The 115,343-nt window shown below is 51.5% G+C and carries 100 protein-coding genes, 1 tRNA gene and 1 riboswitch (2 of these 102 cut by a window edge); of the genes, 34 read left to right on the forward strand and 67 right to left on the reverse strand.

The window, feature by feature from the left end; genetic code table 11:
• The 4 genes from purE to QUF18_RS13295 all read left to right on the forward strand — a co-directional run.
• On the forward strand, positions 1-463 hold the 3' portion of the coding sequence (gene purE / locus QUF18_RS13280; protein WP_289387718.1) for a 5-(carboxyamino)imidazole ribonucleotide mutase. It extends 44 nt beyond the left edge of the window; only the last 463 of its 507 coding nucleotides appear in the window; its start codon lies beyond the left edge, outside the window; its stop codon occupies positions 461-463.
• 3 nt (positions 464-466) lie between these two features.
• Positions 467-1,540, forward strand: a complete 1,074-nt coding sequence (locus tag QUF18_RS13285; RefSeq protein ID WP_289387719.1) for a 5-(carboxyamino)imidazole ribonucleotide synthase — start codon at positions 467-469, stop codon at positions 1,538-1,540.
• 241 nt (positions 1,541-1,781) lie between these two features.
• Positions 1,782-1,907, forward strand: coding sequence for a type B 50S ribosomal protein L36 (gene ykgO / locus QUF18_RS13290; protein ID WP_075657282.1), 126 nt, complete (start codon positions 1,782-1,784; stop codon positions 1,905-1,907).
• A gap of 104 nt (positions 1,908-2,011) precedes the next feature.
• On the forward strand, positions 2,012-2,782 hold the full coding sequence (locus QUF18_RS13295) for a tetratricopeptide repeat protein (RefSeq protein ID WP_289387720.1): 771 nt from the start codon (positions 2,012-2,014) through the stop codon (positions 2,780-2,782).
• Between the two features lie 73 nt (positions 2,783-2,855).
• On the opposite strand, the gene pyk is transcribed toward QUF18_RS13295, so the two are convergent.
• Together pyk and QUF18_RS13305 are read right to left on the reverse strand one after the other, a co-directional pair.
• Complete coding sequence (gene pyk, locus QUF18_RS13300) at positions 2,856-4,292, reverse strand: pyruvate kinase (RefSeq protein WP_289387721.1); 1,437 nt, start codon at positions 4,290-4,292, stop codon at positions 2,856-2,858.
• Entirely contained in the window at positions 4,289-4,699 is a 411-nt protein-coding gene (locus QUF18_RS13305) for a DUF1036 domain-containing protein (protein WP_289387816.1), read from the reverse strand. Before QUF18_RS13305 ends, pyk begins: the two co-directional genes overlap by 4 nt.
• A gap of 778 nt (positions 4,700-5,477) precedes the next feature.
• Between QUF18_RS13305 and QUF18_RS13310 the strand changes: the two genes are divergently transcribed.
• The 3 genes from QUF18_RS13310 (at position 5,478) to QUF18_RS13320 (ending at position 7,031) form a co-directional block, all read left to right on the forward strand.
• Complete coding sequence (locus QUF18_RS13310; RefSeq protein ID WP_289387722.1) at positions 5,478-6,275, forward strand: N-formylglutamate amidohydrolase; 798 nt, start codon at positions 5,478-5,480, stop codon at positions 6,273-6,275.
• A gap of 18 nt (positions 6,276-6,293) precedes the next feature.
• The gene (locus QUF18_RS13315) at positions 6,294-6,599 is read left to right on the forward strand and encodes a DUF1244 domain-containing protein (protein ID WP_289387723.1); all 306 of its coding nucleotides are present in this window, start codon (positions 6,294-6,296) and stop codon (positions 6,597-6,599) included.
• Positions 6,600-6,761: 162 nt separating this feature from the next.
• Positions 6,762-7,031, forward strand: coding sequence for a DUF2312 domain-containing protein (locus QUF18_RS13320; RefSeq protein WP_113945304.1), 270 nt, complete (start codon positions 6,762-6,764; stop codon positions 7,029-7,031).
• A 161-nt stretch (positions 7,032-7,192) separates the two neighbouring features.
• Here the strand turns inward: QUF18_RS13320 and QUF18_RS13325 are convergent, their stop codons facing one another.
• Entirely contained in the window at positions 7,193-7,546 is a 354-nt protein-coding gene (locus QUF18_RS13325; protein ID WP_289387724.1) for a DUF1428 domain-containing protein, read from the reverse strand.
• Between the two features lie 72 nt (positions 7,547-7,618).
• On the opposite strand from QUF18_RS13325, the gene QUF18_RS13330 reads away from it, so the two are divergent.
• Entirely contained in the window at positions 7,619-8,074 is a 456-nt protein-coding gene (locus tag QUF18_RS13330) for a MarR family winged helix-turn-helix transcriptional regulator (protein WP_289387725.1), read from the forward strand.
• 216 nt (positions 8,075-8,290) lie between these two features.
• The gene (locus QUF18_RS13335; RefSeq protein ID WP_289387726.1) at positions 8,291-9,238 is read left to right on the forward strand and encodes an aldo/keto reductase; all 948 of its coding nucleotides are present in this window, start codon (positions 8,291-8,293) and stop codon (positions 9,236-9,238) included.
• A gap of 65 nt (positions 9,239-9,303) precedes the next feature.
• Here the strand turns inward: QUF18_RS13335 and QUF18_RS13340 are convergent, their stop codons facing one another.
• The 3 genes from QUF18_RS13340 to QUF18_RS13350 all read right to left on the reverse strand — a co-directional run bounded on the left by QUF18_RS13340 (position 9,304) and on the right by QUF18_RS13350 (position 12,311).
• Positions 9,304-11,115, reverse strand: a complete 1,812-nt coding sequence (locus QUF18_RS13340) for an ABC-F family ATP-binding cassette domain-containing protein (protein ID WP_289387727.1) — start codon at positions 11,113-11,115, stop codon at positions 9,304-9,306.
• 159 nt (positions 11,116-11,274) lie between these two features.
• Positions 11,275-11,559 carry a YMGG-like glycine zipper-containing protein gene (locus QUF18_RS13345; RefSeq protein ID WP_122006242.1) on the reverse strand — a complete coding sequence of 95 codons (285 nt, stop codon included), beginning with the start codon at positions 11,557-11,559 and terminating at the stop codon, positions 11,275-11,277.
• A 110-nt stretch (positions 11,560-11,669) separates the two neighbouring features.
• Positions 11,670-12,311, reverse strand: coding sequence for a thiamine diphosphokinase (locus tag QUF18_RS13350; protein WP_289387728.1), 642 nt, complete (start codon positions 12,309-12,311; stop codon positions 11,670-11,672).
• A gap of 80 nt (positions 12,312-12,391) precedes the next feature.
• Positions 12,392-12,503, forward strand: a riboswitch (TPP riboswitch).
• Positions 12,504-12,563: 60 nt separating this feature from the next.
• On the opposite strand from QUF18_RS13350, the gene thiB reads away from it, so the two are divergent.
• The 4 genes from thiB to QUF18_RS13370 all read left to right on the forward strand — a co-directional run bounded on the left by thiB (position 12,564) and on the right by QUF18_RS13370 (position 17,785).
• Positions 12,564-13,568 (forward strand): thiamine ABC transporter substrate binding subunit, encoded by a 1,005-nt coding sequence (thiB, locus tag QUF18_RS13355; protein WP_374807104.1) that lies wholly within the window; start codon positions 12,564-12,566, stop codon positions 13,566-13,568.
• A gap of 100 nt (positions 13,569-13,668) precedes the next feature.
• Positions 13,669-15,315, forward strand: coding sequence for a thiamine/thiamine pyrophosphate ABC transporter permease (gene thiP / locus QUF18_RS13360; protein WP_289387729.1), 1,647 nt, complete (start codon positions 13,669-13,671; stop codon positions 15,313-15,315).
• Positions 15,315-16,046: a thiamine ABC transporter ATP-binding protein gene (locus QUF18_RS13365; protein ID WP_289387818.1), complete on the forward strand. Its 732-nt coding sequence runs from the start codon at positions 15,315-15,317 to the stop codon at positions 16,044-16,046. Before thiP ends, QUF18_RS13365 begins: the two co-directional genes overlap by 1 nt.
• 233 nt (positions 16,047-16,279) lie before the next feature.
• Complete coding sequence (locus QUF18_RS13370) at positions 16,280-17,785, forward strand: M48 family metalloprotease (RefSeq protein WP_374807106.1); 1,506 nt, start codon at positions 16,280-16,282, stop codon at positions 17,783-17,785.
• A 57-nt stretch (positions 17,786-17,842) separates the two neighbouring features.
• Here QUF18_RS13370 and QUF18_RS13375 read toward each other — a convergent pair whose 3' ends face one another.
• From QUF18_RS13375 to mtgA, 8 genes are all read right to left on the reverse strand, one after another.
• Positions 17,843-18,751 (reverse strand): RNA polymerase factor sigma-32, encoded by a 909-nt coding sequence (locus tag QUF18_RS13375; protein ID WP_289387730.1) that lies wholly within the window; start codon positions 18,749-18,751, stop codon positions 17,843-17,845.
• Positions 18,752-19,060: 309 nt separating this feature from the next.
• A complete protein-coding gene (locus QUF18_RS13380; protein WP_289387731.1) occupies positions 19,061-19,639 on the reverse strand; it encodes a CarD family transcriptional regulator in 579 nt (192 codons plus the stop codon).
• A 437-nt stretch (positions 19,640-20,076) separates the two neighbouring features.
• Positions 20,077-20,415 carry a ferredoxin FdxA gene (gene fdxA / locus QUF18_RS13385; RefSeq protein ID WP_122011004.1) on the reverse strand — a complete coding sequence of 113 codons (339 nt, stop codon included), beginning with the start codon at positions 20,413-20,415 and terminating at the stop codon, positions 20,077-20,079.
• A gap of 559 nt (positions 20,416-20,974) precedes the next feature.
• Complete coding sequence (locus tag QUF18_RS13390) at positions 20,975-21,382, reverse strand: RNA-binding S4 domain-containing protein (protein WP_289387733.1); 408 nt, start codon at positions 21,380-21,382, stop codon at positions 20,975-20,977.
• A 4-nt stretch (positions 21,383-21,386) separates the two neighbouring features.
• Positions 21,387-24,485: a helicase-related protein gene (locus tag QUF18_RS13395; RefSeq protein WP_374807152.1), complete on the reverse strand. Its 3,099-nt coding sequence runs from the start codon at positions 24,483-24,485 to the stop codon at positions 21,387-21,389.
• A gap of 961 nt (positions 24,486-25,446) precedes the next feature.
• Positions 25,447-26,631 (reverse strand): acetyl-CoA C-acetyltransferase, encoded by a 1,185-nt coding sequence (locus QUF18_RS13400; RefSeq protein WP_289387735.1) that lies wholly within the window; start codon positions 26,629-26,631, stop codon positions 25,447-25,449.
• Positions 26,632-26,946: 315 nt separating this feature from the next.
• Positions 26,947-27,129 carry a 50S ribosomal protein L32 gene (gene rpmF, locus QUF18_RS13405; protein ID WP_022709922.1) on the reverse strand — a complete coding sequence of 61 codons (183 nt, stop codon included), beginning with the start codon at positions 27,127-27,129 and terminating at the stop codon, positions 26,947-26,949.
• 257 nt (positions 27,130-27,386) lie between these two features.
• On the reverse strand, positions 27,387-28,112 hold the full coding sequence (gene mtgA, locus QUF18_RS13410) for a monofunctional biosynthetic peptidoglycan transglycosylase (protein WP_289387736.1): 726 nt from the start codon (positions 28,110-28,112) through the stop codon (positions 27,387-27,389).
• Between the two features lie 215 nt (positions 28,113-28,327).
• On the opposite strand from mtgA, the gene QUF18_RS13415 reads away from it, so the two are divergent.
• On the forward strand, positions 28,328-29,248 hold the full coding sequence (locus QUF18_RS13415; protein WP_289387820.1) for a polyprenyl synthetase family protein: 921 nt from the start codon (positions 28,328-28,330) through the stop codon (positions 29,246-29,248).
• A gap of 59 nt (positions 29,249-29,307) precedes the next feature.
• On the opposite strand, the gene ispG is transcribed toward QUF18_RS13415, so the two are convergent.
• The 5 genes from ispG to QUF18_RS13440 all read right to left on the reverse strand — a co-directional run bounded on the left by ispG (position 29,308) and on the right by QUF18_RS13440 (position 35,307).
• Positions 29,308-30,579 (reverse strand): flavodoxin-dependent (E)-4-hydroxy-3-methylbut-2-enyl-diphosphate synthase, encoded by a 1,272-nt coding sequence (gene ispG, locus QUF18_RS13420; protein ID WP_289387737.1) that lies wholly within the window; start codon positions 30,577-30,579, stop codon positions 29,308-29,310.
• A gap of 117 nt (positions 30,580-30,696) precedes the next feature.
• Positions 30,697-31,890: an MFS transporter gene (locus tag QUF18_RS13425; protein WP_353074518.1), complete on the reverse strand. Its 1,194-nt coding sequence runs from the start codon at positions 31,888-31,890 to the stop codon at positions 30,697-30,699.
• A gap of 171 nt (positions 31,891-32,061) precedes the next feature.
• Complete coding sequence (locus tag QUF18_RS13430; RefSeq protein WP_289387738.1) at positions 32,062-33,387, reverse strand: TRAP transporter large permease; 1,326 nt, start codon at positions 33,385-33,387, stop codon at positions 32,062-32,064.
• Positions 33,384-33,998, reverse strand: a complete 615-nt coding sequence (locus QUF18_RS13435; RefSeq protein ID WP_289387739.1) for a TRAP transporter small permease — start codon at positions 33,996-33,998, stop codon at positions 33,384-33,386. Before QUF18_RS13435 ends, QUF18_RS13430 begins: the two co-directional genes overlap by 4 nt.
• A gap of 310 nt (positions 33,999-34,308) precedes the next feature.
• A complete protein-coding gene (locus QUF18_RS13440) occupies positions 34,309-35,307 on the reverse strand; it encodes a TRAP transporter substrate-binding protein (RefSeq protein ID WP_374807112.1) in 999 nt (332 codons plus the stop codon).
• Between the two features lie 186 nt (positions 35,308-35,493).
• Between QUF18_RS13440 and QUF18_RS13445 the strand changes: the two genes are divergently transcribed.
• Positions 35,494-37,494: a sensor histidine kinase gene (locus QUF18_RS13445; RefSeq protein ID WP_289387740.1), complete on the forward strand. Its 2,001-nt coding sequence runs from the start codon at positions 35,494-35,496 to the stop codon at positions 37,492-37,494.
• Positions 37,491-38,090, forward strand: coding sequence for a response regulator transcription factor (locus tag QUF18_RS13450; RefSeq protein WP_289387741.1), 600 nt, complete (start codon positions 37,491-37,493; stop codon positions 38,088-38,090). The genes QUF18_RS13445 and QUF18_RS13450 overlap by 4 nt, the downstream gene beginning before the upstream one ends.
• A gap of 136 nt (positions 38,091-38,226) precedes the next feature.
• Here the strand turns inward: QUF18_RS13450 and pyc are convergent, their stop codons facing one another.
• The 11 genes from pyc to QUF18_RS13505 form a co-directional block, all read right to left on the reverse strand.
• Entirely contained in the window at positions 38,227-41,685 is a 3,459-nt protein-coding gene (pyc, locus tag QUF18_RS13455; protein ID WP_289387742.1) for a pyruvate carboxylase, read from the reverse strand.
• A gap of 343 nt (positions 41,686-42,028) precedes the next feature.
• Entirely contained in the window at positions 42,029-43,147 is a 1,119-nt protein-coding gene (locus tag QUF18_RS13460; RefSeq protein WP_289387744.1) for a branched-chain amino acid ABC transporter substrate-binding protein, read from the reverse strand.
• A gap of 237 nt (positions 43,148-43,384) precedes the next feature.
• Positions 43,385-44,497 (reverse strand): branched-chain amino acid ABC transporter substrate-binding protein, encoded by a 1,113-nt coding sequence (locus QUF18_RS13465; protein WP_289387745.1) that lies wholly within the window; start codon positions 44,495-44,497, stop codon positions 43,385-43,387.
• Between the two features lie 302 nt (positions 44,498-44,799).
• Positions 44,800-45,144, reverse strand: coding sequence for a DUF6867 family protein (locus QUF18_RS13470; protein ID WP_122006325.1), 345 nt, complete (start codon positions 45,142-45,144; stop codon positions 44,800-44,802).
• A gap of 194 nt (positions 45,145-45,338) precedes the next feature.
• Complete coding sequence (locus tag QUF18_RS13475; protein WP_374807155.1) at positions 45,339-46,070, reverse strand: ABC transporter ATP-binding protein; 732 nt, start codon at positions 46,068-46,070, stop codon at positions 45,339-45,341.
• Positions 46,070-47,362, reverse strand: a complete 1,293-nt coding sequence (locus QUF18_RS13480; RefSeq protein WP_289387747.1) for an ATP-binding cassette domain-containing protein — start codon at positions 47,360-47,362, stop codon at positions 46,070-46,072. The genes QUF18_RS13475 and QUF18_RS13480 overlap by 1 nt, the downstream gene beginning before the upstream one ends.
• On the reverse strand, positions 47,362-48,756 hold the full coding sequence (gene livM / locus QUF18_RS13485; RefSeq protein WP_289387748.1) for a high-affinity branched-chain amino acid ABC transporter permease LivM: 1,395 nt from the start codon (positions 48,754-48,756) through the stop codon (positions 47,362-47,364). Before livM ends, QUF18_RS13480 begins: the two co-directional genes overlap by 1 nt.
• Position 48,757: 1 nt before the next feature.
• Positions 48,758-49,666 (reverse strand): branched-chain amino acid ABC transporter permease, encoded by a 909-nt coding sequence (locus QUF18_RS13490; RefSeq protein WP_289387749.1) that lies wholly within the window; start codon positions 49,664-49,666, stop codon positions 48,758-48,760.
• A gap of 425 nt (positions 49,667-50,091) precedes the next feature.
• The gene (locus QUF18_RS13495) at positions 50,092-51,093 is read right to left on the reverse strand and encodes a 4-hydroxyproline epimerase (protein WP_289387750.1); all 1,002 of its coding nucleotides are present in this window, start codon (positions 51,091-51,093) and stop codon (positions 50,092-50,094) included.
• 8 nt (positions 51,094-51,101) lie between these two features.
• Entirely contained in the window at positions 51,102-52,379 is a 1,278-nt protein-coding gene (locus QUF18_RS13500) for an NAD(P)/FAD-dependent oxidoreductase (protein ID WP_289387751.1), read from the reverse strand.
• Between the two features lie 115 nt (positions 52,380-52,494).
• A complete protein-coding gene (locus tag QUF18_RS13505) occupies positions 52,495-53,388 on the reverse strand; it encodes a dihydrodipicolinate synthase family protein (protein ID WP_289387752.1) in 894 nt (297 codons plus the stop codon).
• A gap of 280 nt (positions 53,389-53,668) precedes the next feature.
• Here QUF18_RS13505 and QUF18_RS13510 point away from each other — a divergent pair, with 280 nt between their 5' ends.
• From QUF18_RS13510 to QUF18_RS13525, 4 genes are all read left to right on the forward strand, one after another.
• Entirely contained in the window at positions 53,669-54,343 is a 675-nt protein-coding gene (locus tag QUF18_RS13510) for a GntR family transcriptional regulator (protein WP_289387753.1), read from the forward strand.
• A gap of 58 nt (positions 54,344-54,401) precedes the next feature.
• A complete protein-coding gene (locus tag QUF18_RS13515) occupies positions 54,402-54,800 on the forward strand; it encodes a hypothetical protein (RefSeq protein WP_289387754.1) in 399 nt (132 codons plus the stop codon).
• A gap of 141 nt (positions 54,801-54,941) precedes the next feature.
• Entirely contained in the window at positions 54,942-55,241 is a 300-nt protein-coding gene (locus QUF18_RS13520) for an ElaB/YgaM/YqjD family protein (protein ID WP_289387755.1), read from the forward strand.
• A gap of 71 nt (positions 55,242-55,312) precedes the next feature.
• Entirely contained in the window at positions 55,313-55,459 is a 147-nt protein-coding gene (locus tag QUF18_RS13525) for a hypothetical protein (RefSeq protein WP_289387756.1), read from the forward strand.
• 201 nt (positions 55,460-55,660) lie between these two features.
• Here the strand turns inward: QUF18_RS13525 and QUF18_RS13530 are convergent, their stop codons facing one another.
• The 7 genes from QUF18_RS13530 to QUF18_RS13560 all read right to left on the reverse strand — a co-directional run bounded on the left by QUF18_RS13530 (position 55,661) and on the right by QUF18_RS13560 (position 64,158).
• Positions 55,661-56,068 (reverse strand): F0F1 ATP synthase subunit epsilon, encoded by a 408-nt coding sequence (locus QUF18_RS13530; protein WP_289387757.1) that lies wholly within the window; start codon positions 56,066-56,068, stop codon positions 55,661-55,663.
• Between the two features lie 182 nt (positions 56,069-56,250).
• A complete protein-coding gene (gene atpD / locus QUF18_RS13535) occupies positions 56,251-57,732 on the reverse strand; it encodes a F0F1 ATP synthase subunit beta (protein ID WP_289387758.1) in 1,482 nt (493 codons plus the stop codon).
• Between the two features lie 17 nt (positions 57,733-57,749).
• Positions 57,750-58,640, reverse strand: a complete 891-nt coding sequence (locus tag QUF18_RS13540; RefSeq protein ID WP_289387759.1) for a F0F1 ATP synthase subunit gamma — start codon at positions 58,638-58,640, stop codon at positions 57,750-57,752.
• Positions 58,641-58,662: 22 nt separating this feature from the next.
• Positions 58,663-60,192, reverse strand: a complete 1,530-nt coding sequence (atpA, locus tag QUF18_RS13545; protein WP_289387760.1) for a F0F1 ATP synthase subunit alpha — start codon at positions 60,190-60,192, stop codon at positions 58,663-58,665.
• A complete protein-coding gene (locus QUF18_RS13550) occupies positions 60,192-60,752 on the reverse strand; it encodes a F0F1 ATP synthase subunit delta (protein WP_289387761.1) in 561 nt (186 codons plus the stop codon). Before QUF18_RS13550 ends, atpA begins: the two co-directional genes overlap by 1 nt.
• 551 nt (positions 60,753-61,303) lie before the next feature.
• Positions 61,304-61,693 (reverse strand): AGROH133_08824 family phage infection protein, encoded by a 390-nt coding sequence (locus QUF18_RS13555; RefSeq protein WP_289387762.1) that lies wholly within the window; start codon positions 61,691-61,693, stop codon positions 61,304-61,306.
• Positions 61,694-61,968: 275 nt separating this feature from the next.
• Positions 61,969-64,158, reverse strand: coding sequence for a primosomal protein N' (locus QUF18_RS13560; protein ID WP_289387763.1), 2,190 nt, complete (start codon positions 64,156-64,158; stop codon positions 61,969-61,971).
• A 223-nt stretch (positions 64,159-64,381) separates the two neighbouring features.
• Here QUF18_RS13560 and fsa point away from each other — a divergent pair, with 223 nt between their 5' ends.
• Positions 64,382-65,035 carry a fructose-6-phosphate aldolase gene (gene fsa, locus QUF18_RS13565; RefSeq protein ID WP_289387764.1) on the forward strand — a complete coding sequence of 218 codons (654 nt, stop codon included), beginning with the start codon at positions 64,382-64,384 and terminating at the stop codon, positions 65,033-65,035.
• Between the two features lie 298 nt (positions 65,036-65,333).
• On the opposite strand, the gene lptE is transcribed toward fsa, so the two are convergent.
• Entirely contained in the window at positions 65,334-65,915 is a 582-nt protein-coding gene (lptE, locus tag QUF18_RS13570; protein WP_289387765.1) for an LPS assembly lipoprotein LptE, read from the reverse strand.
• Complete coding sequence (leuS, locus tag QUF18_RS13575; RefSeq protein ID WP_289387766.1) at positions 65,902-68,529, reverse strand: leucine--tRNA ligase; 2,628 nt, start codon at positions 68,527-68,529, stop codon at positions 65,902-65,904. The genes lptE and leuS overlap by 14 nt, the downstream gene beginning before the upstream one ends.
• 114 nt (positions 68,530-68,643) lie before the next feature.
• Here leuS and QUF18_RS13580 point away from each other — a divergent pair, with 114 nt between their 5' ends.
• The 3 genes from QUF18_RS13580 to QUF18_RS13590 all read left to right on the forward strand — a co-directional run bounded on the left by QUF18_RS13580 (position 68,644) and on the right by QUF18_RS13590 (position 72,292).
• Positions 68,644-69,348 carry a YggS family pyridoxal phosphate-dependent enzyme gene (locus QUF18_RS13580; RefSeq protein ID WP_289387767.1) on the forward strand — a complete coding sequence of 235 codons (705 nt, stop codon included), beginning with the start codon at positions 68,644-68,646 and terminating at the stop codon, positions 69,346-69,348.
• Between the two features lie 449 nt (positions 69,349-69,797).
• Complete coding sequence (acs, locus tag QUF18_RS13585; RefSeq protein WP_289387768.1) at positions 69,798-71,753, forward strand: acetate--CoA ligase; 1,956 nt, start codon at positions 69,798-69,800, stop codon at positions 71,751-71,753.
• Positions 71,754-71,842: 89 nt separating this feature from the next.
• Positions 71,843-72,292 carry a GNAT family N-acetyltransferase gene (locus tag QUF18_RS13590; RefSeq protein ID WP_289387769.1) on the forward strand — a complete coding sequence of 150 codons (450 nt, stop codon included), beginning with the start codon at positions 71,843-71,845 and terminating at the stop codon, positions 72,290-72,292.
• Between the two features lie 69 nt (positions 72,293-72,361).
• Here the strand turns inward: QUF18_RS13590 and QUF18_RS13595 are convergent, their stop codons facing one another.
• Entirely contained in the window at positions 72,362-73,339 is a 978-nt protein-coding gene (locus QUF18_RS13595; protein WP_289387770.1) for a quinone oxidoreductase family protein, read from the reverse strand.
• Between the two features lie 129 nt (positions 73,340-73,468).
• Complete coding sequence (locus QUF18_RS13600) at positions 73,469-73,720, reverse strand: DUF1674 domain-containing protein (RefSeq protein ID WP_289387771.1); 252 nt, start codon at positions 73,718-73,720, stop codon at positions 73,469-73,471.
• Positions 73,721-73,869: 149 nt separating this feature from the next.
• Here QUF18_RS13600 and htpX point away from each other — a divergent pair, with 149 nt between their 5' ends.
• The 5 genes from htpX (at position 73,870) to QUF18_RS13625 (ending at position 81,178) form a co-directional block, all read left to right on the forward strand.
• Positions 73,870-74,910, forward strand: a complete 1,041-nt coding sequence (htpX, locus tag QUF18_RS13605) for a zinc metalloprotease HtpX (RefSeq protein ID WP_374807125.1) — start codon at positions 73,870-73,872, stop codon at positions 74,908-74,910.
• Positions 74,907-76,361 carry an RsmB/NOP family class I SAM-dependent RNA methyltransferase gene (locus QUF18_RS13610; RefSeq protein WP_374807127.1) on the forward strand — a complete coding sequence of 485 codons (1,455 nt, stop codon included), beginning with the start codon at positions 74,907-74,909 and terminating at the stop codon, positions 76,359-76,361. The genes htpX and QUF18_RS13610 overlap by 4 nt, the downstream gene beginning before the upstream one ends.
• 279 nt (positions 76,362-76,640) lie before the next feature.
• On the forward strand, positions 76,641-78,368 hold the full coding sequence (locus QUF18_RS13615; protein WP_289387772.1) for a heparinase II/III family protein: 1,728 nt from the start codon (positions 76,641-76,643) through the stop codon (positions 78,366-78,368).
• 249 nt (positions 78,369-78,617) lie between these two features.
• Complete coding sequence (gene purH / locus QUF18_RS13620; protein WP_289387773.1) at positions 78,618-80,231, forward strand: bifunctional phosphoribosylaminoimidazolecarboxamide formyltransferase/IMP cyclohydrolase; 1,614 nt, start codon at positions 78,618-78,620, stop codon at positions 80,229-80,231.
• Between the two features lie 224 nt (positions 80,232-80,455).
• Entirely contained in the window at positions 80,456-81,178 is a 723-nt protein-coding gene (locus tag QUF18_RS13625) for an MIP/aquaporin family protein (protein ID WP_289387774.1), read from the forward strand.
• Between the two features lie 110 nt (positions 81,179-81,288).
• On the opposite strand, the gene QUF18_RS13630 is transcribed toward QUF18_RS13625, so the two are convergent.
• The 8 genes from QUF18_RS13630 to ffh all read right to left on the reverse strand — a co-directional run bounded on the left by QUF18_RS13630 (position 81,289) and on the right by ffh (position 92,581).
• The gene (locus QUF18_RS13630; RefSeq protein ID WP_289387824.1) at positions 81,289-82,629 is read right to left on the reverse strand and encodes an MFS transporter; all 1,341 of its coding nucleotides are present in this window, start codon (positions 82,627-82,629) and stop codon (positions 81,289-81,291) included.
• A 137-nt stretch (positions 82,630-82,766) separates the two neighbouring features.
• Complete coding sequence (locus tag QUF18_RS13635; RefSeq protein ID WP_289387825.1) at positions 82,767-87,521, reverse strand: NAD-glutamate dehydrogenase; 4,755 nt, start codon at positions 87,519-87,521, stop codon at positions 82,767-82,769.
• A gap of 194 nt (positions 87,522-87,715) precedes the next feature.
• Positions 87,716-88,363, reverse strand: coding sequence for a TPM domain-containing protein (locus tag QUF18_RS13640; protein WP_289387775.1), 648 nt, complete (start codon positions 88,361-88,363; stop codon positions 87,716-87,718).
• A gap of 12 nt (positions 88,364-88,375) precedes the next feature.
• Complete coding sequence (locus tag QUF18_RS13645; protein WP_289387826.1) at positions 88,376-89,179, reverse strand: TPM domain-containing protein; 804 nt, start codon at positions 89,177-89,179, stop codon at positions 88,376-88,378.
• A 129-nt stretch (positions 89,180-89,308) separates the two neighbouring features.
• The gene (locus QUF18_RS13650; protein WP_374807130.1) at positions 89,309-89,938 is read right to left on the reverse strand and encodes a LemA family protein; all 630 of its coding nucleotides are present in this window, start codon (positions 89,936-89,938) and stop codon (positions 89,309-89,311) included.
• A gap of 234 nt (positions 89,939-90,172) precedes the next feature.
• Positions 90,173-90,592, reverse strand: a complete 420-nt coding sequence (rpsP, locus tag QUF18_RS13655; RefSeq protein WP_289387776.1) for a 30S ribosomal protein S16 — start codon at positions 90,590-90,592, stop codon at positions 90,173-90,175.
• Between the two features lie 103 nt (positions 90,593-90,695).
• On the reverse strand, positions 90,696-91,004 hold the full coding sequence (locus tag QUF18_RS13660; RefSeq protein WP_374807158.1) for a chorismate mutase: 309 nt from the start codon (positions 91,002-91,004) through the stop codon (positions 90,696-90,698).
• Between the two features lie 5 nt (positions 91,005-91,009).
• A complete protein-coding gene (ffh, locus tag QUF18_RS13665) occupies positions 91,010-92,581 on the reverse strand; it encodes a signal recognition particle protein (RefSeq protein WP_289387778.1) in 1,572 nt (523 codons plus the stop codon).
• Positions 92,582-93,283: 702 nt separating this feature from the next.
• Between ffh and QUF18_RS13670 the strand changes: the two genes are divergently transcribed.
• Positions 93,284-94,051: a lytic murein transglycosylase gene (locus tag QUF18_RS13670; RefSeq protein ID WP_289387828.1), complete on the forward strand. Its 768-nt coding sequence runs from the start codon at positions 93,284-93,286 to the stop codon at positions 94,049-94,051.
• A 66-nt stretch (positions 94,052-94,117) separates the two neighbouring features.
• Here QUF18_RS13670 and QUF18_RS13675 read toward each other — a convergent pair whose 3' ends face one another.
• From QUF18_RS13675 to QUF18_RS13690, 4 genes are all read right to left on the reverse strand, one after another.
• The gene (locus tag QUF18_RS13675) at positions 94,118-94,804 is read right to left on the reverse strand and encodes a carbonic anhydrase (RefSeq protein ID WP_289387779.1); all 687 of its coding nucleotides are present in this window, start codon (positions 94,802-94,804) and stop codon (positions 94,118-94,120) included.
• Positions 94,805-95,059: 255 nt separating this feature from the next.
• On the reverse strand, positions 95,060-95,944 hold the full coding sequence (pdxY, locus tag QUF18_RS13680; RefSeq protein ID WP_289387780.1) for a pyridoxal kinase PdxY: 885 nt from the start codon (positions 95,942-95,944) through the stop codon (positions 95,060-95,062).
• Positions 95,945-96,115: 171 nt separating this feature from the next.
• Positions 96,116-97,135 carry an NADPH-dependent curcumin/dihydrocurcumin reductase gene (curA, locus tag QUF18_RS13685; protein WP_289387781.1) on the reverse strand — a complete coding sequence of 340 codons (1,020 nt, stop codon included), beginning with the start codon at positions 97,133-97,135 and terminating at the stop codon, positions 96,116-96,118.
• Positions 97,136-97,519: 384 nt separating this feature from the next.
• Positions 97,520-99,016, reverse strand: a complete 1,497-nt coding sequence (locus tag QUF18_RS13690) for a CoA-acylating methylmalonate-semialdehyde dehydrogenase (RefSeq protein WP_289387782.1) — start codon at positions 99,014-99,016, stop codon at positions 97,520-97,522.
• A 114-nt stretch (positions 99,017-99,130) separates the two neighbouring features.
• On the opposite strand from QUF18_RS13690, the gene QUF18_RS13695 reads away from it, so the two are divergent.
• A complete protein-coding gene (locus tag QUF18_RS13695) occupies positions 99,131-100,012 on the forward strand; it encodes a LysR family transcriptional regulator (protein WP_289387783.1) in 882 nt (293 codons plus the stop codon).
• Here the strand turns inward: QUF18_RS13695 and QUF18_RS13700 are convergent.
• Positions 100,005-100,676 carry a YoaK family protein gene (locus tag QUF18_RS13700; protein ID WP_289387784.1) on the reverse strand — a complete coding sequence of 224 codons (672 nt, stop codon included), beginning with the start codon at positions 100,674-100,676 and terminating at the stop codon, positions 100,005-100,007. The two genes, QUF18_RS13695 and QUF18_RS13700, sit on opposite strands and share 8 nt — an antisense overlap.
• 80 nt (positions 100,677-100,756) lie before the next feature.
• Complete coding sequence (locus tag QUF18_RS13705) at positions 100,757-101,011, reverse strand: GlsB/YeaQ/YmgE family stress response membrane protein (protein ID WP_289387785.1); 255 nt, start codon at positions 101,009-101,011, stop codon at positions 100,757-100,759.
• A gap of 343 nt (positions 101,012-101,354) precedes the next feature.
• Here QUF18_RS13705 and QUF18_RS13710 point away from each other — a divergent pair, with 343 nt between their 5' ends.
• A complete protein-coding gene (locus QUF18_RS13710) occupies positions 101,355-103,235 on the forward strand; it encodes a sensor histidine kinase (protein ID WP_289387786.1) in 1,881 nt (626 codons plus the stop codon).
• 43 nt (positions 103,236-103,278) lie between these two features.
• On the opposite strand, the gene QUF18_RS13715 is transcribed toward QUF18_RS13710, so the two are convergent.
• From QUF18_RS13715 to rplU, 12 genes are all read right to left on the reverse strand, one after another.
• Positions 103,279-103,791: an RNA pyrophosphohydrolase gene (locus QUF18_RS13715; protein WP_289387787.1), complete on the reverse strand. Its 513-nt coding sequence runs from the start codon at positions 103,789-103,791 to the stop codon at positions 103,279-103,281.
• 80 nt (positions 103,792-103,871) lie between these two features.
• Complete coding sequence (locus QUF18_RS13720) at positions 103,872-105,209, reverse strand: S41 family peptidase (RefSeq protein ID WP_289387788.1); 1,338 nt, start codon at positions 105,207-105,209, stop codon at positions 103,872-103,874.
• Positions 105,199-106,518, reverse strand: coding sequence for a murein hydrolase activator EnvC family protein (locus QUF18_RS13725; RefSeq protein ID WP_374807160.1), 1,320 nt, complete (start codon positions 106,516-106,518; stop codon positions 105,199-105,201). Before QUF18_RS13725 ends, QUF18_RS13720 begins: the two co-directional genes overlap by 11 nt.
• A gap of 218 nt (positions 106,519-106,736) precedes the next feature.
• Positions 106,737-107,219 carry a 23S rRNA (pseudouridine(1915)-N(3))-methyltransferase RlmH gene (rlmH, locus tag QUF18_RS13730; RefSeq protein ID WP_289387789.1) on the reverse strand — a complete coding sequence of 161 codons (483 nt, stop codon included), beginning with the start codon at positions 107,217-107,219 and terminating at the stop codon, positions 106,737-106,739.
• Between the two features lie 203 nt (positions 107,220-107,422).
• Positions 107,423-107,848, reverse strand: a complete 426-nt coding sequence (rsfS, locus tag QUF18_RS13735) for a ribosome silencing factor (RefSeq protein ID WP_374807136.1) — start codon at positions 107,846-107,848, stop codon at positions 107,423-107,425.
• Positions 107,849-107,983: 135 nt separating this feature from the next.
• A complete protein-coding gene (locus tag QUF18_RS13740; protein WP_374807138.1) occupies positions 107,984-108,655 on the reverse strand; it encodes a nicotinate-nucleotide adenylyltransferase in 672 nt (223 codons plus the stop codon).
• Positions 108,656-108,664: 9 nt separating this feature from the next.
• On the reverse strand, positions 108,665-109,945 hold the full coding sequence (locus tag QUF18_RS13745; RefSeq protein ID WP_289387790.1) for a glutamate-5-semialdehyde dehydrogenase: 1,281 nt from the start codon (positions 109,943-109,945) through the stop codon (positions 108,665-108,667).
• Positions 109,935-111,104: a glutamate 5-kinase gene (proB, locus tag QUF18_RS13750; RefSeq protein ID WP_289387791.1), complete on the reverse strand. Its 1,170-nt coding sequence runs from the start codon at positions 111,102-111,104 to the stop codon at positions 109,935-109,937. Before proB ends, QUF18_RS13745 begins: the two co-directional genes overlap by 11 nt.
• A gap of 7 nt (positions 111,105-111,111) precedes the next feature.
• Positions 111,112-112,170, reverse strand: a complete 1,059-nt coding sequence (gene obgE / locus QUF18_RS13755) for a GTPase ObgE (protein ID WP_289387792.1) — start codon at positions 112,168-112,170, stop codon at positions 111,112-111,114.
• Between the two features lie 247 nt (positions 112,171-112,417).
• Positions 112,418-113,089 carry a GNAT family N-acetyltransferase gene (locus QUF18_RS13760; protein ID WP_289387793.1) on the reverse strand — a complete coding sequence of 224 codons (672 nt, stop codon included), beginning with the start codon at positions 113,087-113,089 and terminating at the stop codon, positions 112,418-112,420.
• A gap of 143 nt (positions 113,090-113,232) precedes the next feature.
• Positions 113,233-113,502: a 50S ribosomal protein L27 gene (rpmA, locus tag QUF18_RS13765; RefSeq protein WP_113945232.1), complete on the reverse strand. Its 270-nt coding sequence runs from the start codon at positions 113,500-113,502 to the stop codon at positions 113,233-113,235.
• A 24-nt stretch (positions 113,503-113,526) separates the two neighbouring features.
• The gene (gene rplU / locus QUF18_RS13770; RefSeq protein WP_289387794.1) at positions 113,527-113,910 is read right to left on the reverse strand and encodes a 50S ribosomal protein L21; all 384 of its coding nucleotides are present in this window, start codon (positions 113,908-113,910) and stop codon (positions 113,527-113,529) included.
• Positions 113,911-114,272: 362 nt separating this feature from the next.
• Here rplU and QUF18_RS13775 point away from each other — a divergent pair.
• Together QUF18_RS13775 and QUF18_RS13780 are read left to right on the forward strand one after the other, a co-directional pair.
• Positions 114,273-114,362, forward strand: a tRNA-Ser gene (locus tag QUF18_RS13775).
• 208 nt (positions 114,363-114,570) lie between these two features.
• Positions 114,571-115,343, forward strand: the 5' portion of a protein-coding gene (locus QUF18_RS13780; protein ID WP_289387795.1) for a PD-(D/E)XK nuclease family protein. The gene runs 289 nt beyond the window's last position; 773 of the gene's 1,062 nt are visible here — the first part of the coding sequence; its start codon is at positions 114,571-114,573; the stop codon falls past the right edge of the window.

Genomic DNA, 115,343 nt, shown 5'->3' on the forward strand with positions numbered 1-115,343 from the left:
GGGCAGCCAGTCCGACTGGCCGACCATGCGCAATGCGGCACAAGTTCTGGATGCGCTGGGGGTTGCTTATGATGCCCGTATTATTTCAGCCCATCGCACACCGGACCGCATGGTTGAATTTGCCAAAACCGCACGCGATCAGGGTTTTCACGTCATTATCGCCGGTGCAGGCGGTGCCGCCCATCTGCCGGGTATGGTCGCCTCGATGACACCGCTGCCGGTCTTTGGTGTGCCGGTACAGTCCAAAGCGCTGTCAGGTCAGGATTCCCTGTTATCCATCGTGCAAATGCCTGCCGGTATTCCCGTCGGCACTCTCGCAATCGGCAATGCCGGTGCCAGCAATGCTGCCCTGCTCGCTGCTGCCGTTCTGGCACTGCATGACAAGGCGCTGGCAGACCGTCTGGATGCTCACCGCCAGAAACAAACTGACGCTGTGGCACCTGCCCCTAAAGATGAGGTCTGAACCATGTTGCAAGCAGGATCAACAATCGGAATTATCGGCGGCGGTCAGCTTGGCCGTATGCTGGCCATGGCTGCCGCGCGCCTGAGCTTCAAAACCATTATTCTGGAGCCGCAGGCAGACTGCCCTGCAGCACAAGTGGCTAATCGTCAGATCGTGGCAAATTATGATGACCGCGCAGCCTTGCAGGAATTGGCAGAAGCTTGCGATGTCATCACCTACGAGTTTGAAAACGTGCCGGTCGAAGCCGCACAATTTCTGGCAACCAAAGCCATTGTTTACCCGCCGCCGCTGGCACTGGAAATCTCGCAGGACCGCGTTGCTGAAAAGCAGTTTCTCAATGAAAGCGATATTGCCACCGCGCCTTGGCGCGTGGTCGACGATGTAGAGGATCTGGTGGCAGCACTCGGCGCGCTGAATGAGCGCGGCATTCTGAAAACCCGCCGTTTCGGTTATGACGGCAAGGGTCAGGTACGCCTCAACAGCCTCGACAATGAAGCTGCGGCGCAAGCGATTGCTGCAATCAATAATGCACCGGCCATTCTCGAAGGTTTTGTGGAGTTTACCCGCGAAGTTTCCGTGATTGCCGCACGTGACAAAGCCGGCAATGTCCGTCTCTATGACATTGCGGAAAATGTCCATAAAGACGGCATTCTCGACACATCAACCATTCCTGCCGAGATCAGCACGGATACTGCAGTTGCCTGCGCACGCGCCACCTATAAGCTGCTGCATGCACTCGACTATGTCGGTGTACTCGGCTTCGAGTTTTTCGTCCTGCCGGACGGCTCTGTCGTCGCCAATGAATTCGCGCCACGGGTACATAATTCCGGCCACTGGACAGAAGCGGCCTGTGCTGTCTCGCAATTCGAGCAGCATATTCGTGCCGTTGCAGGTCTGCCGCTCGGTGACCCGAAACGCCATAGCGACTGTGTGATGGAAAACCTGATCGGCGATGATGTGCTTCAGGTTCCGGCGATTCTGGCAGAATCGGATGCGGTGCTGCATCTCTATGGTAAGGCAGAGGCACGCTCTGGGCGCAAAATGGGGCATGTCACGCGCATAAAAAGCGGAAAATAACACGGTTTTATGGGTTCTTTGCGCATCAGCAGTTGACAATTGACCCATTCATTGACTATTTCACCTCAACCATTCAAACGTGCTCTTTGGCTCGCTCTGAAACATGCTCGCGAAAGCGGGAACCGTTTTTGGGAACAAGGCATGTATAGAAACAAAGAGCTGGAACGAGCACGCGTTTCTAATGAAATGAGACACGTTCCAGGAATACGCCCTTTCAGGGCCAAACACATTGGTGAGTAACATGAAGATCAAGAATTCGCTTAAAGCGCTCAAAGGCCGTCATCGTGACTGCCAGCTGGTTCGTCGTAAGGGCCGCGTATACATCATCAACAAAACTGCTCCTCGCTTTAAAGCTCGCCAAGGTTAATCTTGGTGGCTAATAAGCTGAGCGGGAAAGTTGAATAACATTCCCAGCGCAGTCAGTCGTGAGAATTTTAACAGCGCCGGTATTAATTTACCGGCGCTGTTTTTATGCCTTTAATCAGCCGGTTTCTGCTTTATGATAGCGCTATGATGAAAACACGCAGCCCCTTCGCCGGTTCTCTGATCGCAGCCCTGATACTCACAGGAGCGGCAGGCTATGCTGTGGCTGAGGATATCAGCGCCACCGGCAAGCCAGAACCGCAAGTGCAGCCCATGCCGCCTGTGGTGACAATTCCTGATGCAGTGAAACCTTTACCGGCAAAACCTGCTGCGTCTGCCGCAAAAGAAAAACCGAAGAACCCCGATGTTGAAACAAAGGGACCACTGACAGAAGTGCGCCAACAAGAGCAGGATCAGCTTTTCACGGATTTGCGCAAGGCTGCAACACCGGAAAAGTCCCATGCCATTGCCAGCCGGTTGCGCCAGAACTTTGTGCGCACCGGCAGCGACAGTCTTGATCTGATGCTGCGCTGGGCTGAAACCGCTCTGAATCAATCCCGTGATGCGGAAGCGCAGGATTATATTTCCGAGGTGATGGCAAAACGTCCTGACAATGCAACCGTATGGCAGTTGCGCGCGCGATTGCATCTGCGCCGTAATGAACTGGCACCGGCATTGTCCGACATCCGGCAGGCTATGATTTTAGAGCCACGTAATTTCGACGTGCTCATCAATTATGCAACCTTGCTGCGTGAGACCGGCAACAGCAGGGGCGCGCTACGGCTCTATCATCAGGCTCTGAGCGTTTATCCGATGATGAAAGAAGCACAGGATGAAATGCTGAAACTGACCGAAGCCGACAGCGATACAGCGCTTTAGAGTGACGTGCTGTAAAACAGCTTACAAAAAAGCCCGCTCAAAAGCGGGCTTTTTAATATCATTCATAGAGCAATCAGATACCAGTCAGACCATCCATGCCGATATAGGCAATGCGCAGCATATTGGTATTGCCAGGGGTTCTGAGCGGCACACCAACAGTAATAATCACGCGATCACCCGGCTTGGCAAAATCCTCACGATAGGCAAGGTGACAGGCACGATTGACCACATCATCCAGATCATGCGCATCCTCTGTGACGACGCAATGCAGCCCCCAGACGAGCGACAGACGTCGCGCGGTCTCTACAACCGGTGACAAGGCAATGATCGGCGTCAACGGGCGCTCACGCGACGCTCTGAGACCTGTAGTACCCGAAGAGGTATAGCAGATGATCGCCGAAAGGTTCAGCGTGGTGGCAATCTGGCGTGCTGCCAGCGACACCGCATCCGCACCGGTTGCTTCCGGTTCTGAGCGCTGATTATTAACGATCGACGGATAGTTCGGATCACGTTCCACTTTTTCAGCAATACGCGCCATCGTCGCAACCGCTTCCACCGGATAATCACCGGCAGCTGATTCCGCAGACAACATCACCGCATCCGCACCGTCAAACACCGCAGTCGCCACGTCGGAAACTTCCGCACGGGTTGGCACCGGTGCCGAAATCATAGATTCCAGCATCTGAGTGGCAACAACAACCGGCTTACCGGCTTTGCGGCAGGCGCGAACGATCTGTTTCTGAATACCCGGAACGCTTTCCAGCGGCATTTCCACACCCAGATCACCACGGGCAACCATCAGCGCATCTGACAATTCGATGATCTCATCGAGACGGGTAACGGCCTGCGGCTTTTCAATTTTCGACATCAGGGCGACGCGGCCACGTGCGATCTTGCGTACTTCTGCCAGATCTTCCGGACGCTGAATAAAGGACAGAGCCACCCAATCAATATCTTCAAGCAAAACGGCATCGAGATCACGGCGGTCTTTTTCGGTCAAGGCACCGACCGGCAAAGTCGTATCCGGCAGACTCACACCCTTGCGGTCAGAGATTTTGGTGCCGGAGATTACTTTACAACGAATGGATTTACCGTCTGTCGCTTCAGCCTGCAGAGCTAAGCGGCCATCATCAATCAGCAGCCGGTCGCCAGGCTGTACAGCCTGCAAAATTTCCGGATGCGGGAGAAAGACGCGGGTTTCATCACCCGGTGTCTCATCATCATCCATGGTAAAAATCTGACCCGGTGTCAGTTCAACTTTACCGTCTTTAAACTTGCCGACGCGTAGCTTCGGCCCCTGCAAATCCGCAAGAATACCGATCGGACGACCGAGCTTGCGCTCTACATTGCGGATGCGGCGCACCAGTTCGCGCATCAGATCGTGATCTGCATGACTCATATTGATACGGAAAACATCCGCACCGGCTTCAAACAATTTCTCAATAACCGCTTCTTCCGAAGATGCGGGGCCGAGTGTTGCGAGAATCTTTACCTTACGCGCACGTCTCATTGATGATTGGTTCCTGTCACTGTGGCATTGCTGGCCGGTGCATCGTCAGTGAGCTGCACCATCCAGCTCGATTGTTCGCCCGTATCATATTCCTGAAAACCTGAGCGCTGAAAACCGCGGGCAAAACAGTCATTCACGCCGTTAATTTTGAATTCGTTTTCGGCCACGCACATATTGACCTTGCCATCCCAGCGACCGCCGCCCTCAGAATCTTCCGCATAAACATAATAATAGCGGGAGGCCAGCGGGCCTTCGATCAGGGTTTTGCAGCTTGATCCGTTAATTTGCCACCAGCCTTCCGTTACCCATCCGCTTTTGGCACGATAGCCGATTGCAACACCAATCAGATTTTGCGTCGAATTACATACGCGGAAATCAGCACGGGCTTCAGGCGCAGCAAACGCCATTGAGATAAATGTAACCGAAACAAGTGCCAAAACATATGACAAGGTAGAATGAAGACGCATCCGCCAGAACCTTTCAGCGCACGGTACTGCTTAAATATGACAGCTAAGTGTAATGTCTGACCATTATCACCAAACTATGTTCCCTGCCTTAAGCCCTTGCGGATAAAACAAATGAACACAACACTGTAAACAACCGGGTTGCAGCACCGTATCTGCAAAAAAGCGAAAATGCGATGCCATAAAACCGCATAATTCACGCAAGTTGCAGGTAGACTCAAGAGCCTGCGAACAGTTTTCCGCTGTAAATCAGAACAATTTGCAAAATAGTCTGCTCAACCTGTCAAAACGGCCTCAGCCCTTTTGCATTTTTGTCTGTTATCAGCAGCACCAATCTCCGTCTGAAATATCCCCTTGCTTCACAAATTCAGTTATTTTCAAGAATAACAATAAAATCAAATCGATTTAATTGTTATTCTCTCTATAGCCCAGCATCAAAGCTGATGCCAGCCCCCTCCCGCGCACTCCGCTTCGTCATTTGTCACAAATGGCTCGCAATTCCTTGCAATCTCTTTATAGTTTAGTCATCCAATCCTAGAGCATGTCTGGCTCAAATGGGTTCATTTGAGCTAATGCGAACATGCGACAATTAAAAGAATCTAGAGCGAGTGCTGTGGGTACGATTAAACGCGACACGCTCTAGAGCATTTCACAGTCACGTTGAAACAACTTGGACAGTCCGTGACGATGCGACCAAACAAAGAACGACAGCGGATCTGAGATGACAGCTTTTTCCCCTTTTGAAGTGCTCAATGGTCATTATGCGCAAGGTTTGCTGCTGATTGCCGATCATGCCAGCCGTGCAGTGCCGGAAAACTACGGTACGCTGGGTCTGGAACCGCGTGTATTCGAGCGCCATATTGCCTATGATATCGGTGTTGAAATGCTCACCAGAACTCTGTCGGAAAAACTTAACAGTCCCGCAGTCCTTGGCGGTTTTTCACGATTGCTGATTGACCCGAACCGCGGTGAGGATGACCCCACCCTCATCATGCAATTGTCGGACGGAGCCGTGATCCCTGCGAATTATCCGATGAGTGAACAGGAACGTGAAAACCGCCTGAACCGGTTCTACCGCCCTTATCATACGGCCGTCGACACGGCCTGCAACACAATGCTCGAAACCACCGGCCAGGCACCTTTTATCGTCTCGATCCATTCCTATACGCCGGTATGGAAAACCACGCCGCGCCCATGGCAGATTGCCCTGCTCTGGGACAAAGACGACCGCGCAATCACCCCGCTGCTATCGATGCTGCGCGAGGATGGCAGTTTGATGGTCGGCGATAATGAGCCCTATGACGGCGCTTTGCGCAATGACACCTTGTTCCGCCATTGTACCGCAAAAGGCTATGCCAATGTGCTGATTGAGGTGCGTCAGGATCTGATTTCAACAGCTGAGGGTGTGCAGTCATGGGCAGAACGCCTTGCCCCGATACTGGCACATATCAATGCCATGGTCGGCATTCACGATATTTGCCATTACGGTTCACGAACCGGTGCAGTACATCCGGCCTGAATTCCAAAAGGACATTCCATGACAGACATCACAAGCACACAGCGCCAAGCCTATGAAGCTGCAGCTTTTCGCAAGCTGGTTGAGCATTTGCGTAACCGCACCGATGTTCAGAATATTGATATGATGAACCTGACCGGTTTTTGCCGCAACTGCCTGTCCAACTGGTTTCAGGAAGCCGCCAATGCGGATGGCAATGCACTAACCAAAGACGAAGCCCGCGCCGAGATTTATGGTATGCCTTATGAGGAATGGCGTGCAAAACATCAGACAGAGGCCAATCCGGCACAATTGGATGCTTTTTCTGCACAAAAATCAGATCACTGACAGGTATTTTAACCAGTATCTTACCGGTTGGCTGCTAGTTTAGATTCCAAGATTCTTGAATCCATTGCTTGACCATGCGGCGCATGTGAGGCAACCAAGATCACCTGTTTTAAGGCCTGCGACTCGCCCAGCGGTTCATATGGTCTTGTCTATAATCGGAGAATGATATTGAGCGACGATATTACCGGCGACAGCGCCCAGTCCATTGCAGTCGGCCAGCTACGTGCATTTATTGAACGTGTTGAACGCCTTGAAGAAGAAAAAAAGACCATCTCTGATGATATCAAAGAGGTTTTTGCTGAACTGAAAGGCTCCGGCTTTGACACCAAAGCTGTCCGCACCATTATTCGCCTGCGCAAAAAAGAAGCGCATGAGCGTCAGGAAGAAGAAGCGATGATCCAGCTTTATATGGACGCGCTCGGCATGAGCTGATCTGTCAGCACATAAAAAAGGGAGCTTATAGCATTTCCAGCAAAAGTGCGAAGAGGTTTTGCGTCGGATAATGCGCAAAACAAACAGTTACAGCGGTTCCAACGATTCATTCTTAACTGGAACCGCTGTAAGGCTCCCTTTTTTGTGGATTTTTTCAATCGTCACACTTCCAGCAGCTTCTCAAAGCCACCGTAAATCATCCGCTTACCATCAAAAGGCATAGTCTCACCAATCGCCTGCATACGCGGGTCTTCCATCAATTTTTTCCATGCGGAATCCCTGACAGTTTTTGACGGAAATTCAATCCAGCTGAAGACAATAATCTCGCCATCTGCGGCTTGTACAGCACGACGGAAATCTGTCACCTTACCGTCCGGCACATCATCGCCCCAGCATTCAACAATGCGGATCGCGCCGAACTCTTTAAACAAAACGGCAGCATCAGAAGCATGTTTACGATAAGCCTCTTTACTGCCCTGCGGCACTGAAGCGACAAAACCTTCAACATATCCCATTTCCACTCTCCTCCTTGTGGGCAACTTTATTCTTGCGTTGACTTAATATGTTGATATCAACATAATCGCAAAATGTCAATGAATGTGCCTTTTTCGACCACGCTCGAAGTCCGCGATACCTGCCTGTGCCTGCATACACAACGCGCTGCCCGCGCTTTAGCCCGTTGGTTTGACGATGCTTTGCGCCCTTTTGGTCTGACGAACGGCCAGTTCTCCCTGCTTATGGCTTTAAATCGGCCGGAACCGCCATCCATTGCGCCGGTTGCCCGTTTACTGGCAATGGATCGCACAACTTTAACGGCAGCCCTCAAACCACTTGAGAAAAATGCACTGATCGAAATCATCGCCGATGCATCTGACCGACGCAGTCGCTTACTTTTGCTAACGCCGAAAGGCTCTGACTTACTGGCAAAAGCTGTTCCTGTCTGGAGAGAAATGCATGCGAAACTGGAGAATAATCTGCTGAACGGCAATGGCGATATGTTGCGCTCTCTGCTGCTCAGTCTAGAGCATGTCGCGCTCAAATGAATTCATTTGAGCTACCGCGAACATGCGGCAATTAAAAAAATCTAGAGCGAGCGCAGTGGATACGATTAAACGCGGCACGCTCTTGGCAATATCACTCCGGCATAAAACACAAAGCTGTGTTATTAAAATGCTTTGCCCTGCTTTTCCTTTCCCTGCGCGTCTTTTTGGTCATAATCCGCCATGACTAAATAATGCATATTCTGCGGAGGAAAAGAAATGCGCTTAAAACAACTCGGACGCTCAGAGCTAAAGGTCTCGCCTTTCTGTTTCGGTGGCAATGTTTTCGGCTGGACAGCCGACGAGACAACATCTTTCGCCTTGCTCGACCGTCTGTTCGATGCAGAGCTGACATTTATCGATACAGCCAATGTCTATTCCCGCTGGGTAGAAGGACATAAGGGTGGTGAGTCGGAAACTGTCATCGGAAACTGGCTCAAAAGCCGTGGCAACCGTGACAAGATAACAATCGCCACCAAAGTCGGCGCTGATATGGGTGAAGGCTTTACCATGGCACCTGCCCATATCCGCGAATGTGTTGATGCTTCTCTCAAACGCCTGCAAACGGATTATATTGACCTCTATCAGTCGCATTATGATGATCCGAACACCCCGTTTGAGGATGTGCTGGGTACATTTCAGGATCTTATCAAAGCCGGTAAAGTACGCGCAATCGGCGCCTCCAATATCACCGGCGAGCGCCTGCAAACGGCATTAGACACCTCTGCGAAACATAATCTGCCACGTTATGACTCATTGCAGCCGCTTTATAATCTCTACGACCGCGATGCTTATGAAACCACGCTGGAACCGGTGGTGAGCGCCAATCAGGTCAGCGTCATCCCTTATTATACATTGGCGGCAGGCTTCCTCACCGGTAAGTATCGCACCGAAAAAGATTTAGGTATCAGCCCGCGTGGTAACAGAGTAGGCACCACCTATCTCAATGAGCGTGGCTTGAAAATCCTCACAGCAATGGATCAGGTTGCAGAGCGCTATAGCGTGACAGTGGCGCAAATCGCAGTTGCATGGCTGATGGCACAACCATCAATCACCACACCAATTGCCAGCGCCACCAAAATTGACCAGCTGGAAGAACTCATCAAAGCCACACACCTGACGCTGGATCAGGACGCACTGGATGTTCTGAACAAAGCCAGCGCATAAAACAAAAAAGCCTGCCTGAAGGATGCTTCAGGCAGGCTTTTTATAATTTCAACGCAAAAGAAAAATCAGCCTTCGATTTCCTCACGCAGCATTTCCAGTTCCAGCCATTCTTCTTCGCTGGCTTCAACTTCACTGCGCTTCTTTTCAATCTCGGCAGCAATCTTGGCAAACTGATCAGGATTTTTTGCGTAAAATGCCGGATCAGCCATTTTCACCTCAAGCGCCGCAATTTCAGCACTCAGCTTTTCCATTTTTGCCGGCAGCGTCTCCAGTGCGAATTTCTGTTTGTAAGACAGCTTGCGCTTTTCATCGCGTTTTGGTGCCGGTGCCGTTTCCGCCGCATCACTGCGCGCAGTGGAAGCCGATTTCACCTGACGGCGCGCCAGTGCTGTTTCCTTGCGCTGCGCCATCATATCCGCATAACCACCGGCATATTGCAGCCAGCGCCCGTCGCCTTCCGGTGCAATCACCGAGGAGACTGTGCGATCGAGAAAGTCACGGTCATGGCTGACCAGAATAACAGTGCCCGCAAATCCGGCTACCAGTTCCTGCAACAGATCAAGCGTTTCCATATCCAGATCGTTGGTCGGCTCATCGAGTATCAGCAGATTGGCAGGGCGCGACAACACCCGTGCCAGCATCAGACGTGCGCGCTCACCACCCGATAATTCGCGGATCGGCGTGCGTGCCTGTTCCGGCTGAAACAGGAAGTCCTTCATATAGGAAACAACATGGCGCTGCTCGCCATTCACCACCAGCGATTCACCGCGACCATCAGTCAGATAATGCGTCAGTGTCTCATCCGGATTAAGCTCACGCTTCTGATCCAGTTCCGCAAATTCCAAATTAACGCCAAGACGGATTGTGCCGGAATCCGGCTCAAGCTTACCGGTCAGCATCGACAATAAGGTAGTTTTACCGGCACCATTCGGCCCCACAAGACCGATACGGTCACCGCGATTGACACGAATAGAAAAATCTTTAACCAGCACACGCTCATCATAGGCTTTGCTGATTTTATCCGCTTCAATCACCAGCTTACCAGATTCCTTCACATCGCTGGCTTGCAGCGTTGCCACGCCTTGCGCATGGCGATGGGTGCGAAACTCGTTACGCATAGAGTGCAACTCGCCAAGACGGCGCATATTGCGCTTACGGCGCGCAGTCACGCCATAGCGCAACCAATGTTCTTCGCGCACAATCTGGCGTCCGAGCTTCTGATGATCGCGCTCTTCTTCTTCCAGAACCTTATCGCGCCATTCTTCAAAATGCGCGAAACCCTGCTCAATACGGCGCGTCACACCGCGATCAAGCCAGATGGTCGACCGGCTGACATTTTCCAGAAAACGACGGTCATGGGAGATCAGCACAATGGCAGAGCGAATCTGGCGCAATTCCTGCTCCAGCCACTCAATGGTTGCCAGATCGAGATGGTTGGTCGGCTCATCGAGCAGCAACACATCCGGCTGCGGAGCAATCACCCGCGCCAATGCCGCACGGCGCGCTTCACCGCCGGAAAGTTGCTGCGGTGTTTCATCACCGGTCAGCCCCAGATTTTCCAGAAGATAGGCCACCCGATAAGGATCATCTGTGGGGCCAAGACCGGCCTCAACATAATCGCGCACATTGGCAAAACCATCCATATCCGGCGCCTGTGCCAGATAGCGGATCGTTGCCGAAGGGTGACGGAAAACCTCCCCGCCGGTCGGTTCAACCATACCGGCTGCGATTTTCAACAATGTGGATTTACCCGAGCCGTTACGCCCGACCAGCGCAATCCGCTCTCCCTCGCTGATCGACAGCCCCGCATCTTCAAGCAGTGGTGTACCGCCAAAAGTCAGGCTGATCTGGTCAAGTCGGAGAAGAGGAGGAGCCATGAATAAATACGCTTTTAAAAAGAGGTAGAAGATCGTTACTGCTCATTACTGCATATTGACGCAAACAGGAACCCTCGCGGCAAATTTCCTGATTGTGATACGCAGACATAAAAAAACAGGCCGGAAACCGGCCTGTTTTTTATCTCTATCTTGTAGCGCTTAGTTACAAGGCGCTTCGTAAACACGGCCGTAATTGTCGCGGTAGCGGCAATACTGAACGCCATTACGGGTCTGTGCCGCGCCGAGCAGAGTACCGGCAACTGCACCGATAGCTGCACCGGTCAGAGCGCCACGGCCGTTACCGCCGATTGCGCCACCAGCGAGAGCGCCGATTGCTGCGCCGCCTACACCGTAACCGGCGGTGCGCTGTTCACCTGTTGTACAGGCAACAGTCGAGAATGCGAGCACTGCAGTGACTGCGATCATAGAAAGACGTGATTTCATTTAAAGTTACTCCCGTTGAGGCTACTCACTTGCCATAATCTTCCGCATTTTATAGCAAAAAGAAGACAGCAACCATCAAAACAATTTACAGGTTTTTATGTTTAGTCACATTAGAGCGCAACGCTGACAGGTGATGCCACCAGAATTGCAGTCCCAGTTTCCAAAGTCACTGTTAACGTTTCTTTTACTCTATTTGAGAGCGTTAAAGAAGAGCCAAATGGCACAGTAACAGCATCAAGTGGCCATTCTGCCCCGAAAATTGATAATCCGGTTAATGCCTCAAAGCCTAAAATACTAAACAGCGTATCTTCAGGCAGGTCAAAATCCGTTTTGCCATAGTTCAGTGGCGTTGCTTCTTCATGGCCGCTCGACAGAAAAATTTTGCGCCCCTTATGCGTTTGTGCCACCGCCATGCTCAAATGCAAAAATGTATGGTCCGTGCGCTCGCCACCGAATGCACCCGCCAGAATCACTTCTGTTGCGCCGCGCTCATAGGCTTCATGCAGCGCTAATTCACCATCTGTCATATTCTTGGCAACTGGGAAGACCTGTCGCTCCACATGGCCGTAGCGCTCGGCCAATGCCGCATCAGTGGAATCAAAATCGCCGAGCCATAATTCCGGCACGACACCAAGACCAGCCGCATGGCGCATACCACTGTCGGCCGCCAGAACGCGTGCACCGGCAATCTGCTGCTTCAAACGTGGGGTGACGGTCAGATCGCCGCCGAGAAGAATAAGAAACTTTGACATGCTGCTGCATATCATGCTGCTCCTCAGACCGGAAGCCTACAACCCTCTTGCTCCGCGACACTGTTTTATCCTATTGTCCGCTTGCTCTAACGGGGTGCCTTCTGCTTGCAAAAGGCTGAGAGGCCGGTCTCCGGCTAACCCGCTGAACCTGATCCGGTTTGTACCGGCGGAGGGATTAGATGCTGTCCGGCTTCCGGCGCTCAATCCTTGGAAACACCAACACCAGAGGAGAGCCCGCGCGGCTGTTATCTCATGCTTATCCGAAATCTTATTCTCACCAGCACTCTTCTCTCTGCCCTCACTTTGGGCAGTGCAGCACAGGCGAAAGACCTGACGATCTATACCTATGACAGTTTTACTGCCGAATGGGGTCCGGGTCCTCAAGTCAAAGAAAACTTTGAGAAAATCTGTGGCTGCACTCTTAATTTTGTCGCTGTTGCCGATGGTGTGGCGCTGCTCAACCGTCTGAAGCTCGAAGGCAAATCCACCAAGGCCGATATTGTGCTGGGTCTCGATACCAATCTGATCAGCGATGCCAAAGCCTCCGGCCTGTTCGCCCCGCACGGGTTGAAGGATGTGAAGAGCAATGTCCCTGATAATTTTCAGGATGATGTGTTCCTACCTTATGATTACAGCTATTTCGCAGTTATCTACGACAGTGAAAAACTGCAAACGCCGCCGAAATCCATGTCAGAACTGATTGACGGTGACGCCTCAGAAAAGATCATTCTGATGGATCCGCGCACGTCAACACCGGGTCTTGGCATGATGCTCTGGGTGAAAGACATCTATGGCGACAAGGCTGCCGAGCAATGGCAGAAACTCAGCAAGCGCGTGCTGACAGTTACTCCGGGCTGGTCTGAAGGCTATGGCCTGTTTACAAAAGGCGAAGCGCCGATGGTGCTGTCTTATACGACATCGGCCGCCTATCACATGATCTCGGAAAAGACCGAGCGCTATAAAGCAGTGACGTTTACAGAAGGCAACTATCTGCAGATTGAGCTGGCCGGTCAGACTGTAACAGGCGCACAAAATCCGCTAAGTGCTCAATTTCTGCAATTCATGACAACACCGGGTTTTCAGGATGTGATTCCGGAAACCAACTGGATGTATCCGGCCTATAACACCTCAAAACCGCTGAAACCCGCCTTTGATGCTCTGCCAAAACCGGATAAGAGCCTGTTGATTGCCCCTGAAACAGTTGCGCAAAATCGCAAATCATGGGTGGATGAGTGGCTGAATGCCATGAGCCGCTAAGATCTATCCTGAAAAGCGTGATGCGATTTTCGGACAGAATACGCATAAAAACAAAAACAGCTCTGCCGGAATTTTTCCGGCGGAGTACACACGGAAAATAATGCAGATATCCCGTTTTAAAACCATCTCAGGCTTTGTTGCGCTGATGCTGCTGCTGGTTCTGACCGGCGGTGCCTTGCTGTCGCTTGGTATTCAGGGGCTGCAATCAGACGGCAATGCGCTGGCTGCTTTCGACAGCTATTTGTGGAACATTACCCGTTTCACTTTGCTACAGGCGTTGCTCTCGGTGCTGCTATCCGTGTTATTTGCTTTGCCTGTTGCCCGTGCACTCCATGCCAATACCAGTTTTCGCGGTCGCGCATTACTGCTGCGCTTTTTCGCAATTCCGCTGACCCTGCCCTCATTGGTCGCCGTCTTTGGCATTACCAGCATTTACGGTCGCAACGGCTTTATTGCTCAGGGCAGCACAGCTTTAGGCCTACCACTGATACCGGATATTTATGGCCTGACAGGTATCTTGCTGGCACATGTATTTTTCAACATGCCGCTAGCTGTTCGTCTGCTGCTCGCCAGCCTTGAATCCATTCCGCAGGACTACTGGAAGCTCTCTGCACAGTTGGGCATGGGCAGCTTTGCCCGTTTCCGGCTGATTGAATGGCCGGTTATTGCCCGCAATTTAAGCGGCATTGCGGGTTTGATTTTCATGCTCTGCGCCAGCTCCTTCACCATTGTGCTGACACTGGGTGGTGGCCCGCGTGCAACCACTCTGGAAGTCGCCATTTATCAGGCGCTACATTTCGATTTTGATCTGGCCCGTGCTGTCGCACTCACTCTGACGCAGCTTCTGCTGACCATCGGTGTCTTATGCCTGCTGCGCCTGACCGGCAAACCAACGGAAGAAGGCCTGTCGCTGACAACCATCAGCCGCAATTATATCCAACATGGCAAAACAGCGAAGATTATATCAGGTCTTATCATTGCCTGCGCCGCGCTCTTTCTCGCCCTGCCGGTACTGGGCATGATCCTGTCTGGGCTGGGTTCTGATCTTTGGCGTCTGATTAATGAAAACGTTGTGCAGCAAGCGATCATCACCTCACTACTGTTAGCCTTTGGTGCCGCTGCTGTTTGCGTCGTGCTATCGCTCACGCTGGTTGCCGCACGCGAATATAATGCTACGCAAAATCTCAAAGCCCCGCGCAAACTACGCAGCTTTTTCACCGCGGCACTCGATAGTGGTTCCAGTCTGGTGTTGATCATCCCGCCGATTGTTATTGGTGCTGGCTGGTTCATCCTGTTGCGCCAATTTACCGACGTATTCACGCTCGCACCTTTTATGGTCATCGCCGTCAATGGCGTGATGGCTATGCCATTTGCGGTGCGCCTGCTACGCCCTGCATGGGACAGCGCCAGCGCCCGTAATAACCGGCTTTGCACAGCCCTTGGCATCAGCGGATTGAATCGTCTGCGCCTGATTGACTGGCCGGTGATCCGGCGGCCATTGATCCTGAGTTTTATTTTTGCAATGGCGCTGTCTATGGGCGATCTCGGCACCATCGCACTGTTCGGCAGCGATGCGGTACAAACTTTGCCTTACCTGCTGCTGCAACGCATGGGCAGCTATCGTACCAGTGATGCGGCGGGTCTTGCTCTGATTCTCGCAGCCATTTGTTTTACCCTGATGCTGATCACTGATAAAACCGGCAGCAAAACCCAATCGGGCAAATCTGCCGAACGGAATATCGCATGATACGACACAATGCCGCACTGACGCTGGACAATGTCCGCTTTTCTTTCGGCCAGACCGAAATGCTGTTTAACCTGCAATTACGCGCGGGCGAAACCGGCGTGATAATCGGCCCAAGCGGCTCCGGCAAATCGACATTGCTTAATCTGATTGCGGGTTTTGAATCGCCGAAATCCGGTCATATCCTGATCGGTGGCGAAGTGATTGAGACAGCATCGCCGTCAGACCGTCCTGTGACCATGGTGTTTCAGGAGAATAATCTGTTTGCTCACTTAGATGTTTTCTCCAATATCGGGCTGGGACGCTCTCCCGCTTTGAAACTGACAGAGCAGGACAAGGCGGCAATTCGCACTGCCATTGACCGTGTCGAGCTTACCGGCAAAGAACATCGCAAGCCGGAAGAACTGTCCGGCGGTGAAAGGCAGCGTGTTGCCATTGCCCGCGCTTTGGTGCGCGATAAGCCTGTCCTGCTGCTCGATGAGGCTTTTGCCTCTCTGGGGCCTGCCCTGCGCCAGCAAATGCTGGATTTGATTGCCGAGCTGCAAAAAGAGACCGGCATTACCATCCTGATGGTCACCCATACGCCGGAAGACGCGTTGCGCTTTAACTCAACGGTATTTTTTCTGAAAGATGGCGAAATAAAAGAACAGGGAGATGCCACTATTATGCTCTCTGCCTCTGGTCCTCAGGCTATTCGTGACTATATGGGCACCACAGAGCATAAATCGTCGTGACAGCACCGTGACAGTCTGGTCATTCAGCCGAAAGACGTGATATTGCCATAGTTTAAAGGCAGAGCGACTTAATCTCCTGCAATAATGCAATGTCTGACAATTTGTGAAATGATCCAAACGCATTTCACTTTTCTTGCTCCGGACATTGCCTATATTAAAGGAAAATCCGGGCTTATATTAAGAGAAAACCCGGCTTTTAAACGGCAGACAGAACTGAGGGCACGATACTGGATATGTTTTTAAGGGCAACACGGTTTTCCGCAACGGAAAAGCCCTCCATTTCTCCAGTTGTGAAACGGACAGCAGCGATTGCTCTGGTCGCGCTTTTGTCTGCCTGTCGTTCTGTAGATTTCAGCGATCCCGATATTATCGGCCCGTCTTCCAATCCAGTCACCGTTGCCAATGTCAGCAAAAACGACAAGCTGGCGCAGCTCGGCGCACAGCAACATCCGCGCATTCTTGCCACTTATGGCGGCGAATATAAAGATGCCAAGCTGGAGCGCATGGTGGCGAAGATCGTCGGCAATCTGACAACGGTATCTGATAATCCCGATCAGACCTATCGTATTACGATTCTGAACAGCCCGAATATCAACGCTTTTGCCCTGCCCGGCGGCTATCTCTATGTTACCCGTGGTCTGCTGGCACTCGCCAATGATTCTTCGGAAGTTGCGGCCGTGATCGCCCATGAGATGGGGCACGTCACCGCCAATCACGGCATTTTGCGCCAAGCCAAAGAAGCTGAATCTATTATCGCAAAACGTGTTGCCTCTGAAGTCCTGCAGGATGAAGCTGCCGGTCGTGAAGCTGCCATCCGCAGCAAGCTGCGCCTTGCCCAGTTCTCGCGCAATCAGGAACTACAGGCAGATGCGATCGGTATTAAGATGATTGGTGCCGCGGGCTATGATCCGTTTGCGTCAGCGCGCTTCTTGCAATCGATGGAAGCCTATACTGGCTTCCGCTCGGTATCAGGTGCAACTGATGCCAGCCTCGACTTTCTGGCAAGCCATCCGGCAACACCGCAGCGTGTTGATCTGGCCATCGGCCATGCACGCCGTATCGGTGCACCGGGTGTTGGCACTACTGAACGTCCTTCGTTCCTCAATGGCATTGACGGGCTGCTCTATGGCGACACACCACAGGAAGGCTTTGTCCGCGAACGCACCTTTATTCATCCGAAACTCGGCGTGACTTTCAGCGTACCGCAGGGCTTCTCAATTGATAACTCCGCCAATGCTGTTATGGCCAGCGGCCCCGGTGAACTTGCTATCCGCTTTGACGGTGCAGCGCTCCCGCAGGGCAGCGATCTGGCCAGCTACCTGCGCAGCGGCTGGGTGACAGGGCTGGACGACCAGTCGGTCCAGACCACCACAATCAATGGCCTTCCAGCTGCAACTGCAAGGGCAAATGCCGATAAATGGCAATTTGAGATTGTGGTCATTGCCTCCGGCCAGAAGGTCTATCGCTTCCTTATTGCAGCGCCAAAAAACAGCAATGCGTTGAGCGCCACAACCCGCTCGACGACAGAGAGTTTCCGTGTGCTGACACCGGCTGAACAGGCTGCCGCCAAGCCGCTCCGTATCCGTGTGATTACCGTTAAAGCCGGTGATACGCTTGGCTCGCTGGCCAACCGGATGCAGGGCACAGACCGTAAGCTTGAACTCTTCCGCCTTTTGAACGCACTGCCAAGCGGCGGCACGGTATCTGCTGGCGACCGCGTAAAAATTATCAGCGAATAAAAAAGCAACGGTGCTACGCTTCAAGCACCGTTGCTTTCTTTTAAGAGATTGCACAGATCAGGCGTGATAGGCGGCAACACCGTTTTGTGAAAGTAAAGCTGCCCGCAGCTTTTCCAGAGCACGGCTTTCAATCTGGCGCACACGCTCCTTAGAAATTCCAAGCCTATCACCGAGCATTTCCAATGTTACCGCATCATCATTGAGACGGCGTTCGCGAATAATATGCAATTCCCGCTCATTCAACACGGACAAAGCCTGTTTCAACCAGCTGACACGTCTTTCACTATCAATCATATTACCAACGACTTCATCCTGCAGCGGATGATCATCAACCAGAAAATCAATCTTCTCTGCACTGCTGCTGTCATCTGGCGATACGGTCATACTCAGAGAACTATCCGGTCCTGAGAGTCTGGAATCCATCAGCTCCACATCTTTTTCAGAAACGCCGAGTTGTTCTGAAATACGGCTGTATAATTCCCGTTTAGAAATCGACTCATTGCTCTGCGCCAGTTTCGCGCGCAAACGTCGTAAGTTGAAAAACAGAGCCTTTTGCGTAGAACTGGTGCCACCGCGAACAATCGACCAGTTGCGCAGAATATAATCCTGTATCGCCGCTCTGATCCACCAGATCGCATAAGTTGAAAACCGGACTTCACGCTCCGGTTCAAAACGGAAAGCAGCCTCCATCAGTCCGACGGTGCCCTCCTGAATAAGATCGGCAATCGGCAGATCAAACTTGCGGAAACGGGCAGCGGTGGAAATTACCAGCCGCATATGGGCAGAGGTGATTGCATCCAGCGCAACCTGATCGCCCTGCTCTTTCCAGCGCAACACAAGTGCCTGCTCCTGCTCGCGCTCAAGATAAGGCGCGGACATAGCACTGCGTATAAGATTTCCGGAAGATACAAAAGCGGCAGTACGTGTTGTGACTTCGGATAAGGCGGAGGACGCTACAGGCTTCATTTCACTCTCCAAAACGAAAACACAACGCAACCTGTACGATAAGATCACGTTATCCGTTACGAGCTAAACGCATGGAGAGACGTCTGGTTCCTTCAGCTTTCAATAATTTTACGATTTTATTGAACAGAGAACTTGAAAATAAACAGAGCTGCACCACGAAACCTTACGGTGCTTACTTTACCCTGCCTTCGCACTTTAATTCGTCAGGATCGGCTATAAAAACAAGAACGCCGTACTGCGTAAGCAGAACGGCGTTCTTGAAAAAAGCTAGAGCATAATTCCTTAAACTTGGATCAGTTTAAGGTAAAATTATGCGGCTTCTGCTTCATCATCCTCGGCCTCAGCTTCATCAGCTTTGGTACCGCGTTTCGGGCCTTTTGCCAGATTCACTTCGATCAGACGAACCGATTCTGTATCAGACAGCTTGTTAACGGCTGCAACTTCACGCGCCATGCGATCAAGAGCAGCTTCATAAAGCTGGCGTTCAGAATAGGACTGCTCCGGCTGATTATCAGCGCGGAAAAGGTCACGTACAACTTCAGCAATAAAAATCAGGTCACCGGAATTGATTTTTGCATCATATTCCTGCGCCCGGCGCGACCACATAGTGCGCTTGATACGGGCACGACCCTGCAAAACTTTCAATGCACGTTCTACAAAATCACCTTCAGACAATTTGCGCATACCAATGGTAGCTGCTTTCGCCACCGGTACTTTCAGGCGCATTTTGTCTTTATCGAAATCAATAACAAAAAGTTCAAGCTTCATGCCTGCAACTTCCTGTTCTTCGATTGCAACGATCTGCCCCACACCATGTGACGGATACACAATAGACTCACCCGTTTTAAAACCCTGACGGGCGGAGGTCTTCTTCTGCTGGGATGACATACGCTTCAATACTCCCTGTAGTGTCCGGCGCTGGAGCGCCGGTTTACACGCGGTGATACAATCAGTCCTGCGAATTGCTCCATGGGAAGACGGAACAATCATAACAGCTGATTAAAACAAGTGCCGAAACAGAATGTAAAAGGGATGCTGAGGCAAAACTTAAGCATAAAAAATCACAGGTTAAACGGCAGGAGCAAAATTTAGAAACAAAGTTGCTCCGGCACTATTTCAGCCTGTAATTAATATCAGCCTTTCAGTGAATACCTATAGCCGCCACGAAATGACGCCTGCTCATCGACATTATTGTGGACAGTAACACAAAAAACAGGAAGAATCAACAAAATGACGGCACAAACCGCGCACGCGGATGAATTGTGTTAACAATTCGTTAACAGGCCTGACAGGTTTGCAGTTATTCAGGGGATTTGGCGCAGCGATTAATCGCCTTCGCCAGGTTCTGCCGAGAAGAACTGTTCAAGCTTGTTTGCGACGCCATCCATCTCGGTGGCTTCAGGCATCTGATCTTTTTTCACGGTCAGATTTGGCCATTTCGCAGAATATTCAGAATTCAGCTCAATCCATTTATCAAGACCCGGCTCTGTATCCGGACGAATAGCTTCCGCAGGACATTCCGGTTCACACACGCCGCAGTCAATGCACTCATCAGGATTGATGACGAGCATGTTCTCGCCCTCATAGAAACAATCGACAGGACAGACCTCCACGCAATCCGTATATTTGCAGCGAATGCAGTTATCGGTCACGACATAAGTCATTGTCGAACTCCTAGAGTTTTGAACTGCCACACAGAACAATGTGGCTCATATTACAATCAGGGCGGCTTACAATTCAGAGCAACAGGGGGGATGTTTCCCGCACCGGACATCAGATCAGTAAGCTGAGATGATTTTTAGCAGGCAATGCGCAGAGCACAAGACAGCGGAAAATCTGTCTGTCAGGTAACGACTTTAACCACAGCTTGCAAGAGGGTTTTACCCCGACCGCGACGCTCCGCCGCAAAAAAGAACCACATTCTGCGACACTGTATTTTCTGAAAAACGGCATCTCCGCCAGTCTTTAATACAGCATAATCCTTCCGCCGAAACATTACGCATTCCGGTCAGCTACAGAGATCACACAAAAAATTGATAGACTGAAATCGTAAATTTCAAAGCTGAACTATAATTCAGCTTTGAAAACGACTCACATGCAGCGCTTTTAGAGCGGTTTCAGTTAATATTGAACCGTTGAAACCGCTCTATCTTTTTGTTTTACGCGCATTTGAATCCGAAAACCGTTTCACACTTTTCGGAATGCGCTTTTTACCGGCAAGGGTCATCCGATTTCATCAAAACCGGAGCCACCCTGCTTCAGCCGTTCCGTTGCGCGCCTATCGCGTTTCGTCGGACGGCCGGAACCTGCATCCCGTTTTTCCGCCATCGCCATTGTCTGCTGTGCTGAAGTTTCAGGTGGCGGCGTCTGATCTTCGAAGAGCAATTGCGCCTCAGGAAATGAACCGCGACGCTCTCCCAGTTCTTTCACTTTGTAGATCAGAATACGGCGATCCAGCGTTATCGCAACCACATCACCGATTTTAACGCCGTATGAAGCCTGATCAATTTTATCACGATTAATACGTACACGCCCGCCGGCAGCAAGTTTTGCCGCGAGCGAGCGTGATTTAACGACGCGAGTGAAAAACAACCATTTATCAATGCGCTGTTTTAAAACACCCGTATTCATCGGCTTACTTCTTCAGTTGCTCTTTCAGAGCAAGCAGCTTGGCGAATGGTGAATCCGGATCAATCTGCACTGGGCGCTCATTGCGTTCAACGCGCTTCTGATCCTGACCATGATCGCGCTTGCCGTGACGCGGCTTGCCCTGATGATCATTGCGACCGGATTTCTGTTCACCGTTGCGGAAATCAACCCGTGCAGCTTTTTCAAACCGCTTGCTGCGGCCTTCACGGGACTGACTATCTTTTTCACCAGCATTGTCTTTAGCAGCATCAGCCGGTGCACCATCTTTAGCAGGCGCACGGCGGTTACCCTGCGGACGCGGGCGGTTACGGTTCTGTTCACGCGGACGATTGTCATGACGACCCGGACGCCACAGCAGAACCATTTTGACAGGCTCTTCAGCAGCAGGCGCATCCGATGCTTCTGTTTCCGCAACGGAGGCTTCCGGCGCAACAGCTTCTGCAACCGGTGCTTCTTCTGCACGCACAGCAGATTCCGCTTCTGGCTGTTCAGCAATTTCAGCAGCAGCTTCAACAACCGGCTCTGCAACAGCTTCACCTGCCAGCTTGGCAGCATCAGCTTCTGCAAAAGCATCCAGTTCCGCAAGCTTCGCAGCAACCGCCGTTGCCTCCATCGCCTCATGACGATAGCCAAGGCTTTTCAGCACTTCTTCCATGTCTTCCGGTGTGGCACCAAGAATAGACATCATCGACGGTGTTACCGTGAAACGGGCACCATCATAAGCACCTTCAGCACGCAGACCAGCACCCGGACGCCAGGCCAAAGCCGGACGGATCAGGTCGGCCAGACGTTCCAGAATATCGAAACGAACAGCACGGCGGCCAAGCACACGATAACCGGCCAGCGCGTAGAATACCGGGTCAAACTCCGGATCAACCACAACTGATGTACGGCCAGCGGCCAGCACATGTACCACATCACCGTAACCGGCGCGTTCACGGCCATCATTGCTCAAAGCCCACAGCAGGGTCATCAGGCCAGCCGGTGCCGGCTTCAGCAATGCCGGAATGAAAACATGATAGGCACCGAAACGCACACCAAAACGGCGCAGCGCTGCACGGGAATCCTGATCCAGACCGCGGATTTCTTCAGCAATATCACGACGCTGAATGACACCAAAACTCTCAACCAAACGGAACGCCAGACCACGGGTCATACCGGTCAGGGCATCAGCCTCAGTCAGATCGTGCAATGGCTTGAGAACAGTCTCAATATGATGCGCGACAAAGCGGTCAATACGGCTCTGTACTTTCTCACGCGATGCGCCGCTCAGCTGCTCGTCAGCCAAAAGAACGCTACGCGGACGCAACACACTGTCACCGGCAACCAGCGTGGCAACCGGCGCACCAACCCAGCGCAGAATACCATCTGAGCCAAGGGCGAAATCGCCATTGGCCGCAGCAGAGAAACGCTCTGCACGACGGTCATATTCAGCGGCCAGCGCTTTTTGTGCTGCCCCCTTTACCGCTTTCGCGTCAGGCCCTTCGGCCTTAACATCGGCGGTAAATCGGAATCCTTCCAACTGCCCGACATTGTGGTCTTCGACGAGGACATCCCCTGTCGGGCTAATTTCTGCTTCTAGCATGGCATTCTCTCTCAGGCGCTTCATAAGCACGCTTGTCCGGCGGTCTACAAAGCGTTTCGTCAACCGTTCATGCAACGCATCGGACAATCTGTCCTCAATTTCGCGCGTCTTGTCTTGCCAATGTGTCGGATCTGCCAACCAGCCCGGCCGATGCGACACATATGTCCATGTGCGAATTTGTGCAATACGATGAGATAGAGTGTCGATCTCACCGTCAGTCCTGTCGGACCGGCGCACCTGCTCGCTCATATAGTCTTCATCCACAAAACCTTTGCGAATGATATCCTTATAGATTGCAGCAATAATATCGGCATGTTGTGCCGGCGCAATCCTTCTATAGTCGGGAAGCGCACAGGCATCCCACAAAATTTCTACACGCTTAGGCGTATCAGCCAGCTGCATGATCGTTTCATCACGCGCCAGATTTTCAAGCGCCTGCATGTCAACCGCAGGCAGCGCCCGTGTCAACCCTTCCAATGGGGCAGAACGGTCCAGAGACTGCTTCAAAGCGCGTACTGATGCAAAATCAAACTGAGCTGTGCGCCATTGCAACACTTTCACCGCATCAAAACTATGCGATTCTATCCGTTCTACAAGTTCCTTATCGAACGGATCAACCTGACCGGTCACACCAAATGTCCCGTCGCGCAAGTGACGCCCTGCACGACCGGCGATCTGGCCGAGTTCACCGGCATTGAGATTGCGGTATTGGAAACCGTCAAATTTACGTGCCTGCGCAAAAGCAACATGATCAACATCGAGGTTAAGGCCCATGCCGATCGCATCGGTCGCCACCAGAAAATCAACATCGCCGGACTGATAAAGCTCAACCTGCGCATTGCGTGTGCGCGGGCTCAATGCGCCCATCACCACAGCTGCACCGCCCCTTTGGCGACGGATCAGCTCGGCAATCGCGTAAACTTCATCCGCAGAGAAAGCGACAATCGCACTGCGCCGTGGCAGGCGGGTAATTTTTTTAGAACCCGCATAGACCAGATTTGAGAGGCGCGGACGGGTAATAATATTGATGCCGCGCAGCATTTTCTCAAGAATAGGCCGCATTGTTGCCGCGCCGAGCAACAAGGTTTCCTGTTTGCCGCGCAAATGCAAAAGGCGATCCGTGAAAATATGCCCGCGCTCAAGATCGGCGGCCAGCTGCACTTCATCAATCGCCACAAAAGCGGCATTGGTTTGACGTGGCAGCGCCTCAACGGTGCAAACCGAATATTTGGCACCGGCAGGAATGATTTTTTCTTCGCCGGTCACCAGTGCTACTTTTTGCGGACCAACCTTAGCGACCAGCTTGTTATAAACTTCGCGCGCTAAAAGGCGCAGCGGTAAACCGATAATTCCGCTCTCATGGGCGAGCATACGCTCCAGCGCCAGATGAGTCTTTCCCGTATTCGTCGGCCCGAGAACGGCCGTCACGTCACGTCCGCTGACAATGAGCGGCGCTCCTTGAGGATGCTGCAGAGACGCCGCCTGAGCCGGAGGCGTCAATGATTTCTTCTGGTCATTCATGCGGAATTGATTATTCCCCGTCTCATGAAGGCGTCACACAGAATGCCCGCTTTTGGTCACGCTGAACAAACAGCATAATCAAACTAATCGGACAAACCCATTTTTCTGCTGCATTTTTATTTCTTAGCAGCTTGCATATAGCAGGTAGCACTATCTGCCCCTGACTAAAAGGGCAACAACTACAGCTTTATGACTTCTTTTATGGCAAATCTTCAGAAAACACCAAGAAACAACGAAGGCACTGCATTTCTTGACAGTCTTTCCGGTTTTCCTTGAACTTTCCGGTTTTATAAACCGCTGAAATAACGCTGAGAAACTGCATATTTTAACAATCAGAACACCAGAGGAACAAAGCAGCTACGAATCAACTGTTTCTAGTGGTTCTTATTTTGTTCGAGACAACATCATGTGCTGTTTTAAAAAATGCACACAATATACAGAATCCAGCCTTGTCAAAACCGGAACAAATCCCGCTGAAATTAACTTTTATGCCCGCTCACACCAGAAGAATTGGTTTTATTTCTAAAATACCAATTTCAACAACGCGTGGCCGTTAAGGAAGATGAAAGTTTCCTTAACAATTCAGGCTGTCTGACCGCAGTCACTGCATGACTGGTTAAGATTCTGGCCAAACCCTGAACGAATCGGCGACGAATCGCTGATAGAGCAAAGTTCCCGTTTCATTCCGGCAATATATAGACGTGAAAATCACAGAAGCACTACATATAGTATAAGGACGTTACGATATAGTCTGACTGGGCAGCAAAAGGCCGCGAAAAGGTTAATATTCTCGCGGCCTTGTCATGACTATTCGCTCTCTGGCGTTAACTTATATCTCATACCAAGGCGCTAAGATGCTAACGCATCACGCCTTGAAAAAGTTCAATCGCCACTCGGGCTTAACCAAAACCCCATGAGTCATACTCATGGGGTTTTGGTATCAGTCGCGCTCAACACAGAGCGCAACCCCCATACCGCCACCGATACACAAGGTCGCCAGACCTTTTTTCACATCACGGCGCTGCATTTCATAGAGCAGCGTGGTCAGAACACGCGCACCGGATGCCCCGATCGGATGACCAATCGCAATCGCACCGCCATTCACATTCACGATGGCCGGATCAAGTCCCAGTTCACGGGTGACGCAGCAAGCTTGTGCGGCAAAAGCCTCATTGGCCTCAACCAGATCAAGATCCTTCACCGTCCAGCCAGCTTTCTCCAGCGCCTTGCGGGACGCCGGAATAGGCCCTGTGCCCATCACAGCAGGATCAACACCTGCTGTTGCCCAGGATACGATACGCGCCAGAGGCTTGATACCACGACGCTCCGCTTCCGCCTCGCTCATCAAGACTGTTGCTGCAGCACCGTCGTTAATGCCGGAGGAATTGCCCGCCGTAACTGTACCTTCCTTGTCAAAAGCCGGACGCAGCTTTTGCAGTGCCTCAATCGTGGTGCCGTGACGGATATATTCATCCTCGCTCACAACCACCTCACCCTTACGGGTTTTAATGACAACAGGCACGATCTCATCTTTAAAACGACCGGCCACTTGCGCAGCCTCAGCCTTGTTCTGGGACGCAAGCGCGAAATTGTCCTGCTCTTCGCGGGTCAACTGCCAGCGATCAGCAATATTCTCTGCTGTTACGCCCATAGGATAGCCGTGGAAAGCGTCTGTCAGACCGTCTTTCATCATGGTGTCGATCATTGTCAGATCGCCCATTTTGGTACCTGAGCGTAAATACGCACAATGCGGCGCCATCGACATTGATTCCTGACCACCGGCAACAATCACCGATGCATCACCATTGGCAATCTGCTGTAGCCCAAGCGCTACCGAGCGCAAGCCCGAACCGCAAAGCTGATTGACGGCAAAGCCGGTTGTTTCGATCGGGCAACCGGCGGCGATCGCGGCCTGACGCACCGGATTCTGCCCCTGCCCTGCGCTCAAGACCTGACCAAAAATCACTTCATCAACATCAGCAGCGGCAACACCGGCGCGCTCCAGCGCAGCCTTAATCGCAGTTGCGCCAAGCTCATGGGCAGGCACATTGGCAAAAGCGCCATTGAATGAACCAACCGGCGTGCGCGCCGCGCTGGCAATAATGACTGATGTTTCTTTGCTCATCACAGGTACCTTCCTCACATCCCAATCCGGCCTGTTTTCCGCATCAATACGGATCCGGCTTTTCCCCACTATAACGTCAGTTACAAATGATGCTGGTACTAATTGCGATCAAGGTTCTGAATTTTTCGCATCACCCATGGCTGGAACAGAAAGCCAGAACCACTGTTTTGCGACTTTCATACCAAAAACCACGCGTTTCATGCGCTTCATGGGATACAGGTGATGCGCTGCGGGAATAAGGCATTCCGCAAAGTACAAATAAAAAAAGACCGGCTAAAAAGCCGGCCTTTTTAAATAGCTCCAAGAAAAGCGAAATTACGCTTCCTTTGGCTCCAGAACCTGACGGCCACGATACATACCGCTTTTCAGGTCGATATGATGCGGGCGACGCAGTTCGCCGGAGTTCTTGTCTTCAACATATGTCGGAGCCTTCAGCGCATCAGCAGAACGACGCATGCCGCGCTTCGAAGGGGAAGTTTTTCGTTTAGGTACAGCCATGGATTCTGCTCCAGTGATTAGTCAATCGAATGTCCGGTGCCTTAAGACAAGGCTGTCACATCGGACATTGTTCCGGAAAGTTTTGCTGCCTATACACGCTCAAACGTCTTTTGACCAGCAGGACACGCATTTTTTTTATGCAAATCCTGATTTACCGGCTTAAAACCTGCTTAGAAATGTATTTCAGTCGCCGCTCTATAACACCATTTTTGTACAAAGAACAAAAATTTTCGCAATTTTGCAGGATTTTTCCTGATTTATTGCACGCAGCCGACATAAGCACCGCTTTGACGGGCTCTGTTTTCAACAATACGCGAAATTCGCACCATTCCGCGGCTTGGCTTAGACGCATCGCGGAGAATCGGATTCGGCAATGTCACAGCCAGATAAGCCGCCTGCCGTGCTGTCAGTTTAGATGCCGGACGCTTGAAATAATGCTGCGCGGCCGCCTCAACACCATAAATCCCATCGCCCCACTCTACGATATTGAGATAAATCTCCATCATCCGGCGCTTAGACAGAATCAATGAAGCACCTTGCGCCAGCGGAAATTCCAGTGCTTTGCGCACATAAGAACGCCCGTTCCAGAGAAAGAGATTCTTCACAGTCTGCATCGGAATAGTCGAAGCCCCACGGCTTGGCTCTCCGTCACTGCTCAACACCAGCTTCAACTGATTCCAGTCGATACCGTTATGACTGCAAAACTGCCCGTCCTCGGACATCATCACGGAATGTACCAATACCGGCGCAATATCTTCCAGCGGCACCCATTGACGCTCATAGCCTTTCAGCGTCACCAGATCTTTAATCATCAGAGTGGACACAGGATGCACAAATGGCAGCTTATAAAGCAAAAGTAACGCAAAGGGTGCGATCGCAAACATAATCAGCCCGCGCTTCACCCACCACCACCATGATCGGGCGCGAACAGGGTCAGCCAGATAGCTGGTTCCGTCTTCCTTATGAATGACAAGTTTTGTCATTGCGCCCGCGTTCTCTCCGTTATCTATAGCTTCGTTACTGCACAATTTCAGCAAATTGAAAAGCTAGTCCTGCAGGACATATCAGTTTTCAGAAACTTTTTATTAATAAAAAGCATTTTGCACTGGTTCTGCACGACTTCCGAGACAGAAATTTCATATTGAGCCAACCGGACAGGAGTTGATTAATGCAGACGAATGGTTCATGCCCTAGACCCATGAAAAACGATCACGACATTTCCGGTTTCGGCCAGCGGCTGGCAATCCATGCCGCATCTGTTGAACAATTGCTGATCTCATTGCTGGATGAGCGTTCGCGTGTCGGAGAGGTTATTCGTCCGCCACGTCTGATGGCAGCTATCCGCCACGGTGCATTGAATGGCGGCAAGCGGCTGCGTCCGTTTCTGGTTACAGAAGCTGCCCGCCTTTATGATGCTGACCCGCAGGCTGCCATGCGCGTTGCCGCGGCTCTTGAATGTATCCATTGCTACTCGCTCGTTCATGACGATCTGCCGGCCATGGACGATGATGATATGCGCCGTGGTCAGCCGACAGTGCATAAAGCCTATGATGAAGCCGCAGCGATTCTCGCCGGTGATGGCCTTCTGACCTATGCTTTCGATATTATCGCTGATGATGCGACCGAACTATCGGTAAAAACCCGTCTTGATCTGGTGCTGGCTTTGTCGCGTGCTTCCGGTATTGGTGGCATGGTTGGTGGTCAGGCGCTTGATCTGATGGCCGAAACGGCCAGTCCTGATGAGGCCGAAATCATCACACTGCAAGCAATGAAAACCGGTGCGCTGATCCGCTTCGCCTGTGAAGCTGGCGCCATTATCGGCAATGCCAGCGCAGATGAGCGTGAACGCCTTGCAGAATTCGGCTCGGCTATTGGTCTGGCTTTCCAGCTTGCGGATGATCTGCTGGATGTCACCGCCGATGCGGCCACAATGGGCAAAGCCACAGGCAAAGATGCTGCCGCAGGCAAGGCCACCCTTGTTTCACTCCATGGCGTTGACTGGACAAAGAAACAACTGGCCGGTCTGGTTGCACAGGCAGAAGACCTGCTCGCACCATTTGGGGAAAAAGGGCAGGTTCTCCGAGAAGCCGCACATTTTATTGCATGGCGCGAGAACTGAATTCAATAAAAACCGCAATAAAAAAGCTCTCATATTTTATGAGAGCTTTTTTATTATTCTTATTCTGCAGCTTCCGGCTTTTTCGCACCGAGCCCGTAGCGATTTTCGATATAATCGGCCACCATTTTCTGAAAATCTTCAGCAATTGCCGGTCCGCGCAATGTGGCGACTTTCTTGCCATCTACAAAAATCGGTGCGGATGGTGTTTCACCCGTGCCCGGCAGAGAAATACCAATATCTGCGTGTTTCGATTCGCCAGGCCCATTAACGATACAGCCCATCACCGCAACAGACAGACCTTCAACACCCGGATACTTTTCGCGCCAGATCGGCATATTGGTGCGGATATCATTCTGAATGGTCTGCGCCAGTTCCTGAAACACTGTCGAGGTGGTGCGACCGCAACCCGGACAGGCAGCAACAATCGGGATAAACTGACGGAAGCCCATCACCTGCAACAATTCCTGCGAGACCTGCACCTCGCGGGTACGATCACCGTTCGGCTCCGGTGTCAGAGAAATACGGATTGTATCGCCAATCCCCTGCTGCAACAGAATACCCATGGCAGCAGACGAGGCAACAATCCCTTTGGTGCCCATACCGGCTTCGGTCAGTCCCAGATGCAGCGCATGATCGCAACGCTTGGCCAGTTCCGCATAGACAGCAATCAGATCCTGCACCTGACTGACCTTGGCAGACAGGATGATCTTGTCGCGTGGCAGACCGATCTCTTCGGCCAGATCAGCAGAAATCAACGCAGACTGAATAATCGCCTCGCGCATCACTTCCTGCGCGGTCAGCGGTGCGCCTGCTGCCTGATTGCGATCCATCAAAGTGGTCAGCAATTCCTGATCCAGTGAACCCCAGTTCACACCAATACGCACCGGCTTGTCATAGCGGATTGCCATTTCAATAATTTCGGCAAACTGCTTGTCTTTTTTATCTTTGAAACCGACATTGCCCGGATTGATACGGTATTTCGCCAGTGCTTCCGCACAGGCCGGATGGTCTGAGAGCAACTTATGACCAATATAATGGAAGTCACCGATCAGCGGCACATTCAGGCCGAGGCGCTCAAGACGCTCACGGATTTTCGGCACCGCAGCAGCGGATTCGTCACGGTCAACGGTAATGCGTACCAGCTCGGAACCGGCATGATGCAGCGCTGCGACCTGTGCAACGGTGCCGTCAATATCCGCAGTATCCGTATTGGTCATGGATTGCACAACCACCGGCGCGTTACCACCAACGATCACGCCGCCGACATTGACCCCGACAGATGTGCGGCGGGCAAAGGGATGGGCATAATAGTGGAGATTATCAGAAGCCATAATCGTACAATCTTAAAATAGGTCAGGAATGTTTCGGTTCAATCTTGCTACGCAACCGTCACGGAACAGCGAATGCACCGCAATTGTGACAGTCTTACAGCAGGTCTTGCAAAAACTCTATTCTCTTTTCTGGTCTGCAGCGCTTGCGAGCGGCGAAAGCATGAATACCACGATCAGCATTAATGCCAGCACCATATAAACCGGCCCGAAACCGACATGCCCGCCAATAAAACCGATCAATGAGGGAGCCACCAGAATACCGGAATAGCCCATCAATGTGACGACACTTAACGCCGTTCCTGCGTGGATACCGCTCTGATTGCCCGCTGCGGAAAAGATAATCGGAACGATATTCGCCACACCAAATCCTGCAATCGCAAAAGCCAGAATTGCTATCCACGCATGTGGTGCAAAACCGCTGACAAACAAGCCCAGTGCGGCAATAATGATCGACACGCGGAAGGTACGCACCGCGCCAAACCGGTTGCGCACACCGTCTCCGAGAAAACGCACCAGCGCCATCGTCGCTGAAAAAGCCGCATAGCCATAACCGGCCGTGGTCAGATCAGCCTCGAAAGCCTGCTGAATATACACCGCCGCCCAATCTAGCACAGCTCCTTCCGGCACCATAGCAAACAGCGCCATCATACCGATCAGATAGATCACCGGCTGATCCGGCAGGCGGAAGCGGATTTTCTCACTGCTGTGCGGCTGACGGTCAATCACCATCTTAGGCAGCGCAATCAGCATGATGATACCGGCAATGATACTCACCAGCACCGCATGGCTGATCGCACCCTGATAGCGCAGAAAAAGCCCGCCCAGCGCACTACCGGCAAAACCGCCAAGGCTCCAGAAACCATGGGAGGAAGACATCAGCGCACGGCCAAGTGTTTTTTCCACGGCAACGGCATTGGCATTCATCGCCACATCCATGCCGCCGAAAAAGGCACCCAGCAAAAACAGTGCCGGTACCGCGAGATAAAGATTGCTGGTGAGCGAAACTAAAATCAGCCAGAACGCTACGCCGACGGCAAAAGCTTTGGTCACCCGATCTGAGCCATAGCGCGCCAATAAAGGCCCGCACAATCCCATCGCCGCCAAAGCGCCAAGGCCAAAAACCAGAATGAGCAAGCCGAAGACACCCTCAGATACACCGAGACGGCTCATCATCAGCGGAATATGCAATGCCCAACTGCCGGTCACAAAGCCATTGGCAAAAAAGGCACCGGCCACTGCCCAGCGATAATATTTCAGACCGGCATCGCTAACGGATACCTGTCCTGTGCTGATCCCCGCATCTCCGCTCACAAAACCGCTCCATCAGGTTCAGACATGAGTTCAGGCAAATATGCCCGCTTTCTGAGCATTTCACACGCATCCGAAATCAGCGCAAGTGTACAGCTGTCGCGTCACAGAATTTTTACAACAAAACAGGCGGCACAATGGCCGCCTGTTTCAATGATTGAAAGCTCAAACCTGCTATTTCATTCCCAGCATATGCGGCAACCAAAGCGTGATCTGCGGCACATAGGTAATCAGCCCCAGGAATACCAGTGTCGTAATAATCCACGGCAGGGTCGAGATTGTCACCGCTGTCAGCCCCATTTTCGATATGGACGAGGCCACATAGAGATTGAGCCCCACCGGCGGTGTACAGAGCCCGATCTCCATATTAACGATCATCATTACACCGAAATGCACCGGATCAACACCGAGTTTCACCGCAATCGGATAAAGGATCGGCGCCATAATCAGCACCACAGCCGACGGTTCCATCACCATACCGATCAGCAGCAGAATGATATTCACCATCAACAGGAAGCCGATAACACCAAAGCCCTGCTCAACAATCCACGCACTCATCTGCTGCGGAATTTGCTCCGAGGTCAGAATGAAAGCGAACATCACCGCATTGGTAATAATATAGAGCAGCATGGCGCTCATCGCCGCCGATGACAGCAGCACACGAGGCACTTCACTCAGTTTGATATCTTTATAAACAAACACCGCAATCACAAAAGCATAGACCGCAGAAACGGCTGCCGCTTCGGTCGGTGTGAAGATCCCGCCATAAATACCGCCCATGATGATGACAATCAGCATCAGCCCCCAAACGGATTCACGAAATGCCTGCCACCGCTCATGCCATGCAGCACGCTGCATTCGCGGATAGCCGTTTTTCCATGCGCGCCAGATGGTCGTGCCGCCAAGCATAAAAGCCAGCATCAGCCCCGGCACCACACCGGCCATAAACAGCGTACCGATTGAGGCCGACATCACCGGCGCACCATCCGGTCCCGTCACCACCATGCCGGAGGTTGCCACCGCATACATCACCATTACAATCGACGGCGGAATGAGAATGCCAAGCCCGCCGGATGTCGCAATAACGCCCGTACCGAATTGCGGCGGATAGCCCTGTTTGACCATGGCCGGTATCAGGATGGAACCCACAGCCATAACCGTTGCCGGTGAGGAACCGGAAATCGCCGCGAACAGAGAACAGGCAGCCACAGCGGCCAAACCCATGCCGCCATACCAATGGCCAACCATAGAGGTTGCAAACCGGATCATCCGTTTGGCCACCCCGCCATGGGTGAGGAAGTTACCGGCAAGAATGAAAAACGGGATCGCCATGATCTCGAATTTTTCAATACCGGTGAACAGCTTCAGCGCGATTGAATCCATCGGAATGGAGGTAAAGGAAAACAGAAAGGTAAAAACTGTCAGACCCAGCGCAATGGAAACCGGCATACCGGTGACCAGCAGCAGCGCAAGAATTAAAAAGATGATCAGAGCGGTCATCGGAATTCCTCCGCTTCTTCCATACCATCCACATGACCATGGTCATGATGAACGATTGTACCGGTTGTCAGATAGAGCCACATTGCCTGTACAAAGCGGAAGCACATCAGTGCCGAACCAAGCGGAACCGCCAGATAGACAATCCACATCGGCATTTCGAGATCAGCAGAAATCTGGCCGGTTTTGGAAATGTGCCAGACGAAATCCGCACCGATCCATGCAACAATCCCCGTGAACAAAATACAGGCCAGAAAGGCGATGATAATCATCAGGCGTTGATTTTTCGGTGACATGCGTTCAACCAGCACATCCACGCCGACATGGATGCCGATGCGCACGCCGTAAGCGGCTCCGAATTTCGCCATCCATACAAACAGATAGATACAGGCTTCCTGCGCCCAGGTCAGATTAATGGAGGCCAGCCAACGGAAAATACTGCGGGCATAGACCTGCAGCTCAGGATAATTATTGGCGCGTGTCCACGACAAAAAATCCGCGGCAACGCCAATAGAATAACGGTGAGCAACCGCCACAAAGATCAGCACAACGGCTGATGCGATCAAAAAAGACAGCAATATTTCTTCGAAGCGGTCGAGGATACGCAACACCATGGGATGCTCCTCAGATGAGACAGCACCGTTTGATGGTGCCTGTGTTTGTCAAAATTTGCGCACAAAACATCCGTCGCAGTGGCAAGCAATGCGCGCAACAGTGAAGAAAAGATAAGACGGGAATATGTGCCTGCCCTGAGCACCATCGTCAGGGCAGGCAAGCCCGCTGCAAAAAAGGGGGACTTTGCAGCGGAGTCCTTGAGAGGATTAGAGCGCCGTGTGCCAGATTTGGCACACAAAGGTCGCTCTAACACTTTAGAAGTAGAGCATAATTTTACCTTAAACTGATCCAAGTTTAAGGAATTATGCTCTAGTCTTTCATTCCCACGGCTTCATAAACCTGTTTAATCAGGTCTGCGCCCACACGGTCAGCCATTTCCGTATGAACAGGTTTGAGCGCCTCAACCCATTCTGCTCGTTCTTCCGGTGTCAGATCGTAGAATGTTGTTGTCCCTGCCGCTTTCATCGCAGCCAGTGAATCGTCATTTTCTTTCTGGGCAATTTCGTTGGCATAGGCGGTTGATTCCGTCATCGCTTTATCAAGCTGACCACGCACATCTTCCGGCAGACCTTCCCAGAAGGCTTTATTGACGATCACCGCATAGCCCAGATAACCATGGTTCGAGACCGTGGCATGTTTCTGCACTTCATGCATTTTCTGGGTATACATATTGGATGGCGGATTTTCTGTGCCGTCCACAACGCCGGTCTGCAAAGCCTGATACACTTCCGAAAAAGCCAGAACCTGCGGCACTGCACCCAGCGCTTTCATCTGCGCTTCCAGAATTTTGGACGACTGAATACGCATTTTCAGACCGAGAAAATCATCCGGCACATGCATAGGGCTGTTTGCCGACATCACTTTGAAGCCGTTATCCCAATAGGCAAGACCGATAATCCCTTTGGCATCCAGCTTGTCGAGCAGCGCACGGCCAACCGGACCATCGGTGATTTTGCGCAGATCATCATAGTCTTTCATGATGAAAGGCAGATCGAACACTTCAAATTCACGCACACCGAGCGGACCGAATTTTGCGAGTGACGGTGCCAGCATCTGCACAGCACCAAGCTGCAGAGCTTCCAGCTCTTCTTTATCCTTGTAAAGCTGAGAATTCGGATAGATCTCAACCTTCACTTTGCCTTCGGTATAGGCTTCAGCCAGTTCCTTGAACTTCTCTGCGCCTTTGCCCTTTGGCGTATCCGGTGCCACAACATGGCTGAATTTGATGGTAATTGCCTGTGCAAGCGCGGTTGAGCTCACACCAAAAGCGAGCATTGCAGCAAGACCGGCAGTTGTCAGAAATTTCATTGAGCGGCCCTCCCAAGCCTGCATAAACTCCCCCACGGAGTAAAAATCCAGATAAAACCCTTAAAAGGAGTGAAGCCGTAATTCTATTGTGGAAACCCACAGTATTTCTATTGTGGTTTACCACAGGCATAAATGCATGAAACTGGTAATGCTTATAAATATCATTCAGGATACCCGAACGATCACATGAGATTTCAGCGCGCAGTAAAAAATCCGCAAGACAGCAACAAAGGCCGGTCAGGCTTTCGCATAGCTGTGCGTGACTATACGCTGATTATCCCCCTGCTCGCGATCCTGCTGATTGTGACCCTGATCGTCGCCCTGATCTGGATGACCTCGCGCGACAACCAGTCTGAAACTGAAAAGAAACTGACAACCGACGCTTTATGGGTTGAGCAATATCTGCGCTTTCAATTGCAGACTTTTGAAACCGAATTGCGTGATCTCGGCGTCGATATTGAACGTGATGCACAGCAAACGGATAATTTGCGCACCAAAGCTCAGCATCTGATTGCGATCCACCCCGAGCTGATTGATATCAGCTGGTTTGCACCCGACGGCAATCTGCTGGAAAGCGCACCGCCCGGACTTAATGTTATTGCCGATTATAAACCGGCATTGGCGGAGCACAGCCGGTTGTTCGGTAAGCCGGTTTACTCCCCGCCGCGCCATACCAGCGAAGGCTGGGTCGTTGATATGGTGGCACCGGTCTATACGAATAACCGCTCTGCCGGCACGCTCTGGATCATCATCTCGCTGGACAGATTACTGTCGCGCAATGTGCCGTGGTGGGTTGCCGGAAAATATCAGGTATCGCTCACGGATTCCGGCGGCGATCCGCTGATTTCCAAATCGAGCATTATGCCGACCAATGATCAGGCACGGCATACGATCTCATTCGACCCGCCGCTTAACGGCACTTATATCACCGTTACCCCTTATCAGAGCCAGCCGGCCATCGGCCCGATTGTGATCTCTGCGGCGATTATCGGCCTGACCATTCTGGTGATTATCAATCTCTGGATGGCCTATCGCCAGAATCGGCGCAGAGCCGCTGCCGAACATGCTCTGCGCACCGAATATGCCTTCCGGCAGGCGATGGAAAACTCCCTGACCATCGGTATGCGTGCCCGCGACCGCGACGGCCGGATCATCTATGTGAATCCTGAATTCTGCCGCATGGTCGGTTACGACGAAAAACAGCTGATCGGCATGATGCCGCCACATCCTTACTGGGCACCGGAAATTATGTCCGAAGGAATTCAGCGCCAGAATGATATGCGCAGCACCGGTATTGCTCCTCATGAGTTCGAGACACGTTTTATCCGCCCCGATGGTAAGCTGATTGATATTCAGGTCTATGAAGCACCGCTGATTGATGCAGATGGTATCCATATCGGTTGGATGGGGTCACTCGTTGATGTGACAGAGCGGAAAAGACTGGACGAAGCCCGCCAGACCGAGGCGGAAAAACTTCAGCATAATGCCCGCCTGATTACCATGGGTGAAATGGCTTCTACACTGGCACACGAGTTGAACCAGCCGCTGGCGGCAATTACCAGCTATGCCACCGGCAGTCTCAACTTGCTGAAATCAGGTGCAATACAACCGGACGATCTGACCAGCGCCCTGCAGAAACTCTCCGATCAGGCACAGCGTGCCGGCACGATTGTTCACCGTGTCCATGATTTTGTGCGTAAGCGGTCTGTGACACAGGAACACCATGATCTGCGCAAAATCCTGCAGGATGCCACCAGCTTTATCAGCACGGATATGACCAGAGGCGGCGGACGCATTGATATGAAACTGCCGGATGCACCGGTGCCGGTGCGTGCCGATGCCGTGCTAATCCAGCAGGTTTTGCTCAATCTGATGCGCAATGCCCGAGAGGCGGCGGTCGGCTTGCCCCGTAACCGGCAGGTCTTGCATATTGTGCTTGAAGCCAGCCACAGTGAAGCCGTTGTCATCATCACTGATCACGGTCATGGTATTCCTGAAGGCATGGAGAATGAGATTTTCACGCCTTTCATTTCCTCAAAATCCGAAGGGATGGGCATGGGATTACCGATCTGCCGCTCCATCCTCGAATCCCATAAAGGCCGACTCTGGCTGCTGGCAACACCGAATAAACAAGGCGCCAGTTTCTGCCTCTCGCTGCCGCTGACCTCCCAGGAAACACGATCATGACCGTTCACATTGTTGATGATGATGAGGCAATCCGCGACAGCCTGTCATGGCTGTTTCGCTCGCGTGGCGTGGGCGTTGTCACATGGCCGTCCGGTGAGGCTTTTCTGAAAGACTGGACGCCGGATTTGCAAAGCTGCATCCTCTTGGATATGCGGATGGAAGGCATGTCCGGCCTTGAAGTTTTTGACAAGTTAATCAGCCTGCAAGCCCGCCAGCCGGTGATTTTTCTGACCGGTCACGGAGACATTCCACTGGCTGTAGAGTGTCTCAAACAAGGCGCTGCGGATTTTCTCGAAAAACCGTTCAACGATAATAATCTGGTCGATCGTGTCTTGGATGCCCTGCATAAAGCTAAAGAACGCGCTGCCTCCGACCGCCATCGCGACGAATTACGACGTAAACGCGCACAGCTCTCCCCGCGTGAGAATGAAGTATTGTCAATGATCTTAGAAGGTCTGCTCAACAAACAGATTGCCGACAGACTGGAGATTACAGTGCGCACAGTTGAAGTGCATCGCGCCCATATTATGGAAAAAATGGATGCCCGTAATGCCGTTGAACTGGCACGCCTGATCAGCTTCACAGAACAGAATTAGAGCGGCAGAGTTTAGAGCGCATCCCGAAAAGTGTGAAACGGTTTTCGGACAAGATGCGCGTCAAATCAGAGTGTTAGAGCGCCGATCTGATTCAATCAGATCGAAACGCGCTCTAAATACTCTGCCGATCTGAAATCTATGCGTAGATAATCAGCAGGTCTTTCGCATCGATCTGATCACCGGCACGCACCAGCACCTCTGCCAGCACACCATCGCGCTCGGCATGGATTGCTGTCTCCATCTTCATTGCCTCAATGGAGAGCAGCACATCACCAGCCTTTACGCTCTGCCCGCTGACAACCGCAACAGTTGAAACAATGCCAGGCATCGGCGCGCCGATATGTGCTTCATTGTTCAGTTCTGCTTTACGCTTAGCCCCTTTACCGGTACCGCGTGTGCGATCCGGCACTTTGATACGGCGTGGCTGACCATTCAACTCAAAGAACACGGTTACCATGCCCTGATCATCAACATCGCCCAAAGCCTGATTGCGGATAACCAACGTCTTACCGCGCTCAATCTCGACAAAGACCTCCTGCTCCTGTGCCAATCCGTAGAAATAAACTGGCGTCGGCAGTACACTTGTCGGGCCATAAAGGGTCTGTGCACCGGCAAAATCAGTGAAGACTTTCGGATACATCAGATAGGACGCAAATTCCTGATCGCTGACTTTGCGCTCTAATTTTTCCTCAAGTTGTTTGCGCTCGCTTTCAAGATCAGCCGGTTGCAACAACGCACCCGGACGGGTTGTGAACGGCTTTTCGCCTTTCAGCACTTTGGTCTGTAAATCTTTCGGCCAGCCTGCCGGTGGCTGGCCAAGATCACCGCGCATCATTGAAACAACAGAATCGGGAAAGGCAATATCCTTGGCCGGATTGGTCACATCGGCAGTCGTTAAATCCTGACTGACCATCATCAGCGCCATATCACCCACCACTTTGGAAGACGGCGTGACTTTGACAATATCGCCGAACATCAGGTTCACATCCGCATAGGCTTGTGCCACCTCATGCCAGCGGCTTTCCAGCCCCAGTGAACGCGCCTGTTCTTTCAGATTGGTGAACTGTCCGCCCGGCATTTCATGCAGGTAGACTTCCGAGGCAGGGCCTTTCAGGTCGCTTTCAAAGGCGGCATATTGATTGCGTGCCGCTTCCCAATAGAAGGAAATTCGGCGGATCGAAGCCGGATCAAGCTGCGGATCGCGCTCGCTGCCAGCTAAAGCTTCCACAATCGAGCCGAGGCATGGCTGCGAGGTATTACCGGACAAAGCATCCATTGCCGCATCCACCGCGTCCACGCCGCTCTCCACTGCCGCCAGCACCGTTGCCGCCGCAATACCGGATGTATCATGGGTATGGAAATGGATCGGCAGATCGGTTTCCTGCCGCAAAGCCGTAAACAATGTGCGGGCAGCCTGCGGCTTCAACAGCCCTGCCATATCTTTAATGGCAATAATGTGCGCACCGGCTTTTTCCACCTCTTTAGCCAGTTTCAGATAATAATTCAGATCATATTGCGGGCGCGCCGCATTCATCAGATCACCGGTATAGCAAATCGCCGCCTCGCAGAGTTTGCCCTCGCTCAGCACCGCATCCATCGACACGCGCATATTCTCAACCCAGTTGAGACTGTCAAACACGCGGAACAGATCAATGCCGCCACGTGCAGCTTCACGCACAAATTGCGTTACCACATTATCGGGATAGCTCTTATAACCCACGCCATTGGCACCGCGCAGCAGCATCTGCAACAGCAGGTTCGGCGCACCGTCACGCACCTTGCTCAGCCGCTCCCATGGATCTTCAGTGAGAAAGCGCATCGCCACATCAAAGGTCGCACCGCCCCAACACTCCAGAGAAAACAGGTTCGGCAGCAAACGGGCATAGGTTTCGGCAATTTGCGCAATGTCATAGGTACGCATACGCGTGGCGAGCAAAGACTGATGCCCGTCCCGCATCGTCGTATCTGTTACCAGTACCCGCTTTTGCTCACGCATCCATTGCGCAAATTTCTGCGGCCCCAGCTCTGCCAGTTTCTGACGTGTGCCGCTCTGAATTTCTCCGTCCGGTACATAAGGCACTTTCGGTGCCGCCGCATTAGCTGCAGGCATTGCACGCCCTTTGGTTTCCGGATGACCATTAACGGTCACATCAGCAATATAGGTCAGAAGCTTGGTCGCACGATCCTGCCGTTTCACATGCTCAAACAGTTCCGGCGTCGTATCAATAAAGCGAGTCGTATAGTCATTGCTGCGAAATTTCGGATGCGTGATGATCGCTTCCAGAAAGGTCAGATTGGTCGATACACCGCGAATACGGAATTCGCGCAGTGCGCGATGCATACGCAGTATTACCTCTTCCGGCGTCGATGCCCATGCCGTTACCTTCTCCAGCAACGGATCATAATAGCGAGTGATGAAAGCGCCGGAATAGGCTGTGCCGCCATCCAACCGGATGCCGAAGCCGGTTGCCCCGCGATAGGCGGTAATCCGTCCGTAATCCGGAATGAAGTTCTGCTCCGGATCCTCCGTGGTGATACGGCATTGCAAAGCATGACCACGCAGCACAATCTTGCTCTGCTCCGGCACACCGGATTCCGGCGTGCCGATTGCAGCACCTTCCAGAATGCGAATTTGTGCTTTGACAATATCAATACCGGTGACCTCTTCTGTCACCGTATGCTCCACCTGAATGCGCGGATTAACCTCAATGAAATAGAACTTGCCCGTAGTGACATCCATCAGGAATTCTACAGTTCCTGCACCGATATAATGGGTGGCATTCGCGATTTTCAGCGCATGATCGGCCAATTCCTGACGCTGTGTATCATTGAGATAAGGTGCCGGTGCGCGCTCAACCACTTTCTGGTTACGTCGCTGCACAGAGCAATCGCGCTCAAACAGATGCACTGCATTGCCATGGGTATCGCCGAGAATCTGCGCTTCCACATGGCGTGCTTTTTCGACGAGTTTTTCCAGATAAACTTCATCTTTGCCGAAAGCGGCTTTGGCCTCACGCTTGGCCTCAATCACCTCACGCGCCAGATCTTTCGCCTCGCGAATAGCACGCATACCGCGCCCGCCACCGCCCCAAGAGGCCTTGAGCATCAACGGATAGCCGATACCGTCCGCAATTCTGCGAATTTCATCCATATCCTCCGGCAGCGGATCGCTGGCAGGCACCACCGGCACACCAACTTGCATAGCGAGATTGCGTGCCGCCACTTTATTGCCGAGGCGGCGCATTGTATCGCCTTTCGGACCGATAAAGATGATGCCATTCTCGGCACAGGCATCGGCAAATTCGGGGCTTTCTGAAAGCAAACCATAGCCCGGATGAATGGCATCAGCACCGGACAGTTTGGCGACGCGGATCACTTCCTCAATTGAGAGATAGCTTTCAATTGGCCCCAGATCACGCTGTAAATGGGGGCCGCGCCCGACCTGATAACTCTCATCCGCCTTAAAACGATGTAATGCGAGTTTATCTTCCTCTGCCCAGATCGCCACGGTTTTCATGCCAAGCTCATTTGCAGCGCGGAAGACGCGGATAGCAATTTCAGAGCGGTTCGCGACAAGAATTTTATGGATAGGCAAAGCAGATCTCCCTCACTGCAAAACACCAGAGCGCCATGTGCGGAATCGCATTCATTGCCTCGCTCTGAATTCTTTTAATTGCGTATGTTCACAGACGCATAATACGCCCGTTTAACTGCGACATGCTTAGATGAACCACCACTCATCGTTCCCGTGAAGAGCAGTGGAAGATCGCTGCATACTGAAAGTTTTTTTTGTGAAAGAACAGTGAAAATGCGACGGAAAATAACAATGCCCGACATAAGTGCCGGGCATTGTTACAAACATTATTCCAAAGTATCAGAGCCATTTCTGCGAAAGAGAATATTTTTCTAAATTCATAGAAATACTCTGACTTCAGGAATTATTTTTTCTGGAAGTAGTTATACTTACCATCGTCGCCTTTGCGCCATTCGAACATGACATAAGGGGAAAGATTCGGATCGCCCTTTTCATCATAGGAGAGATCGCCGAGGGCTGTCTTGAACGGACCCTTTTCCTTCATGGCTGTTGCAACGGTCATCGGATCATTGCTACCGGCAGCATTCGCGGCGGCAGCAAGCGACTGAACGGCTGCATAGGTATAGAAAGTATAGGCTTCCGGTTCAAAACCTTTGTCACGGAACTGCTTAATCAGTTCAGCATTCGCCGGATCTTCACGCGGATCAGGACCGAAAGTGTTGAGCACACCGGCAACCGCATCACCGGCAATCGAAGCCAGTTCATTGGACACAATACCATCGCCGGAAATGAACTGTGCTTTCAGTCCCTGATCACCCATCTGACGGATAATCAGACCGGCTTCCGGATGCAGGCCGCCCCAGTAAATAACGGTAATACCATCGCGTTTGAGCTTGGCGATCAGCGCGGAATAATCCTTTTCGCCGACATTTACGCCCTCATAGGCGGTTTCTTTCAAGCCAAGATCATTCATTGCTTTTTTGGTGCCGTCGGCAAGACCCTGACCATAAGGTGTCTTGTCATGCACAATCGCAATTTTTCCGTCTTTAAAGTTTTCGACGATATATTTCGCAGCAGCGATACCCTGATTATCATCGCGGCGGCAGGTGCGGAATGTATTCCACAGGCCACGATCCGTATAAACCGGATTGGTTGTACCAGGCGCGATCGCCAGAATACCATTTTCTGCATAAACTTCAGAGGCAGGAATACTCACGCCCGAATTGAAGTGGCCGATAACAAACTGCACGCCATCCGCAGCAAACTTGTTGGCAACCGACATGCCCTGTTTTGGATCCGAAACGTCATCACCATAAACCAGCACGATCTTTTCGCCGTTCAGACCACCTGCAGCATTCACAGCTTCCACGGCTGCTTCCGCACCGTTTTTAATCTGTGCGCCATAAGCAGCACTGCCACCTGTTAAAGGTGCACCAACGCCAACCAGAATGTCTGCCCATGACGAACCGCTAAAGGCAAGCATTGCTGAAAGTGCAACACCACAGAACAGAGACTTTTTCATATTTCCTACTCCCATGAATATGACCGGACACGACAGTTTTTGTGTCCGGTATTTTTCCCGTCGGAATCAGCTTCCGGCAGAATTTTTTTGAACAATTCCGGCTTAAGCCATGAGCCTAAGCTTCGATATTGCTCGTAGCCTTACAGCTGTCTCATGCGAACAGGCCGCTCTGTCAGCGCCACCATTTCGCTAAAATGAGACCGGACTAATCCGGTCTCATCGCTGTTTTGAGCCGGCTTATTGCTGAATGTAAGTGAACTTACCGTCAGCGCCTTTTTCCCATTTATACATGACGTAACCCGGCAGTTTCGGATCACCTTTTTCATCATAGGAAAGATCACCGAGAACGGTTTTAAAGGTTCCCTTTTTCAGTTCCTTAGCGATGGTTTCAGGATCGTTGCTGCCAGCGGCTTTGGCAGCCCCTGCGAGCGACTGCATAGCTGCGTAAGAATAAAGCGTATAAGCTTCAGGCTCGAAACCGGCATCGCGGAATTTCTTCACCAAATCCGCATTGGCCGGATTGTTGCGCGGATCAGGGCCAAAGGTATTCAGCGTGCCTTCCACTGCATTACCGGCAATCGAAGCCAGTTCATTGGAGACGATACCGTCACCGGAAATGAACTGTGCTTTCAAACCCTGATCGCCGAGCTGACGGATAATCAGGCCAGCTTCCGCATGCATACCGCCCCAATAAATGACGCTGACACCTTCCTGCTTCAGCTTGGCAATCAATGCGGAGAAATCTTTTTCACCGACATTCACGCCTTCATACAGGGTTTCTTTCATCCCCGCAGCATTGAGTGCTTTTTTGGTTTCATCAGCCAGCCCCTGACCGTATGGGGTTTTGTCATGAATAACCGCGATTTTTGCGTCTTTGAATTTTTCCGCAATATATTTACCGGCAACGGTACCCTGCTGGTCATCACGGCCACAGGTACGGAATGTGTTCCACATGCCGCGATCCGTATAAACCGGATTGGTCGCACCTGGTGATATTTCCAGAATACCGTTTTCCAGATAGACTTCAGAAGCCGGAATGGTCACACCGGAGTTGAAGTGACCAATGACAAATTTCACGCCGTCTGCCGCAAATTTATTGGCGACCGAAATACCTTGTTTCGGATCAGACACATCGTCACCGAGAGTAAAGGTAATCTTTTCGCCGTTCAGGCCACCTTCGGCATTAATAACCTCTGCCGCAGCTTCAGCACCTTTTTGGATTTGAAGACCGTAAACGGCATTCGGGCCGGTTAACGGTGCCCCGATACCAACAACGATATCCGCAAAAGCCGAGCCGCTGAAAGCGACAAGAGACGATAATGCAACGCTGTATAATAAAGCTTTTTTCATAAAAACTACTCCCATTCCAATGATTTTTTTCAGAAACTGTCTGCGAAAGAGCAGCTTCCTTTATTTATTAAATCCGGAAAATCCGCGTTCATGCCAAAGGCAATTCCGATGATCCGCCGTTCATTTTTTATGCAATCATTCAGCAGAAACCGGTTTCCCGGGCAGTCTGTGCCGGAGGCAATCTCCGGCAGGTATCACAATCCCCGCTTTGTTCCCGTGAAGCGGACATTGTAATTTCATGAGCGTTCCAGAATTTAAAATACGGATCGGGAACGCCGTTATCAAAGTTCTAAAAGTCTGTTTTATTTAGACTTATAGGAGAAAGGTGACGTTTGCTCGTAGAGCCAGCTATATTGGCGAACCATCTTCTTGACCTTGGTAAACCGATAACCAAGCGTACCGATAACAGCCAACACAACCAGATCGACCAGATAATAGTGCAATGACAGAAGCGTGCCTTCAAACATCGCATAATGGATGAAGCGAACCATTGCCGTTAAAGGTAGAAGATAAAGCAGAAACATAGCGTAAGGACGCCATGTCTGAGCGCAGGCGCGTCCTGTCATCCATGCTGCCCAGCCACCCAGAATACAGGTGATCAGCAAAAACAGCCAGAATGACGGCTCTTCATAGAGAATGCCTTGCATAATAAGTCTCCCGAATTCACCGGATATCAGTGTGATAATTCCGGTCAGTACAGTTTCAGAAGAAAGACAGCACCACAACGGCCATTATATCTGCCGGATTGATGTCTGTTGTCGCCTCCGCTCTTCTGAAACCGCGTTAAACTGCATAAGAAACCGCAATGAGTGCGATCAGGCATCGGCCTGATCTCCTCCCATCAATGACGGCCACCCTCCAGATAGGCTGCACGCACTTCCGGATTGGCCAGAAGCTCTTTTCCGCTGCCGCTCATAGTGATCACACCATTGACCATCACATAACCACGATGGGCAAGTTTCAGCGCACCGAAAGCATTCTGCTCTACCAGAAACACTGTGAGACCCGTTGTGCGGTTCAACTCTTTGATCGCCTCAAAAATCTGTTTGACGATCAACGGCGCCAGCCCCAGTGACGGCTCATCCAGCATCAGCAATTTCGGCCGTGCCATCAATGCGCGGGCAATAGCCAGCATCTGCTGTTCACCACCAGACAAAGTACCGCCACGCTGATTGATGCGCTCTTTGAGACGTGGAAACAGATCAAACATCAGTTTCACATCTTCATCAAAATATTTCTGATGATCAAGACTGGCACCCATTTGCAGATTTTCCATCACACTCATGCGCGGGAAAATACGCCGTCCTTCAGGAGACTGCGCAATACGCAGCTTTGCAATCTCATGTGGCGGCATTGTTGTAATATCTTTGCCGTCAAAGATTATGCGTCCGGTACGGGCACGCGGCGTACCAAAAATTGTCATCATCAGTGTTGATTTTCCGGCACCATTCGCACCGATCAGCGTGACAATTTCACCAGGTTGCACAGTCACATCCACGCCCTTCAGAGCGCAAATATTGCCGTAATAGGTTTCAACCTTATCAATTACCAGAAGCGGGTTCTGAGCCTGCATCATTTACCCCCCTCAGTTTTTTTACTTGAAGCTTTATCTGCCGGTGTTCCGTGGCTGGATGGCACTTTTCCAGATTCAACACGTGCTGAAAATTCCGTTGCCTCACCTTGAGACAATTGCTGCGCCTGTCCGACCCAGTCTTCACGGGTGATACGGCCATCAAAGCTTAAATATGTTTCGGCCAGTACGATATCTGCCTCTGTCCAAAGTGCGATCTGGTCAAAGTGAAAGATACCATGGGCATTGAGCCTGGTTTCATTCACGCTGCCAATGCCTTTAATGAGCGTCAGATTATCAGCGGCACCATTGCGTGGAGCCTCAAGACCACCAGCCAGACGATCCGCTGACACGGCATCTGATGGTTCAACATCAGCAAGCTGCGTTACCAGCTGATCGACAGAGCCGATTTCACCATCTGCGCCTTCAATAATATCCGTAATTTCATCATCATCAACGCCGAGATAGGCAGCGATAACTTTCGGATCATTCTGCACAAAATGCGGAGCACCGTCAGAGATTTTAGTCCCATATTCGAGCACAATCACATGGTCGGAAATTTCCATAACCACCGACATATCATGCTCAATCAGCAGAATAGATGTCCCTGTCTCGTCACGAATATCCAGCAGTAACTTATTCAGCTCTGCCGATTCACGCGGATTAAGACCAGCCGCCGGTTCATCAAGACACAGCATTTCCGGCCCTGTACACATGGCACGGGCAATTTCCAAACGACGCTGATCGCCATAAGGCAAATCACCCGCCGGATCATCTGCACGATGGATCAGATTGATCTTTTCAAGCCAGACACGCGCTTTTTCAATCGCTTCTTTGGCTGCTGTTTTATAGGCAGGAAAGCCCAGCAATCCGAGGAATGTAAAGCCGGATGAGACCATCAGTGGATTGTGCTGTGCCACCAGAAGATTTTCCAGAACAGTCAGACCTGTAAACAGGCGGATATTCTGGAATGTGCGGGCAACTTTGGCTTTCTTGGTGATCATGAAATCCGGCATCCGTTCCAGCAGAAACTTATCGCCATTTGGATGATGCATTGTCACCATGCCGCCTGTTGGTTTGTAAAAACCGGTCAGGCAGTTGAACACCGTGGTTTTTCCGGCACCATTTGGTCCGATCACGGCAGTGATCTCACCGCGTTTAGCCTCAAAACTTAAGTCATTAATCGCAACCAGACCACCGAAACGCATGGAAAGATGCTCGACCTTCAGAATGGTATCGGCGCTATGTGTTTTTTTACCAAGTTGAGAATTTGCCATTATTGTTGTCCCCGCCATCAGCCATGTCCTTCCTTGGTAAAGGAGCCGGATACCAGCTTACGCTCGTTCAGGAAGGCGCTTGGTTCACGATGTCCGACGAAACCGCGTGGTTTCCAGACCATCACCACAACCATTGCCAGACCAAAGATCAGCATACGATAGAGTTCAGGCGTAAAGCTCTGGCCAAAAATGGCTTTGAGAAAGGAAAGTTCACGCAGAATTTCCGTGCCACCAATCATAACAATTGCAGCAATTGCAATCCCGATCAGCGAGCCCATTCCGCCGAGAACCACAACAGCCAGAATAACTGCGGATTCAAGGAACACAAAAGACTCCGGGCTGACAAAGCCCTGACGTGCGCCGAAAAACGCACCGGCGAAACCGCCGAACATCGCGCCGGTGGCGAAAGCTGTCAGCTTGGTCGTGGTGGTATTGATACCCAGCGCACGGCAAGCGATTTCATCTTCACGCAGCGCTTCCCACGCACGGCCGATCGGCATACGACGCAGACGAATTGTGACCCATGCAGTCAGCAGAGCAAGCAGAAGAATGATGTAATAGAGGAAGATTTTATAATGGGCTGCGGAAAACTGCAGGCCGAAAGTCGCGGCAAAACCATCAGGCCCTGCTTTGAACGGAATACCAAAGAATGTTGCTTTGGCAATGCCGGAAACACCAAAGGTTCCCTTTGTCACGGCCGTCCAGTTTATCAAAACAAGCCTGATAATTTCCCCGAAAGCCAGTGTCACAATCGCAAGATAGTCACCTCGCAAACGTAGCACTGGGAAGCCGAGGATAATTCCCCAGAATGCTGCAAGAATACCGGCAACCGGCAACAGCGTCCAGAAAGACAGACCAAAATAAGAGGACAGCAAGGCGTAGGAATAAGCGCCCACGGCATAGAAGGCTACATAACCGAGATCCAGCAGACCGGCGAGACCGACAACAATATTCAGCCCCCATGCCAGCATAATATAGATCAGAATCTGAACACCAAAATTATCGACCCATTTGAGCGAGCCCTGAAAACCGAGCGTTGCAACAATCAGCACCGGATAGATAAACAGGAACAGGATCGCGAGTTTCGAGAAGTTTTTGCGGAAAAAGGAAACATCGCCGCTTGCTGTGACGTGTTTCTCAGCCTTTGCCCGCTTGGCCATATAAGGCACAAGAAACGCACGATGCAGGAAGCGGCCAACACCAGACAAAGCAACCAGTATGAACAGCAGTCCCCAGCGCTGAACCAGCACCAGCTCATTATTGATATTCTGTTCGGTTTTGAAACCGACAATCAAAACAAACAGACCAAAGGCGAGAATTGCCGCAATGATACCCTCACGGATGCCCGCTGCAAAATCTGATGGTGCAGCTTTCGGCGCAGTCACTGAAGAAGTTTGAAAAACATTAGCCATGTTACACCTTTTCAACTTCTGGACGGCCGAGAATGCCGGAAGGCATGAAAATCAGCACAATCGCAAGGATTGAGAATGCAGCAACATCTTTATAATCAATCGAGAAATAAGCAGACCAGAGCGCTTCAATCAGACCAATCAGCAAGCCACCGATCATTGCGCCCGGCAAAGAGCCGATACCGCCGAGAACCGCTGCGGTAAACGCCTTAACGCCCGGAATAAAGCCATCTGCGAAGGAGATAACGCCGTAATAAGTGAGGTACAGTGTACCGGCCACAGCAGCCAGTGCCGCGCCCATCACGAAGGTCAGCGAGATAGTACGATCGACATTAATGCCGAGCAGGGATGCCATTTTTCGATCCTGCTCACAGGCACGCTGCGCCCGTCCCAGCGAAGTGCGGTTCACAATATACCAGAAAATCGTGAGCAGAATAACGGTAACAGCAATGATTACAATCTGCTTGAGCGAGATAATAACATCAGTACCAAACAGCGAATAGGAATCATTGATCAGTGCAGGGATCGGCTTATTACGCGGGCCCTGTGTCACCTGAACAAAATTTGACAATGCAATAGACATACCAATTGCGGTAATCAGCGGAGCAAGGCGGAAAGAGCCGCGCAAAGGTCTGTAAGCGACCCGTTCAATAGTCCAGCTCCACATACTGGTGAGGATCATGGCAACGATCATCATCAGCAGAATTGCCAGCACCACAGGCACTGCACCGACAAAGGTTGTCAGTATCAAAAAAACAATAAGCGCCATGAAGGCGCCGAGCATAAAAACATCACCATGAGAAAAATTGATCATGCCGATAATACCATAAACCATGGTATAACCGATGGCGATCAACCCGTAGATCGATCCGAGCGTCAGCCCGTTGATCACTTGCTGGACAAAATATTCCATTGCAAAGTCACCCTTTTCTGATCTGAATTATTTTCGCCGTTTACAGGCACTTCCCTTATATTTCAGATCGTTTACTCCACTGCACAATCCGGCAGGCATAAGCTGCCGCAGCACCGTCCAGAATTTATAGGCTTACTGCATGCCTATCAGACAGCGCAGCTTAATCATATGGCATTGCAGAGAATCGTCCCCCGATAGTGTCTGTGATAGCAGACAAGGCTTCCGCTCCCCTTGGCCGAATATGACCAAATCCGGAAAAACCGAATTGCCCGACTACACAGAAACTATAGAAAATACGACTAGTAATATAGTATTACACGACCCCTGCTCTGCTCCTGAAATTTAAGATTACTCATAATTTATTGCCGGTCAATCGCCGTTCTGCATTGTTTTGATGATTGAACAATATTCTATTTGCGACGTCTTTAACGGACTACAAACCCATGAGCGAAAGGATCACGGTCATCAATGAAAATTGTATTGTAACCGGTCATACGCGCCCAACCGGCAATAGACGGAATTATACCTTTCTTATCAGCGACTTGGACCTCAGCTTCTACCCGTCCGTGGAACAGTGATCCGATCACGGATTCGTGAACAAAACTGTCTCCCGCTTTCAATTCTCCGCGCGCTGCGAGTTGCGCCATACGAGCGGAAGTTCCGGTGCCACATGGTGAACGATCAATCGCTTTTTCTCCGTAGAACACGGCATTACGTGCATGCGCTTCGGATTTCGTCGGTTTTCCTGTCCACAAAATATGGCTGAGGCGATTAATATCGGCCAGTTCGGGATGCTGAAAACGGTACATCTCATTGAGTCGCTGGCGTAAAACAGGGCTCCAGCCAATCAGATCCAGCACCGAATAATCGGCCATATCCGTGTAATTTTGTTGCGTTTCAACAATTGCGTAGAAATTGCCGCCATAGCTGACATCAACTTTGAGCAGCCCCAAATCCGGACATTCGACCTCCAGACCTTCCGCATAGAGAAATGCCGGCACATTGGTCAGCCGCACACTCTCCACATATTGGCCGTTCTGTTCATATTCGATAGCGACTTTACCGGCCGGCGTATCGAGGTTGATTTTACCCGGAACTTTAGGCGTAATCAGCCCCTGCTCAATCGCCATTGTGACAGTGCCGATCGTGCCATGTCCGCACATCGGCAGACAACCGGATGTTTCAATAAACAGCACCGCCACATCACAATCATCGCGTGTCGGCGGGTATAAAATAGAGCCGGACATCATGTCATGACCACGTGGTTCAAACATCAGACCGGTACGAATCCAGTCATATTCGGCGAGAAAATGCGCACGTTTTTCCATCATATTGGAACCATGCAGGTTCGGCCCTCCGCCGGCCACAAGCCGCACCGGATTTCCGCAAGTATGTCCGTCAACACAAAAGAACGAATGTTTTGCCATGATGTTTCTCAAAATCGTTTTGGACTGAAGGCACTGACAGGCAGAGCCGTTGTTTGATTATTTAGTAGCTGGGTCACAAGACGTGCGGTCGCGGCGGACTGGGTAAGACCAAGATGACCATGGCCGAAAGCATAGATGATATTATCCGAGGCCGAGGAATAGCCGATTACCGGCAATGTATCCGGCGTTGAAGGACGATACCCCATCCATTGCCGCCCGCCTTCCGTTTTCAGCTGCGGCAAGAACTGCTTAGCTTTTTTCAGCATGGCCTCAGAGCGCGCATAATTCGGCGGCAAAGTCAGCCCGCCCAGTTCCACAGCACCGCCGACACGCACACCGGTTGTCAGCGGCGTAATCACAAAGGCATGTCCGGGGAATGTCAGCTGACGACGGATATCACCCGCACCAACCGGCAAGGTGGTATTATAACCGCGCTCTGTCTCCAGCGGCACCGCATCACCCAGTTGCGCGCTTAAATGATGCGACCACGCACCAGCCGCAATAATCAGTTTTTTGCTATGCAACACGTCGCCATTTGCAAGCCTGATTTCCGCACCAACCGGCGCGTGTGCAATTGCAGAAACTGCGGCTTGCTGATAGCACGCACCCAGTTTTTCCGCATAGGCCCAAAGCGCCTGCCCATAGAGTTTCGGATCAGAAACGTTTTTCCATTTCGGCACAAAACAACCGACCACAAAACGCGGATCTAATCCCGGTTGCAAGGCAGCCAACTCGGCGCCGCGCACCACCTTGAAATCAATACCAGCCTGCTTTTTGGCCTCCCAGCCGGACATCGCTGCCTGCAACTCGGCTTCACTTTCATAAAGCTCAAGATTGCCTTCATGATGGATCATATCCGTAATACCGGCACGCTCCGCCAGCGCCAGCATTTCCTTCTCTGCCAGCTGCATCATCTGCCCCTGCACTTGCGTACTGTTGCGAAGAGCATCTGCACTGCTGGCGCGCCAGAAGCGATAAAGCCACGGCAATAATTTAAAAGCATATGAAGGGCGGATAGCAAAAGGCCCCAGCGGATCCAGCAGCCAGCCAGGTACTTTCTTCATCACGCCTTTTGAGGCCAGCGGTAAAATTTCTGAAAAGGCTAAAGCTGCCGCATTACCGGAACTTGTCTCCTCGCAAATCCCCGTGCGATCCAGAACCAGCACGGAATGTCCGGCTTCGCTCAGCACAGCGGCTGCAGCAATCCCGACAATACCTGCCCCGATAATAATCACTTCAGAATGTTTCTGATTCCCATCCACATTGACGTTATCAACCGACGCCATGTGCCCTCCTGCCTGCCCTGTTTATAATTCTATTTATGCAGACCTTACGCCGTAAAAACTGTTCTTGCTATGGAAAAAGCCCCGATTAAACTGAATTAACCGGGGCTGTCTTTCATCAGATTTTTGGCAGCTCAGGCCGTGTTGCCAGCGCTTGTTTTACAATCTTTTCTGCCTGTGTCAGACGCTCTCCGCTCAGCGGCAAGCGTGGCAGACGAACACGATCATTCGACTGGATAGCATGAACTTCAATCAGCTTGAGATTCTGCACCAGATAGGTCGAAACATCGAGATCCAGCAGCGGACGCATCCAGCGATAGAGCGACAATGCTTCATCATAGCGCTTCTGCTTGATGAGCTGATACAACACTACCGTCTCACGTGGCAGCGAGGTAACAACACCGGCCACCCAACCGATTGCACCGGTTGTCAGCGCTTCAAATGCCAGATTGTCGACGCCGGTGAACAGATCAAAACGATCGCCGAACTGATTGACGATATCAATGGTACGGCGGATATCATCTGACGATTCTTTAATCGCAACGAAAAGATCATCCTTCGCCAGCTCTTCAAGGCACTCACCGGTCACATCCACACGATAGGCCATGCGGTTGGAATAGATCATCACAGGCAGACCACCGGCTGAAGCCATCGCTTTGAGCGTAGTGACCGTTTCCTGAGGATTGGTGAAATAAATCGGGCTTGGAACAACCATCAGGCCATCCGCACCGGCTTTTGCTGCCGCTTTTGCCGCCGCCGCACCTTCACGGGTCCCTGCTTCAAACACAGTCATCAGCACCGGGCGCGAACCTGCAACCGAACGTGCCGTTTTGAAAACATCCAGCTTTTCTTCAGCGGAAAGCATCGGACCTTCACCAAGCGAGCCACCGACCACAAAGCCGTCGACACCGGCATCAATCTGCAGGCCGAAGCAACGTTCCATTTCTTTGTGATCCAGCGCATCATTTTCAGTGAATTTTGTTGTAACTGCCGGAAAAATACCTGACCACATATCATAGCTCCCAATTGATATACTAGTGATATATCTAAGTGAGAAATGAAAGTCAACTATATTCTGCGCGGGATAAAACCACCTTTCAAACAATTGTCAAAGTGCTCAATCATAGGCGGATATTGAGAAATGCCCTTAGCTGTAGTATCTCTCGGGCAAATATCATTAAATATTAGACACCCTGAATATTGCTACACGGCAATATCGGCTCCGCAGAAACAAAAGCAGGTATCAGCCACGCCGGCATGCGCTGCCTATCAATAATAAGGACACAGCCTATATGTCAGGGCCATTTATCAACAGTGATGCGCAACAGGATAGTTCTTCGTCCGCCTCCGCACTCAGCCTCTCCGATCAGGCCTATCGTTTGCTAGAACGCCATATTGTCACCCTGTCTCTGCAACCGGGCAGCGTGACCAATGAACGTGTTTTGATTGAACTGACCGGCATGGGACGCACGCCTGTGCGTGAGGCCATTCAGCGGCTGGCATGGGAAGGACTGATGGAGGTTCGCCCGCGTTCTGGTATTGCCATTACCGCGCTCGACCCGAAAGATTTCACCAAGGTTCTTGATGCGCGTGAAGGTGTTGAACAAATACTCTGCCGCGACGCAGCGCGTTACTCCGGTGCCTATGAGCATGAGAAACTGCGTGAAGCAGCCGTGATGATGAAGCAAGCGGCAACCACGCAGGATATTCCGTTGTTTCTTGATGCAGACAAGGCTTTTGATGAAGTCCTCGGAAGCGCTTCTCTCAATCCTTATGCCACCCGTCTTGCCGCTCCTTTGCAGAGCCACAGCCGCCGGTTCTGGTTCCGCTTACGCCGCGATGAAAGTCTGCAAGACTCATCTACCGCCCATACCCGTATGATTGAAGCCATTGTCAGCCGCGATGAAAATGTTGCGGTTGAAAGCGCCAAGCAACTCATCGCACATTTGCGTACACTCACCCCATAAGTGCCGTATTTCATGCCGATAAGCCTGTCTCTCATGGAAAAGGTTTATCGGCAGAATAATGAATTTAAATCCGCATTCTTTCTTCAAAGCTTTTTCTGCCACCTCTTTTCTGTTTCTCACTGTCACCACCGGCTTTACAGAGACGCCGGACAGCGATTATCAAGGCCCTGTCGTAACCACTTGTAAAACGATTGGTGCACTTGCAGACAAATGGGACAAGTCATCCGAGCAATGGCCGGAGATCACCCTGCGTGCCAAGGTAAAAGCTATTCATCTTGACGATCCGATAGCAGTGACGGAACTGTGCCCAAATCAAAAACTACAAGTCATCTGTTTAGAATATGACAATAGTGCCCTGAAAGCGGGCGATCAGGTTGAAGTCAGCGGTATGCTCACCAACCGGTTTGATGGCGGCGTAGTCATTGATCCCTGCTCGACACGCTTGCAGGAAAATTAACAACGCGCACATCAAGCTCTGCCAACATTAGATTTTTAAACTGAGCAGGGAACTTAATCCCCTTTGAGACGTTATCTTCTTGAAAAACCTGACCGGAGACACCCATCTTGCGGTTGTGAGCGATTCAACAAGGAGATCAGCATGGCTAGTAAATTGCGTAATGATGCAGAAAAGACATTTGAAGACCAGATTGCGGAACTGAAAAGCGAGCTGGCGACCGTGACCAAGAAGTTATCTGAACAAGGTTCTGCACTTTACGATGATGCCCGCGACAGTGCATCAGATACTTATGAAACACTGCGTAAACGTGGTCGCGTTGCAGCCCGTGAAGTCAGACATCAGGCGCAGGCTGTTTCTGAAACCGCGCGTGAAAATCCACTTGCAACTGCTGCCGTGGTTGCGGGTATCGGACTGGTTCTTGCGCTGCTTGCACGCCGTTAATCAGCTTCTGTCCGTTATCAGACAGCCTGCCATGCAGGCTGTTCATTCATGACTATGATTGCGGAGGTTTTATGAATAAAAACAGCCTTTATATTCTGCTTGGCGCGCTCATTGTAATTATTGCCGGATTTTCAATTTATACGTATCAACAAGAATCCAAGCCGAAAGGCGTTGAGCTGAAAATCGGCGAGCAAGGCGTCTCCATAGAGCAGAATTAGAGCGCCGTGTGCCACACTTGGCACACAAAGGTCGCTCTACCACTTAAAATGAGAGCATAACTTTACCTTAAACTGATCCACGTTTAAGGAATTTTGCTCTGACTAGTAAACATTTTTCAATCTTAGCCTGTAATTACAGGCATAAAAAAACCGCGATAATCATATCGCGGTTTTTTTTAAAAATCAGACACTATATCAGCCTTATGCAGGCAGGATTGCGCCTTCAAGAGTTGTCAGCTGATGCAGGAACATTTCTGCCTTAGTGCGGTGTTCCGCAGACGCTGCATCATCAACAAGTTTACGTGCATGCTCAATACGAGCCGCAATATCTTCACGCTTGATTTCATCAATATGAAGTGCGGATTCTGCCAGCAAAGAGCAACCTTCCGGCGTAATATCAGTAAAGCCACCAAAGACGATATAAGCATCGTTTTTACCGTCAGCAGTCTTAACTGTTACCTTACCAGGAATGATGGTGGTCATCAAAGGAGCGTGACCGGCAAGAACAGTCAGATAGCCTTCGCTGCCAGGAATTACCACTTCGGTGACTTCAGCAGAAAGCAGAAGACGTTCCGGTGATACCAGTTCAAATTTGAAGGTTCCAGCCATGTTTCTCACTCAAAATCCCTGAACCTGTCCGCATTCGCGGCGTTCCGGCGTTGAATTCAATAGTTCAGCGGTCAATCACAATAAATGGAAATACGCTGCGAAATTATACATAAAAGCGAGGCTGAGCCTGCAAACTTTCAAAAGAAGAGTCAGGCAGACCGAAGCCCGCCTGACCAATCACATTAAGCGGCTTGTGCCAGCTTCTGTGCTTTTTCAATCGCTTCTTCAATCGAACCGACCATATAGAAGGCTGCTTCTGGCAGATGATCGTAATCACCTGCGCAAAGACCTTTAAAGCCCTTAATGGTATCGGCCAGATCAACCAGTTTACCTGGTGAACCGGTGAAGATTTCAGCCACGAAGAACGGCTGGGACAGGAAGCGCTCGATTTTACGGGCACGTGTCACTGTCAGCTTATCTTCTTCAGACAACTCGTCCATACCAAGGATGGCGATGATGTCCTGAAGCGACTTGTAGCGCTGCAGAATTGACTGAACCTGACGGGCAACACCATAATGCTCTTCACCAACGATCATCGGGTCAAGCATACGGGATGTTGAGTCAAGCGGATCAACCGCAGGATAAATACCCTTTTCAGCGATCGAACGGTTAAGAACCGTCGTTGCATCCAAGTGGGCAAACGATGTCGCAGGCGCAGGGTCAGTCAAGTCATCGGCTGGTACGTAAATCGCCTGTACCGAAGTGATCGAGCCTTTGTGCGTGGTGGTGATGCGTTCCTGCATCTGACCCATATCCGTTGCCAGTGTCGGCTGATAGCCCACAGCGGAAGGAATACGGCCGAGAAGCGCGGACACTTCAGAACCAGCCTGTGTGAAGCGGAAAATGTTATCCACGAAGAACAACACGTCCTGACCATCATCACGGAAGCTTTCAGCGATCGTCAGACCGGAGAGAGCAACACGGGCACGCGCACCTGGCGGCTCGTTCATCTGACCGTAAACGAGCGCTGCTTTCGAGCCTTCGCCGCCACCCAGCTTGTTAACGCCGGATTCGATCATTTCGTGATAGAGATCGTTACCTTCACGGGTACGCTCACCAACACCGGCAAATACGGAGTAACCGCCGTGGGCTTTCGCCACGTTGTTGATAAGTTCCATGATGAGAACGGTTTTACCAACGCCCGCACCGCCGAACAGACCAATCTTACCACCTTTAGCGTAAGGGGCGAGAAGATCCACAACCTTAATACCGGTTACCAGAATCTCGGATTCAGGTGACTGTTCGATATATTCAGGTGCCGGCTGGTGAATACCGCGGGTTGCAGCAGTCACAATCGGACCAGCTTCATCAACTGGTTCACCGATTACGTTCATGATACGGCCAAGCGTTTCAGGTCCGACTGGAACCCGGATCGCATCTCCGGTATCACGCACGATCTGACCACGAACCAGACCTTCGGTCGAGTCCATAGCAATGGTACGTACTGTATTTTCGCCAAGATGCTGAGCAACTTCCAGAACGAGACGGTTACCGAGATTGTCGGTTTCCAGCGCGTTCAGGATCAGAGGCAGATGATCATCAAACTGGACGTCGACGACAGCGCCGATGACCTGCTTGATACGGCCGACTGCACCAGATGCAGCCTCGCCGGACTTAGCCTTTGCCGTGGTCTTGGTAGTTTTCGGTGTCGCTGCTTTAGCCATCGATCCTTACCTTCCGATTAGAGCGCTTCCGCGCCCGCAATAATTTCGATCAGTTCTGTGGTGATCTGAGCCTGACGCTGACGGTTATATGTGATCGACAATTTGTTGATCATATCGCCAGCATTACGCGTTGCGTTATCCATCGCGCTCATCTTTGCGCCCATTTCACCGGCCACATTTTCAAGCAAAGCGCTGAAAATCTGGACAGAGATGTTGCGCGGCAGAAGATCGTCGAGAATACCAGCCGCATCCGGCTCATATTCATAGATCGCACCACCAGTGGAAACCGCTGCCTCAGCGTCACCAGCTCCGCCATTGGCAGAGGCCGGAATAAGCTGCTGAGCCGTCGGAACCTGATTAATCACCGACTTGAACTGCGAGTAGAACAGTGTCGCAACGTCGAACTCGCCTTTGTTAAAAAGCGCGATCAGCTTGCGGCCGATCTGATCTGCATTCGCGAAACCAAGCTGTTTAACTTCACGCAGATCAACATGATCTATGATCAGTCCGCCAAAATCGCGACGCAGAATATCTGCACCTTTTTTGCCGACAGTAATGATTTTTACTGTCTTACCCTTTGCCAGTAACTGGCGGGCATGTTCACGGGCGAGACGTGCAATCTGCGAGTTGAAACCACCGCACAGACCACGTTCCGCGGTAGCGACGATGAGCAAATGCACATCATCTTTACCGGAACCCGTCATCAGTCTCGGTGCATCATCACCGCTTACATTCTGGGCAATATTGGCCAGAACTGCACTCATTCGCTGAGAATACGGCCGTGCCGCTTCGGCTGCTTCCTGGGCACGACGCAGTTTTGCCGCGGCGACCATTTGCATCGCCTTGGTAATTTTCTGCGTCGCCTTAACCGAGGCGATACGGTTTCTCAGATCCTTTAGTGAAGGCATCCGTTCATCCCGTCAGAGTTAATCAAGCAAAGTTCTTGGCGAAAGCGTCGATAGCTGCCTTGAGTTTGCCCTTGATTTCGTCGCTGATTGCCTTCTGATCGCGGATCGCGTCAAGCACATCTTTGTGCTCGGAGCGCAGCGATGCCAGAAGACCGGCTTCAAATTTACCGACCTGATTAACAGCCAGCTTATCAAGATAGCCGTTAACACCGGCGAAGATCACAGCAACCTGCTCTTCGGTTTTCAGCGGCGAGAACTGTGGCTGCTTGAGCAGTTCAGTCAGACGCGCACCGCGGTTCAGAAGACGCTGGGTTGAAGCATCAAGATCGGAGCCGAACTGCGCAAACGCAGCCATTTCACGATACTGAGCAAGCTCACCCTTAATCGAACCGGCAACCTGCTTCATCGCTTTAATCTGAGCGGCAGAACCCACGCGGGAAACCGACAGACCAACGTTAACAGCAGGACGAATACCCTGGTGGAAAAGGTTGGTTTCAAGGAAGATCTGACCGTCTGTAATCGAAATCACGTTGGTCGGAATAAATGCAGAAACGTCACCACCCTGAGTTTCAATAACCGGCAGAGCGGTCAAAGAACCTGCACCGAGTTCGTCATTCAGCTTAGCTGAACGCTCAAGAAGACGGGAGTGAAGATAGAATACGTCACCTGGATATGCTTCACGGCCCGGAGGACGACGCAGCAGCAGGGACATCTGACGATAAGCAACAGCTTGCTTCGAAAGGTCATCATAACCAATCAGAGCGTGCTGGCCGTTATCGCGGAAATATTCACCAATCGCGCAGCCTGTGAACGGAGCCAGATACTGCAGAGGTGCAGCATCAGACGCAGTCGCAGCAACAACAACCGAATACTCAAGAGCGCCGCGCTCTTCGAGCACTTTAACCAGCTGAGCAACAGTCGAACGCTTCTGGCCGATCGCAACATAGATGCAGAACAGCTTGTCTTTGTCAGGGCCGTTATCATGGATTGGCTTCTGATTCAGGAAAGTGTCGAGAATGATTGCGGTCTTACCGGTCTGACGGTCACCAATGACCAGCTCGCGCTGACCACGACCAACAGGGATAAGAGCGTCAATGGCTTTCAGACCGGTCGACATCGGCTCATGAACCGATTTACGCGGAATGATACCTGGAGCCTTAACGTCTACGCGGCGACGTTCAACACCAACGATCGGGCCTTTGCCGTCAATCGGGTTACCAAGAGCGTCAACAACGCGGCCGAGCAGGCCTGGACCGACTGGAACGTCAACGATGGCGCCGGTCCGCTTAACGGTGTCGCCTTCTTTAATGTCACGGTCAGAACCGAAAATAACAACACCGACGTTGTCGCTTTCAAGGTTGAGCGCCATACCGCGGATGCCACCCGGAAATTCGACCATTTCACCAGCCTGAACATTGTCCAGACCGTATACACGGGCGATACCGTCACCAACGGAAAGAACTTGACCAACTTCGGAGACTTCTGCCTCCTGGCCAAAATTCTTGATTTGCTCTTTCAGAATTGCGGAAATTTCCGCAGCGCGGATGTCCATCAGCCGACCTCTTTCAGTGCAAGCTTAAGAGAAGAAAGTTTAGTGCGAAGGGAAGTGTCAATCTGACGCGATCCCAGCTTCACAATGAGACCGCCAAGAATCGACGGATCGACAGTGACATTGATTGTCACGTCCTTGCCGGCCACACTCTTCAGCGTCGCCTTCAATTCAGTTTGCTGCGCCTGCGTCAACTCGCGGGCCGAAGTCACATCAGCTGCAACTTCACCACGGCTTTCAGCGGCGATCAGATAAAATGCTTTGATCATACCCGGCAGAACAAACAACCGGCGATTACCGGCAACAACACGCAGAAAATTACCAACCAGACCGGAAATACCGGCCTTGTCAGCTACTGCGGAAATTGCCTGGCGCTGATCTTCAGTAGAGAAGACCGGGCTGGAGATCAGGCGGCGAAGATCTTCGCTTTCCGCGATCATAGCCTCAATGCGGCCAAGATCTTTCTCCACCTGAGCAACGGATTTAGACTCAAGCGCCAGATCAAACAGGGATCCAGCATAGCGCTGAGCAACACCGGAAATGAGCGAAGACGATCCTGTCACGAATAACCATCTCTCTTGGTTGAAATCCCGTTTTTACCGCATAGTTTATCCATGCAAAAAACAGCGATTTTATTGATGTTTTTCAATACCCCCCGATGAAGTGCCGATTTGCACCGCCATCTGTGCCCTGCGGACGACCCGCCTGACTGCATTGAAATTCGAAAGCCGTCTAGCATAGACAATCAGGACTCGCAACACGCGAATCCCGCCGTTTCATGCGCTTTACAGTGCTATTTTGATGCTTACGGCAGATTACGGTTAGCAAACCATTGAGGCAAGACAAACAGCTAAAAAGACTAATAATTAAAAATACCGAATTATAACAATGAGTTAATTGAAAATATCCGGCAATTTTATTATCTGAGAAATGCCTGACTTCGCAATCAGGCATTTCAAGAACCATTTGCCAAATTCCGGCAAAATTATGCTCACGCCACAGATTTTTTCTCTGAAAGATAATTCAGCAGCAACTGATTCCCACAGACAGGAAGCAAGCGCAGATATTCCCGTGCCGCAGACAGATTCTACTAAACTTCGACCGCAGACAAAAGTCAGGCAACAAAGCCAAAGGCAAAGAGCAGCGGTCCTGCAGCGAGCATCAGTTCAATCAGAGCAGCAATCCAGTTATAAAAACTGTTGGTTTTGTCCGACATCATCGAAATCAACCGGCCGAAAACGACAAAGCCCCAGACACAACCAAGTGCCATCCACAAAAACGGTTGAGCAAAGAGCAGGCATGCCACGCCAAGACCGATATAAGGGCCAGCAATGGTCGCACGCACGGATGACAAGGCATGCACACGCAGATCAGGGGCGCTGAGGCGCAGGATTTTCAGTGAAATGCCGGGCGCAAACATCAGTAACAGCCCGAAAAGCAAGGTAATGACAGCCACAGACCATGCCAGCCATTCGCCCTGACTTGAAGGTAGATAAAATGCCACGCTGCACCTCTTTAAATTGCGGATATGCGTCTTCGAATATCAACAGACATCACTTATTGAACGAGCTATATTCCCGAGTTGCAATCATGAAAAGCGAAATTATTTGAAACGCTACAGCATAACTCCTTAAACCTGAATCAGTTTAAGGTAAAATTATGCTGTAAATATAAAGTGTTAGCGCGAGTTTAGTGCACCAAAGAGGGCGCACAGCGCTCTATCCTCTGAAGACAGTCAAAACCACGATAATGACTGCGCTCGCGAGCAAGTATCAGGCCTTACAGGAAGCTTTGCGGATCGATATCCACCTGAACACGTAAAGAGCCGCGCGCTTTCGGCGCGGCCTGTAATAAGGCTCGCAAGTAAGACTGAATGTCTGAACGCTTTGATCCCTGCACCAGCAAGCGGAAGCGATGCCTGCCACGAATCACTGCCAATGGCGCTTCAGCGGGCCCCAGCACTTCAATATCACCGTCTCTCGGCGCTGCGCGGCGTAATGCACGCGCATGGCTCTCAGCCTCTGCCCTGCTGTCAGCTGAGATAATCAGTGCGGCCAGCCGTCCGAAAGGCGGCAGCATTCCACGCTGACGCTCATCAATTTCACGCTCATAAAACGCATGGGCATCACCGGCAACAATCGCTTTCAACACCGGATGATCCGGCTGATAGGTCTGAAGCAGACCCACACTTTTTCGCCCTGTGCGTCCCGCACGGCCTGTCACCTGATTGAGCAGCTGGAATGTGCGCTCGGCTGCACGCGGATCGCCATTGGCAAGACCGAGATCGGCATCAATCACCCCGACAAGCGTAATCAGCGGAAAGTTATGCCCTTTAGCGACCAGCTGGGTGCCAATCACAATATCCGCCTCCCCTTTGGCAATCGCTTCCATCTCCATCCGCAGCCGTGTCACGCCACCGGCCATGTCGGACGACAGTACGATAATCCTTGCATCAGGAAAGGTTGCAGCGGCTTCTTCCGCAATACGCTCGACACCCGGCCCGCAAGCCACCAGATTGTCGAGTGCGCCGCAGGACGGACAGGCATCAGGGCTTTTCTCGTGATAACCGCATTGATGGCACATCAGCTGTCCACGAAAGCGATGTTCCACCAGCCAGCTTGAGCAATCCGGACATTGAAAGCGATGTCCGCAGACACGGCACAAAGTCAGCGGTGCATAACCGCGCCGGTTGAGAAACAGCAAGGCCTGCTCTTTACGTTGCAGTGTTTGCCCGACAGCTTCAACCATCGCCGGAGACAGGAACCGCCCCGCCACCGGTGGTGAGCGGCGCATATCGAGTGGCTTCAAATCCGGCAAAGCCGCATCGGCATAACGCCCCTGCAACGGCACATAGCGGTAGCGCCCCTGATTGGCATTAACCAGACTCTCAATCGATGGCGTGGCAGATGCCAGAATAACAGCGAATTTGCCGATAGAGCCGCGCACCACCGCCATATCACGCGCATTATAGAAGACGCGGTCTTCCTGCTTATAGGCAGGGTCATGTTCTTCATCGACAATGATCAGCCCCGGATTGGCAAAGGGCAAAAACAAGGCAGAACGTGCACCGGCCACTACTTTAACTGTGCCTTCTGCAATCTGTCGCCAGACCCGCTCACGCTGGCGGGGTGCCAGATCAGAATGCCACTCCGCCGGTCGCGTACCAAACCGGCTTTCAAAACGGTCGAGAAATTGTTGCGTCAATGCAATTTCAGGCAGCAGGATCAGAACCTGTTTGCCAAGCTCCACAGCACGCGCCACCGCTTCAAAATAAACTTCTGTCTTACCTGAGCCGGTCACACCATGGAGCAGCGAGACCGAATAGGCATCTTCTTCAACCGCCTCGACCAGACATTGCGCTGCAGCCTGCTGATCTTCCGACAAGTCTGCCTGCCCGTAAAACGGATCAGGTTCGCCAACCACGGGTGGTGGCGGGATCATCACATCTTCGAACAATCCTTGCGCTTTCAACCCTTCAACCACACTGCCGGAAACCCCTGCCGCATGGGCAAGGCCGGACTTTGTCCAGCTCAGACCATTATTGGCCGTTTCCAGCACTTTCTCACGCGCAGCGGTCAGCCGCTCGGCCTTGCCGCCGATATAACGCAAGCCCGGTATAAACGGCTCAGGATCAAAAGCAGCGGGCGCACGCAGCACCATGCGCGCCACCATGCCCGGAGGTGAGAGCGTATATTCCGCCGTCCAGCGAATAAAGCGCAGCATATCGCGGCTCACAAGCGGGCAGTCAAAAACATGCAGAATGGATTTCAGCTTTTTAGGATCAACCTGATCGCTGGCATCATCGGTCACAATACCGGCAACCTCGCGCGGCCCCAGAGGTACGCGCACGATTGAACCGGCCTGAACGTCCATATCATCAGGAACCAGATAGCTATAGGGACGCTCCGCTGGCATCGGCACAAGAACCGGAACAACACGGCGCGTCTTTATTTCTGTCTTCCCGTTCAAAAGAGTATCCTGATCATTTCCGGTATTTAATTTCGAAGGCCGGTCTCATAGATTGGCATCATGGCGCACTTAACCGCAAACGGCCTGCAAATACAATTATTGCTGTGCACATGGTTATTTATCAAAGACAGTTCCGATTTATAGAAATATACGGTAAACAGACCTATCTTTGTCGGGTATAATCCCGTCTGTACAGCAAACCCATTACGGAGGATAAGCTGAAATGAAATTCTTTGTGGATACCGCCGATGTCAAAGACATCCGTGAACTCAACGATCTGGGACTGGTTGACGGCGTTACCACCAATCCATCGCTGATCCTGAAGTCCGGTGGCAACATTCTTGAAGTGACGAAAGAAATCTGCTCGATCGTCAAAGGTCCTGTTTCTGCTGAAGTGACAGCGACTGAATATGCCGGCATGATGAAAGAAGCAGCAGTTCTGGCGAAAATCGCCGACAATATCTGCATCAAGCTGCCACTGACACTGGAAGGTCTGAAAGCTTGTAAAGCGCTGACTTCCGATGGCCACAAAACCAATGTGACCCTGTGCTTCTCGGCTAATCAGGCACTGCTGGCTGCCAAAGCCGGTGCGACTTATGTTTCGCCTTTCATTGGTCGTCTTGATGATATCGGCCTGAACGGCATGGATCTGATTGGTGAAATCCGCACCATTTTCGATAACTTCGCTTTCGAAACACAGATTCTGGCTGCTTCGGTACGTACAGTTAATCATGTTAAAGAAGCTGCACTGATCGGCGCAGACGTTATCACTGCACCACCGGCAACGCTGAAAGCACTTGTCAAGCATCCGCTGACTGACAAGGGTCTTGAAGCATTTTTGGCTGACTGGGCAAAAACCGGTCAATCGATTGCTTAATCAGGCAGTCATCGCATAAATAAAAAAGCCCGCTTTTCAGCGGGCTTTTTTAATATTCAAAACAATGTCGCAACGTCTTAGAGCGGTTCCGGTTTTCATTGGATCGTGAAGCCGCTCTAATTCTTTGTTTTACGCATTATCCCACGCAAAACCGCTTCGCACTTTTGCTGGAAAAGCTTTAAAAAGCGGATGATCGTGACGAAAATGGTGATTTTCGAGAACCGGAGCGGAGCGTACTTATAGTACGTGAGCACCGGAAGTGGAGAAAATCGCCATTTGTAGGCCGATCAGGCGTTTTTTATGGAAGTTTCTGCATGTCCTGAGCTAGCGACAGTACCAAATACTGCGCCAGCTCTTCAGCCGCACGCTGCTGGGCATCACGATGGGCTCGCAAGTTCGCAAATTCTTGACGCGGACGGTCATAGGACGCACTAACCTGACGACGACCTGTTGCCACGACCTTACCGTCGCGATCACGCAAAGCGTAATTCGAGATCATACGAACAGTACCGGCAGAGGCACGACCTTCCGTCTTATCACCAACATCCACCTCAACAGCAGATTCTGTCGATGTGGAGAAACCAAGCGCCAGATGATAAGCTGGCTGCGATGGCTCTCCTGCTCCGCCCGACAGGCCGAAGATCAGACGGTTACGTACCGCCTGTGCAGGAATGGAATCCACATCATCCACCTTAACGGAGGCCAGCTTGGTCTTCACGCTCGAAGGCACGCCACCAACGCTGGCGCTGCCGCCTGTTGAATAAAGCGGCTGTACCGTACAACCGGCAACAAAAGCTGACAGGACAAGTCCTGTCAGAATTGCCAGCCGCTTGCTGCGGATCGGAGATTTGTCTTTGGCTTTATGGTCAGACAACAACATTCACAATCCTCTGCGGTACAACAACGAGCTTTTTCGGTGCATTACCGTTCAATGCAGCCTGCACAAAGTCAAGTGCCAAAACTGCCGTCTGCACTGTTGCCTGGTCTGCATCACGCGCAATTGTAATGTCACCGCGCTTTTTGCCGTTGATCTGTACCGGCAGAGTGATGTCATTTTCCACCAGCAGCGCTTCATCAATCACAGGCCAGCTACGGGTGGAAACCAGATCAGTCGCACCCAGAGCAGCATTACACTGTTCAGCCAGATGCGGCATCATCGGTGCGATCATCGCGATGAACATATCTGTTGCTTCACGGGTTGCCGCTTTGGTCACATCATCAGCTTTACCGGCAGCAATCGCCTGCAAAGGTGCGCTCAGCACATTGAGCAACTCATAAAGACGGGCGATTGCACGGTTGAAGACGATTTTCTCAATATCATCGCCAACAGCTTTCACGGTCTTATGGGCCGCTTTGGAAATCTGTGCAGCTTCACCTTCATAGGCAGCCTTTGGCGCAACACCCATCAGGTTTTCACCGGCTTCAGAGATCAGACGCCAGACACGCTGTACAAAGCGATGTGCACCTTCCGCACCGGCTTCTGTCCAGACAATGTCACGCTCCGGCGGGCTATCCGACAAAGTGAACCAGCGCGCAGTATCAGCACCGTAAGAAGAAATAATATCATCAGGATCGACGACGTTTTTCTTCGACTTCGACATTTTTTCAATCGAGCCGATATCAACCGGCTCACCGGAATCCAGCATTGTTGCCGAACGCACGCCGTTCTTATCTTCAATACGGATTTCCAGCGGCGATACCCACTGACCATTATGCTTATAGGTCTCGTGAACCACCATGCCCTGCGTGAACAGACCTTTAAACGGCTCTTCCACTTGCAGATGACCGGCAACTTTCATCGCACGGGTAAAGAAGCGCGAATAAAGCAGATGCAGGATCGCATGTTCCACACCACCGATATACTGATCGACCGGCAGCCATTCATCAACGGCTTTAATATCTGTCGGCTCATTTTCCCACGGGGCAGTAAAGCGCGCGAAATACCATGATGAATCCACGAATGTATCCATCGTATCGGTTTCACGGCGGGCTTTGCTGCCGCATTTCGGGCAGTTGACATGGCGCCAGCCGTCATGACGGTCGAGCGGATTGCCCGGACGGTCAAATTCCACATCATCCGGCAGCTGCACCGGCAAATTATTGCGTGGTACCGGAACGGTTCCGCAGGATTCACAATGAATCATTGGGATCGGGCAACCCCAATAGCGCTGACGGGAAATACCCCAGTCGCGCAGACGATATTGTGTCTTACGGAATGCCTGCGGCTGACCATAGAGATCAGTCTTTTCCAGACGATCTGCCACTTCATTGAAAGCGGCTTCCGGTGTCATACCGTCGAGGAAACGCGAATTAAACAGCGTGCCTTCGTCGCTATAGGCGGTATCGGTAATTGCAAAGCTTGCCGCATCCGCACCGTTTGGCAGAACCACTGGTGTGACGGTCAGCTTGTATTTATTGGCGAAATCCAGATCGCGCTGATCATGCGCAGGACAACCGAATACCGCGCCTGTACCATATTCCATCAGCACGAAATTGGCGACATAGACCGGCAATGTCCATGATGGGTCAAACGGATGCTGAACGCGTAAGCCCGTATCGAAACCTTTTTTCTCAATGGTTTCGAGTGTTGCAACAGATGTACCGTGTTGGCGGCACTCGGCGGCAAACGCGGCCAGACCTTCGTTGGTTTCAGCCAGCTGTTTTGCCAGCGGATGATCAGCAGCAATCGCTACGAAAGATGCCCCGAACAGCGTATCCGGACGGGTGGTATAAACTTCGATGTCGCTTTCCAACCCACTGGCACGCTCAGCGAGTGCAAAACGCAGCTGCAGACCTTCCGATTTACCGATCCAGTTTTTCTGCATCAGACGCACTTTGTCCGGCCACTGGTCAAGTGTATCCAGGCCGGCCAGCAGATCATCGCTGAAATCGGTGATTTTGAAGAACCACTGGGTCAGTTCACGCTGTTCAACCAGCGCACCGGAACGCCAGCCGCGCCCGTCAACAACCTGCTCATTGGCCAGAACGGTGTTATCGACCGGATCCCAATTGACCTTGGATGTCTTGCGGGTCACCAGACCTTTTTCAAACATATCAAGGAACAGCATCTGCTGACGGTGGTAATAATCCACGTCACAGGTTGCAAACTCACGTGACCAGTCCAGCGACAGACCCATGGTTTTGAGCTGACGCTTCATGGTAGCGATATTCTGATAGGTCCATTCCTTCGGATGAACTTTGTTCTGCATCGCCGCATTTTCTGCAGGCATACCGAAGGCATCCCAACCCATCGGGTGTAGAACGTTAAAACCGCGCGCGCGCTTATAGCGGGCGATCACGTCGCCCATTGCATAGTTGCGCACATGACCGATGTGAATGCGGCCGGATGGATAAGGAAACATTTCCAGCACGTAATATTTTTCGCGTGGATCATCATTGGACGTTTCGAAGATCTTGCTTTCGTCCCAGATCTTCTGCCAATGGGCTTCGCTTACGCGCGGATTATATCGTTCGGTTGCCCGTTCAGTTACCATGGCTGTATTTACTCATGCAAAGAGAATGGAATATGGTGTGTGACCTTCATCATGGATTGGCCAGAGCGTCAACCTTATCCCATAGTGAAGCGGCAGAAAAAGGAGTTTTATACCATGAATGTACCCGCCGACAACCAGAATGGCATCATTGCGGACAACCTCAAAACCGTTCGTAATGCCATTGCGCAAAGTGAACAGGAAGCGCAGCGGGCGGCAGACTCGGTACAACTGGTAGCTGTTTCCAAAACCTTTGATGCCGATGAAATTACCCCTGTTCTTGATGCCGGTCAGCGCGTTTTTGGTGAAAATCGCGTGCAGGAAGCCGAAAGCAAATGGCCTGAACTGCGTGAGAAATTTTCCGGTATTGAACTGCATCTGATTGGCCCATTACAGTCCAACAAAACAGCGGAAGCTGTGGCTTTGTTCGATGTGATCCAGACCGTTGACCGTGAGAAAATCGCAGCAACAATTGCTACCGAGACCAAAAAACAAAACCGTGAGCTGAAACTCTTTGTGCAGGTTAATACCGGCAGTGAAGAGCAGAAAGCCGGTATTGACCCGCTTGAAGCTGTTGCCTTTGTTGCCCGCTGCCGCGATGTGCATGGTCTGGAGATTGCCGGTCTGATGTGTATTCCGCCGGTCGATGAAAATCCGGGACCACATTTTGCATTGCTGCGCAAATTGGCGAATGAGGCCGGTGTCAAAGAGCTGTCGATGGGCATGTCCGGCGATTTTGAAACCGCCATTGCTTTCGGCGCTACTCAGGTGCGTGTCGGCTCGGCGATTTTCGGCAGTCGCCCGCCATTGGTACAGGCCTGACGGAAACACACTCTAATTTAAAAGTGCTAGAGCGAGTTTTGTGTGCCAAGTCTGGCACACGGCGCTCTGAAGGTTCTGCACTTTATTCTGCTGCAAAACCATCATGTCGCAAATATTTGTCTTGCGTCACTTCATAACAATTATAAACTCCGGCGTAATCTCAGACATTTATGCCGGAGATAAAGCGCATCCCGAAAGGGGGAACCTATTTTCGGACAAGATGCGCGTAAAACAAAAATATATAGCATTTCCAATGTTTCAGTTTGAATATGAAATGCTTTAGCCTGCTGCATGTCAATGCGGGAGACTGATCAGCTTATTTCTGAATTGCAGCCACCGGCAGCATCAGACTTTTTGCCTGATTTACGATGCGGGTCGCAGCCAGTAACAATGATGCGGCTTTTTATGCAATGTGCCGGCAAGGAGGGCCGCCGGTACGAGGAGGAACTATGTCCGAGAAGAAATATCCGGTATTGCCGGAGGCGAAGGCGCGCGCGCTGATCGACAATGAAACCTATCATTCATGGTATAATGAAAGCATCAGCGACCCTGAAGCCTTCTGGGGCAAGCACGGTAAACGTATTGACTGGTTTACCCCTTACACCAAGGTAAAAGACACCTCCTTTGAGGATAATGTCTCCATCCGCTGGTATGAAGACGGCGTTACCAACGTCTCTTACAACTGTATTGACCGTCACCTTGAAAAGCGCGGCGATCAGACCGCAATTATCTGGGAAGGTGACAACCCTTATATCGACAAGAAAATCACCTATCGCGAGCTACATGAAAATGTCTGCCGTCTCGCCAATGTGATGAAAAAACACGGTGTGCGCAAAGGCGACCGCGTTACCATTTATCTGCCGATGATTCCGGAAGCCGCCTATGCCATGCTGGCCTGTGCGCGCATTGGCGCGGTACATTCGATCGTCTTTGCCGGCTTTTCTCCGGAAGCGCTGGCAGGCCGTATTATTGACTGTGAATCCACATTCGTCATCACCTCGGATGAGGGTATTCGCGGCGGAAAACCTATTCCGCTGAAAGAAAATACCGATACCGCGATTGATATTGCGGCCAAGCAATATGTATTCGTCAACAAGGTTCTGGTTGTGCGTCGTACCGGCGGTAAGATCCATTGGGGTCGCGGTCGTGATCTTTGGTACCATCAGGAAGTCGCAAGCGTCGATGCAGTTTGCGAACCGGAACCAATGAAGGCCGAAGACCCGCTCTTCATCCTCTATACATCCGGTTCGACAGGCAAGCCGAAAGGCGTGCTGCACACCACCGGCGGCTATCTCGTTTATGCCTCCATGACCCATCAATATGTCTTCGATTATCACGAAGGTGATGTTTACTGGTGTACGGCGGATGTGGGCTGGGTTACCGGTCACTCCTATATTGTCTATGGTCCGCTCGCCAATGGTGCGACCACACTGATGTTTGAAGGTGTGCCGAACTTCCCGGATCAGGCACGCTTCTGGGAAGTTATCGACAAGCATCAGGTCAATATTTTCTATACTGCTCCGACCGCAATCCGCGCACTCATGGGTGCCGGTGATGATTTTGTGACCCGCAATTCGCGCAAATCACTGCGTCTGCTCGGCTCGGTTGGTGAGCCGATCAATCCGGAAGCGTGGGAATGGTATTATAATGTGGTCGGCGATCAGGCCTGCCCGATTGTTGATACATGGTGGCAGACAGAGACCGGCGGTATTCTGATTACGCCGCTGCCGGGTGCTACCGACCTGAAGCCGGGTTCAGCAACCCGTCCGTTCTTCGGTATCAAGCCGCAGCTGGTTGATGCGGAAGGTGCCGTGCTTGAAGGTGCGGCAGACGGCAATCTCTGCATTACCGATTCATGGCCGGGTCAGATGCGCACGCTCTATGGTGATCACCGCCGCTTTATCGAGGCTTATTTCACCACCTATAAGGGCAAATATTTCACTGGTGACGGCTGCCGTCGTGACGAAGACGGTTATTACTGGATTACCGGCCGCGTCGATGACGTGCTGAATATTTCCGGTCACCGCCTCGGTACGGCTGAAATTGAATCGGCTCTGGTTTCACACCATTCCGTATCTGAAGCCGCCGTTGTCGGCTATCCGCACCCGATCAAGGGTCAGGGCATCTATTGCTATGTCACCCTGATGACCGGCGAAGAAGACCATGATGAAGATGCGCTGCGCAAAGAACTGACCAAGCATGTGCGCACCGAGATCGGGCCGATTGCAACACCGGATATGATTCAGTTTGCACCAGGTCTGCCAAAGACCCGCTCCGGCAAGATCATGCGCCGTATCCTGCGCAAGATTGCAGAAGATGATTTCGGCGCACTCGGCGATACATCAACACTGGCCGATCCGGCCGTGGTTGATGATCTGATCGAGCATCGTCAAAATCGCAAATAAATATAAAAAGGCCGGTTTAACCGGCCTTTTTATTTACATGGATTTGAACCGGTAAGCTCGGCCATTCTTCATTTATTCAAGATCGTAATATGCATTTTCATTTCAGCCCTGCTCATCCCGATGACTTCGACAAGCTGTTTGCATTACGGCTTCTGACAATGCGCGAAAGTCTGGAACGCATCGGCCGCTTTGATCCGCAACGGGCATTGGAGCGGTTTCAAAACAGCTTCCGCCCGCAACATACCCGTTTAATTATCGTAAAAGATCAGCTTGCCGGCTGTGTGGCATTTGGCGCTCACGAAGACGACTTGCTGCTGGAACATTTTTATATCGCACCGCAATTTCAAGGACACGGCTTAGGCAGCCTTGTTTTGTCGCAACTCATTACTGAAGCAGAACAAGCGAAGAAGACCATCACACTCAGTGTCTTACAACAGAGCGATGCTGCCCGTTTCTATGAGAAGCACGGCTTTCATAAAACCGGCGAGGATGAATGGGATATTTATTATGCCCGTATATCTGCCCGTCATTTCACGTGAATCACATGACACGCGACAAGTAAAAGTGTCTAAAGCGAGCGCTATAAATTCCATTTAAAGCGACACGCCCTAGGGAATAAGCAATAGGCTGCCCGTACTGTGCCCTTCTTCAAGATCCGTCTGCGCCACTCTTGCCTGATCCAAGGGATAGGTAGCACCGATAGTTGCCACAACCCCTTCTCTCATTGCATTGAGAACAGCCGTAGCTGCCCTATGATATCTTTCAATATCAGATACATAGGCAATCACACTCGGGCGTAAAAAGATAAGGGAGCGCTGTTTTTGTATTTCATCAACGGCATTTTGCTCGACAGCGCCTGCTGCACGACCAATACTCGCCACGGTACCGGCTATACGGGTGCAACGCATGGTCTTTATAAGTGTACTTCCGCCAACACCATCATAAGCCACATCAACACCTAGCCCGCCGGTAAAACTGCTAACTTGTTTTACGAGGTCGGCATCTCTGCCAATAATGACAAGATCCGCACCATTGCTATAAGCTATTTCAGCTTTTGCAGAGGAACTAACCGTTCCAACCACAACGGCTCCCAACAACTTTGCCCAGCGAACCAGAATAGTACCAAGTCCTCCGGCTGCGGCATGGATCAAAACCACAGTTCCTGCTTGCACTTTGTAATCTTCGTGTAGCAACATATAGGCCGTGATCCCCCGCAGCATTGTCGCAGCAGCGAGTGTGGTCACTATATCTTCAGGTAAAACAATAGCGCGCTCTGCGGGCAAAAGTCGTGTCGCGCTATAAGCGCCGACAGGCAGACCGACATAAGCAACACGATCGCCGGGCTTGACTGAACGGACATTGCTCCCGACAGCCTCAATCACACCAGCCCCTTCAACACCTAGAATTGCAGGCATTTCACTGAGAGGGTACAATCCTAACCGGTGATAAATATCAATGAAATTGACCCCTATAGCCTTGTGACGAATACGAATTTCGTCAACGGCCGGTATCAAAGGCTGATGAGGTGCCACACTGAGTTGCTCTGCACCACCAACACCAAGCATTCTTATTTCGTGATCTGTCATAATTGTCTTTCCGATACACCATCATTACGGGAGGAAAAGACAAGAATGTCAGATTATACCGGCGACCAATATCCCCTATTGGTGCCCCATATTAGTTGATAAAAACATTAGGCTACACCATTATGGTTTTCAAAAATCGATCGTGCGGCCTTTGATTTCCCAGTCGCCATAGCGTGCAGGGTCTTTACCACCGCGACCGCCGATTTCTTTTGTCGCTTCGGTTTTTTGTTCAGCCTCACGCCGTGCTTCAGCTTCCAGCAAAGCACGCTGGGCAGCAGGTGGCAGGTCTTCAAATTTTTTACGTGGCGCAGGGGCATCAGATTTCTGATAATCTGCCAATGAAACCACATTATTATTCACTGATGGTGTTTCATGACTCATGGTTTTTATCCTGTCCGTCTGCAGCATATATCAAATTTGTCTGTACTGATGGTATCATAGCGCGTGTCATATTGAAGATATAGTGTGCAAGCCCCATTTTATCATCACATGAAAATGACCTTATTTATGAACCGAAACGGAGATACTGAATGAACATGATGCGCACTGCCATGCTGATTGCCTTCATGACAGCCATGTTTATGAGTATCGGCTACCTGATCGGCGGCTCGGGCGGCATGATGATCGCCTTGGTGATCGCTGTTGCCATGAATTTCTTCAGCTACTGGAATTCAGACAAGATGGTGCTGCGTATGTATAATGCGCAGGAAGCAGATGAAAATACTGCACCGGAATATTACCGTATCGTGCGCGAATTATCAGACCGTGCCGGCCTGCCGCAGCCAAAAATCTATATTATCAATGAAGACCAGCCGAATGCTTTTGCAACTGGCCGTAATCCTGAAAATGCAGCGGTTGCTGCCACAACCGGTCTGTTGCAGCGCCTGAACAAGCAGGAAATTGCCGCTGTGATGGCGCATGAACTGGCGCACGTACAAAACCGCGACACACTGACCATGACAATCACCGCAACCCTTGCCGGTGCGATTTCCATGCTGGGTAATTTCGCAATGTTTTTCGGCGGCAATCGTGAAAACAACAATATGCTGAGCACAATCGGCACGATTATTGCCATGCTTGTTGCCCCTTTTGCCGCGATGATTGTGCAGATGGCTGTCAGCCGTACCCGCGAATATGCTGCCGACCGGCGTGGCGCGGAAATCTGCGGCAATCCGCTATGGCTGGCCTCTGCTTTGAACAAGATTGCGCGCGGTGCCCATGAAACTGTGAATGAAGAAGCCGAGCATAATCCGGCAACCGCGCATATGTTTATTATCAATCCGTTGAGCGGTCGCGGTGCGGATAATCTGTTCTCCACCCACCCTGATACGGCAAACCGTATTGCCGCTCTGGAGGGGTTTGCGCAGGAAATGGGCATTAATTCTGTCTATGACAATACAGATAATGGTTTTCAGAACCGTCAGTCTGGTGCATATAGCCGGACAAATAACCAGTCACAGAACCGCCCGCGCAGCACACCGACACGGAATAACCCGTGGGGTCAGGCATCGAGTGGCGATTCCTCACCGGATGATGAGCCGGAAAAACCTTATAAAGGACCATGGTCTTGAGCGATAACAATCCTGCCGCTAAACGCACCGGCTTTCGCCCGAACAAGAAGCCGTTTCATAAGCAGGCTCAAGATCAGGCTTCAGCAAAAGCAGACCACGCGCTGGGATTTTCAGAAGCTGAATACCGCGCAAAGCTTGAAGCAGAACATCCGGGGCTGAATGTGCGCCAGTGCGCAGCCAAACTGCTCAATGCCGTGGTTGCTAAAAACACCTCACTGGACGGCCTTACCGATGCGCATCACGGCCACCCGCAATATATGGAACTGGATGAGCGCGACCGTTCACTGGTACGCGCCATCCTCGGCACAGCATTGCGCAACCGCAACACGATTGAAACGGCACTGTGCAAATTGCTCGACCGCCCGCTGCCAGCCAACGCGACTGCTTTACAGCAATTGCTGCATGTCGCTGCGGCACAGATTCTTTATCTCGATGTGCCGGATCATGCGGCCGTTGATCTGGCTGTGACCTCTGCCAATATCGATCCGCGTAACCGTAAATATGCCAGCCTCGTCAACGCTGTGCTGCGCCGCCTCACACGCAATAAAGAGCGCGCCATTGAGTTGCAGATTCCAAACGGCCCTGAATGGTATATCGAAAGCCTGACCAAAGCCTATGGCCGCGAACAGGCTGAAGCCATTCTCGCGATGCAGGCCTATGAACCATCCATTGATCTGACGGTCAAAAGCAATCCGGCAGAATGGGCGTCCAAACTCAGCGGCACATTATTGCCAAACGGCTCCGTACGCCTCGGCTCATTTGAAGGTGCCCTCACCGCGCTCGAAGGCTTTGCGGAAGGTGAATGGTGGGTGCAGGATGCAGCCGCAAGCCTGCCAGCCACATTGCTCGGCGATATTAAAGACAAACGCGTTGCCGATCTTTGTGCAGCGCCCGGCGGTAAGACTGCCCAGCTGATTATGGCCGGCGCTAAGGTTACGGCATTTGATATCAATAAGAACCGCCTCAAGCGCCTCAAAAGCAATCTCGACCGGTTGCAACTGGACGCCGAACTGATCGCAACCAATATTCTTGACTACCAGACGGATGAGCTGTTTGACGCCATTCTGCTCGATGCACCTTGCTCCTCAACCGGCACGGTGCGCCGCCATCCGGATGTGCTCTGGACAAAGACACCGGACGATATTGTCAAGCTTTCGCAGGTACAGGCCAATTTGCTGCGCCATGCAATTTCTTTGGTCAAACCGGATGGGATCATCGTCTTCTCCAATTGCTCGCTCAATCGCGAGGAAGGTGAAGATATGGCACAGGTTATTCTGAATGAAGGCGCGCTGAAAGCCGAGCCGTTTAAACCGGCAGAGCTGAAAGGGATGGAACAGCTGGTCACGGATCAGGGCTTCCTGCGCTCGACACCGGCTGATTTGCCTCATGATGAGCCGAAAATGGCTGGCATGGACGGTTTCTTTGCCGCCCGCTTCCGCCGTCCGGCCTGAGAAGTCTCAAAAAATCGATCTGTTTCGTAAAAAACGTGCTGATCCACATCATTCCGCAGCTCTTGGTTAACAAAGAGTTCACTATTGCCGTGGAATGATAGATCATAGCGCATTAATATTGTTTAACCGGACCATCTCAGTCCGGCTCTGACATACTCCGGAGCCTGCCGCGTTTAATCATACCCGCTGTACTCACTCCGGATTTTTTTAATTGTCGCATGTTCGCGGTAGCTCAAATGAATTTATTTGAGCGCGACATGCTCTAAGGAGTACCCTGCCGTGAATGTCGCGTTGAGCGAAACCCCGCACCTGTGGACACTTGCTGTCGCCCAAAGCTGGCGGCGTTTCAGCAGACGTGTGCGCCGCGGCCCGATGTTTCGCTGGCGCTTTTCCGGCTTTACACCGGAGCGTGTACTTATTGCCCCGCCGGATTTGCGGGTTGCCGACCCCCAGCTGGCACAGGAATTTTATCACGGTCGTTACGCACTGGCCGGACGTCTGGTAGAAACCGGCGGTATCTCCCCTTTTGCTATTGAACCACCGACTGATGCGTGGGAATCCGCGCTGCATTCCTTCGGCTGGCTGCGCAATATGCGCGCCGCCGGAACAGAACTGGCAATGGTCAATGCCCGCGCTCTGGTCGAAGACTGGATTCGCATTCATGGTAAACGTATTGAGGGCATTGCCTGGTCGCCGGAAATCACCGCGCAGCGCATTATTGCCTGGCTGCAACATTCCAACATTATTCTGGCCACCTCTGATCTTGCGACCTATCGCAAATTCATGCGCTCACTGGCAATGCAGGTGCGATATTTACGCACTATGACCGGTGTGATGGATGACGGCGAAGACAAATTACGGGCGCGCATTGCGCTGGCCTTTGCCAGCCTTGCGCTGCCGGTCTCCCAATCCATGGCACGCTCTGCGCGTCGTCATCTTGAATATGAGTTAAACCGGCAAGTACTGGCCGATGGCGGCCATATCTCGCGCAATCCGGTATCGGTGCTGGAACTGCTGGCTGATCTGCTGCCGCTGCGACAAACCTATAGCAACGGCAATGAAACACCGCCCAGAGCGCTGATTGAAACTGTTGAGCGCATGTTGCCTGCTTTGCGTTTCTTCCGGCATCAGGACGGCAGTCTGGCTTTGTTCAACGGTGTTGGCCCTACTTTACCGGAACGGCTGATTTCCGTATTGCGCCATGACGAAACCGATGGCGCACCGCTGACCCATGCGCCGCATTCCGGCTATGAGCGCCTCTGCATGGGCTCAACCACCATTATTGCCGATACCGGCCTGCCGCCGCCGGTTACCGCCTCGCGCGATGCCCATGCGGGTTGTCTGGCCTTTGAAATGTCCTCAGGCCGTCAGCGCTATATTGTCAATTCCGGTATCGACCGTTTTGGTCCGGCGGAGTTCCGTCCGCTTGGCCGCACCACGGCAGCCCATTCAACGGCGACAATCAACGACACATCCTCGTGCAGTTTCAGCCTCAATTCCAGTATTTCCAGCGTTCTCGGCACACCGATTATCGCAGGTCCGACCAGCGTTCGACGTGAGCGGCTGGAAGGCATGGGCGAACAAGGTTTTGTCGCCAGCCATGACGGCTATGTCCGGCTGTTCGGCTACACGCATGAACGCCAAGTTGTGCTGTCGCATAATGGCAGCCTGATCGAAGGTGTTGACCGTTTTATCAAGTCGCATCTGAAAACCACGCGCAACGGTAAAAACAAGCAGCATTCCGATCTGGTGACAGTACGCTTTCATATCCATCCTCAGGTTTATATCCGTATGGATGAAGACGGCGTGGTGCATCTGACGGCAGATCACGATGACAGCTGGGCTTTTTCCAGCAGTGATGTGATGCCACAGCTCGAAGATTCCATTTTCTTCGCCGGTTTCCGTGGCCCTGTGCGCTCACGCCAGATCGTGCTGACCTTCTCTGCAACGCAGAGTGATCACGTCAGCTGGCGTTTCACCCGCACCGGCCTTGGTCAATATGTGTGACAGGCGTTCAAATTCGCGGTTTTAATGAAAGCACATCCCGAAAAGGGTGAAGCAGCTTTCGGAAAAGATGCGCGTAAAAATTCAAAGACAGAGCATTTTTGATGTTTCCACATAAACCGGAAATGCTCTAGGATTCCGATAGAAGCTGTGATACGCCGCCTTTGTCCCACTTTACCGGATTGATGTATGCGACGGGTAATCAGATCCGTCCTGACGCATTGTCCCGACATAAAGCACAAAGAGACCGTCATGGCTGTCAGCTCCAAACATATTCCCGCTCCTGATCTTTTCCCAGTGCGCCGCGCGCTGCTTTCCGTATCGGATAAAACCGGTCTGGTAGACTTTGCCCGCGCATTGCACGCAAAGGGCGTTGAGCTTCTGTCCACCGGCGGCACCGCCAAATCCATCGCAGCAGCGGGTATTCCTGTGCGCGACGTCTCGGAAATCACCAATTTTCCTGAAATCATGGATGGCCGCGTCAAAACATTGCATCCAAGTGTTCACGGCGGTCTGCTCGCTGTGCGCAATGATCCGGAACATGTGGCGGCGATGGAAGCCCACAATATTACCGGCATTGATCTGGTCGTGATCAATCTCTATCCGTTTGAAGAAGTACGTTATCAGGGCGGTGATTATGACACCACCGTTGAGAATATCGACATCGGCGGTCCTGCGATGATCCGCGCCTCGGCCAAAAACCATGCTTATGTGACCATTGTCACTGATCCTAACGATTATGACAGCGTTGTTGCGGAGCTGGAAAGCGGCAATGGCTCCCTACCTTATGCCTTCCGCCAGCGCATGGCCGGTAAGGCTTTTGCCCGTACTGCCGCTTATGATGCTGCAATTTCCGGCTGGTTTGCTGAAACCACAAAAGAAGAAGCACCATTGCACCGCGCACTCGCCGGTAAACTGCATTCCGTCATGCGTTATGGTGAAAACCCGCATCAGCAGGCCGGTTTCTACCTGACCGGTGAAACCCGCGCCGGTGTGGCCACCGCCACCCAGCTTCAGGGCAAGCAGCTCTCCTATAACAACATCAATGACACCGATGCAGCTTATGAATTGGTGGCAGAATTTGATCCGGCGAAGGTCGCAGCTGTTGCGATCATCAAGCACGCCAACCCATGCGGCGTGGCCGAAGGCGCATCGCTGAAAGACGCTTATCTCAAGGCCTATGCCTGCGATACGGTGTCAGCCTTCGGCGGCATTGTCGCTCTCAACCGTACATTGGATGCGGAAGCTGCTGAGGAAATCGTCAAGATTTTCACTGAAGTGATTATCGCACCGGATGCAACACCGGAAGCACAGGCAATTGTTGCCGCCAAGAAGAACCTGCGTCTGCTGGTAACCGGCGGTCTGCCGGATGTCCGTGCGCCAGGCATTGCGGCTAAAACCGTTGCCGGTGGTCTGCTGATCCAGAACCGTGACAATGGCAATGTCGATGATCTCGACCTTAAAGTCGTGACCAAACGCGTACCAACAGAACAGGAAATGATCGACCTGAAATTTGCTTTCCGTGTTGCCAAACACGTTAAGTCCAATGCAATTGTCTATGTTAAAGACGGCGCAACTGTTGGCGTTGGCGCAGGCCAGATGAGCCGCATCGACTCTTCCCGCATTGCAGCGCGCAAGGCAGAAGATGCAGCAGCGGTTACGGGCGGTGAACCACTGACCAAAGGCTCAGTCGTTGCTTCCGATGCTTTCTTCCCGTTTGCTGACGGTCTGATCTCGGCTGTTGAAGCCGGTGCCACAGCTGTTATCCAGCCAGGCGGCTCGATGCGTGATGATGAAGTGATTAAAGCTGCTGATGAAGCTGGCATTGCCATGGTCTTTACCGGTATGCGCCACTTCCGCCACTAACTTAATATCATGAGAGCGCCATGTGCCAAGCTTGGCGCACAAAGGTCGCTCTAACACATTATGCACTAGCAAAATGTAGGACGCGGTGTCACTTGACATCGCGTCTTTTTATTAAGTAATTCTAATATTATTTTATGCAGCTATTCCTTTTATTATTTTATGTGCCCTCCCTGTTTCACAGATCGGTCACAGAGCATTATTAATCATTTTATCCGGAGCAATTTATGCCAAACGGTTTTATGGGTGAGTTTTTAGGCACCACAATTCTTATTCTCCTTGGCAATGGTACTGTTGCTAATGTTTTACTCAAAAAATCAAAAGGCTATGCTTCAGGCTGGATTGTCATCACTGCGGGCTGGGGTTTTGCCGTGTTATGCGGAGCGCTTATCGCACTCAGCGCAGGCAGTGCAGCCCATCTTAATCCGGCAGTGACCTTGGCTTTTTATGCAGCAGGCAGTTTCCCTGCCGACCAGATAGTCACCTATCTCACCGCTCAGTTTTGCGGTGCATTTTTCGGATCTGTGCTGGTTTATTTATCTTACCTTTCCCACTGGAAAGAAACCGAAAGCTGTGACGACAAACTGGCCGTTTTCTGCACCATTCCGGCGATCCGTAATCTACCTGCCAATGCCGTAACCGAGATTACCGGCACATTCGTACTCGTGCTTATTATCATTGCACTCTCATCCAAAGCGGTATTGGCAAGCGGTGTTTCCGGTCCGCTGATGGTTGGTCTGCTGGTCTGGGTGATAGGTCTTTCGCTTGGTGGCCCGACAGGTTATGCCATCAACCCTGCCCGTGATCTCGCGCCCCGCTTTGCCCATGCATTGCTGCCAATCTCCGGCAAAGGCAGTTCGCAATGGTCCTATGCATTGGTGCCGTTGATAGCTCCGGTGATCGGCGGGTTGATTGCCGTCGGCGTGGCAAAATCCATAGCGATGATCTGATACCAAAACCCTATGAGTATGACTCATGGGGTTTTGGTTAAGCCCGAGTGGTGATTGAACTTTTTCAAGACGTGATGCGTCAGCAGCTTGAACCGCCTTGGTATGAATGTTTATTTTGCCGTATAAGGCGATTTAATCGCCAGATACAAACCGGCCACAAAAAACAATACCAGAACAGCAATACCAAGGCGCGGGGAACCGCTGGCTGCGGTCATGCTCGCCACCAGAAACGGTGCCAGAAAACTGGTTGCCCTGCCGGCCAGTGCATAGATGCCGAAATAGCGCCCTGCCTCATGCGGCTCGACACTGCGGGCAAACCACGAGCGGGAAGAGGCCTGCACCGGCCCGAAAGCAATGCCGATCAGCATGCCGAAAGCCAGATAGGCTTTTTCCCCGCCCGATGAAAACAAACCCGTATTACTATCGGGTGGAAAATGCACCAGACCATAAAGCGTATAATCCGGCCCTGTCGATACAATGCCCAATGTGGCAACCAGCAACAAAGCAAGCGAGATGACAACCACCCATTTGGAACCGAACCAGCGGTCAAAATAACTGGCAGACCAACAACCGAAAATCGCTACGACATTCAGGATAATACCAAATAGACCAATCTCAGTGATTGACCAGCCGAACATAGCTGCTGCAAAACCACCGCCCAGTGCCAGCAGCGCATTCACCCCATCCTGATAGATCATCCGTGCAATCAAAAAGCGAAACAAAGCCGCCTTTTTGCGCACTTCGCGCAGGGTTTCCTTCAGCTCTGCCAGACCTTCACGTATGGCCGCTTTCAGTCCCATACCCTTTTCCTGATCGGGGGTGAAGATAAACATCGGTAAAATAAAAATCAGATACCACAGTGCCGCAATCGGCCCTGTAATACGGGCATCCTCACCTCTCAAAGCATCCAGATGCCAGAAGGGTTCAATCCCGATCAGCGTTTTTCCGGTTTCCGGCGAGGCGGCAAGACATGTCACCACAAAGATTAGTACGATCATTCCGGCGAGATAACCAAGCCCCCACGCAAAATTGGAAACCTGTCCGATATGGGAAGCCGGAATCAGTCGTGGCATCATGGAATCGTTGAAAACAATCGAAAATTCTGCGGCAACGGATGCACAGATAAACGCCAGCAGCACCCAGATATAAGCTGAACCCGGTTCTGCATACCACAGCAAAGACAGGCTGATAATTTTGATGACAGCAAAGAAACCGATCCACGGTTTTCGCGCACCGGTTTTATCAGCAATTGAGCCCAGCGCCGGAGACAAAATTGCGATAATAATACCGGCAAAAGCCACACCATAGCCCCATGCCGCCTGCCCTGTTACAGCATCATCCGACATACGGGAGATAAAATAAGGGCCGAAAATGAAGGTGGTGACGACAGTGAAAAACGGCTGTGCCGCCCAGTCAAAAAACATCCAGCCCCAGATGCCTTTATTCCACATGCTGTCTTGTGCAGGCCGCTCTACAGGTGGATGTGCGATGCTCAAATCACTGCCCTCAAATCATCATTCCGGCTATTTAAAACAAAAGGGCCGGTTTAACACCAGCCCTTTCTGTTATGCCGTCATGCTGACAGCGATCAACCCGCAAGGTCAGCCATGAAACCGGCTGCCACTGCGAGACGGGAAACACTGAGATCTCCGCCTTCTGTCAGTGCAATCATTCGCTGACGCACGCCGTCAATCCGCTCGGCATCACGTGTCAGCCAGCTCTGCACCGGATCAGCTTCACCCTTGAATTTAGTGAGCGCCTCCATGGTCACAGCACGGGTTGCCTGCGTAATCGTATCCGTTGCACGGGACAATGCCAGACCATCATAATAATCTGTGACCGGCACTGATGATGCTGCCTTTTCAATATTGGCAATGCGGAAGGCATCGACAATTTTGAAATAAGCAGTTGCCGCAGTCATCAATTCGGCCTTACCCTGATAGGCAATCAGCGCAATATCCGCCATCAGTTTTGCCGATTGCAGACGGGCGAGTTTGCGTGCCAGCACCTCACCTGCCCCCTTGGCAATATATTTTGCCGTATCAGCAGTAATCAGATCGGCAATAAAATCAGGCATCAGCTCTTCGAGCTTTGGCTCCAGTGCCATCCGTGTCCGCTTTACCGCATTGACCATCTCGCTCAAAGTGACATTAAAACGGTTATTACGCAGTACCCAAGCAGTGGTTGAGAACAACATTTCGCCAACCAGCGCATAGAACTCATTCTGTACTTTACCGGAGATCTTATTATCCAGCGCATTGATCGCCTGATAGAGCTGCTCGGTTTCAAATCCATCAGCCACAGCCACATAAGAGCGCAGAATTTCTGCCGGAGCTTCCGCAGTCAGATCATTCAGACGGCTGACAAAACTCGGACCACAGCGATTGATCGCATCATTGGACAACAGCGTCGCAATGATTTCACGATGCAGACGGTGATGCGTAATATCTTTGGCAAAACGCTCCTGCATTTCCTGCGGGAAATAACCAAACAGGCGGGAATGCAGATAGGTATCATCCGGCAGATTGCTGGCGATCAGATCATCGCATAAGACCATTTTTGCATAGGCCAGCAGTACCGCCAATTCAGGACGGGTCAGTGCCTCACCACGCTTCTGGCGATCTGCCAGTACCTGATCGTCCGGCAGATATTCTACCTTACGATCGAGCAATTTACGGCGTTCCAGAGACGACATCATCCGCATCAGATAAGGCAGTTCGGATGCGCCGCGTTTTTCAACCAGTGACAGAGCCAGCGGCTGCTCATAATTATTATGCAAAACCAGCGCTGCTACTTCATCGGTCATCTGTGCCAGCAGCACATCGCGTGCCTCACGGGTCAGGCGACCATCTTGCAGGCTTGGGGTCAGAGCGATTTTAATATTGACCTCAACATCCGACGAATTCACACCGGCAGAGTTATCAATCGCATCCGTATTGCTGCGCCCGCCATTGAGGCTATATTCAATACGACCGCGCTGGGTAGCACCCAGATTAGCGCCCTCACCGATCACCTTGGCACGCACTTCACGACCGGTAATACGGATTGCATCATTGGCACGATCACCAACCTGCGCATCACTTTCACCATCAGCACGAATATAAGTACCGATACCACCAAACCATAACAGATCGACCTGCGCACGTAAGATTGCACCGATCACCTCATTCGGACTGGCCGTCAATTTGCCCAGACCAATGGCCTCAGCTGCCGCTTCTGACAGTGTAATAACCTTCTGCGAGCGGCTGAAAACGCCGCCACCGGCAGAGATTTTGGAACGGTCATAATCCTGCCAGCTGGAACGAGGCACATTGAACAGGCGCTGACGCTCCGTGAAACCGGCATCGGTATCCGGCATCGGATCAATGAAAATATCGCGATGGTCGAATGCAGCTAAGAGTTTGATTTTCGGTGACAGCAACATGCCATTACCAAACACGTCACCGGACATATCGCCCACACCGGCAACAGTGAATGGTGTCGTCTGGATATCAATATCCATTTCACGGAAATGACGTTTCACCGCTTCCCATGCACCGCGCGCTGTAATGGCCATTTTCTTATGGTCATAACCGGCAGAACCACCGGAGGCAAAAGCATCATCCAGCCAGAAATGCTGCGTCTGACTAATCGCATTCGCCGTATCGGAGAAGGTCGCAGTGCCCTTATCAGCCGCAACCACGAAATACGGATCATCCTTGTCCTGACGGATCACATCGACCGGCGGTACAATCTTGCCGTCGATGATATTATCGGTGATCGAAACCATAGTGGAAATGAAAGTGATATAGGCAGAACGCCCGGCTTCAAACACCGCATTACGGTCACCGCCGACCGGCAAACGCTTAGGATAGAAGCCGCCTTTAGCCCCACCCGGTACAATCACCGCATTTTTAACCTGCTGTGCCTTCACCAGACCCAGCACTTCGGTGCGGTAATCCTGCGCGCGGTCAGACCAGCGCAAACCACCACGCGCCACAGCGCCGAAGCGCAGGTGAACACCTTCCACTTCCGGTCCATAGACAAAGATTTCACGATAAGGGCGCGGTTCCGGCAGCCCGTCAACCGCACGCGGATTGAGCTTCACTGCCAGGGTCACCGGGGCATTGCCATTCGTATCATGCATATAGGCATTGGTGCGCAGGGAGGCCTCAACCAGATTGCGGTAGCGACGCAAAATCTGGTCATCATCAATGCTTGGTACAGCCTGCAATGCTGTTTCAATGGCTTCAATGACAGCCTGTTCTTTCGCTTGCGTATCAGCCTGTTTAGCCAATAGCGGATTAAAGCGCAGATCAAACAGGGTGTAGAGATGCGTGGCAATTTCCGGATAACGGTTGAGCGCCGCTGCAATAAAATCCTGCGAATAAGTAATGCCAGCTTGTTGCAGATAACGTCCATACATACGCAAGATCATGATCTGGCGTGCGGTCAGCCGTCCGCTTTGTGCAAGGCCGTTATAACCGTCATTATCAGCCTGCCCGCTCCACACCGTGCGGAATACATCATCCAGCAGATCACCGTCATCACTGAGATCAACCGGTTTTTCTGATGCGCTGACAATCAGCATATCGTGAACGTGGACAGTGTTTTTTCCACCCGTTGCAGTCTGCACCGGAAGAGCAAAAGTCTGCTCGCTGATAACGCGGAAACCCATATTCTCCAGCAGCGGCACGCGCTGCGACAGCGCCAGTGCTTCGCCAAAGTGATAGAGCTTGAGGAAAGCGGCCTGCGGCTCTTGTGTATCATAGTGATAGAAGTCCACATGCAGCGGATTGTCTTCCGTTAGCGCTTCAATCCGCACTGCATCAATCAGCGCTTCGCTTTCATTGAAAGTTTCACGATAGGATTCAGGGAAACCGGACGCCAGACTGATGACCCGTGGGGCAAAAGTCTGCGAGCTTTCATCAGCCGCATCACGCACACCATCTTCCCATGTGCGGACAAAAGTGCGGATCTGTTTTTCCAGAGCCTCACGCGCCATTTCTGCAACGCTGCCGTCATGACGGCGGATAATGAACTGAACGCGGGTCACGCCTTTATCAAGGAAGACCGGATGAAATTCCACGGCTTCCCCGTGATAAACATCCATCAGATAATTGCTGATCGCTTCACGAACCATCGAGTCATAACGATCACGCGGCAAATAAACCAGCACACTGACAAAGCGGCTGAAACGGTCAATCCGCGGCAGCACACGCACACGCGGGCGTTCATCCAGCGCAACAATCAGCTCCGCATGATCGGTCAGCGCATCCACATCAATCTGGAACATATCATCGCGCGGATAATCTTCCAGCACGCGTACCAGTGCCTTACCGGAATGGTCAGCAGCATTAAAACCGAGGCGGCTGATCACAGCTTCCGCTTTACCGCGCAGATAAGGGATCGTACTCAGGAAAGATGTATAGGCAGTCGAGGTAAACAGCCCGACCAGACGCATTTCTCCGGTTACGCGTCCCTCGGCATCAAACAGCTTGATACCGATATAGTCGATATATTCACGGCGGTGCACCAGTGAGCGGCTGTTGCCCTTGGTAATCAGCAGGCTTTCAGCACCTTTGAGAAAGCCCTGCAACTCCTGCGTGATGGATGCATTGTCCTGACCTTGGCGCAGAACGCGAATACCCTCATCACGCAAAATACCAAGCGATGGTGTCTCTGCCTGAGAGAGCGTATCACTCCCTGCATCATAGCGGAATTCACGCATACCGAGGAACGTGAAATTACCATCCCGCAGCCATTTGAGCAGCGCCGCAGCTTCACGTCCTTCTGCCGTACCTGACAAGGTTTTCACAGCACCGTAAGAGGCAATCACCTCATCGAGCCGTGCCAGCATCGGTTTCCAGTCGCTGACCGCCGCATAAACTTGAGCCAGCACCTGCCCCAGCGCCTGCTCCAGGGCTGCGCGGCCGCTCTCATCCAGTTGCGGCAAATGCAGCTGGATGACACTGACCTGCTCTGTTCCTGCAATCGTCTGACCGGCGGTAACTTCTCCATGCACTTCATAAGTCTTGCCGTTGAAAGCGACATTCACCACCGGATGCACGACCATATAAACCATGCCCGAGCGCTCAAGAATCTCACCCATGGTTGAATCAAGCAGGAACGGCATATTGCGGTTGATCAGTGTCACCACCGTCAGCGGACGCCCGCGACGGCGCAAAATACTGTCATTATCAACGCTGATAACCGGCTTATCAGCCTGATAAGAACCAAGCGCTTTCAGTGCCAGCTTGGCCGCCTCTTCCATATCACCGGCATCATAAGCCGCGATGTCTTCAGCCGGCGCCCATTCAAATAATAATTTTGCAAATTGAGAAGCCACAGGATCAGAAATCATCTGATGATCGACAACGAATTTAGCCTGCGTATTCTGGTCTGTATCGGCACTCACTGGTGAACTCCTCATTCGACAGACCGCTACTGCCTAAATTCCCTTCGGCCTGCTCTGATTTTAAAAGTAGCAATCAAATTGTGACAAAAAAACCGCTAATTTGTTATTTTTCTCTGCTAAACAAGCAAAAGTGAAATGAATTATAATTCCACCAGATGGTCTTCCAGCTCGTTTTCGTCGCCAGCTTCCTTAGGGAAATGTTGAGCCAGCAGTTTTCCTGCCTGAGCAATTGCCTCAACAAAGCCATCTGGCACTGTTCCCTGTGCCGCATGGCGGCTTAATATGGCAACAATGGCATTCCACTCCTGCTGGTCCACACGGGCATTAATCCCCGCATCAGCGACCACCTCCGCATAGCGCTCAGCCAGCGAGACAAACAATAAGATTCCGGTACGTTTGCTGGTCAGATGCACATTACGCGCTACAAATTGCTGCAAAGCATTGAGATGTGCCCGCCGGTAACGCACACGATGCGGCACCAGCACCATACGCAGCGCCGGAATAAAACCCAGCAATGCAATCAGACATATAAAGGCTGCCAGTATAGCCAGTGCGAATTTCGGCAGGGACAAATCAAACCAGTAATAATGCGCCACAAAGGCAGCAATCACCGCGGTTACAATCATGCCGCAACAGGCGATAAAACCGGCAACATAAAAATAATCATCACTGCGCTGCGCTAATACCGCATAAATTTCGCCGCCAGTCTGCGCCTCTGCTTCGCGTATGGCTGCCCCGATACGCTGACGGTCTTCAGGAGAAATCCGGTTTCGCTGATAGTGTGTCATAGTTTCATCCCTTTACCAGCTACCCGATGCACCGCCGCCGCCCGATGAACCACCGCCACCGGAAAAGCCGCCACCGCCGGACGACCCGCCGCCAAAACCACCACCAAAACCGCCTCGTCCCGATGATCCGCCACTACCGCCGCCGCCAAGTGCAATGGTGACACCCAGCCATTCGTAACGACCGGGGCCGATTTTACGACCAAAGACCGGAGCCAGAATTGTAAAACCAAAACCGCCGAAGAAAATGCTGATCCAGAAAATCAGAAAGATAACTTCTACCCAATCTGTCTGATCGGCAGCTTCTTTCTGGTTACGCTTGGCGCGTGCCTGTAACTCCGCCCCTTCACCGCGCAGTACCTGCAGAATATCGTCGGTACCTTTGATAATACCCGCACCGTAATCGCCATTGCGAAATTCAGGGATGATCGCATTCTGAATAATAATCGCTGACAGCGCATCCGTTACAGTGCCCTCGAGACCGTAGCCGACTTCAATACGCACTTTGCGTTCAGTGGGCGCAACCAGCAACAATATGCCGTTATTTTCTGTTTTCTGGCCAATGCCCCATGCGCGATAAAGCCGGTTAGCATAGGTCTCAATGTCCATGCCATTGAGGCTTGGAACCGTTGCCACCACAATCTGATCGGAGGATTCTTTTTCATAAGCACTGAGTTTAGCAATCAGTTCCTGCTGTTGTGCAAAAGACAAAACGCCTGCTGCATCCACCACACGATCCGTCAAAGCAATCGCCGGCTTATCCGTGCTTTGCGCATGAGCAATACTTGCCAATGCCATCAGCATGACCACAAAAAGCATCTTCAACACAGACCGGAAAACAGAGTGTTCCGGAATGATGTGATTGCCTGTGATACGGGCAGAAATCATACCGTGTTCCTAAATTGTCAGCGAAAGCAGAACGGGCAGGATTACTCCTGCCCGCTTTTATCAGTTGAACTGTACCTTAGGAGCGGCCTGCGAGGCCGGATCAATTGTGAAAGTCGGCATCGGTTCATTATTCCAGAACCACAATGTCTTCCACAGCATCGTCGGCATGGTCTTCAAGCCGGTATTATAAACGCGTACCGCCTCAATATAATCGCGGCGTGCCACAGCAATCCGGTTTTCCGTACCTTCAAGCTGCGATTGCAGCGCGAGGAAGTTCTGATTGGCTTTGAGATCAGGATATTTCTCAACCACAACCATCAGGCGCGACAGAGCGCTGCTCAAATTGGCCTGATTTTCCTGAAACTGTTTGAACATCTCCGGATTATTCAGCATTTCCGGTGAAATTTGTGTCTGGGTTGCTTTTGAACGGGCTTCAATCACGGCTGTCAGCGTGTCCTGTTCATGGGACGCATAGCCTTTGACTGTTTCCACCAGATTAGGAATCAGATCGGTACGGCGCTGATACTGGTTAAGCACTTCGCTCCACGCAGCTTTGGCCTTTTCCTCATTGGTCGGAATGGTATTGAAACCACAGGCTGCCAGCAACGGCATAAACATCAATAATACGAGTGTCAGAAGCGAACGTAATTTCAGCGGAGCTGTGGCCGCTGCAGATATTTGACCGGTCATAGGTATCTCCTCATCTTAACCACGCATAACGCATGCTCTCATTTTAAAGTGTTAGAGCGAGTTTTGTGTGCCAAGTATGGCACACGGCGCTCTAATCAATAATACGCAAATTCTCATTTGAAAATACACGCTTAATAAAAGCGTTCAATATGAAGCTATAAGGCAAAAAAATACCGTGCCGCTTTGCAGAGGCACGGTATTTTTAATTACTTATAAAAAGCGAGTGCTTCAGAATTATTCTGCAGCAGGAGCTTCTTCAGCAGGCGCAGCAGCGGCAGCAGCTGCTGCTTCAGCGGCTTCTGCAGCCTTTGCAGCGGCTTCTTCTTCAGCCTGCTTGGCCATTGCCAGACGTTCCTGAGCTTTTTTGCCTGGAAGACCTTTGGTTGGGTTGCTGGCAACTTCACGCTTGGCAATGCCAGCCTGATCGAGGAAGCGCAGAACGCGGTCTGTTGGCTGCGCGCCGTGACCGATCCAATACTGAACGCGTTCAGCATTAACAACAACGCGCTCTTCTTTATTAGCAAGAGTCGCATTCCACGAACCCAGCTTTTCGATGAAGCGACCGTCGCGTGGTGCGCGAACGTCAGCAACAACGATGTGGTAGTAAGGGCGCTTCTTGGAGCCGGCACGTGCCAGACGGATTTTCAGGGACATAGTGTTTTCCTTAAAGTTTATGTCGCGTTACTGAACCAGTAACAATTTCTGAAATACGACCGTTAAAACGGCCATACTTGTTTTTTACACCGCAAAACGAACATTACTGTCCGGTGTGATTTGCAGCGGTATGCTCATGATGCCGGATCACTTCTTTCACAATAAAGTTCAGAAATTTCTCAGCAAAATCGGGATCAAGACTGGCATCCAGTGCCAGATTACGCAGGCGCTCAACTTGGCGTTTTTCACGAGCCGGATCAGCAGCGGCCAGACCGCGCTCGGCTTTCAAAACACCAACAGCTTTGGTGCAGCGAAAACGCTCCGCAAGCATATGGATCAGCGCTGCATCGATATTATCGATCGATCCGCGCAGGGCGATAAGTTCAGCAGGCATTGTCTGTTCTTCGCTCATCATGCTCACTTTTTCTTAGGTAGGCCAGGCAGACCGCCGCCAAGACCAGGAAGTTTCGCGCCACCAAGACCGGGTAAGCCACCGCCCAGACCAGGCAGACCGCCACTCTTGCCGAAACCGGCTGCTTCAGCCTGTTTCTGCAAAGCTTCCAGCTGTTTCGGATCCATGTTCGACAGATCAGGCATACCGCCCCCAAGGCCACCGCCAAGTCCGCCCATACCACCAAGTCCCATCTTATTGGCAAGGCCGCCCATCATCTGTTTCATCATGCCGCCTTTGCCCTTGCCCATGGCTTTCATCATATCAGCCATTTGCATGTGCATTTTCAGCAGCTTGTTAATATCGGCAGCATTGGTACCTGAGCCTTTGGCAATACGCTGCTTGCGGCTATGCTTGAGCACAGCAGGATTAGCGCGTTCAGCCTTGGTCATGGAACCGATGATTGCGAGCTGACGATCGAATAATTTATCGTCCAGTCCGGCAGCAGCAGCCTTGTCTTTCATGCCCGCCATACCCGGCATCATGCCCATGATACCGCCCATGCCGCCGAGCTTTTTCATCTGTTTAAGCTGGTCAGCCAGATCGTTCATGTCGAACTTACCGGACTGCATTTTCTTGGCCATTGCCGCTGCTTTTTCAGCATCAATGGTTTCAGCCGCTTTTTCAACGAGCGAAACAATGTCGCCCATGCCGAGAATACGGTCAGCAATACGCTTCGGATAAAACTCCTCCAGCGCATCCATTTTTTCGCCGGTGGCAATCGCTTTAATCGGCTTACCGGTAATGGCGCGCATCGAAAGCGCTGCACCACCACGGCCATCACCATCCATACGGGTCAAGATGATACCGGTAATGCCAACGCGCTCATCAAAGTTACGCGCCAGATTAACGGCATCCTGACCGGTCAGACTATCAGCAACCAGCAGAATTTCATGCGGATTGGCGGCTTTGCGGATATCCGCCATTTCCACCATCAGCGGTTCGTCAATATGTGTGCGACCCGCAGTATCGAGAATCACCACATCATGACCGCCGAGCTTGGCAGCCTGTACGGCGCGCGCAGCAATCTCTACCGGTGTTTGTCCGGCAATAATCGGCAATGAATCAACATTGACCTGCACACCGAGCTGGCGCAGCTGTTCTTGAGCGGCAGGACGGCGCGTATCCAGCGATGCGATCAGAACTTTTTTCTTCTGACGATCAGTCAGGCGCTTGGCAAGTTTACCGGTGGTCGTAGTTTTACCCGAACCCTGCAAACCAACCATCATAATGACAACTGGTGCAGGTGCGTTCAGATCAACTGTCACACCTTCGGTGCCGAGCATTTCCACCAGCTCGTCATGAACGATCTTAACGACCATCTGACCCGGTTTAATGCTTTTCAGAATCTCCGCACCAACCGCTTTTTCACGCACACGGTCAGTGAATGAGCGAACCACTTCCAGCGACACATCCGCTTCAATCAGCGCACGGCGCACTTCACGCAACGCGCCGGCAACGTCAGCCTCGGAGAGAGCGCCGCGTCCGGTCAGACCGTTCAGAATGGAGCCAAGACGCTCCTGAAGTGAATCAAACATCTAAATTTCCCAATCTCTGTTCAGATCGTCAGATCTGAGTGCAGGTTCATCCCGAAATCATATAAGGCGCCGGCATGAAAACCGAAGCTGCATCCAAAGCAAAACAGCACCCGAGGGCGCTTTGCGCTGTCGGATGTTGACCTCCGGGATCTCTTTATACCATACGGGTCCCGGTCGGCTGCCTGAGAACATATACTCATAGCGGAATTATCGCGCGTTCTTTACATGATCTGCGGTTTATGAGTCAAGCATTTGCACGTAAAAAGCAGAATACAGACCTCAGCTAAAATCACGATCATAAGAATCAGCTATACTGCACTCTATAACTGTGACCAAAAAAGCGCGGGCAATTTGAAACTGCCTTAAACCGGCGGGCAATCAGTTCCGTGCCTCATTCAGACCACATTCGGCGGACATCGCCTTTAGAGCGGTTTCAGTTAATATTGAACCGTTGAAACCGCTCTATCTTTTTTTGTTTTTATGCGCATTTGAATCCGAAAACCGCTTCACACTTTTCGGAATGCGCTTTAACTAAAGCAGAACAACATCAAAACTATAGTTTTTTGTAAATCCCTGTTAATCATATAATTCTATAAAGCCCCCTGAGAACAGTTCTAACGAGGCAGCTTCATGCAGTCAAAGACTATCAAATCTTCTATCCGCAATCTGACCCTTACCGTTATCGGCGGTTCAATTGGTGTAATGGTTCTGTCCGGCATTGCGCAGGCAGCACAATGCGGCAATACCGGCGCCGGCTTCCCTGCATGGGTGCAGGACTTTAAAAAAGAAGCAGCAGGACGCGGTATTAAAGGCAATGCTTTGTCAGCCCTCGACAATGTAAAATATGCCACAGCAACCATCAATGCTGACCGCAACCAGAAAAGCTTCAAACTGTCTCTCGATGACTTCATGAAGAAGCGTGGTTCGACCACAATCATCAGTCGCGGCAAAACCATGAAAGCGCAAAATGCTGCTTTGTTTGCCAAGATTGAACAGCGTTACGGCGTGCCTGCCGGTCCATTGCTGGCAATCTGGGGCATGGAAACAGGCTTCGGCAACTATCTCGGCAAGCAGCACACATTGTCCGCTGTTGCTACTCTGGCCTATGACTGCCGTCGTTCAGAATTCTTCACCAATGAACTTTATGCAGCTCTGCAGCTGATTCAGCGTGGCGATCTCAGCCCGAATGCTGTTGGCGCGATGCATGGTGAAATCGGTCAGACTCAGTTCCTGCCATCCAGCGTCATCAAATATGGTGCAGATGGTGACGGTAATGGTCATATCGACATGGTCAACTCCCGCGCGGATGCTCTGGCTTCTACAGCTAACTTCCTTAAAGCACACGGCTGGCGCGCCGGTGCAGGCTACCAGCAGGGTCAGCCAAACTACGGCGCCATTCAGGGCTGGAATGCGGCCACTGTTTACCAGCAGGCTATTGCCATTATGGGTCAGGCAATCGACGGCAAATAATCTGCCGCTGCAATGCACAATAAAAAAACCGGCTTAAAAGCCGGTTTTTTTATTTCCAGTTTAATCTCATTCAACAGCTGTTTCGCTGCTTTCGGCTTGCACCGGCATCTCGTCCGTATCAGGTCGAATAAAATCGCCAGTTTGCGAATCCATTACCCACAATTCACCAGTCGAAATATCGAACCATGCACCATGAAGAGAGAGGCGTCCCTTTTTCTCCAGAATATCAACGCAAGGAAAACTGCGCAGATTATTCAGCGAATAACGGATTGAAATACGCTCGAGTGCAGTCTGTCGCTCGGTCTGGGTCATCAGCGAGTTGGATGTGATTGTCTCGGCGGCAGGCGCCAGCAGGCTCATCCATTTACCGATAAAGTCGCCCGGTGATAATGGGCTGCTTTCTGTATCCAGTGCGGATTTGATCCCACCGCAACGCCCGTGACCAAGCACAACAATGTGCTTAACTTTGAGACTCTGAACCGCAAATTCCAAAGCAGCAGAGGCTGCATGATATTCGCCATCCGGCTCATAAGGCGGGATCAGATTTGCGACATTGCGCAGAACAAAAATTTCACCCGGACGGGTATTGAATATAATTTCCGGTGCTGCTCGGGAATCACAGCAGGCAATCACCATTGTTTCCGGTGTCTGACCCTGATCTGCAAGTTCCTTATAACGCATTCTTTCATCGGCAAAATCCGATGCCATGAAGTTGCGGTAACCGGCGAGGAGTGTGTCTGGAAGATCTACCATGATTTTTCGATAAACCCATATTTCGCCAAGATCAATCAAAGATTACGCTTAAATTTGCATCGCACACTATGATGAACGTGCATTTTCGATACATTTTTGCACGATTTTCACACCAAAAAACGTAAAAATCATCCATTTTCATATAAAATCAGATGCTTTTCGCTCATTTCTCATTCAGAAAAACAATCTATCAAAATTAATATTATCTACAAAATTTTTGACGTTTTAGCAGACCTCAATGAAAATGAGCGCCCGTCAGGCGCTCATTCCGTGATTAGGATGCACAAGACGGCGCAACTGCACCATCGCCATTGGCCGCTCAAGACTCGCCGCATCGGCCTCCAGCATCAACTCATCGGCACCGCGCTTGGCTGCACGGGCGAGAATTTCAAAAACCGCAGCCGTTGTCATTTGCAGCGCTTTTTCTTCACTCATGCCACTCATTTTACGGGCAAGAAACAAAGCCGAAGTCAAATCCCCCATACCATTGCCAGGCCCCTGCACAATACGATGCTCGGCCATCAAGGCTTGGGTGCGCGTCACCAGCACATTGCTGATACTGTCGCGCATCATCGCAAAAGCGGATGTTACCAGCATCGTATCAGGCCCTGCCTGCAACGCGGCTTCCATTAATTGTTGATTATCAGCTGGTTCAGTTCCCGTCAGCCAGCCCAGTTCGTAACGATTGGGTGTTGCAATATCCGCCAACGGCAACAGCAGATCACGAATGGCAATTGCTGTACTTTCCGCCACATACAGGCCTTTGGTGTCACCGATAACAGGATCGCAAATATATTGCAGCTTCGGATTGTTTGCCTTCATTGTCGCAATCAGTTGCGCCACGGCTTTGACCTGCGCGGCATTGCTCATAAATCCGGTTAGCACCGCACGGACCTCTCCCAGCCACGGCGCACGCTCCAGATCGGCAATCAATGTTGAAAACTGCGATTCATCCGGAATAATCCGGCTTGCCGGTCCATGTCCCGGATGCCATGGCAGGATCACAGTTGGCACAGCCCAGACCGGATGCCCCAGCCGCTCCAGTGCAAAAACGGCCGCTCTGTTACCGATGGAGCCACGCACCACATGGCTGGAAATGACGATTACGGCACTGGTGCTGGTCGGTTCAGAAGCGGTCATAACAATGTATCCGGCATGAATATAAGATGTGGTGCTATAGAACCTCCGCCGCATTCCATAGTAAAGTCAATTTTATTATAAATTTTACTGTCACCACAAATTACACTTCAAATCTCAACCGGTAAGCTGGCAGCCGCCGGACAGAAATAAACCTGTCCAGTTGCTCAACAATCAGCTTATTTTGACAATCAGCTTGCCAAAGTTTTTGCCTTCCAGCATGCCGATAAAGGCTTCCGGCGCATTTTCAAGTCCATCAGCAATATCCTCACGATAACGGACTTTCCCGTCCTTAATCCATTGCGTCATCGCCTGATAAAATGCGGGGCGTTGCTCACTGAAATCACGCTGAATAAAACCGCGAATTGTCAGACTTTTCGATAAGATATCGCGCATCAATAAAGGCAAGCGATTCGGCCCGTCAAAGGCACCCGTACTGTTATATTGCGCGACAAGGCCGCAAACCGGCACACGGGCGAACGGATTGAGCAGCGGAACTACGGCATCAAAAACCTTGCCGCCGACATTCTCAAAGTAAACATCAATACCCGACGGACAAGCCTGCTTCAGAGCGTCTGCAAAATCAGAGCGGTAATGATCAAGCGCAACATCAAAACCAAAATCATCAATCAAAGCGCGACATTTGTCGGCACCACCGGCAATCCCGACCGTGCGCGCGCCTTGCAGCTTTGCAATTTGGCCGACGGCAGAACCAACAGGCCCGCTGGCAGCAGCTACCACTACGGTTTCCCCTGCCTTGGGCTGCCCGATCGTTAACAAGCCTGCATAAGCAGTAAATCCGGGCATCCCCAGAACGCCTAAAGCAGTGGTTAGTGGTGCTGCATTAGGATCAAGTTTGCGCAAAACCGATCCGTCAGCCACCGCATATGTCTGCCAACCAGAATGCGACAGAACCATATCACCGACAGCAAAATCCTTATGGCGGCTGGCGATCACCTCACCTACAGTGCCGCCCTCCATAACATCTCCCAGCGCGACGGGTGCAGCATAGGATTTTGCATCGCTCATACGACCGCGCATATAGGGATCAAGCGAGAGATAATGTAGTTTCAGTAAAACCTGTCCGTCTGCCGGTTCTGCGACCGGAACATTTTCAAGCCGGAAATTCTCCGCGCTCGGGCGACCGGACGGACGTGAAGCGAGAACAATGCGTTTATTGGAAAGTTCAGTCATATCATGCAGTTCCTCTGTGAAAGGGCATATGGTGACAGACAATACACAGCGCAGCATCATGTACAAAACAACAAGTTGTTGCCTATCCTACGATATTGAAACAAAGTTTTCACCACACCGGATATCAAGAAATAAAAAACCCCGCTTTGGAGGCGGGGCTTTATTTCAGTTATGACGTGGCGAAAATGGTGTTTTGTGAGAACCGGAGCGGAGCGTACTTCAGTACGTGAGCACCGGAAGCGTAACAAAACGCCATTTGCAGACCGTCAGAGCTGAAATAATCAGTTCATGGTTGGGATAACGAGCTCTGCACCATCCTGAACACCCGCCGCATGCCCGCAACCACTCAGTGGTGAGGACATGCAAACAAGAAACAGTCAGGTGTTAGTTCATCGTTGGAATAACGAACTCTGCACCATCCTTCACACCTGACGGCCAGCGTGATGTCACTGTTTTGGTCTTGGTGTAGAAGCGGAATGCGTCCGGCCCATGCTGATTGAGATCGCCGAAGCCGGAGCCTTTCCAGCCGCCGAATGTGTAATAGGCGATTGGCACAGGGATCGGCACATTCACGCCAACCATGCCAACCTGAACACGCGATGCAAAATCACGCGCCGCATCACCATCACGGGTGAAGATCGCAACGCCATTGCCATATTCATGATCATTTGGCAGCGACAGAGCTTCCTCATAATTCGCTGCACGTACAACGCTCAGCACAGGGCCGAAGATTTCTTCTTTATAGATGCGCATATCGCGGGTGACATGATCGAACAGACAGCCGCCGAGATAGAAGCCGTTTTCATAGCCCTGCATTTTAAAGTTGCGGCCATCAACAACCAGTTTCGCGCCTTCTTCAACGCCGAGATCAACATAACCCCGTACACGTTCCAGTGCCTGTTTTGTTACCAGCGGGCCATAGTCCGCAGAACCATCAGTTGACGGGCCGACTTTCAGCGCTTCAACACGCGGGATAAGTTTTGCCATCAGGCGTTCTGCGGTGTCATGCCCAACCGGAATGGCCACAGAAATCGCCATGCAACGCTCACCGGCAGAACCATAACCGGCACCGATCAGCGCATCCACCGTCTGATCCAGATCGGCATCCGGCATAATAATCATGTGGTTTTTAGCGCCACCGAAGCACTGAACGCGCTTCCCATTGGCACAACCGCGCGCATAAATATATTGCGCAATCGGGGTTGAGCCGACAAAGCCGATTGCCTTCACATCCGGATCATCCAGCAGCGCATCAACCGCATCTTTATCACCGTTGACGACGTTGAAAATACCGGCAGGCAGACCAGCCTCCATAAACAGTTCCGCAAAGCGCATCGGCACGCCCGGATCGCGCTCGGATGGCTTGAGAATAAAGGCATTACCACAGGCAATTGCAGGTCCGGCCTTCCAAAGCGGGATCATCGCCGGAAAGTTGAATGGCGTAATACCGGCAACAACACCGAGCGCCTGACGCATGGAATAAACATCAATGCCGGTACCGGCGGCATCCGTGAATTCACCTTTCAGCAGATGCGGCGCACCAAGGCAGAATTCAATCACTTCCAAACCACGTTGAATATCGCCCTTGGCATCCGGAATAGTCTTGCCGTGTTCGCGTGCCAGCAATTCTGCGAGGCTGTCATATTCGGCTTCAACCAGTTCCAGAAATTTACGCAAAACACGTGCACGGCGTTGCGGATTGGTCGCTGCCCAAGCTGGCTGCGCGGCCTTAGCATTTTCAACCGCAGCGCGCACTTCGTCTTTGGTCGCTAAAGCAACCTGCCCCAGCACTGCACCATCCATCGGCTGATAAAATTCTGTCTGACGACCGCTTGTTCCCGCGACATGCTTGCCGCCGATAAAATGCCCGACCTGTTTCATCTTGTCCGCTCTCCCAGAGTTTAAATTCCTGCCAGCATAATCACCCTGCAAAAAATAGTTTTCAAGTAGGCGAAAAGCGTATCCGTTGTGCAAAAATGCATATAAGCTATCGCCATGAACTGGGATGATATTCGCATATTCCTCGCTGTTGCCCGCTCCGGACAAATTCTCGGCGCAGCCAAAAAACTCGGCCTCAATCACACAACAGTGTCGCGCAGGCTGACAGCCCTTGAAGACAGCCTGCACACAACCCTGCTGAACCGGCGCACCAATGGCTCGGAACTCACGCAGGCCGGAGAGGAACTTCTGCACTCAGCAGAGAGAATGGAAGCGGAGATGCTCAGTGCCCATGCCCATCTGGCAGGCGCTGATATTGCACTGGCAGGCACAATCCGTATCGGTGCGCCCGATGGTTTCGGGGTGAATTTTCTGAGTCCCAGACTGGCTCGGTTTTCTGCCCTTTATCCCGATCTCACCATTCAGCTTGTGCCGGTTCCACGCTCTTTTTCACTTTCAAGACGCGAGGTGGATATTGCCATCAGCGTAGAACGACCGGAAACCGGCAGACTGATTGCCCGCAAACTCACCGGCTATAATCTCGGCCTTTATGCACATAAAGATTATCTGGAGCGCTACGGCACACCGCAAAATGTAGAGGACTTAATCCACCACCGGTTGATCGGCTATGTCGAAGATCTGGTTGCCAATCCGACATTGGATTATGCACGTGAGATTAGCCGTGACTGGAAACCGGCTTTTGAAGTTTCCAGTGCTTTAGGACAAGCCGAAGCCGTGAAAGCAGGAGCAGGCATTGGCATTCTGCATGGCTTTATCGCCCGCGAACACAAGGAATTAATCGAGATCCTGCCGCATAAGCGCATCAAGCGCTCATATTGGCTGTCTTATCATGAAAGCGCCAGAACTTTGCGGCGTATCCATATTGTTGCAGATTTTGTCTCAGGACTGGTTGAACAGGAACGTCACCTGTTCAGCTGACATATTCCGGCTCTTTAAACAGGATGATGCAAAGCATGACCGACAGAACAGTCACCGGCAAGACCAGCGACCAAAGGCCAACTATATTATAGAGTACCGCACCGCTGGCAGCCCCCAACACCAGCGAAAACCAGACATAAACATGCTGCAACCAGCGTGTCCGCGGTGCGTAACCGCGCATGGCTTTGGCCAGATCACTGGCAGCATTAAAAATGGTACCGGTTACAAAGGTCGTCCCAAGCCGCGCGGCGCCAAAAGGCTTAAACACGGCATTCTGCGCGCCCATCGCCGCGGCCAGCAGCATCACCGGCATCGGAGCCAATTGCGGTAGCTGGTTCAGCAGCATTGTACTCAGCAAAAGAACGATGATTAATGCCGTCACCCGTCCTGAATACCAGCGCGTTTCGCGGACACTGATAAGGGAAGCGAAAAACGCCCCGCCAAAAAACAATCCGATCAGTGTCAGCGGCATAAATAGCCCCTGCCCGCGCAATAATTGCGCTGCCCTGCCATCGGGTCCGCTCATTGCCAGACCGAATTGCGTTGTATTTCCGCTCATGAAAGAAGCGAAATAACCACCCAGCTCAATAAAGGCGAGCGCATCGACAAATCCGGCAACCGCAGTCAAGACCAAACCAGATATCAAGCGGACGGGAGGCGTCATCACAACTCACTTAACGGCATTTTACAAACACAAAGCCCGCCGGATTTTCCGGCAGGCCGTAATAAACAGATTTTAAAAGATCACGCTCGTTTTACAAGCCGGAGAATGACCAGCAGGATAACGGCACCGATAAATGCGTTCACAATTGCGGCAATAACACCGCCCCCGATTGCAAATCCCAGACGCGGTAACAACCAACCGGCCAGAAACGCACCGATCACACCGACAACAATATTGCCAAGCATGCCGAAACCACCGCCACGCACAACCTGCCCCGCCAGCCAGCCGGCAACGAGACCTACGATCAGAAAAACCAGTAAACTCTCTACACCCATTATGCTCTCCGATATGAATTGCTGCCTGCCCGTTTTTGCATCACGCATTTTCGACGAGCCACCAACAGATTAACGCATTAGACGCCATATGGATGCATCATAAAATCAATAAATATGACAGGCTAACCAGACAATTCAGCAAAACAAAAAACGGTCTGGCAGATTATTACTCAATGTACGAAATAAGTCTCTCCCCCATTGCCTTCTCTTACAAATTAACAATAATTTAACAAAAGCCTTATTTTCATCTCTAAAAACAGCAATAGTAACAACCGAACATGACGCTTGGTGAAATGCTGCTCATTGATAGCTTTTCAGGCGCCGGTTCTGATAGGATATACGGGTGGAAACCATATGGGATACCTCAGCCAGTAATTTACATGGCCTGTCCGAAGGCTCTTCTTTATTTCAGGCCGCGCTGCCGCGATTTACTACAGTGAATCGCGAGAATGATCCTGTGCTCGATAATCTGGTTGCTTTAGCGGCTGGTATTTCTGATGCGCCGGTTGCGGCAATCAATCTGATCTCACAGGAACAGCAGATTTTTAAAGCTATCCACGGCCTCAATCTTGCTGCACCGCCAGCCGGACATAGCTTTTGCCGGCAAACTTTGCTTGCCGAAGACATTTTTATCATAAGCGATGCAAGCACAACACCGGTTTTTGCCACAGAACCTTTTGTGCAAGGGAGCACATCCTATCGCTTTTATGCCGGAGTAAAGCTGACCGGTAGTGATGGTACGATCTTCGGTACTCTGCTGATACTGGATAAAAAACCACGCAGTCTGACTGCTGTGCAGCTCAAAGATTTGCGCAGACTGGCAAAGCTTGCAAGCGCCCATATCGACATGCAAAATCAGCTTTTCCAGCAGCAGCAAAAACAGCAGCTCAATCAACTCATCATTGATAATGCGCTGGACTATGCCATCATCACCACATCACTGAACGGGCAGGTTACGAGCTGGAATGCCGGTGCGCAAAGATTATTCGGCTGGACGGAAGACGAAATCCTCAAATCTTCGGTCGATATCCTGTTCACGCCAGAGGAGCGGGAGAAAAATGTTCCCGATATGCGCCGTGTAACTGCATTGCACCATCGGCAGGATGCCGTGGAACGCTGGCATCTGCGAAAAGACGGCAGCCGGTTCTGGGCAAGCGGACAGCTTTTACCGCTTTATGATCAGAACGGACATATACAGGGGTTTCTGAAAATCCTGATCGACCGCACATTTATCCGCGATCAGCAGGAACGTCTGCGCGAGCAGGAAGAAATGCTGCGCCTGTCTCAGGAGGCAGGTGGTATTGGCGCTTTCGATATTAATCTCAGCAGCCGTGCAATCACTGTCACCAATCAGATCCGGCAGATTTTTGGCATTGCACCGGATAGCAATATTACCATCGAACTATTTGAAAACCTGATGTCGCCATCAGAAAACAATCAGGCCGGAAACTCTGAATCTCTTGCTTTACCCAGCTCCGGCCATAGTGAATATCGAATTCAACGGCTGGATAATAAAGAAGAACGCTGGGTTGCGCTTTCCACGGAACTGATCCCTGATGATGAGGGAAACACCATCCGTATGCGCGGCATTGTTCAGGATATTACCGGCCGCAAACTGGCAGAAGAACAGCAGGCAATGTTGACGGCAGAGCTTGTGCATCGCAGTAAAAACATTTTGGCAATTATTCAGGGCATCGCCAATCAGACTTTGCGCAACACGACCAGCGCTGAAGGTGCGAGAGCGGCTTTTGAAGCCCGTATCATGGCACTCAGTAAAGCACAGGATGTATTGATCCACGGGACAAAATCCTCAAGTGCCGATCTTGCCGACATTGTCAGCAATAGCCTGTCCGTCCATGCGGGAGCGGATGAAAAACGTATCCGCATTACCGGAACATCCGCCATTCTGGGCTCCAGACAATCGCTGTCCATGGTCATGGCACTGCATGAACTCGGCACCAATGCCGTTAAATATGGCGCGCTTTCAACAGCTGACGGTTATATTGAAATCAGCTGGTATTTCGATAATGGCCGTTTCCTGTTTCACTGGGCAGAAAGAAACGGCCCTGCAGTTATTAAACCCGAAAGGCGGGGATTTGGTTCCCGCCTGATTGAACGTACACTGGCCGCCAGCCTTGGCGGCACCGCGGAACTGCATTATCAGCCTCAAGGGCTTGAGTTTCAGCTCAACGCACCAGCCAATAATATGCGCCACGATCTTTAAAGAAAAACGCCGCTCTTATATTCAGAGCGGCATTTTTGAAGCATCAGGCCAGATGTTTGAATGCTTTAACAACTTCATCATACACACCGCGTTTGAACGGCACGATCAGTTCCGGTAACTCCAACATTGGTTTCCATGCCCACATATCAAATTCGGCATCATGGCCACCAGGCGGCGGGTTGATCGCAATTTCGCTCTCATCCCCTTCAAAGCGATAGGCGAACCAGCGCTGTGTTTGTCCGCGATATTTGCCTTTGAGAGCAATCCCCATCAAATGTTCAGGCAGATCATAATTGATCCAGTCCGGTGCTTCAGCCAACAGGCTGACCGTACGCATGCCGGTTTCCTCATAGAGTTCACGCAGTGATGCTGTTGCCGGATCTTCGCCTTTATCAATGCCACCCTGCGGCATTTGCCAGAGCTGTGTTGCACCTTCCATCTCGCCATTTGGCTCAACGATACGGCGGCCAGCCCAGACTTTGCCTTCACGATTCAAAACCATAATACCGACGCACGGGCGATAAGGCAGCAATGCAGGATCACGCTTTTCAGTCATTCTCTTCTCTTCAGTTTATGATTTAAAACTACAGACAAAAAACGCGGGGACTGCCCCGCGTTTTTCTGAAGTGTATAAGCTTAGTTTTTATCAGGCTTCGGCAGATCTTTCTTAGGATCCGGCGGGAATGCTGCATTGGCCATTTCGCCACGCAGCAGTTTCATGGCTTCGCCTAGCTGAATGTCGTCTTTCGGCTCCAAAGGCACATAGGCCGATGAACCGGAACCGGCATCATCTTCATCCGCACCCTTAATGTGGCCTTTCAGACCGGCTTCGCCCTTAGTTGTAACATCACGGCCTTTCAGCTCATCCGGCAGCGGCTGTTCCACCTTGATATCCGGTGTAATGCCCTTGCCCTGAATGGATTTGCCTGACGGCGTGTAATAGAGCGCAGTGGTCAGACGCAGTGAACCATTTTCACCCAGCGGGATAATGGTTTGCACAGAGCCTTTACCGAAGGATTGCGTTCCAAGAACGGTCGCACGGCGGTGATCCTGCAGCGCACCGGCCACAATTTCAGACGCACTGGCAGAACCGCCATTGATCAGAACGATCACCGGTTTGCCTTTCGTCAGATCGCCTGAGCGGGCATCAAAGCGGGTAACATCCTGCGGATCACGGCCACGGGTGGAAACAACTTCGCCCTTGTCGAGGAAGGCATCGGACACAGCAACGGCCTGATCGAGCAAACCACCCGGATTAAGACGCAGATCAAGCACATAGCCTTTCAGCTTGTTCTCTGGAATCTGTGACTGAATATCCTTGATCGCCTTGGTCAGATCATCGGACGTCTTTTCCGTGAAGGAAATCACGCGCAGATAACCGACATCATTCTCAACGCGGTAGCGGACAGCTTTAACCTTGATGATCGCACGTTTGATCGAAAGCTTGATCGGCTTATCAGCGCCCTGACGGATCAGCGTCAGTTCAATAGCTTCATCAACCGGCCCGCGCATTTTATCAACGGCATCATTGAGCGTCAGACCACGCACTTCCGCACCATTGATCTGGCTAATCAGATCGCCTGCCAGAACACCGGCTTTCGATGCCGGCGTATCATCAATCGGGGCAATAACCTTCACCAGATCATTTTCCATGGTGACTTCAATGCCGAGACCGCCGAACTCACCCTTGGTCTGCACGCGCATATCCTGCGCAGCCTCAGGGTTGAGGTAAGACGAATGCGGATCAAGCGAGGTCAGCATACCGTTGATCGCAGTTTCGATCAGCTTCTTATCTTCAGGCGGCGTCACATATTGCTGGCGCACACGCTCAAAAATATCGCCGAAAATCGCGAGTTCTTTATAAGTATCGTTGCCAGCAGCATTGGCAATCGCAGCCGGTGCTCCCTGCACAGCAACCATCGCCGAAGCCCCCATTAAGGCACCTGCGAAAAGAAGCGACATTTTACGTATCATCTTGTGTCCTTCCGGAATGCCGCTCGGTCCACCACGGGGTCGGATCGACGGATTTCCCATCTTTTCGAAATTCTATGTAAAGCATCGGTGAAGAATTACCACTCCCCAGTGACGCAACACTGGTTAAAAGCTTATCTCCCATAGCCCCGACCGGCTCACCGGCCAGCACAAACCGGCCTTGTTGCACATTGATTCTGCTTAATCCCGCCATGACGATATGATATCCGCTGCCAACATCAAGGATTAACAGCTGTCCGTAAGAACGAAATGCTCCCGCATAAAGCACAACGCCATCAGAAGGTGACGTAATCGTGGCACTTTGCGGTGTTTGCAGCATTTGTCCGGCCTGCGGACGACCAAAATCATCCTTCTGACCAAACTTTTTTGTGATTTTTCCGCTGGCAGGCAAAACCAGCTGCCCACGCAGAGACTCAAAATCGACACGCGACAGCAGTGAATTCTCACCAGGCTGGGCAGCACGCTCCTGCCCATCTGCCAGTCTTTGCTCTTCCGCTTCCCGCGCAGCATCGGCAGCGGTGCGCACTTTATCCATACGCGCCTGCAAAGAGGCGATCAGATCTTTAAGGCTGGTGGCTTTTTTCGCCAATCCTTCTGCGTGAAGACGTTCAGCTTTCAATTCCTCTTCAGACTGGCTATAGAGCTTCTGCTTTTCTTCCAGCAACAGTTCCTGCTTCTGCCGCTCTTCTGCTTGCGCCGTGCGGCTAGCTGTCAGCCGTTCCTGCTCGTCTTTGATCGAGGCTTGCAGGCGCTGCATCTCTTTCAGATCAGCCATTAATTCCAGAGTCTGCGCCCGCATTTCTGGCACCACTGCGCCAAGCAATACGGCCGAGCGCACGGAAGCCAGCGCATCATCAGGGCGCACCAGAATGGCAGGCGGCGGATTGAGCCCCATGCGCTGCAAAGCGGCCAACACTTCCGCCAGTACTTTGCGGCGTGAGCGTAATGACAGCCGAATGCCGTCTTCCTGCTCACTGAGTGCAATCAGTTTCTGACCAGCGGCTTCAATATCTTCCGAAAGTTTCTTGTCTGTCTTGGCAGACTGGATCAATGCAGCGGTAATGGTTGCCTGATCTTTTTTCAGCTCAGATACACTTGTTTCTAGCTGCTGCAGTTTTTCTTTCGACAGCGCAATCTCGCTGTTAATCGCATTGAGACTGCCCGATACCGTTTGGTGCTGTTGTTCCAACGGCACCGGTGCCGCTTCCTGTGCAAGCGTCACGCCCGACATCAGCATCAACAAACCAGCAGACAAAGCGCATCTGGCCGGAGCGGCACAAATGCGCCCCATCAAATGAAGCCGGAAAGAACTGCTGCTGTTATTCATCAAAATTCAAATACTGATCCGTTGCGGTCACTCAATTATAGCGGTGAATCTATAACAAAGATTATCCGTATCAAAATCCGTCTGTAAATGCCTGAGATACAACAGCAGGGCACTTTTTAGAGAGGTTCTGGTTATAACTGAATCGTCAGAACCGCTACGCATTTGTACCGGTGAGACTTCAATCACACACGATGATAAGGATGACCGGAGAGAATGGTCACCGCACGGTATAATTGCTCAGCAATCAGAATACGTGCCAGCTGATGCGGCCATGTCATTTTGCCCATCGCCAGCACCAGATCAGCCCGCGCCCGCAATTGCGGATCATGACCGTCAGGCCCGCCGAGGGCTAAGATCAATTGCCTTTTGCCGCCATCACGGATTTTGCCCATTTGCTCAGCAAAAGCCTCAGAGCCCAGCTCCTTACCGCGCTCATCCAGCAGGATCAGCGCCGCGCCATTATCCAGGGCTTCATAGACACGTGTCGCTTCATCGGCCTTGCGTTGATCCGCATTGCCGCCCCTGCTTTCCGTAATCTCACTGACACCGGTAAACTCAAAACCCAGAGCCGTTCCGGCTTTGGTAAAACGGTCAAAATAACGCTCCGCCAGCTCCCTCTCAGGACCAGCTTTCATTTTCCCGACCGCATAAACTGTAACACGCATAATCAAAAACCTCTGCCTGCCATATGATGCAGGCAGTTTCAGTCTGTGTCAGTAGCATGCCGTCACAAACCGGCATGCCCGTCTTTGAAGAAATTATGCTCTACAGCATAATTTTTTAAACTTGAATCAGTTTAAGGTAAAATTATGCTGTAAATATAAAGTGTTAGAGCGACCATTGTGCGCCCAAGAGGGCGCACGGCGCTCTAATGCACTGGCTTTTTACGCGGATTAAATTCATCCGCTTCCGCTGTGAGCCAGATTTTTTCGATATTATAAAACTCACGGATTTCCGGATGGAAAATATGAACGATAATATCGCCCGTATCGACCAGAACCCAGTCTGCTGATTCAAGACCTTCGATCTGAATATCACGCACACCGATTTCTTTCAGCGCACGCAGCAAATGGTCAGCCACCGCACCGACATGGCGCTGTGAACGACCTGAAGCGATTACCATATAATCGCCCAGTGCGGATTTTCCGCGCAGATCAATGGAAATAATATCTTCGGCCTTGGAGTCTTCAAGACTTGCAAGCAGAACTTCTAAAGCATGGGACACAGTGGCTTCGCCGCTGATCTCTGCTGATGAAGGCGTGGTAACACCCTTCTTGTCAATTGCTGTTCTCAATGAGTACCTTTCCGTGAAGAACAACGCCACACGGTAACTACGCCCCGTGCAACACTAAAAGTGGCAGAGTCCTGTGTCTGTTTCAAGACACGGCTCTTGTAAATTTTCTGACCGCTATGTCAGCTTATATCTAAACTATGATCCCGCCTGTTGCTCACGCAATTGCGTGGATGACAGTTCTGACTGCGGACCGTGAATGAAAACCCATGCCGGTGCCGGCAATGTTGCAAGCTGTTCAGCATCGGCCTCCGGCAAACGCGCAGCACTGAATTGCTGTGCCATCACAGAATCCTCTGCCGCCATATTCGATCCCGGCCTGTTGATTACCGCAACCGGATAGGTACGGGCGATCTCATCCCATTCCTGCCAGTGGTGGAAACTCATCAGATTATCCGCCCCCATAATCCAGACGAGATGGACATCCGGATTGTGTTCGCGCACCAGTGCCAAAGTATCTGCCGTATAGCGCACCTGATTAACAGCTTCAAATGCCGTTACATGAATGCGCTTATCGGTAATAAGCTGTTCGCTAAGAGCAATGCGTTGCGACAGCGGTGCCAGTTCACGCGCATCTTTCAGCGGGTTCCCCGGCGTCACCATCCACCAGACCTGATCCAGCCCCAGCCGCTCCAGCGCCAATTCTGCCACCAAAACATGGCCTGCATGGGGCGGATTGAAAGAACCACCGAACAAACCGATCTTCGCGCCTGATTGTGCCGCAGGCATATGCAGATAGTCCTGCGCAACATCCTGAAATACATCAGCAAGAGCGGTTTTACCGGAATGATCTTTGGTGGATTGAGACATTTGTTCTGCTCAGACCCGTGTCTGTCCGTTGCCGCGAACGCGATATTTAAACGAGGTGAGTTGCTCTACACCAACCGGTCCGCGCGCATGCATCTTGCCCGTCGCGATACCGATTTCTGCACCCATACCAAATTCACCGCCATCAGCAAATTGTGTTGAAGCATTGTGCAGCAGAATAGCTGAATCAATCTCGTTAAAGAACCGCTCAACAACACCGGTATCTTCCGCAATCACGGCCTCTGTGTGATGCGAGGAATAGCGGTTGATATGTGCCAGCGCACCGTCAATCCCGTCAACCAGCGCCACTGAGATAATCGCATCAAGATATTCTGTCGCCCAGTCTTCTGCTGTCGCTGCTTCAGCCTGAGGATACAGCGCGCACACATCTGCATCACCGCGAATTTCACAACCGGCTTTTGCCAGCTCGCTCAACACCGGCACCAGATGGGTTTCCGCTACTTTACGGTCAACCAGCAAAGTCTCGGTTGCACCGCAAATGCCTGTGCGGCGCATTTTAGCATTGAGAACGATCTTCTTTGCCATTTCCAGCTCAGCGCTGGCATCAACATAAATATGGCAAAGTCCTTCGAGATGCGCGAAAACCGGTACCCGTGCCTCTTCCTGCACACGGGCAACAAGGCTTTTGCCGCCGCGTGGTACAATCACATCAATCGCGCCATTCAGACCTTTAAGCATTTCACCCACTGCCGCGCGATCTGTCACCGGCACCATCTGAATGGCAGCTTCCGGCAGACCAGCCGCTGTCAGACCTTCGGCCAAAGCGGCATGAATTTCACGAGATGAATGCGCGGAATCGGAACCGCCACGCAGGATCACTGCATTACCGGCCTTCAGACACAGCGCACCGGCATCAGCTGTCACATTCGGACGACTTTCATAAATCACGCCGATCACACCCAGCGGCGTACGCACGCGCTCAATATGCAGACCGTTCGGGCGATCCCATTCGGTTATAATTTCACCAACCGGATCTTTCAAAGCCGCGATCGCGCGGATACCATCGGCCATCGCACGGATACGGGCTTCATCCAGTTTCAGGCGATCAATGAATGACGCCGCAGTGCCTGCCGCTTCCGCCGCTTGTACATCCAACACATTGGCATTAAGGATCAGCTCTTTACGACGCAGCAAGGCATCGGCCATAGCAATGAGGGCTGCATGTTTGCGCTCGGCACTGGCAATACCAAGCGGGCCTGCGGCTGCGCGCGCATTGCGGCCAAGCTCTGCCATCAGTTCAGCAACGGTCAAATTGTCCTGCTTATCCTGCATCACACATTTCCCCCTCAGCGCTCGTCAAGCCTTGCGCGCGGTTGCCACGGATCACCAGATCATTGCGATGCACCATGGAAGAGCGCGCGAAATATCCGAGAATTTCTTCAATCTCACCGCTCTTATGACCGGCGATTTTCACCGCATCTGCAGCATCATAACCGGCAAGACCACGGGCAACCTCACGGCCTTCCAGATTAAGAATGGAGACCGTATCACCACGCTGGAAATCGCCACGCACTTCCCGCACACCGGCAGGCAGCAGCGATTTGCCGGATTTCAGCGCTTGCAAAGCACCATCATCAATCACCAATTGCCCTGCCGCATCGAGATGGCCGGAAATCCAGACCTTCCATGCATTGACCGGCGCATTGGAGGCTTTGAACAGGGTTGACCGCTCGCCGCGATCAATGGCCGCCAGCGGGCTCATCCTCGTGCCGGAGGTGATAATCATTGCCGTACCTGCCGCATTGGCAATCTTACCGGCATCCAGCTTGGTCTTCATGCCGCCGCGCGACAATTCAGAAGCGGCAGCACCGGCCATAGCTTCAATATCCGGTGTAATCGCTTCCACCACCGGCAGAAATAATGCATTCGGATCTTTGTGCGGTGGCGCGGTATAAAGACCGTCAATGTCAGACAGCAGAATAAGCAGGTCAGCACCGATCATTGTAGCAACACGGGCAGCTAAGCGGTCATTATCGCCATAACGGATTTCGTTGGTCGCGACCGTATCATTTTCATTGATGATCGGGACGGCCTTGAGTTTCAGCAAAGTTTCGATCGTTGCGCGGGCATTGAGATAGCGGCGGCGCTCTTCCGTATCAGACAATGTGAGCAAAACCTGCCCCGCCATGATCTGATGGGCACCTAGTACATCGGCATAGGCTTTCGCCAAAGCAATCTGACCGGCGGCGGCTGAAGCCTGACTTTCCTCAAGCTTCAAGGTGCCTGACGGTAGTCCAAGAACGGTGCGCCCCAGCGCAACCGCACCGGAAGACACTACGAGGACTTCCACGCCTTGTGCCTGCAGCGCTGCAATATCTGCCGCAAGGCTTGTCAGCCAGACCTGTTTCAGCCCCTGAGCGCGATCAACCAGAAGCGCCGAACCGATTTTGATTACAATACGGCGATAATTATTCAGCGCCCCGATCGTCATGATCTGCTCACTTGCTTCTTGTGTCAGACTTGATTTTACCGTCCGTCTTTGCTGCTTCCAGCTCGGCTTCTTCTGCACGGCTTTGATCAATGATGCGCGCCAGTTCGCGCAACGCTGTTTCAATACCTTCACGGCTGACAGCCGATAGCAGCAATGGTTCACGGCCACAGGCTTTTTTCAGTGCCTTCATCTTATCTTTGCGGGAATCCGGATCAAGCGTGTCTGCCTGCGACAGTGCAACAATTTCAATCTTGTCGCTCAAGCCGTGACCATAGGCTTCAAGCTCGCCGCGGATCACTTTATAGGCTTTGGCCACATCATCTTCCTGTGCGGAAATCAGATGTAACAGCACACGTGTGCGTTCAACGTGACCAAGGAAGCGATCACCAAGGCCAACGCCTTCGCTCGCACCTTCAATCAGCCCCGGAATATCCGCGATCACAAATTCACGCGCATCCACACGTGCAACACCAAGGTTTGGATGCAGCGTGGTGAAAGGATAATCAGCGATCTTCGGCTTGGCAGCTGTTACACTGGCAAGGAAAGTTGATTTACCGGCATTTGGCAAACCGACAAGACCAGCATCCGCAATCAGCTTCAGGCGCAGCCATAATGTGCGCTCAATGCCCTCCAGACCCGGATTAGCACGACGTGGCGCCTGATTGGTCGAGGTTTTGAAATGCAAATTACCGAAACCGCCATTCCCGCCTTTTGCAAGACGGTAGCGCTGTCCGACAGTGGTCAGATCGCAGATCAGCGTTTCATTATCTTCTTCAAAAATCTGAGTACCAACCGGCACTTTCAGGATGACATCATCACCCTTTCCGCCGGTCATATTACGGCCCATACCATGCATACCGGTTTTTGCCCGGAAATGCTGCTGATAGCGATAATCGATCAAGGTATTCAGGCCATTGACGACGACAGCCCAAACGTCTCCGCCACGACCGCCATCACCGCCATCCGGCCCGCCGAATTCCAGAAATTTCTCACGCCGGAACGAAACCGCACCAGCGCCGCCATTTCCGGCGCGGATATAAATTTTTGTCTGGTCGAGAAATTTCATGTGCTTACCTTTTCCGGCATTAAGCCGGCACTCGGAAAATCCGATATTTAGAGACGATAAATTGCAGTCACAAGCGCTGCAAATTCAAACAGGATAATATGATCGTGGCAATACAGCAAAAAAGCAGCTTTGAAAACTGCCAGAGAGCAGAGTTGTCATCAGACTTATAAGCATTCTATTAGTATCACATCAGCAAAATGCCTGACCTTGCGTCCGTTTACCCTAAACAAACGCAAGGTTTAAAGATTTATTGCCCTGCACCACGCATTTCCAGCCATTGCTGGCGGGTCATGATATAGCACTCCACCGGCACATCTCCGTCAACAGCGGAGTGGCCAACAGCTGAGCCGGTATGTCTGAAGCCGCATTTTTCAATCACACGCTTTGAGCCTTCATTGCGGCTCTGGGCACTGATATAAATTTGCTCCAGCGACAATTCACGAAAAGAAAGATCAATCAGCGCGGTGGTCGCTTCTGTGGCATAACCTTTGCCCCAAAAAGGTTCGCCCAGCCAATAGCCGATTTCATAGCCCGAACCATATTTATGGTCGTGCAATGTGATACTGCCGATGAATTCACCAGTATCAGCCAGTGTAATCGCATAGGCAAACTGACCTATAGCACCGGACGCAGCAAGCTTAATATAATCAACTGCATGGTCACGGGAATAAGGATAAGGCAAACGCGCCAGCATGCGCGCCACATTCACATTATCCGCCAGAACGGCAAGCGCATCGATATCTTCTTCATGTGGCAGACGTAGCACAAGGCGCTCTGTAAGCTGCACGGGAGAATCCCGCAAAACAACATCTGCGCCATAATCACCTGTCAGTCCGGCACCTCTGAGGTCATCATCGGCGACTGGTGCAGCCTGCCTGCTATCACTGTTTAGTTCTGTTCCGCTCTGCAATTTTTTCATTGTTGCTTTCAGGCCTGACCGGCCATCCTCCGGGAAAAATAAAAGGGGAGACGGTTACCCATCTCCCCTTCAATATTTTGTCCGTTAAGCGGGCTTCATATATCGGGTTCGACAGGAACACCGGTATATGTATGGAGCACCGGTTACTCCGCAGCTTCAGCCATCGGGTTTACGGATACAAAGGTTCGGCCGTTTGCTTTGGTCTTGAAAGACACAACGCCGTCAGCTTTTGCAAACAGAGTATGATCTGTACCCATGCCTACGTTTGCACCCGGATGCCACTTGGTACCGCGCTGACGAACAATGATGTTGCCTGCGATAACAGCTTCGCTACCGAACTTTTTAACGCCAAGGCGTTTCGACTCTGAATCGCGACCGTTACGCGATGAACCGCCAGCTTTCTTATGTGCCATCGGTATTCTCCTTTAACTCGTTAATTACTCAGCAGCTTCAGCTTTAGGTGCAGCCTTTTTAGGCGCAGCTTTGGCTTTCGCAGATGGCTTAGCACCACCGGTGAGGATTTCCGAAATACGGATTGTCGTCAGTTCCTGACGATGACCGCGGGTACGCTTGGAGTTCTGGCGACGACGCTTCTTGAACGCGATAACCTTCTTAGCGCGACCCTGCTCAACCACTTCAGCGGTTACAACAGCACCGGCAACAAGCGGAGCACCGAGCGTGGCATTTTCGCCTTCGCCAACGAGCAGAACTTCTACAAACTCTACAACATCACCGGCTTCGCCAGCAACTTTTTCAACTTTAATCACATCATTGGCGGCAACGCGATACTGCTTACCACCGGTTTTGATGACTGCGAACATTTGTTTTCCTTTCGGTTGTTCGTTTCCGGCTCTCCTGCTTTACAGGGGCCGTCTTCTTGTCAGTCGTGACAGTTTAAATATTTATCTTAACAAAAACAGAAGTTTAAGCTTTGACAAACACACAACAAAAGCCAAAGAGGATTCTCACCTCTACGACGTGGCCGCATATAGTGACAAAAACAGCGACACGTCAAGATTTTTAAGCTGGCAATGCATAATATCTGCGAAATTATGGTGATTTGTGAGCGATTAGCTCTTGTCTAAATTCACGGTCCGCGTTATGAGCGCACATACATTCGGCAAATCGCATGAATTGATATGAATACAGGCTTTTAGGCGTGAGTTTCATATAACGATACAGCGGAGAGGTGGCTGAGTGGTTGAAAGTACCGCACTCGAAATGCGGCGTGGGGGTAACTCCATCGTGGGTTCGAATCCCACCCTCTCCGCCAGTTTATACAATAAAATCAATTATTTAGTAAAAATTAACCCTTGCGGTCGGCATTCTGTCACGCAGTCCCTTATTGGTATATTATCAAGGGCCACGCTCAAGGCACGCAGGCTACATATCGTATTCAACCACCATACGCCCTAGACTTGCATAGCATTTAATTTACGGGATAGTGTTCATTTAAACATTTCATACCTTGGAGAATATGTTTGAACGATGAATTCATTCCAACTTTAAGCCATGCAACAGAACGTGACATCGATTTGCTTCTGGTAGAAGAGCTTCATTCTTCATTAGAGTTTACAACCTGGATTGCTGCACAAGCCGGCATCCTGTCTCCTATAGCCTCATGGGATGTGAAGCATAGCAAACGTCGCACGCGTTCAAGGCGAGAAATTGACATATTCGTCGATATCTACCACCAAGACAAAAGCCGCTCAGCAATACTCATAGAAAACAAGCTAGATGCGAGCGAACAGCCAGATCAAGCTGAAAGTTACCGTGAAGAACTAGCCACACTTGACGGAGCTTTCCAGAATAGATCTATGCTCATAACGTGTCCCGAGGCTTACTCTCGGCAGCACCACAATTTCACTAGCAAGTTTGATAGCATTGTATCTTATGAGACAATCTCAGATTTTTTTCGCAAGCTACTTACCGAAGTTGGTAGTGATCTGGTGCTTCGCTATAGCTTTCGCAGTGCCATACTTGATCAGGCAATATATAAACACCGCCGGGGATATACCCCCATACCTGACAAAGTTGTCGGTGACTTCAATGCGAAGTATGTTGCGTTGTTAGCCATCCTGGCACCCGAAATCATCCCGGGCCCCAGCATGCGCAAGTCTGCTAATCCTCGAGAAAGCACTTCTATGATCTTTGATCAAGCCGCGTCTTTTTCAAAACTACCTGAAGTGATTAGACCGCGCCGCTTCGCACATGAATTAGGTCGAGGTTCCGAACACCGAGCAAACTATGTCGC

The organism is Pseudochrobactrum kiredjianiae, from assembly GCF_030362795.1.
Taxonomy (GTDB): Bacteria; Pseudomonadota; Alphaproteobacteria; order Rhizobiales; family Rhizobiaceae; genus Pseudochrobactrum; species Pseudochrobactrum kiredjianiae.

What these genes read in the sequence shown, in the direction of transcription:
- QUF18_RS13285 (WP_289387719.1), top strand. Translation starts at nt 467, where the DNA reads ATGTTGCAAGCAGGATCAACAATCGGAATTATCGGCGGCGGTCAGCTT.
- ykgO (WP_075657282.1), top strand. Translation starts at nt 1,782, where the DNA reads ATGAAGATCAAGAATTCGCTTAAAGCGCTCAAAGGCCGTCATCGTGAC.
- QUF18_RS13295 (WP_289387720.1), top strand. Translation starts at nt 2,012, where the DNA reads ATGCCTTTAATCAGCCGGTTTCTGCTTTATGATAGCGCTATGATGAAA.
- pyk (WP_289387721.1), bottom strand. Translation starts at nt 4,292, where the DNA reads ATGAGACGTGCGCGTAAGGTAAAGATTCTCGCAACACTCGGCCCCGCA.
- QUF18_RS13305 (WP_289387816.1), bottom strand. Translation starts at nt 4,699, where the DNA reads ATGGCGTTTGCTGCGCCTGAAGCCCGTGCTGATTTCCGCGTATGTAAT.
- QUF18_RS13310 (WP_289387722.1), top strand. Translation starts at nt 5,478, where the DNA reads ATGACAGCTTTTTCCCCTTTTGAAGTGCTCAATGGTCATTATGCGCAA.
- QUF18_RS13315 (WP_289387723.1), top strand. Translation starts at nt 6,294, where the DNA reads ATGACAGACATCACAAGCACACAGCGCCAAGCCTATGAAGCTGCAGCT.
- QUF18_RS13320 (WP_113945304.1), top strand. Translation starts at nt 6,762, where the DNA reads ATGATATTGAGCGACGATATTACCGGCGACAGCGCCCAGTCCATTGCA.
- QUF18_RS13325 (WP_289387724.1), bottom strand. Translation starts at nt 7,546, where the DNA reads ATGGGATATGTTGAAGGTTTTGTCGCTTCAGTGCCGCAGGGCAGTAAA.
- QUF18_RS13330 (WP_289387725.1), top strand. Translation starts at nt 7,619, where the DNA reads ATGTCAATGAATGTGCCTTTTTCGACCACGCTCGAAGTCCGCGATACC.
- QUF18_RS13335 (WP_289387726.1), top strand. Translation starts at nt 8,291, where the DNA reads ATGCGCTTAAAACAACTCGGACGCTCAGAGCTAAAGGTCTCGCCTTTC.
- QUF18_RS13340 (WP_289387727.1), bottom strand. Translation starts at nt 11,115, where the DNA reads ATGGCTCCTCCTCTTCTCCGACTTGACCAGATCAGCCTGACTTTTGGC.
- QUF18_RS13345 (WP_122006242.1), bottom strand. Translation starts at nt 11,559, where the DNA reads ATGAAATCACGTCTTTCTATGATCGCAGTCACTGCAGTGCTCGCATTC.
- QUF18_RS13350 (WP_289387728.1), bottom strand. Translation starts at nt 12,311, where the DNA reads ATGTCAAAGTTTCTTATTCTTCTCGGCGGCGATCTGACCGTCACCCCA.
- thiB (WP_374807104.1), top strand. Translation starts at nt 12,564, where the DNA reads ATGCTTATCCGAAATCTTATTCTCACCAGCACTCTTCTCTCTGCCCTC.
- thiP (WP_289387729.1), top strand. Translation starts at nt 13,669, where the DNA reads ATGCAGATATCCCGTTTTAAAACCATCTCAGGCTTTGTTGCGCTGATG.
- QUF18_RS13370 (WP_374807106.1), top strand. Translation starts at nt 16,280, where the DNA reads ATGTTTTTAAGGGCAACACGGTTTTCCGCAACGGAAAAGCCCTCCATT.
- QUF18_RS13375 (WP_289387730.1), bottom strand. Translation starts at nt 18,751, where the DNA reads ATGAAGCCTGTAGCGTCCTCCGCCTTATCCGAAGTCACAACACGTACT.
- QUF18_RS13380 (WP_289387731.1), bottom strand. Translation starts at nt 19,639, where the DNA reads ATGTCATCCCAGCAGAAGAAGACCTCCGCCCGTCAGGGTTTTAAAACG.
- fdxA (WP_122011004.1), bottom strand. Translation starts at nt 20,415, where the DNA reads ATGACTTATGTCGTGACCGATAACTGCATTCGCTGCAAATATACGGAT.
- QUF18_RS13390 (WP_289387733.1), bottom strand. Translation starts at nt 21,382, where the DNA reads ATGAATACGGGTGTTTTAAAACAGCGCATTGATAAATGGTTGTTTTTC.
- QUF18_RS13400 (WP_289387735.1), bottom strand. Translation starts at nt 26,631, where the DNA reads ATGAGCAAAGAAACATCAGTCATTATTGCCAGCGCGGCGCGCACGCCG.
- rpmF (WP_022709922.1), bottom strand. Translation starts at nt 27,129, where the DNA reads ATGGCTGTACCTAAACGAAAAACTTCCCCTTCGAAGCGCGGCATGCGT.
- mtgA (WP_289387736.1), bottom strand. Translation starts at nt 28,112, where the DNA reads ATGACAAAACTTGTCATTCATAAGGAAGACGGAACCAGCTATCTGGCT.
- QUF18_RS13415 (WP_289387820.1), top strand. Translation starts at nt 28,328, where the DNA reads ATGAAAAACGATCACGACATTTCCGGTTTCGGCCAGCGGCTGGCAATC.
- ispG (WP_289387737.1), bottom strand. Translation starts at nt 30,579, where the DNA reads ATGGCTTCTGATAATCTCCACTATTATGCCCATCCCTTTGCCCGCCGC.
- QUF18_RS13430 (WP_289387738.1), bottom strand. Translation starts at nt 33,387, where the DNA reads ATGACCGCTCTGATCATCTTTTTAATTCTTGCGCTGCTGCTGGTCACC.
- QUF18_RS13435 (WP_289387739.1), bottom strand. Translation starts at nt 33,998, where the DNA reads ATGGTGTTGCGTATCCTCGACCGCTTCGAAGAAATATTGCTGTCTTTT.
- QUF18_RS13440 (WP_374807112.1), bottom strand. Translation starts at nt 35,307, where the DNA reads ATGAAATTTCTGACAACTGCCGGTCTTGCTGCAATGCTCGCTTTTGGT.
- QUF18_RS13445 (WP_289387740.1), top strand. Translation starts at nt 35,494, where the DNA reads ATGAGATTTCAGCGCGCAGTAAAAAATCCGCAAGACAGCAACAAAGGC.
- QUF18_RS13450 (WP_289387741.1), top strand. Translation starts at nt 37,491, where the DNA reads ATGACCGTTCACATTGTTGATGATGATGAGGCAATCCGCGACAGCCTG.
- QUF18_RS13460 (WP_289387744.1), bottom strand. Translation starts at nt 43,147, where the DNA reads ATGAAAAAGTCTCTGTTCTGTGGTGTTGCACTTTCAGCAATGCTTGCC.
- QUF18_RS13465 (WP_289387745.1), bottom strand. Translation starts at nt 44,497, where the DNA reads ATGAAAAAAGCTTTATTATACAGCGTTGCATTATCGTCTCTTGTCGCT.
- QUF18_RS13470 (WP_122006325.1), bottom strand. Translation starts at nt 45,144, where the DNA reads ATGCAAGGCATTCTCTATGAAGAGCCGTCATTCTGGCTGTTTTTGCTG.
- QUF18_RS13475 (WP_374807155.1), bottom strand. Translation starts at nt 46,070, where the DNA reads ATGCAGGCTCAGAACCCGCTTCTGGTAATTGATAAGGTTGAAACCTAT.
- QUF18_RS13480 (WP_289387747.1), bottom strand. Translation starts at nt 47,362, where the DNA reads ATGGCGGGGACAACAATAATGGCAAATTCTCAACTTGGTAAAAAAACA.
- livM (WP_289387748.1), bottom strand. Translation starts at nt 48,756, where the DNA reads ATGGCTAATGTTTTTCAAACTTCTTCAGTGACTGCGCCGAAAGCTGCA.
- QUF18_RS13490 (WP_289387749.1), bottom strand. Translation starts at nt 49,666, where the DNA reads ATGGAATATTTTGTCCAGCAAGTGATCAACGGGCTGACGCTCGGATCG.
- QUF18_RS13495 (WP_289387750.1), bottom strand. Translation starts at nt 51,093, where the DNA reads ATGGCAAAACATTCGTTCTTTTGTGTTGACGGACATACTTGCGGAAAT.
- QUF18_RS13500 (WP_289387751.1), bottom strand. Translation starts at nt 52,379, where the DNA reads ATGGCGTCGGTTGATAACGTCAATGTGGATGGGAATCAGAAACATTCT.
- QUF18_RS13505 (WP_289387752.1), bottom strand. Translation starts at nt 53,388, where the DNA reads ATGTGGTCAGGTATTTTTCCGGCAGTTACAACAAAATTCACTGAAAAT.
- QUF18_RS13510 (WP_289387753.1), top strand. Translation starts at nt 53,669, where the DNA reads ATGTCAGGGCCATTTATCAACAGTGATGCGCAACAGGATAGTTCTTCG.
- QUF18_RS13515 (WP_289387754.1), top strand. Translation starts at nt 54,402, where the DNA reads ATGAATTTAAATCCGCATTCTTTCTTCAAAGCTTTTTCTGCCACCTCT.
- QUF18_RS13520 (WP_289387755.1), top strand. Translation starts at nt 54,942, where the DNA reads ATGGCTAGTAAATTGCGTAATGATGCAGAAAAGACATTTGAAGACCAG.
- QUF18_RS13525 (WP_289387756.1), top strand. Translation starts at nt 55,313, where the DNA reads ATGAATAAAAACAGCCTTTATATTCTGCTTGGCGCGCTCATTGTAATT.
- QUF18_RS13530 (WP_289387757.1), bottom strand. Translation starts at nt 56,068, where the DNA reads ATGGCTGGAACCTTCAAATTTGAACTGGTATCACCGGAACGTCTTCTG.
- atpD (WP_289387758.1), bottom strand. Translation starts at nt 57,732, where the DNA reads ATGGCTAAAGCAGCGACACCGAAAACTACCAAGACCACGGCAAAGGCT.
- QUF18_RS13540 (WP_289387759.1), bottom strand. Translation starts at nt 58,640, where the DNA reads ATGCCTTCACTAAAGGATCTGAGAAACCGTATCGCCTCGGTTAAGGCG.
- atpA (WP_289387760.1), bottom strand. Translation starts at nt 60,192, where the DNA reads ATGGACATCCGCGCTGCGGAAATTTCCGCAATTCTGAAAGAGCAAATC.
- fsa (WP_289387764.1), top strand. Translation starts at nt 64,382, where the DNA reads ATGAAATTCTTTGTGGATACCGCCGATGTCAAAGACATCCGTGAACTC.
- lptE (WP_289387765.1), bottom strand. Translation starts at nt 65,915, where the DNA reads ATGTTGTTGTCTGACCATAAAGCCAAAGACAAATCTCCGATCCGCAGC.
- leuS (WP_289387766.1), bottom strand. Translation starts at nt 68,529, where the DNA reads ATGGTAACTGAACGGGCAACCGAACGATATAATCCGCGCGTAAGCGAA.
- QUF18_RS13580 (WP_289387767.1), top strand. Translation starts at nt 68,644, where the DNA reads ATGAATGTACCCGCCGACAACCAGAATGGCATCATTGCGGACAACCTC.
- acs (WP_289387768.1), top strand. Translation starts at nt 69,798, where the DNA reads ATGTCCGAGAAGAAATATCCGGTATTGCCGGAGGCGAAGGCGCGCGCG.
- QUF18_RS13590 (WP_289387769.1), top strand. Translation starts at nt 71,843, where the DNA reads ATGCATTTTCATTTCAGCCCTGCTCATCCCGATGACTTCGACAAGCTG.
- QUF18_RS13595 (WP_289387770.1), bottom strand. Translation starts at nt 73,339, where the DNA reads ATGACAGATCACGAAATAAGAATGCTTGGTGTTGGTGGTGCAGAGCAA.
- QUF18_RS13600 (WP_289387771.1), bottom strand. Translation starts at nt 73,720, where the DNA reads ATGAGTCATGAAACACCATCAGTGAATAATAATGTGGTTTCATTGGCA.
- htpX (WP_374807125.1), top strand. Translation starts at nt 73,870, where the DNA reads ATGAACATGATGCGCACTGCCATGCTGATTGCCTTCATGACAGCCATG.
- purH (WP_289387773.1), top strand. Translation starts at nt 78,618, where the DNA reads ATGGCTGTCAGCTCCAAACATATTCCCGCTCCTGATCTTTTCCCAGTG.
- QUF18_RS13625 (WP_289387774.1), top strand. Translation starts at nt 80,456, where the DNA reads ATGCCAAACGGTTTTATGGGTGAGTTTTTAGGCACCACAATTCTTATT.
- QUF18_RS13630 (WP_289387824.1), bottom strand. Translation starts at nt 82,629, where the DNA reads ATGTGGAATAAAGGCATCTGGGGCTGGATGTTTTTTGACTGGGCGGCA.
- QUF18_RS13635 (WP_289387825.1), bottom strand. Translation starts at nt 87,521, where the DNA reads ATGATTTCTGATCCTGTGGCTTCTCAATTTGCAAAATTATTATTTGAA.
- QUF18_RS13640 (WP_289387775.1), bottom strand. Translation starts at nt 88,363, where the DNA reads ATGACACACTATCAGCGAAACCGGATTTCTCCTGAAGACCGTCAGCGT.
- QUF18_RS13645 (WP_289387826.1), bottom strand. Translation starts at nt 89,179, where the DNA reads ATGCTTTTTGTGGTCATGCTGATGGCATTGGCAAGTATTGCTCATGCG.
- QUF18_RS13650 (WP_374807130.1), bottom strand. Translation starts at nt 89,938, where the DNA reads ATGACCGGTCAAATATCTGCAGCGGCCACAGCTCCGCTGAAATTACGT.
- rpsP (WP_289387776.1), bottom strand. Translation starts at nt 90,592, where the DNA reads ATGTCCCTGAAAATCCGTCTGGCACGTGCCGGCTCCAAGAAGCGCCCT.
- QUF18_RS13660 (WP_374807158.1), bottom strand. Translation starts at nt 91,004, where the DNA reads ATGAGCGAAGAACAGACAATGCCTGCTGAACTTATCGCCCTGCGCGGA.
- ffh (WP_289387778.1), bottom strand. Translation starts at nt 92,581, where the DNA reads ATGTTTGATTCACTTCAGGAGCGTCTTGGCTCCATTCTGAACGGTCTG.
- QUF18_RS13670 (WP_289387828.1), top strand. Translation starts at nt 93,284, where the DNA reads ATGGTTCTGTCCGGCATTGCGCAGGCAGCACAATGCGGCAATACCGGC.
- QUF18_RS13675 (WP_289387779.1), bottom strand. Translation starts at nt 94,804, where the DNA reads ATGGTAGATCTTCCAGACACACTCCTCGCCGGTTACCGCAACTTCATG.
- pdxY (WP_289387780.1), bottom strand. Translation starts at nt 95,944, where the DNA reads ATGACCGCTTCTGAACCGACCAGCACCAGTGCCGTAATCGTCATTTCC.
- curA (WP_289387781.1), bottom strand. Translation starts at nt 97,135, where the DNA reads ATGACTGAACTTTCCAATAAACGCATTGTTCTCGCTTCACGTCCGTCC.
- QUF18_RS13690 (WP_289387782.1), bottom strand. Translation starts at nt 99,016, where the DNA reads ATGAAACAGGTCGGGCATTTTATCGGCGGCAAGCATGTCGCGGGAACA.
- QUF18_RS13695 (WP_289387783.1), top strand. Translation starts at nt 99,131, where the DNA reads ATGAACTGGGATGATATTCGCATATTCCTCGCTGTTGCCCGCTCCGGA.
- QUF18_RS13700 (WP_289387784.1), bottom strand. Translation starts at nt 100,676, where the DNA reads ATGACGCCTCCCGTCCGCTTGATATCTGGTTTGGTCTTGACTGCGGTT.
- QUF18_RS13705 (WP_289387785.1), bottom strand. Translation starts at nt 101,011, where the DNA reads ATGGGTGTAGAGAGTTTACTGGTTTTTCTGATCGTAGGTCTCGTTGCC.
- QUF18_RS13715 (WP_289387787.1), bottom strand. Translation starts at nt 103,791, where the DNA reads ATGACTGAAAAGCGTGATCCTGCATTGCTGCCTTATCGCCCGTGCGTC.
- QUF18_RS13720 (WP_289387788.1), bottom strand. Translation starts at nt 105,209, where the DNA reads ATGATACGTAAAATGTCGCTTCTTTTCGCAGGTGCCTTAATGGGGGCT.
- QUF18_RS13725 (WP_374807160.1), bottom strand. Translation starts at nt 106,518, where the DNA reads ATGGGGCGCATTTGTGCCGCTCCGGCCAGATGCGCTTTGTCTGCTGGT.
- rlmH (WP_289387789.1), bottom strand. Translation starts at nt 107,219, where the DNA reads ATGCGTGTTACAGTTTATGCGGTCGGGAAAATGAAAGCTGGTCCTGAG.
- QUF18_RS13740 (WP_374807138.1), bottom strand. Translation starts at nt 108,655, where the DNA reads ATGTCTCAATCCACCAAAGATCATTCCGGTAAAACCGCTCTTGCTGAT.
- QUF18_RS13745 (WP_289387790.1), bottom strand. Translation starts at nt 109,945, where the DNA reads ATGCAGGATAAGCAGGACAATTTGACCGTTGCTGAACTGATGGCAGAG.
- proB (WP_289387791.1), bottom strand. Translation starts at nt 111,104, where the DNA reads ATGACGATCGGGGCGCTGAATAATTATCGCCGTATTGTAATCAAAATC.
- obgE (WP_289387792.1), bottom strand. Translation starts at nt 112,170, where the DNA reads ATGAAATTTCTCGACCAGACAAAAATTTATATCCGCGCCGGAAATGGC.
- QUF18_RS13760 (WP_289387793.1), bottom strand. Translation starts at nt 113,089, where the DNA reads ATGAAAAAATTGCAGAGCGGAACAGAACTAAACAGTGATAGCAGGCAG.
- rpmA (WP_113945232.1), bottom strand. Translation starts at nt 113,502, where the DNA reads ATGGCACATAAGAAAGCTGGCGGTTCATCGCGTAACGGTCGCGATTCA.
- rplU (WP_289387794.1), bottom strand. Translation starts at nt 113,910, where the DNA reads ATGTTCGCAGTCATCAAAACCGGTGGTAAGCAGTATCGCGTTGCCGCC.